This is a genomic window from Bacteroides sp. AM16-24, assembly GCF_003471885.1.
Lineage (GTDB): Bacteria > Bacteroidota > Bacteroidia > Bacteroidales > Bacteroidaceae > Bacteroides.
Window position 1 is genome coordinate 346028 of sequence record NZ_QRKI01000001.1, and the last position, 115343, is coordinate 461370.

Sequence of the window (115343 nt, forward strand, 5' to 3'; positions counted from 1 at the left end):
CTCTGAAATTGCATACAGGGGAAAATGTGGATACGAATTTTATTACGGAAGTCTTGCGTAGCTATGGTTTTGAGTATGTGGACTATGTCTATGAACCGGGGCAGTATGCTGTACGTGGTAGTATCATTGATGTATTTTCTTTCTCTTCCGAATTTCCATATCGTATAGACTTTTTTGGTGATGAAGTAGAAAGTATTCGTACGTTTGAAGTAGAAACGCAACTTTCTAAAGAAAGGAAAGACAGTATTGTTATCGTGCCGGATTTGAGCCGTAGTTTGGAACAGGGGGATGCAAGCGGTATGGTTTCCTTCCTGGATTTTCTGTCGGCGAATACTGTATTGGCAATGCGTGATCTGCTTTGGCTGCGTGAACGTATTCAGACTGTACACGATGAAACACTTACCCCACAAGCGATTGCTGCCCGCGAAGCGGAAGAAAGTGGTTGTATTACTTTGGATGGAAAGCTGATTGATGGAAGTGAGTTTACGCTTCGTGCGTTGGACTTTTGCCGTATGGAGTTCGGTAACAAACCAACCGGGACACCGGATGCTACAGTGACATTCGATACGTCTGCTCAACCTATATTCCATAAAAACTTTGATATGGTGGCCGAAAGCTTCAAAGAGTATATGGAGAAAGGGTATACGCTTTACATCTGTAGTGATAGTATGAAGCAGACTGACCGTATTCGTGCCATTTTTGAAGACAGGGGAGAAGAGATTGCTTTTACAGCTGTAGAGCGCACGTTGCATGAAGGTTTTGCCGATAATGCCTTGCGGCTTTGCATTTTTACGGATCATCAGTTATTCGACCGTTTTCATAAATATAATCTCAAAAGTGATAAAGCACGTAGTGGCAAGGTCGCTCTGAGTCTGAAAGAGTTGAATCAGTTTACACCGGGAGATTATGTGGTACATACCGATCATGGTGTGGGACGCTTTTCCGGATTGGTGCGTATTCCTAACGGTGATACAACGCAGGAAGTGATGAAACTGGTTTATCAGAATGAAGATGTAGTTTTTGTTTCTATCCATTCATTACATAAAGTTTCAAAGTATAAAGGAAAAGATGGTGAGGCTCCCCGTTTGAATAAATTGGGTACGGGAGCTTGGGAGAAACTTAAAGAGCGTACTAAGACCAAAATTAAGGATATTGCCCGTGACCTCATAAAATTGTATTCTCAGCGTCGTGAGGAAAAAGGTTTTCAGTTCAGTGTGGATAGTTTCTTGCAACGGGAACTGGAAGCATCTTTTATTTACGAAGATACACCAGACCAAAGTAAAGCAACGGCGGATGTAAAAGCGGATATGGAAAGTAACCGTCCTATGGATCGTCTGGTTTGTGGAGACGTGGGGTTTGGTAAAACAGAAGTGGCAGTTCGTGCTGCTTTTAAAGCTGTGGCGGACAATAAACAGGTAGCGGTTCTGGTACCTACCACCGTGTTGGCTTACCAACATTTCCAGACGTTTAAAGAGCGTTTGAAAGATTTGCCTTGTAGGGTGGAGTACCTGAGTCGTGCCCGTACGGCAGCTCAGGCAAAAGCGGTCGTAAAAGGACTGGCGGCAGGTGATGTGAATATACTTATCGGTACACATCGGATTTTGGGTAAGGACATACAATTCAAGGACTTGGGGTTGCTGATTATTGATGAAGAACAGAAGTTCGGTGTATCCGTTAAGGAGAAGTTGCGCCAGTTGAAGGTCAATGTAGACACCTTGACCATGACGGCCACGCCTATTCCGCGTACATTGCAGTTCTCATTAATGGGGGCACGTGACCTGAGCGTTATTCAAACGCCTCCTCCAAACCGTTATCCTATTCAGACTGAGGTGCATACCTTTAATGAGGAAGTTATAGTGGATGCTATCAACTTTGAGATGAGCCGGAACGGACAGGTATTTCTTGTAAATAACCGCATTTCTAATTTGCCTGAATTAAAAGCGATGATTGAACGGCATATTCCGGATTGCCGTATAGCCATCGGGCATGGACAAATGGAGCCGACCGAATTGGAAAAGATTATTTTCGGCTTTGTCAATTATGATTATGATGTGCTGATAGCCACTACAATTATAGAGAGCGGCATTGATATTCCGAATGCCAATACCATTATCATCAATCAGGCACAGAATTTCGGACTGAGCGACTTGCATCAGATGCGTGGTCGTGTAGGACGAAGCAATAAGAAAGCATTCTGCTATTTGTTGGCTCCTCCGCTTTCTTCCCTGACTCCTGAAGCAAGGCGTCGTCTGCAAGCTATTGAGAATTTCAGTGACCTGGGTAGTGGAATTCATATAGCCATGCAGGATCTCGATATTCGTGGTGCAGGCAATATGCTTGGTGCGGAACAGAGTGGCTTTATTGCCGATCTGGGTTATGAAACCTATCAGAAGATACTATCAGAAGCTGTACATGAACTGAAGACGGATGAATTTGCAGATCTTTATGCCGAAGAACTGAAAGCAGAGGGGGGCGTCATCAGTGGAGAGCAATTTGTAGATGAATGTCAGGTAGAGAGTGATTTGGAATTGTTGCTTCCTGCCACTTATGTTACGGGTAGTAGTGAGCGTATGTTGCTTTACCGCGAATTAGATAGTTTGACGTTGGATAAAGATGTGGAGGACTTCCGTACTCGTCTTATAGACCGGTTTGGTCCTATCCCGTCAGAAACGGAAGAACTACTACGGATTGTACCTTTACGCCGCCTTGCTGCACGTCTTGGTGCAGAGAAAGTTTTTCTCAAGGGAGGACGTATGTCATTGTTCTTTGTTTCTAATCCGGATAGCCCGTATTATCAGAGCCAGGCGTTCGGTAAAGTCATTGCTTATATGATGAAATATACCCGCCGTTGCGATCTGCGTGAGCAGAATACCCGTCGTAGTATGTTGGTAAAAGATGTGAAGAATGTAGAAACGGCTGTTAGCGTTTTGCAGGAGATTGTGGCGATGCAGGTGGAGGAAGGATAATTTGCTATGATGTGCCATTCTCATTTATCTTTTGTTTATACTGATTAGGTGTCATTCCGGAAAATTCTTTAAATCGTTTTATGAAATAGCTGGTAGAACTGAATCCCAATTGCATGGCGAGTTCTGTAATAGAGATATCCGGTTGTTGTTCAATTCTTCGGTAAGCTAATTTAAGTTTAATGTTTATAATAAATTCGTTAGGTGTCATACCTGTTATTGCTTTTATTTTCGTGAAGTATTTGGTACGTCCTATACAAAGTTCTTGTGCCAGGAAATCAACACTGAATACAGGATTTTCTAGGTTATTTTCAATTAGCTCGATAGATTTATCTAATAAAACTTGATCTAATGTAGATGTGGCAATTAATTCACTGCTGGAATTGCTTTCTTTAGCATATTTTTGTTGTAATGTTCTGCGTAGATTGATTAAGTTATTACATCTGACAATCAATTGTTTAATGCTGAAAGGTTTGCATATATAGTCGTCTGCTCCAATTTTCAGACCTTCAATAATGTATTCAGAAGCTGTTTGTGATGTTAATAAAATGATGGGAATGTGAGAGGTCTTTATATTGTTTTTTAATTTCTGACATAACTCTGTTCCGGACATCTCCGGCATAACAACATCACTGATAATGATGTCGGGTATAACAGAGAGAGCTTTTTCATATCCTTTTTTACCATTTTCTGCTATTTCGACATTGTAGAGGTCAGAAAAGACTTCTGTGAGTAGTTGCCTGAGTTCCTGGTTATCTTCTATAATTAATAGCTTATAATGCTTTTCACTATTTTCCTTTCTTTCTTCTGTTGCTCCTCCTTCCTGTGTATCTGTGGAGATGAAACCAGCTACATTAAGCTTGTAATCTTCTATGATAGGCAAATTTTCCTGAATATTGCTGGGAGGATATTGGATATCAGTAGGCAGTTGTATAGTGAAACAACTACCTTTTCCTTTAATACTTTTAACTGTGATTACTCCTTTATGGGCCTCTACTATATTTTTTGTGTAAGCCAAGCCGATTCCAGTTCCGATATTATTAGTGAAACAAGTATTATCTGTTTGGTAAAACCGGATGAATATATTTTCTAGCTCTTTGGCATTAATGCCTACACCTGTATCTGAGATTTCCAATGAAACTTTCATGCTTTCATATTTTAATCGTACGAAGATATTGCCATTTTCTGGAGTAAATTTGAAAGCATTGGATAACAAATTAAATAGTGCTTTTTCAATTAACTGCTTATCAAAATAGAAAGAAATATCATCTTGTCCGGCAAGTAAAGTTAGGTTTATTTTTCTTGTTTGTGCATACTCTTTGAAAGAGTCTACCACATTATTCACTATGTCTATTAAATTATAATAGTTTACCTTTAAAGGAGTGAAACCCTGTTCTTGTTTTCTGAATTCCATCAGTTCTATGATGAGTTGATTTAATCTGGTGATGTTTCTCCAAATATTCAGTAATTTAGTATTTAGCTTTGGAGGTATATTTTTACTCTGTAATAATAGTTCGACTTGATTGGATATAAGTGTTAAAGGTGTTTTGAATTCATGAGATATGTTAGTGAAGAAACGTAGTTTGCTTTGATTGAGTTGCTCCATATTTCGCTTCTGTTCCTTTTCTATTTTTAGAGATGAACGTAAGATGATTACTTGGTATGCTTCGTATAGTAATAGAATAGTTAATAGAACATATAATATATAGGCTAGAGGGGTTTGATAAAAAGGAGGATTTATTATGATATCGAGTTTGCGCTCCGGAAATTCTCCATTGGCCAAGGCTACATCTCCTTGAATATATAAGATGTATTTATCTGGTGATAAATTGGTATAGTTTATTTCATTTAAACTATTGGTGCGTTTCCATTCTTTGTCAAAAGGTTCCAGTTTATATTTAATGCCACAGGTAAAAGAGGCGGCATAGTTATTGGTATATGCTCTGATTCCTATGGCATGCTGATCATAAGGCAATTCAATCCTGTTAGTGTAAAGAATGGATTGCTTAAGTGTTTTTCCGCTTGAGTCTACCTCCAAGGGAGTATCATTGACGGAGAATTCAGATATACCTACTTGATAATGCTCTGGTTTGTTGAAAATTTGCTTTAAAGGGAATGAACAGAACATATTGATTCCTCCTAAATAGACATTATTGTTTCGGTCCAGAAATAAGCAGTTGCTATTTACCTGGAAAGTAGATAAGAATCGGTTTTTATCAATATTAGTAATTTCTTCTTCATTATTTATATAAATGAGTCCTTCATTGGTAACAATAAGAATACCACCATACTTATCTTCACACATATCTATAATGTCTTTCATTAAGATGGCATCTGTGGCAAAGGGTTCTAATTCTGCTTCTCCTTTTCTTTTCCGGAATATTCCATGTCTGGAGGTTCCTATTAAGATATCCCCATTCCGATTCTCAATAATCTTGTTGACTATACAGTTCTCCGATTTGCGAATACAAATATGCTGCCATGATTTATTGAGCAGGTTGTAGCAAAGTAATTGATTCTGAACAGCAATCCATAGTTGTTTTTGGGAGTCTAATAGGATGGTTGTCACAGACATTCTCTGTAAATCTATCTGTTCTGAAGAGAGGATGGTACTTTTATTTGTATGAGTATCAAATATACTGATGCCGTTATGCGTAGCTATGATTAGGGAATCATTATAAGGGATAATTTCTCTGATGCTATTGTTGTGTAATACGTTTCTGAGAAATACCTGAGTGGATTGAGTTTGCAGATCATATTTTTTTAGTCCGCCAAGTAATGTTCCGATCCATAGGATGTTTTTGGGTTTATCCAGATATAAGGTTTGCACGTTGTCTGTGAATGGTAGCTTTTTCAAAGCTTTGGTGTGTGTATTGAAAAAATATAATCCGTCTCGTTCTGTTGCCATCCATAAATTCCCTTCATTATCTTCTACTGTTTTTCCGAAGATTGCATGTTTAGATGGGGAGGATGGCATTATATCTTTAGTGACAAAATGATAGGAGAATGTACTGTGCTCCGGGTGAAAGCAATTTATTTCACCATAAAACGAACCGCTCCAAATAGTTCCTTGTTGATCTTTCATTAAGCAATAGATAGATGCATCATTTAGGGTATAGGCATTTTCGTTAATAAACTCATATTGGAGGAACTTTCTTTCTTTTTTATCATATTTATTTAATCCATTGAAAGTGGCAATCCATAAGTTACCTGCATTGTCTTCGCATATAGATCGTACAATGTCACTTGATATGCAATTATTGCTGTTTTCTGAATAATTATAATTTTTGATATTTTCATCACTATCTATGAGGAATAATCCGTTCCTTCGGGTAGCGACCCATATCTTTTGTTCTGAATCAATGTATAATTGGCGTATCTGGTTGATATTCGCTAACATCTGTTTTGTGTCTTTATTCCTTCTGATAAGGAATATACCGTCGTCTCTGGTGCCTATGTACAGATTTCCTTTGGATGTTTCAGTGATGCAATCTATAATGCAAGATTCCTTTGGTAACTGTAAATGTAGTTTTAATATATTGTTCTTCCATTGGTAGATTGTATTTTTATACCCTATCCATAAGCAAGAGTCCGAATAGTACATGCATTGTGAATAAGGGGTTATTTTACGGAAATGATCTTGTTTTATGTTATACTCTATAATGCCTGAACGTGTCTCTATATAAATATTGCCATTTTGATCCCCCGTAATGGAACGTACCAACTCTTCTGCATCGGGAATGTCATTATAAAGTTTTTGTATGAATTTCATTTGAGTTCCATCATATCTTACTAATCCTCTTTTGGTACCAAACCATATCATTCCGAACTCATCCTGATACATGGCATGAATTGTCGACTGATGCATTCCTTTATTAATGGATATGTGCGATGCATGTAATTTTATGCTGTTATCTGCATAAAGAGATGTACTGAATATATTTCCTATTAGTATGTAAAATGTTAACAGTATGACGTTTCTCATAGTATTTTTATTACTGATTGTGGTACAAAAATAATGCTTAGCTTTTAGATTCGATAATACAATCGTTCAAATAATAGCAATATTGTCCTTTTTAGTGGAAGAGGGATTTTGTGGATGAAATGAATATATATTAGAATTTCTGTCTTATTTGAAATCTGTTTTTTTCCATAGTTTTGCAACCACAAGTTATAATCTAAAAATAAAGCTATGACACATCAACTGATTAAATTAGTATCGGCTTTTTTCTTTTCTGTTATGGCAATTTCTGCTGTACAAGGGCAAAATGCTTCCCAGAGTGATAGAGAATATTGGGTACATACGCTATTAAAGATAGCAGATCCGGTTTTGAGTAATTTGAGTAAGGACCAGTTAAGAAAGAATATTCCAGTTGGACGTTCTTCATCTGCGAAAGCTAGTAGCAGGGAGTTTGTTACACATATGGAGTCGGTGGGACGAACAATAGCAGGAATAGCACCATGGTTAGAATTGGGGCCAGATAAAACTGCAGAAGGAAAGTTGCGTGATAAATATATTAAAATGGTCTGTAAGGGGTTGAAGAATTCTGTAGATCCTCATGCTGATGATTATTTTAATAGTACAGCCACACGGCAGATCTTGGTGAATAGTGCCTTTTTGATACAAGGATTGTTACAGGCACCCACTCAGTTATGGGGAAATCTTGATGATAAGACTCAACAACGTTTAATAGAACAATGGAAATCGACACGTACAATGAAGCCGGGAAATAATAATTGGCTATTGTTTTCTGCGATGGTGGAATGTGGGTTGAAAAGTTTCGGTAATGAATGGAATTTTGAAGTAATAGAGAAGGCTATTTCATCACATGAACAATGGTATAAAGGAGACGGAGTTTATGGAGATGGGGAGAATTTTCATTTGGATTATTACAATAGTTATGTCATTCATCCTATGTTGTTACAGGTTTTAAAGGTTGTAGTGAAATATGATTCATCTTATCAGATACTTTTAGACAAAGAGTGGAAACGTTTCGTCAGATATGCGGAAATTCAGGAACGCATGATTGCACCGGATGGAAGTTATCCGGTATTGGGACGTTCAGTAAGTTATCGTTCGGCAGCTTTTCAAGTTTTGGGAGCCAGTGCATTATTCCATCAACTTCCATCAAGTTTAAAAGCAGGTCAAGTACGGGGGGCAATGACTGCTATGCTGAAGCGTTTATTTGAACAGCCGGGTACCTTTGATAAAAATGGTTGGTTAACGATTGGAGTGTGTGGTGAACAGCCGGAATTAGGGGATTCTTATTTATCAACTCCTTGTGTCTATCTCTGTTCTTTAGGTTTCCTACCTTTAGGTTTACCGGCAGATGATGTTTTCTGGACAGCTCCTCTTTCCCCGTGGACCAGCATTAAAGCCTTTTCCGGGGAAGAATTTCCCATTGATAAATTTATGAAACCATAATCAATATACTATAGAATCATGAAAAAGAATATTTTTACCTGTACATTGTTCTTATTAATAAGTTTATGTGGTTATTCACAAAATCCATCAGGTTTGGAGGATCGTACTTATTGGATTACTGTATTGACAAAAATAGCGGACCCGGTATTAGAAAATATGAGTAAGGGGGAACTGAAGAAGAATATGCCGGTAGAAACTATATCCGGTGCATTGAATCCTCCCAATACGCGTACTACTCATTTAGAAGCTTTGGGACGTTTGTTAGTTGGTATGGCTCCCTGGCTGGAACTTGGCCCTGATGAAACAGAAGAGGGAAGATTGAGAAGTAAATATATACGTCTGATGCTTCTCTCCATAGATAATGGTTTCAATCCCGAGTCTCCTGATTATTTAAATTTTGTGGTGACACGACAACCGTTGGTGGACGCTGCTTTCTTCTGTCAGGGGATATTACGTGCTCCTAAACAAATTTGGGGGAATCTTTCGGACAAGACTCGACAGAATGTATTGAATGCATTGCAGCAGATACGTAAGATAAAACCGATAGAGAGCAATTGGTTATTATTTTCAGCCATGGTAGAAGCTACTTTACTGGAATTGACAGGAGAATGTAATATGGAACCTGTTAACTATGCCATTATGCGTTTCAAGGACTGGTATAAAGGTGATGGATGGTATGGAGATGGGGTAGATTTACATATGGATTATTATAATAGCTATGTGATCCATCCTATGTTATTGGATGTGCTGGAAGTAATGCAAAAGTATGCAAAAGGTGAAGATGAATTTTATCAGTTGGAGAAAAAGCGCTTTTCCAGATATGCAGAACAACAAGAAAGAATGATTTCTCCGGATGGAGCTTATCCGGTGATAGGCCGGTCAATAGCTTATAGGTTCGGGACGTTTCATGTACTATCCCAAGCTGCATTGAAAGATTTGTTGCCGGTATCGGTTACAAAGGCACAGGTTAGATGTGCTCTGACAGCTGTTATAAAGAAACACATGTCGGTTAAAGGGAATTTTGATGCAGATGGATGGCTGACATTAGGATTTGCAGGTCATCAACCACAAATAGCTGAAAGATATATATCTACGGGAAGTCTCTATCTGTGTACAGCAGCTTTTGCGGCATTGGGGCTTTCTACTATTGATGAATTTTGGAATACTTCGTATGCCGAATGGACTGGAAAGAAGATATGGTGTGGAAATCCAGATGTGAAACTCGATAAAGCTATAAAACCATGAAAACGGAGCTTGTACATAAAGTCATTTGGGTCAGTTTATGTCTTTTGATATTCGTGTCGAAGGTGGATGCTGGTTCATTAAGAGATATAAATAATATATTATTGGCTGAACAAAATATTCGGGAAGATAATCCTCAATTAGGGCAGTTGGTAGAAACTTTTTTGAAGAACCAGAAGCGAGTAGTTGATTTTCAATCATCAGGATTAGATAATAATGAATATTTGAGATTGATAGAATGTCAGGTTCGTGCATTTGCGTCTTGTCAGGATAAAGTGACGGGAGCAATTATTGATCCGGTCTATAAAATCGAATGGCAATACTCGACTCCTTGCTATGCTCTGTCTATAGGTTTACTGGCTCAAACGGGATACTTGAAAGATGATGCTTTGGTAAAGAGTGGAATAAAGGCTTTGGATTGTTCAGTGAGTGAGATGCATGAGAACAGGTGTGCCCATCACCATGGTGAATTCTTTATTCAGCCTATTATGCTGGCGATGGATCTTTATAAAGGATTGGTTTCTGAAGCACAAATGATTGTCTGGCACGAAAAAATGGCTGAAATTGATCCGTATGTGCTATATCGGGATAACTTGAAGCGTAAGAAAATCTGTTATAATCACAATGTTGTAGCTTTAGCCGGTGAATATTTACGGTTAAAAAAAGGGATTAACGATCACAAAGATTTCTTTCATATTCATCTGGAACACCAGCAGCAATATATGTCTGAGTTTGGCTTGTATATAGATAATAAGACTAATCCGCCAATGGTGTATGATGAGTTTACGAGGCAGTTTATGGCTTCTATTTTGGCGGAAGGATATAACGGAACATTTTTTGATTTTTATTCCCGCAAATTATGTTTGGGAGCATGGACTTCTCTTTTCATGCAATCGCCTTATGGAGAGGTGCCGACAGGCGGTAGAAGTGCTCAACATATCTGGAATGAAGCAGCGGCAGCTGTGACTTATGAGATTTACGCTTCACAATATGCAGCTTTAGGAAAAAAGCAGGAAGCAGGCGCCTTTAAACGAGCTGCGCATTTAGCACTTAGGAGCATCGGAAGATGGATAAGAGAAGATGGAAGTGGATTTATTGTGAAAAACCGTTTTCCTATCGAAGTGATGCATGGATATGAAAGTTATTCAGCGCAATCACAGTATAATCTGTTGGCATGCTGGCTAATGTGCGTTGCCTATTTATATGCTGATAATTCTATTAAAGAATCTCCGTCTCCGTCTGATATCGGTGGATATGTTTTGGTTATGAAAGACGTGTTCCATAAGGTTTTTGCTAATTCTGGTGGAAACTATGTTGAGTATGAGCTCAGTGGAGATCCTCGTTATAATGCAACAGGACTCATCAGGATACATCTGAAGAATTCAAATCCACAGTTAGGTCCTTCGGATGGAATTCCCCATAAATGGGATAACAAGAAGAAGCAGGATTTAGGTGGAGAATTGTATGCAGTTGGACCTGAATGGCATGATGCTGCGGGTGGAGTATATCGCTTAGCGGAATATACTAACATATTATTTCCGGATACATCTTACTTTTCTGCATACAAAGGCAGTAAGCTTCCTGAAATAGATGTGAGGAATGTTAGACAATCTGTAGACGGAGTTGCATTTGAAGTCGTTTATACTGGTAGATTTGATGGAGTTACTTAGATTTCGCAACGTGTTTATATTGATCATACCGGAATTACTGTGCGTGATATTCTGAAGGGGAATGTGAAAAAGGTGCGGGCATGTTACCCCATGTTAATAGATGATGGTATGGAAGAAACTAAAATTGATTTTCAAGATGGGAAAGTGATATTGCAGTCTCGTGATGGTCAAATTTGCTTTCAGGCCATATCACCTCCAAATGCTACTATACAGAGGAAGCGAAAACGAATTCCCTATAGAAATGGATATGCGGATATTGCATATTTTGAATCTGACAAGAATGTGATACAGTATAAAATAACCACAGAGTTTTAGTATTAACCATTTAAATATTAATAACTATGCATGAGAAACATAAAATATTTATGAAATTGTGCCTGTTTTTTAGCTTAATCAGCTGGTCAACAGGTGTCTATGCACAAGGTTTTGTAGTTACCGGAAAAGTAACGTCCAGTGGCGAAAGCGTCATAGGAGCAACTGTGCAAGTGAAAGGGAAAATAACTGGTACTATCACTGATATTGATGGTAATTATCGGTTAACATTGGAAAATTCCAAAGAGACTCTCGTTTTTTCATTTATTGGTTATCAGTCTAAAGAGGTTACGGTTAATGGAAAGAATGTGATTAACGTGGAACTGGAAGAAGATGTCGCTCAATTGGAAGAGGTTGTTGTTGTTGGTTATGGAACGATGAGAAAAAAAGATCTCACTGGAGCAATAACCCGTATCTCTACAGAAAATACGACGCAGTCGGTAACTAGTGTAGCTGAAATGCTGCGTGGTACGGTGGCAGGATTTTCTGCAGGGTTCGGAACTTCTGCCAAAGGGGGTGGTTCTATGCTGATTCGTGGTGAGAAATCCATTAATGCCAGTAATTCTCCTCTGATTGTATTGGACGGAGTTATCTTTAATGGCGATTTGGTGGATATCAATCCCAGTGATATTGAAACGATTGATATTTTGAAAGATGGTAGTTCTGCAGCTGTTTACGGATCACGTGCGGCTTCGGGGGTGGTCGTCATATCAACAAAACAAGGTAATGAAGGAAAGCCGGTCATCAATTTTGATATGAAGATAGGCATGCAGAATTTGACTCGTAATCAGCGTCCTTTTAATGGGCAGGAATATATGGTTATGAGAAGGGATGAAAAAATCCGGAGCAATCCATCTCGTCCTTTGGGATACTTCCACAATCCGGACAATTTGCCGCAAGGAATTGATCTGAATACCTGGTTATCGTATACAGGGGCTTCGGCAGATTCAAATCTGGCAGAGATTTGGTTGAATCGTTTGGCCTTTTCTACTACAGAAATAGATAATTATCTGGCAGGTAGAGAGACGGATTGGTATGATGCTTCTTTTCAAAACGCTTTGCGTCAGGATTACAATGTAAGTATTTCTGGAAAGAATGACAGAGTTTCTTACTATTGGTCATTAGGAAGCATTAATAATCAAGGTATTGTAGTAGGAGACCAATATAAGACTATCCGTTCGCGTTTAAATTTGAAAGTAAATGTTACAGATTGGCTTCAGGTCGGCTTGCAAGCACATTATGCCACTCGTAATGAAAGTGTAGATGAAGTTGATTGGGAAGAAGCTATTCAAGCTAGTCCTTGGGGCAGCAAATATGAAGAGAATGGTTCTTTGAAGTTCTATCCTAATGACGATAACATGAGTACGAATCCTTTCGCTAATTATGAACAGCGTGATCGTTTCAATGTGACTCAGACATTCAATGCTACATTGAATGCAAAGATTACATTGCCATGGGGATTTGTTTATGAAATGAGCTATTCGGACTATAACAATTGGCAAAAGAATCATTATTTTGATCCATCTACCAGTATGGCTGGTGAAAAGTATAAGGGGCATGCCGTACGGCGTAATAATAGCGCACATTCCTGGATGCTTGACAATATTTTGAGGTGGAACCATACATTCAATAAAATTCATAAGCTTGATTTGACTCTATTGTTTAATCTTGAAAAAAATGAAACTTGGTCTGATAAAGCAGAAAATTCCAATCTTACTCCTTCTGAGGTGCTGGGCTGGCATGCTGTTGCAAATGGTACGAATCCGGTTGTAGGGAGTGATGATACAGTGGATACGGGAAATGCTATGATGGCAAGACTGAACTATAATTTAATGGATCGCTATTTGTTTACTGCTTCTTTCCGACGTGATGGTTATTCGGCTTTTGGTTCTAATAATCCATATGCTAATTTTCCTGCATTTGCATTTGGTTGGAGAATGAATGAGGAAAACTTCATGAAAGCGATTTCGTGGATTGATAATTTGAAACTTCGTTTATCTTGGGGTATCAATGGAAACCGGAGTATCGGACGTTATGCTGCTTTGGCAAATTTGGATTCGGAGAAATATCTGCATAACGGAAGTACAGTTATTGGGATTTATGCCACTCGTCTTCCCAATGAAAACCTGAAATGGGAGAAGACTGAAGCATATAATATAGGCTTTGACTTTGCAATTCTGGGTAATCGTTTGAATGGAACAGTGGAGGCTTATTATATGTCTACAAAAGATTTGCTGTTAACCCGCTCTTTGCCGGATATTATTGGTTTTTCCGGAGTAACAACTAATTTGGGAGAAGTTCGTAATAAGGGTTTTGAACTGTCCTTAAATTCAGTTAATATCGATCATAAGAATTTCAGATGGTCTTCTTCTTTCATTGCTTCTCTTAACCGGAATGAAATTGCCCATCTGTATGGTGAAATGGTAGATGTGCTGGATAAAGATGGAAATGTAATAGGACAGAGAGAAGATGATGATATTCAGAATGGATGGTATATTGGACATGCTTTAGATGAAATTTATGATTATAAAATTTTGGGAGTATGGCAAGAGAATGAACGTGAAGATGCTGCCAAGTATGGTAAAGAGCCGGGTGATTTTAAAATATGGGATGTAAATAATGACGGAGAATATCTTCCGGAAGATGATAAAGTATTTCAAGGATATAAGCGTCCTCGTTTTTCATTCGGTATTGGTAATACGATGGAGTTCTTTAAATGCGTGGACTTTTCATTCTTTATTCGCTCAGATCTTGGACATAAGTCTTCTAATAGTCATTATTCTCATCCAACAGATTATTATTATGACCGCGTAAATGCTTATAAATATGATTATTGGACTCCGGAGAATCCTACCAATGAATTTGCACGCTTAGGTTCGAATACAAAATCTCCGTCATTCAATGTTTATAAAAACCGTTCGTATGTACGTTTGCAAGAAGTTTCGTTAGCTTATAGAATACCTAATAAGATATCTTCTAAATGGAGCGTCTCTAATGCTCGTGTTTATATAAACGTTTCTAATCCTTTATTGATAACAGGATGGAATTATTGGGATCCGGAATCCTTATCTCCGGCACCGCGTACGTTTACTTTTGGTATTAATTTCTCATTATAAAAGTATAGATATGAAAACACAAATAATATTAAGGAAGGTACATTATGCATTCTCTGCATTTTTGTGTACTGCATGTTTGGTTTCTTGTAATGATTGGCTAAAGCCGGAACCTTTGTCATTCTATTCTCCTGAAAATACCTATGTGACGAAAGAAGGATTAGAGGGCGCTTTGGTGTCTTGTCGTGCAATGATACGTCCGGAGTTTATAGGCAATAATTCTTATGCCTGCACAGAGTTGATGACTTCTGATGTTGCTGTAGCTGGCAATATCGTTGCTCAAACTTTAAAAAACTTTGAAATTCAGCTAAAGCCGGGTGCTTATGGAGATTCTCAGATTGGTACTTTCTGGAGTAAAGGCTATAGTGCTATTCAGAAAGCAAATACAATAATATCTCGTGTACAGGCTGCGGATGAGATAACTGAAAATGATAAAAATACAATTCTGGCTGAAGGGTATTTTCATAGGTCTTATTGGTATTATAAACTGGTGAATCAGTTTGGAGATGTACCCTTTATTGATAAAGAAGTCACAACTCCTAAATTAGATTTCTATTCGCATACACGTAGTAGTATTTTGAAACGTTTACGAGAGGATATGATGTTTGCCACCCGCTATCTGCCGGAGAGTGCTCCTCATGGTGCTGTTTCCAAGGCAGCAGGAAATCATCTGCTGGCTAAAATATGTTTGGCATGTTGTGATTTTGACGGAGCTGTCGCTGCTACTACTGCTGTCATAGATCATAGTCAACATAAACTGATGGAAAAAAGATTCGGGGTCAATATATCGGATGCTCAATATAATATAATAAGTGATCTTTTTAATCGGGAGAATATCAATTCTTCTGAAAATCTGGAAGGCATCTTCTTGGTTGAGGATAAACGATTGACGGAAGGGGGAACCTCTACCGGGTCTTATCGGATGAGAGATCTTGTACCTTGCTGGTGGAATGCAAATACTAACAATGATCCGGATGGTAAACGTGGCACAATGGATAAAGCGGCAGGGCAACCCCAAATAGGACAAGTGGGACGCGGAATCGGTAGAATCAGGACGACTAATTATTTTAACTATGAAATTTGGGACTCCAAAGAAGATTATCGCCATACAGCTCCGAATTGGTTGAATATGGAGGATATGGTCTATAATAATCCGGCATCTAAATATTATGGTCAACCTTTACAAAAAAAGTATTGTGTAGATACTATCTATGCTTGGAGTCCGATGATGCATTACAAGACTTTTGTACCTGAAGATAATAAGCCTGATACTCCTCAGGGAGGATATACAGATTGGTATGTATTCCGTTTGGCCGAGACCTATTTACTGAGAGCAGAAGCTTATTATTGGAAAGGAAATATGGATGCAGCCATGAATGATATTAATAAAATCCGGATGCGTGCTAATGCAAAAGAGCTAACGAACTCTCAGCAAGTAACTATTGAATATATACTGGATGAGCGTGCTAGAGAATTGTTTTTTGAAGAGCCTCGGAAGACGGAATTGACTCGTGTGGCTTTTATCATGGCAGAAAAGGGATTGAATGGGTATTCACTTAGCGATATTTCAGAGAAGAATTATTACTATGACCGAATGATGAGATATAATAACTTCTTCCGTGAAAAGATCAATCATAATGGCATCAATATTTATACCATTAAGCCTTATCATATATTATGGCCTGTACCGGAGAATGCGATTGCTTCTAACTCCAGAGGTCGTATAAATCAGAATTTAGGATATCCGGGAGCCGATCAGAATGTATCGGCGCTTGAAGTTGAATAATAAATTATTTAAAACCATGAAGAAAATTTTAGTTCTGTTTTTGTTTTCAGTAGGTTGTAGCTTATATGCTCAGCAGTTTTCAGCTGACATGAAGAAAACTGATATTATGAAAGTCTGCGATGCAGTAGCCAAATGGCAGATCAATCATCAAAAAGAGGTGAAACATCATCCCTTGGATTGGACAAACGGTGCATTATACCGGGGGATGACCGAATGGGGGAAGGTCTCCGGCAATGAGACATGTTATGACTTTGTACGTGAAATTGGTGAGAAATACAATTGGAATATGTGGGATCGTGTTTATCATGCAGACGATATTTGTGTGGGACAGGCATTTATTGAAATGTACCGCAAACTGGGAGATAAACGGATGTTGCAGCCGGTGATGGAGCGGGCATATTATGTGGCAACTCATCCTTCGAAAGCCCCTTTGTTGAAAACGGATGCAGTGGGAACTTTGGAACGCTGGTCTTGGGCGGATGCATTGTTCATGGCACCGCCGGTATATGCGGCTCTGTATACAATGACAGGGGATGATGTTTATTTGAATTATATGAATAGTGAATATAAAGAATGTGTAGATTCATTGTATGATGAAGAATATTCACTTTTTTATAGGGACAATAAGCGAATTCCTATGCGTGAGAAGAACGGAGCCAAACAATTTTGGGGACGTGGTAACGGTTGGGTGTTTGCCGGACTTCCTTTGATTATAGATAATCTCCCAATAGATTGTGACTCGCGTAACTACTATATTCAACTGTTTGTGAAAATGGCTGAGGCTGTACGCAAAACCCAATGCGAGGGCGGTGACTGGCGCACAAGCTTGCTGGATCCGGATTCTTACGATATGCCTGAGAATAGTTGTTCTGCTTTTATGTGCTATGGAATTGCGTGGGGACTCAGAAATGAATACCTGGCAAAACGTACTTATAAGCCTGTGCTTGAAAAAGGTTGGAAGTCATTAGTCAAAGCCGTACATACAGATGGTAAGTTGGGATATATACAACCTGTAGGGGCTGCTCCCAAGGCTGCAGGACGTGATGCTACTGATGTATATGGTGTCGGTGCTTTCCTATTGGCTGGCAGCGAATTATACAAATTGATTAAGTAGTTGATCCCCTTCCCTGCCTATGTCTCTTTTCATAGGGGGGAAGGTTTTTTTTCATGTTATCAAGGGAGTGGTCAAGAGGTGATCCTAATGGAACCCGGAGAATGATTCGGTTAGAATGTCATTCTCTATTTCCTCAATAGATTCATCTGTATATTGTTTGGCAATGGTATGTCGGTTCAGATAATGAATGTAATCGCATATTTCATGCAGAGCAGCAATCTGGTGAGACGATATGATAATTGTCTTACCTGCTTCCTTTAGTGAACGAATCAGTTTTTTTAGTTGGATGCAGCCTCTCAGATCTACTCCATTGAAAGGTTCATCCAGAATATATACATCATTCTCTTGTAGGAGCAGGGCCATGAAGGAGAGTTTCTTCTTCATTCCGGTAGAATATTCTGAGGCATATCGATTTAGGGGTAGTTGAAATATAGTATTCAGTTGTTCCACCTTCTCCTCGTTAATCTGTTTTCCTTTGGCTCTCATGCAGAATTCAATATACTCCAGTCCGGTAATCAATGAATAAAAGAAACTATCGGCTGGCTGATAGCCTATTTGCAGGCAACTCGTTTTTTCGATTATTCCTTCGTGTTTATATATTCCCATGATACAATTGAATAGAGTTGTTTTGCCTGCTCCATTCTCACCTACAAGTCCGTAAATATTGCCTGACTGATAAGTCAGGAATATACCTTTCAGGACTTCTACTTTCCCGAATTTTTTTGTTAGCCGATTGATCTTGATTAGTTCCATAAGGGTTTCAATTTACCTGATATAACGTACGAGATAATTCCTATTACTGCTGAAAACAGCAAGAGTAGATAAGGAATGAAACATGATAAGAGGAATATCGGGAGCAATAGCGGAAGATGTAATAAAAACAAACTGAGTTCTGATTTGCACACTTGACGCAGTAATCCGAGACCTTGCAGATATAGGAAACAAGCTATACAGGTTGACAGGGTATAGTATACGCTTTCTGTGTCCGGTGTAAATGCCAATATTGCTGTAATAAACGGCAGGCTTGTTACGAGTATATTCCCACTGTTTGTTTTGCTCAGCATACGATTGAATGTCCGGTAATCTTTGAAGTGAAGTAGTTGTAATGGTTCCGGTATTGTGAAGTAAGCTGATGCCTGAACAAAGCACCAGATAATCAGGTTGACTTTAGCTATACGGATATTGCCATAGCTGCCTCCCATTATCGAACTGAACAACAATAACAGATATATCCACCAGCTTTGTCTAAACATACGGATATATTCCATTCCTCCACGAAAAAGAAACGGTAGTCTGATAGGAGTACTTGTTATTTTTACTTCTTTCAAGTATGGCAAAAATAAGCTATATAGGAAGAGCACACCTACTGCTATCCATTCTCCCTTAATAAGTTCGGTTGTAATGAACGGGGTGCTTAGTGATAAATATTCTTTCTGATAAAACCTGGTGGGGCTTTTAATTTGTGATCGTAAGAAGACTTTATCTTTACGGTTATTGTGATAAACTCCTAAAAGTAATATGGCAATAATTGGCAATATCCAACGAATCTCTGCTTTTATAAGTGTGATAATACCCAATGCAGTGATTAATATGAGGATCATGGTACGCAATAGTCCTATCTCTTTCAGCATGCGGAGGCAGCTTCTCAGACGAAATGTCAGATACAACCGGAACATATCACTGTTTATTTATCTTGCTAATCAGCCATGTGGAGGCTTTCTTGGATGCTGTGGCAAAAACATTGTCCAGGAATTCTTTTATTTCTTTCATAACGTTGATAGTTGAGATGTTAAATATTTGTTTCCTGTAATGTTAGTCGTCTGTTTCTTGAATTAATCACATCAACAATCATTATTGAGAAGTGAAAGAAGGCGTCTTATCGCCCGAACTGTACCGCAAACCCTATATTAAGGAACGTGATATTATTCTTAAACCAACTGTGATCCACTCCGTCATCATACCCGTCCGTGTTTGATAATCGGGCATCAGGATTGGCAAACCAGTCTGCTGTGAGCATATCGAGCCGAAAGACTCCCGATACTTTCCTGGTAATACGGAATTCGTATCCCGTACCAAATGATAACCCGCAATATCCTCTTTGAAAAAGATGCCCATACCGATTTCCTTGTTGGTATGTCCGTTCCTGATAATTCATATAACCGATGCCGAACAACAGGAATGCACCTTGATTTCCGTTACTCCATAGATGGCGAAAAGTGATTGTGGGACGTGCGTAGTGAAGATGCATCTTGTCAGGTAAATCTGCTATTCGCAAGTAATCATACTGAACTCCCAGTGCAAAGTTCGGAGTGAAATAGTAGCGCCCTTCCAACATCAAATCATATCCCGTGCGGTCACCATTCTTACTGAAGAAGTCGTTGCAGTTTCCTTCTACATGCGGCAGCGTTAGTCCGCCACCCACTGCAACGCTGAAGGTTTGCGGCAGATAATCTTGTGCTTGCAGAGATGTGCCTGCATAACTCAGAAATGCAGTAAACAGAATGGGTAATAGTCGCTTCATCATTGCTTTTGGGGGGATTTATCGTTTTACGTATAGTTTATCAATCAGGTCCTGCCGTCCTATGCGGCGCAACTCATTGATGATGTTTTTCCGTTCTTCGGGCTTGTACCAGAAGAAGAACTGGCGTTGTGCCAGTTTTTCGCGAGGGGTTTTGGCACTGAACACAGGTTCCAGCGTATATGGATGATAACCGGTGTACCACGCTTCAGTAGCTATAGTCATGGGCGTAGGAGTAAAGTCCTGCACCTGTTCCAGATGGAAGTCCAGACGTTTGGTGATGACGGCAAGTTCGGCCATATCTTCTTCCCGGCAGCCGGGATGGCTGGAAATGAAGTAAGGGATGAGCTGTTGCCGCAACCCTTCTTCTTGATTAATGCGGTCGAATACCTTCTTGAACTCCTGGAACTGACTGAATGGAGGTTTACGCATGACATTCAACACCCGGTCACTGGTGTGCTCCGGAGCAACCTTGAGGCGACCGCTGACGTGGCGGGCAATGAGTTCGCGGGTATACTCCTGCGTACTTTTGTTGGTGGCAGAGTCTTTACTCTGATGCAATAACAAATCATATCTTACACCGCTTCCGATAAAACTCTTCTTGATGCCGGGCAGGGCATCGACTGCATGATAAATATCCAGCAACGGGCGATGGTCGGTATTCAGATTCGGACATACTTTGGGGTGGATGCACGACGGGCGTTTGCATTTCTTGCAGACAGCTTCATCGCGTCCCTTCATCCGGTACATATTGGCGGACGGGCCACCGAGGTCACTCAGGTATCCTTTAAAATCGGGTAGTTCCATTACTTCCTTCACCTCCTTAAGGATACTCTCTTTACTGCGGCTTACAATAAACTTTCCCTGATGCGCCGAGATTGTACAGAATGCACACCCTCCGAAACACCCGCGATGGATATTTACCGAAAACTTAATCATATCGTATGCCGGAATACGCTTACCCTTGTATTTAGGATGAGGTAGTCGGGTATAGGGAAGGTCGAAAGAGTGGTCCAGTTCTTCTTCAGTCAGAGGAGGATAGGGCGGGTTGACGACAACCGTCATGTTATCTACTTCCTGTGTGATGCGGGAGGCGGCATATTTGTTACTTTCTTCTTCAATATGGCGGAAGTTGGCAGCCTGTTTCTTTTTGTCTTTCAGGCATTCAGCATGAGAAAAAAGACGGATGTCTCCTTCTTCTGCCACGAAATCCACTGTTTTGCATAAGTAAGCAACTTGCGGAATGGAGGTTAGTGATAAGCGGTTAGTGATAAACCTCTTTGCTAATTCTACTACCGGTTTTTCTCCCATTCCGTAAATCAGCAAATCCGCACCGCTTTCTACAAGAATACTTTTCATCAGCTTGTCCTGCCAGTAATCATAATGCGTCAATCGGCGCATACTTGCCTCAATGCCTCCCAAAACAACCGGAATGTCGGGATAGAGTTTTTTCAGGACTTGGGTATAAACGATGGACGGATATTCCGGTCGCATATCCGGGCGGGCATCCGGTGTATAGGCATCATCACTACGAAGACGCTTGTTTGCCGTATATTTATTGACCATAGAGTCCATGCAGCCGGCACTGATACCGAAGAATAGGCGGGGACGTCCCAACTTTTTAAAGTCACGTAAATCGTCTCGCCAATTGGGTTGAGGCACAATCGCTATGCGCAAGCCTTCCGCTTCGAGGATGCGTCCCACGACGGCAGCCCCGAAAGAAGGATGGTCCACATAAGCATCTCCGCTGAACAGAATAACGTCCAGTTCGTTCCATCCGCGCAATTCCACTTCTTTTTTGGTTGTGGGCAACCAATCAGTCAGTCGATATTCTTTCATGCTGCAAAGATACGCATAAAATGAGGTTCAACCAGAAAATGTGCAATTTTTACATTTTATGTGTTATTATATTAAGTACTGTATCATAATTAAATGATAATTTAGGGGCGTGAATTGATACGCGGATTACGCGGATAAAGCAGACTAACGCGGAGTTAAGTGCTATGCTGTACAAGTCATCTGCGGATGAAAAATTAGGATTCGTGTTCGTCTGTCTATTCCGCGTAGTCCGCGTATCAATTCACACCGCTAAATGCCCATTTATAGTACAAACTAATAATGAATATCTACTTAGAAAAATAAGTTGGTACATCAGATAACTTATCTTCCACCAAACATAGCGTAGCTTTAAAATCTGCTGTTTGTTCTCCATATTTACTTCCATTAGTAGAATTTATTTGTCAGTTATCGTTTTGTGCAGAGATATGAGATAATGATGTCTGGATTGAGATTTCCCCATCGTGCGGTGCTTGATGAAAAAGAATGCAAGGAATCCTTATTAGGAAAATGCAAATAGAAAGCGTATGTGGAAAATAAAAAGGATATTGCGTAGTGATGCTCTTATAAAAGATTCAAAATATCCGTTTAAGGTGCGTTTTCAATCAAATAGACTTTTCGGAAACGAACGGAATATACCGGAAAGTAGCGGATAAAACCTTTTTCAGAGGAAACTTACGCTCATATTTCGGGTAAAATAACCTTTTATCCGGTAGGGCTACACCCTTTTAGGCATATAGCTACACCCTTTGGGGTACATGGTTACACCCTTTTGGGCAAATGGTGTAGCCCTTTTTTCAGCCGCACCCCTCCTATATTTAGATCCGTTTCCGCTGCGGGGAACGGCAGTTTCCCCTCATGGAAACTCGCGTTTCCCTTAATGGGAACGCTTGTTTCTCCTGCAGGAAACGCTTGTTTTCCGCCGTGTAAAAGACTATAATTGACTTGTTGAGAGAACTGGAAGGCATGTTTAAAGTGAAACTGTTCAATAACCCTTCAGTTGATTTGATCTGTGAAGCCTCCTTGCAACCTATTATCATGTATTCTGAACATCAGCGCATCATTCAGGTAATGGCAAACCTGATTCATAATGCGATTAAGTTTACCAAATCAGGTGAAATACGCTTTGGTTGCCACATGTAAGGAAACGGATACCGTTCATTTTTATGTGTCCGACACCGGGATTGGAATACCGGAAGAAGAGCAACAAGAAGTATTTACCAGCTTTAAGAAGTTGGATCATGAAGTGCCGGGAACAGGTTTAGACTTGACGCTTTCGCAAACTATCATTCGGAGCCTGGGAGGCAAGGTAGGGTTGGAATCTGAGGTAAACAAAGGGTCTACATTTGGGTTTGAAGTGCCTTTGCTTATGCGATAGGGCCTACTATTTACTTTGTGCGGAAGGAATCCAAAAAATTGATAACATCCGGGTGATTAGCTTCGTCCCTGTATCGAAGTAGAACCTGAAGAATATATAATTTGCGTTTGATATAAAATGCACGGCAAAGAAATGTACGGTAATTAATCCCATTTATTCCGGTGTAAGTAAAAGCTATGCCTTCGGGATTTCCGAATTTCATTTCTTCTTTTTTGAGTAGTTTACCTTGGGAAGTGGCATTGATAATCATGTGCATCAATTCTCTCCAGAAATACTCTTTTTGTTCGGAAGATATTTCTTCTGGCAGTTGGTCTGTATTGTAACATATTTCAGATATTTCATATACCTCTATCGGAGATACACTTACCTGAGAGATTACTTCCAGTTCTCCCATATATCCTGTTTCGGGTTTCTTTGGGGCTTCACCGGAAACTACTACATGATATTTGATTCCAGCTTCCGGAGAGTCTATTTTTTGAATCTTAGGGGTGAAGGGAAAGTTCATGGTATAGCTTAGGCTGTCGGTACTGATGCTTTTGATCTGATTATTATAAAGAGTTATCTGGAAACTGCGTATGAATTGTATCAAGTCAGCATTATATTTTTCATCTTTTTTGCATATAACTTCTAGTGTGTAAACTTTGTTCTTACCCGATCCTATGTAAAAATGAGTGTATTCTCCGGTCTTACTTTGCAATACATAGCAATTGAATGGAATCATTCTTCCTTGCATGATATTTTTTTCTATGAGTCGCAATCCTTGACTATGAAGTTTAAGAGTTGTCAGTTCTTCTTCTTTGTATTCGGCATAAGTGCTGTCAGCCGGATTAGAGGATTCCCACACAGTGATTTGATATAATTTATTAGGATGATCTTTTTCGTTTATGATATTTTCAAAGCTATAACACGTAGATTCTCCTTCAGTCAGCGTAGTTGCTGTAGGAGTCTGATAAAAAGAAGCTATAAATCCTAATTTGTCCATCTTGACAAGATACCATTCGGGAATATCTTGTGCGCTTAATGGGGTGGCTGCAATTATTATCAGGAGTGGAAGGAAAAAATAGAGTGTTTTCATGTTTCTGATGTATTAGCTTGAAGTATAGTCGAATAAAAAGACGGGAAATATCACTGCAATGTATCCCGTCTGTGTTTGTATAGGGGCATTGAAATTTCTTTTATGAAAAAAGTTGCGGATTAACTATTACATCTTGAACTGCAAGATCATCTGTTCTCCGTCGTATATTTCTCGGAAACCAATGCTTTGTTCCGCGAGGTATTCCTTCAAATCCTGGAAAGCCTCAGCGTTATTCATAATAATTTCCAACCTCTCACCCGGCGCGGTTTCGCACATAGCTTTGACTGCCGGGATGAGAGGACTATAAAGTTTTTGACCACAGGTATCGATTGTTTTCATTTCATGATTCCTCTTCTATGGGTTCCTGCTTGGAAAGCCATTCTAGATAGAGCTTGATCAACTGTTGTAATCCGAAGGCTTTCATGTTGTTGTGGTATATCACGTCGATGCAGAGGTCGAGCAGATCTTTGCTGTCCTCCTCTTGTGATGCGATGAGGGAGCGGATATTCAGTCTCAGTTTTTCCAGAACAGACTCGTCTACAATGCCGTTACTGTCAATAAGATGACGGAAAAGGCCGTATTTCTCAATAGTAGCCAGATTCTCTTCGGATATTTCTAAACTGCGGGTACCGCTGGGGTTTGCTTGTATAGTGTACATAGTTTTTTTATGTTTTAAAGGTTTATACTCTGAGAGCAAAGATAAGTTTTTCACCACAGATTATGCATACTTTCATTGATTATTCTTCCTTTTTTTATTTTTATTTGCGTGAATCTGTGGTGAGGAATTGCAGGATAGAGGCCATGATAGCATTACGATCCGTTTCCTTCTCGATACTTTCAAAAGGAAATCCCATGACGAAGGTGCGGTAATTGCCCTGATAAGCAATGGCAGCACTTTGATTGCCGGAATTATATGTGAGTACGGGGAAAGCACCACCTGTAGGAAGAATACATTCCGGGGCAGTTACGGGATAAGCATATTCGTTGGGCAGGCGGGGGATACTGAATGTACGTCCCAACCCACTGATATTTCCTGAATAGCTGTCGGTGATAGATTGTCCGTAGGCGTATTTCAAAAGATTCTGTGTAAACTCCCGGTCGCCTTGCGAGTTATTCATATCGCTACCGATGTAGGAACCGCTAATAAGTAGATTACCACCGGACTGACAGTATGATGTCAATGCGCGTTGCATGGGGGAAGAAAAGGTTTTATAATACGTGTTACGAGCCGGGTTACTTTGACGATCTTCTTTCTCTAGTCCAAGAATGTAATCCACAATATTATAAACCTCCAATGGGACGCGCCCGTTTTCTACAGCTTCATCGCTGCATGATACAAAGCTATAATTACCGGCTGCCTGTATTGCTTTTCCGTGTATGAAAGAGTAGTCGAAGGTATTTCCGGCAATTTTTAATCCTTCCCACTCGTCGCTGCTGCGTCCCAACTCCTTTCCCGTTTGCTTGCGGGAGAATTCGGTTTGAGCGCCGCAAAGAGAAATGTCATATAGATAAGGTACGCCCGGATCTTTTGTTAAATCAAATCCGGCTTCAATAGGAGTATCGATGACTGCTGGTCCACTGATACGGTCGAAGCCGTTGACAATCAGTATACGTCCTTTTTCCTTCTTGGCTTTATAAGCAGCAAGAATCTCGGACGGAAAACTTTCTCCCCCCCGATTGGCTGCGGTTACTTTAAAAGAGTAGACAATACCCGGTTCTATTTTGGCTGTATAAGAAGGGCTGCTGACACGTACGCCATTATCAAATCCTCCGCGTCCGATGCGGGTATAAACAATGTACTCACGTGGTTTGGCTGTAGGTTCCAGTTGATCCTCCTCACCCTTCCAGGAGAGTTCCAATGTATTCTTTTTATCGCCGAAGCGGATGGAAAAGTTGCTTACGGGAAGTGGTTGCACTACATAATCCTTGCCATGCTGATTGCAAAGGTATTGCAGAATAGCTTTATAAATGGAACGTCCTACGGTAAACTTAAAGTTGGGGTCGTGACCGAGGCGCATATCGGCAAAGTTCTGATGTGAAAGCAGTTCGATGATAGTAGAAGGCACTGCCGGAAGGCGGGTTTCACTATAATTACGGTCCCATAAGCTACGGCGTGTCCAGTCTATGGCATAGTTGGAGCGGATATCCCGCTGGAGTTGGGTGAGTATGATATCGGAAAGGTCACGCGAGGCATACCGATTGGTACCACCAGCAAGCAATCCTTTATTGAATTTGGTAGTATAGATGCCGAGTGTTCCGACAATTTTGTCTTCTTTGCTGGTACCGGCATCGCTGTGTAATGCCATTGCCATTTCGAAGGGTACTCCCAGTCCTTGCTCTTCTGGGTTGAAGATGGAACCTCCCGACAGATAATTAATCATTTTGGAACGAGAGTTTATATCATCGGACATATCATCTTTCCCTTCACGTCCACTATAAACGGGGTAGGGCATACCTGCCCATTGTGCAAAATAGCGGGAGCCTTCCAGATATCGGGGTAGTCCGCTGGTTTCTCCACCACGTGCGATATTTCCCATTCCTCCACCAAAACGTACGGCATCGGCACAGACAACGCCTTTTTCTTTGCTTTCATTACTTAGTACTACCATGCCGTAATCGTTTTTGCCTTTATCAAAAGCAAATGTTCCAAGATATACCCAGGTGCCTCCTCCGATTTGTTGGTTCACTTTGAATTCAGTGACACCTCCGTTGTGAAATACGAGATATTTGGCATCGCTTACACTGTTTGGCAGAGTTTGATAAGACACATATACGGCATATTCCCCCGTTTCAGGAATGTCAGGCACCCATTCGACAAAAGCCTTGTCCTTTTTCTTTTCGGTTTGGGCATAGCGGGCTGTCCCGGTAATGAAAGGATTTTCGTTATCTTGATATACTCTTTTCTGTTGGGCAAATCCTGGTTGGTTTGTCTGTTGCCAACGTGCTTTCCGGCTTTTGACTTCTAAATAGAGGGAGCCTTGTCCGCCATATCCATTCAGGCTTCCGTCATTGTCGACGATGACTTCCTGTTTTTGTGTATCCCGTTCACGGGGGGTGAATACATTGGCTCCGGCATTTTCCAGCATGGGTATGAGGTAGGGTAAAATGAATGATTGTGTGAACTGGTCTTCTGTTGTACAAAACAGGCGTGGACGTTGCCATCCCCATGTATTTTTGTCGTTGATATAATATTTTCCATGACTTTGCCAAAGGGCGATATGTCTTCTTTCCAATCCACGGGTAATTTCGTATGGACGTGAGATGCGGGTTACCCACGGATTGCTTTTGTATTCCAGCTTATTAAATAGACGTGTTTTGTCTTCCTTCCCTTTCCGGTAAAGATTTGGAATGAGGTCTTCAATGCTTCGTCCGTTTGCAAAAAGGGTTATTTTGAAATAACTTATCGGTCCTGGCAAGATTTGTCCCAAATGCCGATAAATGGCATCTACTGTTACTGGTCGTAAGGGCTGGTAGGCAAAGCGTTCGTTTGTATAGATGAGCAACCTCTTTTTTCGGAAGTCGATACGGAAACTGTCCAACTTGCAAGTACCTATATTTATCGTATTGGTGGTATATTCTTTAAAGAAAGCTTGTAGCCGTTCTTCTACATTTTGTTCGATTTCTTGTGCCGGAAGAAGTGTTCCATACAACAAAAGTAAGATGCTGGTTAGAATTATTTTTTTCATACTTATGGAATGTTCAAGTTTGTAATGTCTGCTTCTATGTGGCAGTAGTACATACAAAAGTACATAAAAGAAGATTGCATTGTTTATTGAATTGCTTTCTTTTTGATATATTTTGCAAATCTGTATTTCAGAAAACGTTCCCGATGATTTAGTTGTAAATTATTTGGTTTGGTAAAGATTCGGTATTTGCAATGTTGTTGAATTCATACATAATACTTATGAAAAAAATATAGCATTGCTTGGTTGAAAACGCGCAGACAGAAATGCATCCTTTTTTTTTATCCTTACATTTTTTCATGAAATCGTTTCCGATGATTTATCCCTGTTTCTTTGAACAACCTGTTTCAAATCCTTAGTTTTGTCTTGCCAGCCAGTTTCCGGCTGTAATTGTATAATCACTAAATTACTAAAATTTATGCAGAAAAAGACACTACTCCCTCAATCAGTTCACAAATTAAAACGAATTTGGATATTATGTTTGATAAGTCTGTGCATTGCACCATTAAATGCGCAAACTTTATACAAAATTGAGATGCCCAATTACATCCTGCAAGCATCAGGCACAAACACAGAGACTTTGTACATCAAAAACAAGGAATCTGAAAACCTGATTCAACTCGGAAAACTAAAGTTCGGATGGACACCTGCCATCACAATGGAAAATACATGCAGTTATGAAATCATTGAAGTAAACGGATATCAGGCCATCCGCGCCACCTACACTTTTCCTTCATCTGTACCTTCTTCCATTACACTGACCGGAACCTTCATTGCACGTCCCGACCGGGTAGACGTCCAATATTGGGTTTCCGGTGTTCCTACCGGATATGTCACCAACTGGGGAGGCTCACAATTTCGCTTCATACTCTCCAACAAGGCAAATACCCAAATATTGCCAGAGGCCAAACTCGGCTTATGGCAACGGGATGCACAAGGAGGATTGCCCATTGAAGCCGCAGATTCCAATTTCTTCCCATTCCTCATAAAAGATAAAATAATATGTCTGGCCTATGGTCCTGAGAATAAGGCTAATTCCAGTTGGAAGGACGACTGGTACAGGCATACCGTCTTAATTGATAATAAAGACGGTTCCTATTCCACGAAGTTCTCCGTACTGGTGGCTTCTTCGGACTGGCCGTACGAAGCCATCTGTGCCCAATGGAAAGGACGTCCCTTTGCATTAACTCTCAGCACCGATAAACCTTACAATTGGTGGGAAAATGCATCCGGAACATTAAGTGTAAAAGCAAATCTGGCCAACACTTCCCAAGAGAAGAAAAATTGTACACTCAAATATTGGATCAGAGACTATGCCGGAAATTATGTTGTCAATGAAAGCCGTTCACTTACTTTAGAAGCCGGTCAGCTACAGGTCTATCCCATTGAGTTCACCCCCGAAAGCGAAAGAGAAATCTACTTTATAGAGGCTTCCATCGAGGATGAAACTGGCAAGGAGCAAGTATTTCACAGAACGAATATAGGGCTCCTCCCCCCACACGAATTCACATCTACTTCTGATGAAAACATCATGGGACTTTCCGCTTACTGGGCTATCCCCGACTCAACAGAATTGAAACGGTTACTCAACAGAATGGGGGTCAGATGGGTAAGAAACGGAATTAACAGCAGTTTCAAGAATATTGAAGCAATGTATCATAACAATATCGACTGGACAAAAAAGTGGAGTGATACAGAACGAGATAAACAAATCCGAACCTGCTTCCAAGAAATAGTGAAGAACGGAAACAAAATTTGGGAGTTCGGCAATGAACTGAATATGAGTTCTCCTGATATAGGTGGAGCCGGTGAAGGTATCGGAAAAGCACTATTGGCCGAGCCTTATGTGAAATGGTTAAAAGCTATCCGCAAGATACAGTCGGAAAAAACGGAATGGCAAAAAATCAAAATTATATCTTTCGGTTTTGCCGGTACTGACGAAGTATTCCTGGAAAAACTCGTCACACTAGGAGGTTGGGAATTGCTGGATGGGATAGCACTTCACCCAGGAAGAGGTAACTTTACTCCCGATTATCCTGTAACAGTTCCATGGAATGAATTTGAGAAACCTTCTTCAGGATATCAATACTGGAATTACTACGGTTCCATCCGTATTCTCAAAAACTTCATCAAAGCACATGGAAATGATAAAGATTTATACCTGACGGAAGTCTACGCACTTGACTTTCCGAACCATTCATGGAATGACACTCCCCGCGAATCAGCCGAGAACGTGGTCCTCTCATTTGCACTTGCCGCTGCTGAAGGAGTAAAGAATGCACTCTATTACCAGCTATTCAATTCAGTATGGAACAATCAATTAGGCGTGAGAGAAGACAACCGTGAATATTTCTTTGGTCTAATCAACCGCGATCTAAGTTTCAAGCCTTCCCTCATGGCCTACTGCAATATATCCGAAGCGTTGGATGGGGCTCGTTTCAAAGGATGGATCAAGTTTAGTGAAAATAATCCTTTCAGCAAAGGAATCATGTTCGATACGCCTAAAGGTCCTATGAGTATTATTTGGGATAGAATAGAAGGCGATATACTTCCACGTCCCAATGGGAACAGTTCTCCGGAACCTTGGATCAGTTCATGGAATATACAAACGGAACTGACTTTGCCCTGCAAAGAAGAAAGCATTACGGTATTGAATGCCATCGGACAAAAAGAATCAATCCCGGTGAAAGACCATAAAGCTACAATAACTCTAACTGGAGCTCCTGTTATTATTTACGGCATGGATGCCTCTCAGATGCAGCTTCACGGAGATGCCCCGACCAGCATAGAGAACCTTTATGTCAACGGGAAAGATATACGAATAAGTCCCAATCCAGTAAAGGATCGATTGTTCATCAAAGCTAATTTTCAGTCGGACATCAAGCAAATGCATCTCTATATATATAATGTAATCGGGCAGCAGATTGTAAGTCAATCAATTCCTGTATCAGGTAATACCTTGGAATACAGCATAAACGTGACCGGAATCAATGCAGGAATCTATTACGCAGTCTTCGACATAAATGGTGTCGAACGCATAACCAAGAAGGTTATCAAGCAATAGAACAGTTTATATTATCCTTAAGATAGAAGTGTTACACAAAGCAATCTTTTTGCTTGGCTAACACTTCTATCTATCTTGTGGGTCATGCCCCATATGCCTCGGTGTTAGGTCACTTTCTGAACCATTTATCTGCAAACTTCACATACTGTTTCCAGTCATATTGAGTGATGTCGTGCCTGCCAGAACGAATGTGGTAGGCGATACTACCGTCTTGTAGAGGAGTATCGCTTGGAGGCATCTCTTTGGCATCTAGCCCCTTTGCTCCGAATATAAACTCATATACCGGAGTAGCATGTACTCCGGATAGGAATTCTCCTTTAGGGTCGGCCCATTGATCTTCGGTGGCGCTGGCAATATAAACTGGACGTGGGGCTAAAAGAGCTATCAACTCATGCTGGTCAAAAGGAAGCGTGTTCTCTTTGCTGTTGTATTTCCGGAAGTTGCGACAAAACCAATGGGGAAACTGTTGGTTGACGGCTTGAATGGTTTCTCCGATTGCACGTCGGGAAAGGGCGGCCCCTCCGCAACCAGAGCAATTGGAGATAATCATAGCAAAACGTTGGTCTGTGGCTCCTGCCCATAAGGCGGCTTTACCATGCCGTGAATGTCCGAACACGGCTACTTGGGATGTGTTAATATCTTTGTCTGTTTCGAAATAGTTCATCGCACAGCTCATGGCCCATGCCCACGCGGCTATGGTTCCCCATTCGTCGTTAGCCGGATGATGTTGTCCTTTTTTGTAGAATAGAGGGTGAACTCCATTTTTAAATGCATCATCAAAATCGGGGTCAATGTCTCCGCGATAGATAGTGGCAAGGGCGTATCCGTTTTCCATTAGCATCTCAATGGGCCATCGGGCAGCTGCAATGCCTCGGGGAGGCAGTCTCTTCCATAAAAATTCTTTTTGTTTTTCGGGAGTTGGATAGGATATACCGGGATCTAGGCTGATGGTATGGTTACCTTTGAAGTTTAATCCGAAGAATAGAGGAACTGCTCCTGAACGCTTGTTCGGAATATATATGAGGACTGTAAAGTAGTGTTTGTCACTTTTTGTCAGGTAAACCGAAACTTCCTTACGTGTAGCTATACCGCCTAACGCATTTTTGTCTTCTGTCAGAATTTTGAAGTGCATATCTTTCGGATGTTTAGGTGCTTTGCCGAACATTTCCGTTTCGAAGAGCCGGAGTAGTTCCGGCCTGCGTTTTTGGTTCCATTGTTTCAGGGTATTTATAGTGCTTCCGTTTTTCATTATCAATGGATTAGGTAGGTCGTAATTCGGAATGTTTTCTTCTTCATAATTTGCTTTAGAAGCAAGATATCTGAAGATAGTGTCTTTAGGAAGACTTTCAGCCAACACCGTAAGCACGAAACACTGTAAGAAGCACAAGATTCCTGTAATCTTTTTGGGAGTATTCATGGTAAATAGTTTATATTATTCTTAATCTTTTGAACTTTATGGTATCTTTGATTAATGATAAAGCTGAATTCGTGATGCATCTATTCCGTATATTACGCAAGGAGCACCAGTCAATTCTATAGTTACTTGATTATCGGTAGTAGGCACTATCTGTTTTTGTCCGATGGCATTCAGTAAGGTGACCTCTGGAACATTGCTTGGCAATGTCAGTCTCTTTTTTGTTTTCCATGAGCTTACCCAAGGTTCCGGAAAAATATCTCCGTTGGGATGAGTCAGGATATTTCCTTCTGTCCTGTCCCAAAGTACAGCCATGCTTCCCCGAGGAGTATCAAATAAAATTCCTCTGCTGCACGGATGCTTTTCGTCCATCCGTATCCAGCCTTTGAATGTGGCTTTATCCAATACTTCAGCCGTGTTGCAAAAGGCCATCAAAGAAGGCTTGAAGCTTAAATCTCGGTTGATCATCCCAAAGAAATACTCCCGGTTAGTGGCATTTACTCCTAAATGGTCGAACCATACGGAGTTAAATAGCTGATAGTAAAGCGCATTCTTTACTCCCTCTGCCGCTGCAAGCGCATATGATAATAATAAATTCTCCGCCGCCTCGCGAGGGGTGTCGTTCCATGAATGATTGGGATAATCAAGCGCATATATTTCGGTGAGGTACAAATCTTTGTCGCCTCCATGCTTTTGTATGAAGTTCTTGACTACTCGTATAGAACCGTAATAATTCCAGTATTGATATCCGAAAGCGGGCTTCTTGAAATCTTCCCAAGGAGCGATTACCGGAAAATCAGGTGTAAAATTACCTCTGCCCGGATGCAATGCGATTCCGTCCAGTAAGTCCCATCCTCCTAATTCTACAATCTTTTCCAGGAAGACCTCATCTGCACCTGCTATTCCGAATGAGATAATCTGAATGTTCTGCCATTCAGTTTTTTCTTTTTGAACTTTGCGTATGGCTTTCAACCACTCTATATATGCTTCGGCCAAACTAGCCTTACCAATGCCTTCACCGGCACCGGCAATGTCCGGTGAACTCATGTTCAGTTCATTGCCAAATTCCCATATTTTGTTCCCATTCTTCACAATCTTTCGGAAAAAGGAACGTATCAATTCTTCCCGCTCTGTATCTTTCCATTTCTTCTTCCAGTCTATGTTATTGTGAAATGTGGCTTCTATGTTTTTGAAACTGCTGGTGATTCCGTTACGTACCCATCGGACTCCCATCCGGTTTAATAAACGTTTTAGATTCATGGAATCGGGAATGGCCCAATAGGCTGAAAGCCCCATAATGTTTTCATCGGGTGTGGCTTTAAACTCATGAGGAGGCAATATAGCCAGACTTGTCCTCGAGAAAATCTGTTCTTTTCCGTTTTCATCTTCAACGGAGACTTCTACAAAATAAATTTCCCGTTCTGTGTCTGCTGTAAATTCAATGGGGTGAACTTGTACTTCTCCTGTTTCTAAGAAGTATTTTTTGGAGTCATTCACTATGTAATTTCCGTCATAGTCACGAATCCAATACTTAAGTATGCATTTTTGTGGAACTGGTGACGTATTGATGATTTTAGCTTGTACGCCGATTGGAGCAGTTGCGTCCTCCCACCAGTTATAGACTTTCTCTGTGGTGAGTGTTAAGGCAAATGGACGTTTCTGCCATTTTGCACTGATAGCTTCGTAAGGCCATCCATAAGGAGGAAATAGGATTGAGAACTGAGTGAAATAGTTGCCGTCTTCTTGACGAGGTAGAATCGTATGTCTGTAGTCCTCGCTTTGCCAATTTGAGTCGACTTTGTTATCGGCTCCATAAGTAAGGCAAAGCAAGCGGTTTTTTATCAAAAACGGGAATATTTTGGCATCGGCTGTTTCTAACGGAAGTCCTCCTTTAGCATCCCGCTGCCATATCCCCAATTTGGCTTCCGGAAGTTTTTGAGTACCGGCGTTTTCGGGCAGGCAGAAACGGAACTGACATCCTTTCCAGTCAGCCTTATACTTTTCGGGAACTCCTGAAAGCAAATACTGTACGTCCACCCGGTCTTGATGCACTATGAATGTACCTGTAAGTTTCATCGAAGTCGGTACTGATGGAGGAAAAAAATAATGGATACGAATGGCACTTGCCCCATTCACCTCAGTTATTTCATATTTACAATTGTTTTTGAGTTCCAGTTGAGGCCACTGGCCAAGTTTCAGCTCGCCAAGTTGTACTAATGTCTCCGATTGTTTGTTTTGCAACAGCAACCTTCCTTTATCTTTGGATGCTATTCTTAAAATATAATTGGAAGATTCAATCTTATAGTTTGCCAGCATTTCTATGGGTGTTATACAGAAATTGATTATCAACAATAGTAACCATTTTCTTTTCCATTCGGCAAATGAAATGTTATATGAAAGCTTGTACATATCTTTATGCTTTGTAAATTATAAAATTTACCCCTACTACAAATATATGTGGCAGGGGTAATTCTTCATAAAAGTGAATATCCACGATTAATCTTTCATGAACTGACCTTCTTCGGGTACCTGCAAGGGAGTTACATTATTTTCACAACCTAAATAACCATTATTTTGATTAATGTGCCCATTGGTGTTGGCTCTGATATCTTTGTTAGGAATAGGCCATAACATGTGATGAACACTCATGGTGTATTCAGCAAATCTGTTCTTTACACCTTTGTTATAGAAATTGTTATGTTGACTGATCCAGTCGAACCAGAAATTGTATCCGGCATCTTTCAAGTTGCTGGCTCCCTTTGGACCACATAAGTTTTCCATTTTGTAGGTACGTCCGTTGAATATTTCACAAGGTTTACCTGTCAGTGCGTATGTATAAGCGATACGAACCAATGTAATGTGACGATGTTCTTCGTAATAAAGTTCACGTGCACGTTCGTTCAGAATTTCACCGATATTGATGTTTTGAGCAGTCAGCGGATCGGCGCCTGCACGGTTACGGACTACATTCAGCATATTGGCTGCTTCACTCAGATTATCTTTCCAATAATAGCATTCGGCAAGCATCAGGTAAACTTCGGCACTACGCATCAGGTAAATAGGGCTTGAACCACCTTTCCATTGACCGCTACCTGCTGTCGGATCCGGAATATAAACTTTGTAGTGCGGCCATGAAAACCAGCAGCGGATTGAATCACCGCAAGACATATTCACTGGTTTTACTGCCTTCTTTCCATACCAGGGATCATTAGCTTTCTTCAGGGCCGGGTCATTATAAATTAGGTCTTCCATACGTCTCCAGCTGTCGTGGTTGTAGCGGCCACGTAAGTCATTTTTCTCTTTCTCTGTCCAGATGGTATATTGGAAGTAGTTGGTGGGGCGTACACGGGCAATGCCTCGTCCATATGTTTTGTTCACGTCTTCCACAATGCCGGCTGTAACGTCTTTGCTGTCGGGAGTGACGGCGAAACCAGTTTTACCACTCGGAGTTTTTACTACGTTATTATTCCACATAGGAACACAGTTAGCCATGATTTCTGTTTTTGCAGAACCTGTGCCACTGGCATTATTCGGTTCGGATACACCATATAATATACCTTCTGTGTTGGCCGGATCACTTTTGGCTTCTACGCTATGCAGATCAAACATCAGGTTGGGATGATTGTTTTTAGTGGAAGTAAAACGGTTGACCATCAGTGGGTGTTTAGCTACGATTTCATTTCCAACTTTGATAGCATTGTCGAATTCTCCCAATGACATATAGACTTTCATCAACAGTACGCCACAGGCCGATTTTGTGGTGTGTCCACGGTCTACTTGTTCGGGTACCCATTGGTATGCAAATTCCAGTTCTTTTTTCATACGACGCAAGATGCTCCAACGGTCACATGTATTAAAATCATACCGTGGGTATGTGACTTCGACATCAATGAAGGGGACATCCCCGAACTGGTTGATTAGTCGCCAGTATCTGTAACAACGTTGGAAGTAACCTGTACCTAATACTTTGTTCTTTTCAGCTTCATTCACGAATTTTGTATCTTTCATACGTGAAAGTACTACATTCGTATATTTTATTTGATTCCAGTTCTCATCCCAGTTATGTGATGTCAAATAGGAGTTTTCTGCATTATTAAAGTTCGCATCCGGCATTAATTGGCGATCCATATCCTGCAAGGGGCCTGCTTTATCAGTCGTTCCGCTGATGCAGAGGTCGGAGAAGATAAGTTCACAAGTATATCCACTTCCGTTTCCAAAGTATTCATGACGCATGGAACGCTCGGCTGCTGCCAGAGAAGTGAGCAGACCGTCAGCATCAACGTATGCATTTTCAGGAGTGAGGAAAGAGAGGGGTTTAGGTTCCAACCAGCTTTCGCTACATCCGGTTAGTAGTGCCGTACATAAAGCGGCACCACTGATAGTTTTGAATATTCTGTTCTTTTTCATTGTTCTTTCAAATTAGAGTGTAAAGTTAATACCGAAATTGAATGTTCTTCCCATTGGGCTGTTTGATTCAGGATCCCAGCCGTCGTAATGAGGAGCAAAGACTGCTACATTATGAATGGATGCGTTGAAGCGTAAATCTTGGATACCCACAACTTTTGTCCATTTTTGTGGCAGGCGATATGAAACTGTGATATTGTCCAAACGGATAAATGACTTGTTTACATAATGTGTTCCTAAATTCTTTGAACCGATACGTGCATAGTCATTAATCGGATTTTCCGGTGTCCAGTAAGGCTGATCGTAACCGCAACTGATAGAAGCATCGAAGTTATTGTTGGCGGCATCAGCATATGAACCATGGTGTCCCCATAAAGAGTATAACATGAATGAAACATCCAAATCGTTGAACAATTGGAAATTGTTACGTAATGTCCAGCGGAAGCGGGGAGTCGTATATTTCTGATGTCTCTTGTCATCCTGATCCAATTTCCCATTTTCATTGAGGTCCAGATATTTAAAGTCACCCGGCTGACAACCATATTTTGCAGCTTCTTCAGCTTCATCTTGTTGCCATACACCATCTCCTATATAATCCCAAATGCGGTCTGGGTCCTCACCAATAAACCATTTGTTAGTGATATCATCGTCTTCCACCTGACCGATGATATTACCGTCAGCATCAAGAATATTCTTCATGTTACCGTACAAGTGCTTAATCTTACGGCGGTTGAGTGAAAAGTTGCCTGTAGCACTCCATTCAAAGTTTTTGCGTCTCATGATGTTGGCATTCAATGTTAATTCAAAACCTGTATTCTGGAGTTGTCCCATATTACTCAATACTTTGCTAAATCCAGTGATAGGTGGAATGGCACGGTCCATTAGTAAATCATTGGTCATTTTCTTGTATACTTCGATAGAACCACTTAAAATATCTCCGAAGAGTCCGAAGTCCAAACCTATATTATATGATTTAGCACGTTCCCATTTTAACTTGCTATTTGGCATTTTTTGGTTCAATGTATAAGTTGTGGTATAAAACTTACCACTTCCATCGATCCAACAAGTCGGATTAGAAGTCAGTTCTGCGAGAGCGGCATAGATACCAATGTCTCTATTTCCATTTTCACCCCAAGAGAAGCGTAATTTACCATAACTTAGCCATGAGGAGGTTTTCTTCATGAATTTTTCTTCTGTGAATACCCATGCCAAAGCAACGGCAGGGAATGTAGCACGTGGGTTCATCATACCGAAAGCTGAGTAACCGTCACGACGAACAGAAGCAGTCAACATATATTTATTGCTAAAGGAGTAGAAAAGACGTCCCATCAAAGCATCACCAGTAGTGTATTGGTCAGTACTCAATGCAGTAGGATTGTTGCCCAAGTGGATACCATGATAGCCTAACGCGTCACTCGGATTGTATCCTTTGTTAGTACTCTTAGTCATCCAACTTTGTGATTTTTCGGCGTTGACTAGGAAAGTAGCTTCTACTTTATGTTTATCGAAGAATTCATATTTCCAGTTGAAGACATTGTCTACCTGCCAGTTGAAGGCTTTATTATGCTGGCGGAAGGAGGAACCACCTTCTCCTGCCCAAGCATCATTCTTGGCTGATTTGTGCTCAAAACTTTCGTTCCAGGCCAAGCGCGGAGTAAAGTTCATCTGGTAAGAGAAACCGAATGGTAAATTCAGGCGTCCGTAGATAGTTCCGTCCAGATTCATGTATACCTGTTTCTTATCTGTATATTTACGGTCATAGAATGGGTTGGCGATGGTGTTTGAACCATTAGGATAGTGCTGGTTAGCACTTTCTGGATTGTTAACATCATTACTACAATACGGAGAAAACCATGTCAAAGCTTTAGTATCGACAGCAATAGCACTTTCGTCACGGCTGGAGAAGTTCATATTCAATCCCACTGTGATATACTTGCTGACATTGGATTCCAGATTCAGGCGGGTAGTGAAACGGCTAAACGCATCACCATCTTTGATACCTTCATTGTCCATATAGCCAATGGACCAATAGTATTGGTAATCTTCACCTTTTTTGCTAATGCTGACGTTGTAGTTTTGTTGTACTGCATTGTTTAACATCAAATCTTGCCAATTGGTTAGTTTACCATTGAAATAATTATTGATTTCAGGGGTAGATAGGTCCAGACGTGACAACCATTTCGTTATTAGTTCTTCTTCTGATACAGACGTAACTTTATCCTTCTGGTCATAATTGTACCAGTCTACTTTATCTATTCCATTAAGCTTCCTTGGATCGGTATACATTCCCGGATATTGTTCAAGGTATTCATCCGTTTGCCTACCGATTTCGTATGCTTGACGGAAATCAAGAAATTGCTCGGCGTTTCTGAGTTTGCGGCTCTTAATAGGAGTGACTAATCCCCAACTTGTATTGACGTTAATCACAGGCTTGCTGCCTGCTATACCTTTCTGTGTAGTGATAGCAATGACTCCGTTTGCTGCTTTTGCACCATATACAGCAGCAGAACTGGCATCTTTCAGTACGTCGATTGAAATGATGTCGTTGGGGTTCAATTCGCTAAGTTCGCCATTATAAATAACTCCGTCTACAACAAGTAACGGTTGTGAACCGGCTTTTAAAGTACCTTTACCACGTATAAGGAAGTCGCCGCCACCTTTTGCTTCGTTGTTGACTGAGATGTTCAGACCGGCAGCATTAGCACGCAATAAGTCGTGCATATTACGGGGCATTTCTGCTTTTAAGTCGGTCGGACGAATGTTTGAAATAGCACCGGTTAAATCCTTCTTTTTAGCTGTACCATATCCGATAACTACAACTTCGTCAAGTGCTTGAGCGTCTTCCTGCATTGTAATGTTCAGATTGCTTTGCTGCACTTTGACTTCCACATCTTTGTATCCGATATAAGAAAGAACTAGTGTTTGGCCGTTTTTTGCGGTAATGGTAAAGTTACCATTCATATCTGTGATGACACCGTTATTGGTACCTTTTACCATGACAGTAACGCCAATAAGGATTTCTCCCTTGTTATCTACTACATGCCCTTTTATTGATATATTGCCCGTTTGTTGTTCCATAGCAACACTATGAATCTGCGTTGAAAGGGATGTTGTAATAAAGGGCTGACCAGCTTGTACTGTGCCAATGCCCAACAAAGCAGTCAGAACTACTGATTGGGCCAGACGATAGCATCGTGTGTGACCTTGCTGCCACATGCATGGATGTGATAAATTGTTTTTCATATAACTGAATAATAATTAGTATTTAGATATTTATTAGGCTTTTACTGATTGCAACTTTATGATTTTCAACCTCAAAATTGCTGGATAATAATGTTGTTTCTATTCTGCTCATTTTAGATTTGTTTTATGTTATATATTGAGTTACACATGCAAATCTCTGAAATAATATGATAACTTATGCAAAGAATGATGAAAATCATCGGGAACGATTTTGTAGGTTTTTAATGTTAATAGCTTGTTATATAGTTGATTATTCCTATATAAAAACATACTTTTGCATACCTTGCACAGAAAGATGGTTAGCTTTAGTTAAGGAAAACGTTCCCGTCGATTTTGCAGATAATGATTCTATATTATTCTATAATATTGTGATATTTGCCATGTTGTTGAACTTTTAAGTAATTAATATGATGATATATTTATTCCTTTTTTGTAAACCTCGTCTACAGCGAACAATCTTATTGTCAGTTTTAGTTTTTTATTCTTTAGTGCTGTGTGCGCAGTCTTTGGATTATGAAAGAATGAACCCTCATCCTCGTTTATTATTAACGCAAGGAGGAGAAGAAGCTGTGAAGAGGTCAATAACAAGCTTCCCATCGTTATTGAAGGTTCATGAGCGTATTTTGAAAGAATCTGATGAGATACTCATCCAACAAATGGCGGAACGAGTTATGGAAGGGAAGCGGTTGCTGGGTGTTTCCCGTTTGGCATTAAAACGGATTTTCTATCTTTCATATGCCTATCGCATGACGAAGGAAGAAAAGTATGCTTATCGTGCGACACAAGAAATGCTTTCGGTAAGCCGTTTTCCAGATTGGAATCCATCTCACTTTTTGGACGTGGGAGAAATGGTGTTGGCATTATCCATAGGTTATGATTGGCTTTATGAGTATTTGGAACCGGAAATACGTTCTATAGTACGTGACGCAATTGTAGAAAAAGGTCTGGATGCCGCTGCTCCTGATGAATGGTTTTACAGGGCGGTATCTAACTGGAATTCTGTTTGTAATGGTGGTTTATTGTGTGGTGCGCTTGCAGTTTTTGAGGATGTGCCGGATAAGGCAAAAAAAATTATAGAGAAGTGCTTGTTGACTAATCCTAAAGTTTTAGTGGCTTATGGACCGGATGGAGGATATCCGGAGGGCTTTCATTATTGGGGATATGGTACCAGTTTTCAGGTGTTACTTATTGCTGCCCTTGAAAGTGCATTGGGGACAGATGCCGGGCTATCCGAATATCCCGGTTTTTTGGAATCAGCTCGCTTTATGGAATTTATGACAGCTCCAAGTGGCGAATACTTTAATTTTTCGGATGCTGTTAATGGAGTGAGATGTAATATGATGATGTTTTGGTTTGCTAAGAAAATGGGGGATTTATCTTTACTATGGTTAGAAAATCAATATTTAGAGGATCCTTCAGTTAGTTTTGCAGAAGATCGTTTATTGCCCTGTCTGTTGATTTTTTGTGCTCATCAGGATTTGAGTAATATACAACCGCCTTCCTGTCGTTTTTGGCATAATGGTGGAAAGACACCGGTTTTTATTTATCGTGGCGGATGGAATAGTAAAAAGGATAGCTATCTGGCCGTAAAAGGAGGTTCTCCCTTAACTTCTCATGCGCATATGGATGCCGGTTCGTTTATTTATGAAAGGGAGGGAATACGCTGGGGGATAGATCTCGGTATGCAAAATTATTTAAGTCTGGAGAGTAGAGGAGTAAATTTATGGGATCAGTCTCAAGAAGGCCAACGGTGGGAAGTGTTCCGTCTTGGTAATATGGCACATAATACGCTTACGATAAATAATAAGCGGCATTTAGTGAATAGTTATGCTCCCATAAGCAGAATATATAAAAGTGAAGATAGGAAAGGGGCAGAAGTAAATCTTACAAGCGTTTTTGCTGATGATATGGAAAAAGTTGTCCGCATCATTTATCTGAATGAAGAAGATGATCTGATTGTGAAAGATGAACTGGTTACGGGAGAAAAAGAGGCTTTGGTAACTTGGATTATGGTAACACCGGCTGAAGCAAAAATCATCGGTAAGAATCAAATAGAATTGGCTAAGGATGGACACCGAATGTTGCTTACCGTGGCTGCACCGGATGATGTTGAAATGAAACTTTGGTCAAATGCCCCCCTCCATGTTTTTGATGAACCTAATCCGGGAAGTATGCGTGTAGGTTTTGAAACTTATCTTCCTGCAAACCGGAAGAATTTGTTGAAAGTGACATTAAATCTTATCAGATGAATTATTTGTTAATTAAATTATAAAAAGGATTTATGAAAAAGAAATGGCTCTTATTAAGTTTAATTGGTTTCTTTGTTTCGTGTTCGAAACAGGAATCAATGGATGCATTGACGGCACGTGTATTTACCGTTGCTGAACAGCAGTATTTGACAATGGATACTCGTTTGGAAAGTACTACTTTACCGCAGTCCATAGCTCCGGACAGTACATTCAAATCTTCGACAATTTATTGGTGGTGTAGCGGGTTTTATCCCGGTTCACTCTGGTATATTTATGAGTATACTCAAAATGAAGTCGTGAAGACATTGGCTGAAAAGAATACGTTGAAACTGGATCCTATTCAATACGTAACCAATGATCATGATGTAGGTTTCCAGTTAAATTGTAGTTATGGTAATGGTTTTCGTCTCACGGGAAATGAAGATTATAAGAAAGTTCTTTATCAAGGGGCACAATCATTGGCGACCCGCTTTAGTTCTGTAACTGGAGTAACCCGAAGCTGGGATTTCTTGCGCCGTGGTTGGAAATACCCTGTTATCATTGATAATATGATGAATTTGGAATTGCTGATGTTTGCATCGAAAACCTTTGATAATGATACTTTGGAATATATAGCTCGTACACATGCAAATACTACCCTTAAAAATCATTTCCGTAAAGATTATTCTTCTTATCATCTGGTAGATTATGATCCTGAAGATGGACATGTGCGTAGCCGGCAAACAGTACAGGGTTATGCCAATGAATCATCATGGGGGAGAGGGCAAGCCTGGGCACTTTATGGCTATACAATGATGTTTCGCATGACCGGAGATGAAAAGTATTTGGAACACGCAGAAAATATTGCCGATATGCTTCTTTCACGTCTTCCGGTTGATGGTATTCCTTATTGGGACTTTGATGCTCCTAACGGTAATGAATATCGCGATGCTTCAGCCGGTGCAATAATGGCCTCTGCTTTTGTAGAGCTGAGTGGTTTTGTTACAGATGAGAAAGCAAGACAAAATTATCTCTCAATAGCTGAAAAACAACTTCGAACTCTAGCTTCACCTCATTATCTTGCTGAACCGGGAACTAACTGTAATTTTATTCTAAAGCATAGTGTCGGTAATCTTCCGGAAAATAGCGAAGTAGATGTACCGCTTTCTTATGCCGATTATTATTTCTTAGAAGCATTGTTGCGTTATAAAAAGGCTGTGGGATAAGCTTGCAAAATTCTTTCTCTCGAAGAGTGGGCTTGTTTAAGGTTAACGCTTCGAGAGAAAATGCATTTAACTCCTGTTCTTTTCCTAATATATATCCGCCAGATATACACGCTTTTTGCAGGGGTATGAACACAATCCAACTCCTTATCCGCATAAATAATATTAAGTTTCAGAGGTTAAGCCGCCGCATCGCCACTTTTATCCCTTTTCGCTGCGACGGTTAAGGAAAATTGTAGTAGGCACTTATTCTTTCCACCATGGTGGAAAGAATAAGCGTTCGGATGGAGAAGGCTAACCGTTGGAAGGGAAAAGTATAGTAATGCCTAAGAACGGGGGTAGCTATTGCATTTAGTTCATTTTTGACAGGTTATGAATCAATTTCAACTCTTGATTCGCATTAATATGAGATTATGCTGATGCACGTTTAGTATGTTGTTGTTTTAAGATGATAGCGATAGGATTTGGACGATAATGTAGCTTCTTAGCTAAAGCCTGTACAGCCTTTCTGGTGTTCAGGCTAATATCTTTTTTATTGGCTAATGCGCGTGATATGGTAGATGGTGCCAGATTGAGTTGGCGTGCCATTTCTTTGATGGTAATTTTAGGTTGTTTACTGACTTCCGTATTATTCTTATGGCATTGTTTAAGTTTCACTGCCATGATATTGGGCTTATAGTTTAATTTGGTGGCCAATTCCATTACGATTTCTTTTGTCTGCGAATTTACATCCCACTGGTCTGCCAAAGCTCTGGATACAGTGGAAGTAGAAAGATTTAGTGCTTTAGCGATTGTTTTGAGTGTTACTTGAGATTTCATGGTATTTACTTTATTAGGGTTAATATTATTTTCTTTATTGTTGCTGCAAAGTTAGAATGCAATGAATTTTAGGACTTTACGACATGTCTCAGAAACTCCCGGATTTGTGTCATTAAGGAATAAAAGGTATATTTGCAGCATGTTTAGCCGATATATATTATTGATATTATTCTTTTTTTGTTGGTCGAGTGGAAGTGCCCAGCTTTTGACTGACAAATTGTTCTTCGAACATTTGACTACCGAAGACGGACTTTCTCATAATTATGTGCAATCCATATATCAGGATAAGGATGGTTTTATCTGGTTGGGAAGTGATAATGGTTTAAACCGTTATGATGGACAGCGTATCGATATTTTCAGTACCAATACCCAACCCACTCTTGGAGGTAATAAAATACGCCGTATCATTCAGGACAGGGATAAGAATTTATGGATATTGCATGAAAACGGTTTGGACAGGATGAAATATTCTACTCAGCAAGTAAAAAGTTTCCTGTATGGCAAGAACCAAAGTAGTCGTTGGGTTGGGATTGGAGTTGATAAGCGAGGGAGCTTTGTAGCCTATACGGAAAAGAAAATATTCAGATATGATATGGAGAAAGATACTCTTGTGGTTCTGCAAGACGCTCCGGAGGAATATCGATATTCTGCATTTGTGCAGGCTGGTGGGAAATATTACGTAGGCACTCGCCAACATGGCATTATTGTATATGATGAAAACTGGCAATTGCTTGAGCATATTTATCCTAGGTCTATAGAGAAAGGTCCCTTGACTGACGGATTGATAAATGTGTTGCGGGTGGATTCAGAAGGTTGTCTTTGGAGCGTGATTGTAGGTATATGTATCAACAAATATAATCCTCAGACCAAGGAAGTGAAAACTTATAAGCTTTCTTCTACATCTCTCATTAATAAAGAGATCAGGGATATCATAGAGTTGGATAAGGACTATATGTTGATTGGTACTTTCAATGGTCTGTTTAGGTTACATAAGGATAATATGGAGGAGGTGATAGTAGAAAAAGGGGAAATCGGAGAAGAAGGAGGTCTGAGTTATTATTCCATATATTCTTTGTTTAAGGATAGGCAAGGAATAGTGTGGGTCGGTACATATGCCGGTGGTGTGAACTACAGTCACAGCTATAATCAGCGTTTCAGATTCTTTGCTCCTTCCCATTTGGCAGGGAGCTTCAGGATGGCAAAAGAAGATGATGATAATAATATCTGGTTCGCGACAGAAGGTAACGGCTTGCTGCGTCATCGTCCGGAAACAGGCCAGGTGGAATCCTTCTGGCTGAATGAAAACAAGCATCACAATGATAATATTATTAAATCGATTTGTATATCCGGTGATACAATCATGTGTGGTAATCAACGGGGAGAAGTCTATAATTATTCGATAAAGAAAAGTAAATTTACATTACTGCGGAAATACGATAATACAAATATATTGTATATCTTCAAAGATTCTAGAGAACATTGGTGGATATCTGTACAGGATCAGGGCGTTTTCTGTCTGGATATGGAATCCGTACAATTTCCATGCTCGAATTATATTGATGAAATAGATCCCGGAATATTGGTGTTTGCCACCCAGAAGAATGGATTGTATATCTATGATCTGAATACAGGACAAAAGAAACAGATAAGCGCGGCAGATTTGGGAGTTCCTGCAGATAAATCGCTTAGTATAACTTCTTTTTGCCGGGATTCGGAGCATAACCTATGGATGACGACTGAGAGACAGGGGCTCTTGTCTGTAGACAAACATTGGAAATTGCGAAAGCAACATTTGTCGCATACCAAGGTTCATTCGGATAAACTTTATTTTGTTGCAAAACAGAATGAAGAGAGGTTATGGGTAATTGGTGCACATAAGTTGTATTTGTTCACTCCCAAAGAAAACCAATTACATACTTTTGATAACAACAACGGTTTGCGTCTGACCGATATGGATGCTTCCAGTCTGATAGATTCAGCCAATCGTTTTTGGATATTGGGTAATACCGGATATGTAATGGTAGATAACCGGAATTTTATGTTGAATGATACGCCGGCCTCTGTGATTCTTACTACGTTGCGTATTAATAATAAATTGCAAAGACCTTGTGATGGTTCTGTGTTAGATAAATGCTTGGCTGAGACATCTGTGTTATGCTTAAAACACAATCAGACAAACATTTCGATAGCCTATGCGAGTGATAACCATATATATGGTAATAGCGACCGGTTCTTTTATAAGATGGATGGAGTAGATCCGGATTGGGTGGATGCGGGTAATCGTCGTGAAGTATTCTATAGTAATCTTGCTCCCGGTAACTACCTTTTAAGGATCAAAGCACTTAATAATGATGGAACGATAGGACCGGAAACTCATTTGAAAATTGAAGTGCTTCCCCCTTTATGGGCGCGTTGGTGGGCATTTGTTATTTATGCTGCTATTATTTTCTACATATTGCAACGCTATATTGCCTATAAGCAAAGGAAACAACGGTTAGAGCACGAACTGTATCTCAAACAAATAGAAAAGGATAAATCTGAGGAGTTTAACCGGGAATTGCAGACTTTTTTTACGCAAGTGGCGCATGAATTCAGGACTCCGTTAACTTTGATTCTGAATCCTTTGGACGAGATACAGAAAAAGATAATACATGTTTCCGGAGTAAAAGAAGACTTGCTGTTAATCCGTCGTAATGCCAAACGATTACTTACGTTGGTAAATGACCTGATGGATTTGAGGAAGATAGAGAATGGGAATGGGGAACTGGAACTATCTTCTTTTAATTTTAATGATTTTATTCAGGAGATTTACTACTCTTTTCAGGTTACTGCCCGGCAAAGAGATATAGCATTGCAGCTTTCTCTACCAGAGACGCCTATATTAGCTACATTTGATAAGGACGCATTAGAGAAAGTGTTTTTTAATTTATTATCCAATGCTCTGAAGTTTACTCCGGAGGGGGGAACTGTCATTTTGGCTGTTTCCCTGATTGAAGGAGAGAAACCGCAAATACATGTTGAAGTGAAAGACACCGGAGTCGGCATATCCAATGAGGATATAAACAAGATATTCAAGCCTTTTGCACTGTCTCATCAGGATTTGCATGGACAGATGGGAGGTAGTGGAGTCGGCCTGACCATAGCAAGAGCTATTGTAGAAAAACATCAGGGAACTATATCGGTCAGACGCAGGGAACCGCATGGTACTTGTTTTTCTATTGATTTGCCGTGGAGATATGATAAATGTTATGAAGTGGCGGTTCAAGACACATTAGATGAGAGTGAAGATGCAGTAGACGATGCTTCTTCTTTTAAAGTTACTTCGATTTCTGAGACGATTTTGTTGGTAGATGATAATATTGAAATTCTGACTTATCTTCAGAAAGAATTGTCGAGAAACTTTAAAGTTGTTACAGCTCAGAATGGACGTGAAGCACTGGAGGTATTAGGCAAAAAAAATGTGTCATTAGTAGTGAGTGATGTCATGATGCCTGAGATGGATGGCATGGAATTATGTATGTATATTAAAGAGAACCCTTCTCTTTGCCATCTTCCTGTCATATTGCTGACTGCAAAATCCATGACGATATATGTTGAAGAAGGCTTCCAGGCCGGTGCAGATGACTATCTTGTGAAACCTTTCAAAGTCTCTACCCTGATAGTCCGTATTAATAATATTCTGAGCGGTCGGAAGAAATTGAAGGAGATTTATGGAAAACAACTCTCTTTAAAGAGTATAGGCATCGAATTGGAACCTGCAGATAAATCTTTTGCTGAACAATATGAGGCAGTAGTGAAGACACATCTTTCTAATCCTGAGTTGGATGTGGAAATGTTATGTAAGGAAATGGGAGTGAGCAGGGCTAAGTTATATCGTAAGGTAAAGGCTATTACTAATCTTTCTCCGGCAGAGTTGATTCGTAATATCCGTTTGGAATGTGCTGCTGAAATGCTTCGTACTTCTCAACAGACAGCAACGGAAATTGCTTATCAAACAGGATTTGGCAGTTATAATCATTTTGGTGATTATTTTAAGAGTGTTTATGGTGTTTCTCCTAAAGTATATAAGGAGAAGTATAAGAACACTTAATTTATTCGTTTACAGAGTCGATTGTAAAGATCTGGAAATGTATATTTAGGGATAATAAGGTCGTCTAAAAATAAACTGCACCTCACAATTTTGAACTGCCCCAAAAAGTTAGATACGAAACTTTAGGAGCAGTTCTGTTAAAAAGATAATATCATTTGATTCTTTAGCGATGTGAAATAGATAATGCTTACCAATTATCTGTACGGAATAGGCAAGTCGGTAAGCCGTCCTTATTATAAAGATTTCCGTCTGGATTATTTTCCCAGTTATAGCGTACGGCAACAGGATTAGGGACTTTCGGACTCCAAATAACAATTCGGTTATTTTTGAGTTCTCCCAGTGCCCAGTGAAATTTTTTGTCTTCTCCTGCGATGGCAAAACCTTGCAGACATCCATATCGGCTACGTATTTCTAAACCGGAACCTGTATTTTTGAATGTAATTATGATTTTGTCACCATTGATTTCCATCCGTTCAAACATGGGGCTTTCACTGACAATATCTGAATATCCGTACTCGTAATGTAACACTTGTAATGCTGCTCTCATACCTACCTCTTGTTTGTTGCGGGGATGAAGGTCATAGGGGTCTCCCAAGTCACTGGTTACGATGAGATGGGTTCCAGGAACTGCCAAAACTTTACTTTGAGCATCTCGCATTTCCGCCCAAAGTGGTTTCTTGTTGATAGAATCGAAGTTGGGAAGCTGGATGATATAAAACGGTAATTCTGAATTCCAGCGGTTACGCCAATCTCCAATCATACATGTGAGCCAATCGGTATAAGGTTCTGCATTTCCTACATTATTTTCTCCCTGATACCAGAGAACTCCCTTAATGGAGAAGGATAGCAGCGGATGGATCATTGCATTGTATACCAATGATGGATAATCATTACGCTTTGCTTCCTTATTTTTTCGTGTAAGGTATTCTGTAGGGGGGAATAGTTTCTCATTTTTGTTATATCGATCGAGTCGTTTTTGTGGCAGTGTATTGGCAGCTTCCAGACTTGTCCAGGTTTCCACGATTGTACCGCCCCATGATGAATTTATAATACCAATAGGTATGTTTGTTTCCTCATAAACCTTTTTAGCAAAGAAATAAGCAACTCCGGAGAAACGGCCTACGTTTTCAGGTGAACATACGAGCCATGTTGCGCTGATTGTATCTTTAGGGGATAATTCCATGCGGCGAGGTATGTTTAAAGTTCGGATTTGCGGATAATTGGCATTCTTTTTCTCCACTTCCGCATTAGTGACGTTATTTACTACCCATTGCATGTTAGATTGTCCGCTACATAACCATACATCTCCGATAAGAATATCCTTGATGCTTATTGGGTTTTCTTTTCCGATGATTTGTAGTTGGTAGGGGCCGCCAGTTTCCAGAGCTTTCAGATTCACTTCCCAGTATCCCTTGCTGTCGGCTTTTACTGTTTGTTTTTGCTCTGCGAATAAGATTTGTATTTTCTCCTTTGGATCAGCCTGCCCCCATATATGAATAGGTTGGTTCCTTTGTAGTACCATTCCATCAGAATAGATGGCTGGTAATGTTACTTTAGCTTGTACGCTTAAAGAAATAAATAGAAAAATAAATAATAAATGTTTCATAGTGAATTGTTTTTGTGCGAAAATAAGCGAATACTATAACATATACAATAGGTATACAGATAAAATTGTCGGAAACGATTTCGTATTTCATATTTTAGATAAACATCTTATATATAGTTTTTTAATGTAAAATTGAATTTGCAAACGTTCCCGATGATTTCATACATAAACACAAACCAGACTTAAGTAAATGTCTATATTTGTGACGTATTACTTAATTTAATATTAATCAAAATATCACTTAAAACCAATAAATAGATTTATGAGAAGATTTTGTCTGACACTTACATTTTTGAGTGCATTCCTGAGTTTTAGTATAGCTCAGAAACAATATCAGTTAAAGTCACCGAATGGGAAGCTTGAATTAAGTATCGAAGCCGGTGATAAAATTTGTTATTCCTTAAAACATGAAAATACTGCGATTATTGTCTCTTCGCCTATTTCTATGTCATTAAGCAATAATAAAATATTAGGCGTGAAGTCTAAAGTTAAGAATGTACGTAGGCGTGTGGTTGATGAGAATATCACTACTGCCATCTACAAACGGAGTGAGATAAGAAATCGTTGTAATGAGCTGTCTCTTACTTTCAGGGACGGATTCCAATTAGAATTCAGAGCCTATGATGAAGGAGTTGCATATCGCTTCATCGTTACGGAAAATAAACCTTTTAATGTAATAGCTGAAGAAGCTACATTTAATTTTGACGATGATTATATGACGTATATTCCCTATGTGAGAGGAGGAAAGAATAAAAAGGTGGAAGCCCAGTTCTTTAATTCTTTTGAGAATGTCTATACACATGTCAATCTAAGTGAAATGGGTACTAATCAATTGGCTTTTACTCCGGTTGTTGTGGAATTGAAAGATGGAAAGAAGCTTTGTATTGCAGAATCAGACGTGGAGAGTTATCCCGGCATGTTTGTTCGCAATGCGAATCAGTCTAATTCTTTGAAAGGTGTTTTTGCTCCGTATCCGAAAGAAATGGTACAAGGTGGGCATAACAAATTGCAAAAGCTGGTTATTGCAAGAGAAGATTATATTGCGAAGTGTTCCGGCAGACGAAGTTTTCCCTGGCGCATTGCTATTGTATCTTCTGATGATAAAGAACTCCTTGATAATGATATGGTTTATAAACTGGCAGCTCCTTCTCGCTTAGAAGATACGTCATGGATTAAGCCTGGAAAGGTGGCTTGGGAATGGTGGAACAGTTGTGGGTTGTCCGGTGTGGATTTCAAAGCTGGCGTGAACAATGTTACCTATAAAGCATATATTGATTTTGCTTCTAAGCATGGTATTGAGTACGTGATTTTGGATGAGGGTTGGGCTGTAAATTTAAAAGCTGATTTATTTCAGGTTGTGCCGGAAATAGATTTGAAAGAGTTGGTTGCTTATGCTGATTCTAAACATGTAGGGCTGATCTTGTGGGCCGGTTACTATGCTTTTGAACGTGATTTGGAAAGAATCTGCAAGCATTATTCAGAATTGGGCATTAAGGGCTTCAAGGTAGACTTCATGGACCGTGACGATCAGGCAATGGTTGATTTTCACTATCGTGGGGCTGAGATAGCTGCAAAATACCATTTAATGTTAGATTATCATGGCACTTATAAACCGACAGGAATGAATCGTACTTATCCGAATGTAATTAATTTTGAAGGCGTACATGGCTTGGAACAGTTGAAGTTCTCTGGCAGTGAGAAGGTGGATCAGGTTACCTATGATGTGACTATGCCTTTTATTCGTATGATAGCGGGACCTGTAGATTATACCCAGGGTGCAATGAAAAATGGCAATAAACGTAATTTTCGCGCTGTTAATGAAGAACCTATGAGTATGGGAACTCGTTGCCGCCAGCTGGCTGAATATGTAATATTCGAGGCTCCGCTATCCATGTTGTGTGATAGTCCTGTTCTCTATGAACGTGAATCTGAGTGTACCTCTTATATTTCAGATATTCCGACAGTATGGGATGAAACAAAAGCCTTGAATGGAAAAATAGGAGAATATATCTCAATGGCTCGTCGTAAAGGAGATGTTTGGTATGTGGGAGCGCTGACCAATTGGAAAAAGCGTACAATGGAATTTGATTTGTCATTTCTGGGTGAAGGGGAATGGACAATTGAACTTTATAAAGATGGTATAAATGCAGATAAGATAGCTTCTGATTATCGGAAGTCTGTTATCTTTGTTCCCCAAAATTGTAAACTAACGGTGAATTTGGCAGAAGGGGGCGGATGTGCAATGAAAATTTATAAAAAGTAATAGAGAAATACTTATGAAGGAGAAATTTTTAGGTTGGATTTTATTTCTGATAACGATCTGTAATGGCCAGTACGTTGGTGCTCAGGAGTTACTGACGAATGTATATGGTAGACAATACACTTTTTTGAATGGGAAGTGGAATGCTATTATTGATCCTTATCAGCAAGGTCGGCGAACCTCTATCTATAAGAACAGACCTTTAAGAAATAAGGCTGATTTTAAAGAGTATGAGTTCGAAGGAGGGCTACGTTTGAATGTGCCTTCCGACTGGAATTCGCAGCTTCCAGAACTTAAATATTATGAAGGTACGGTGTGGTATGCCCGTAAATTTGAGGTGAGTAAAAATCAGGATGAGAACCTGTTTCTCTACTTTGGAGCTGTGAGTTACCGTTGCCGGGTCTATCTGAATGGAAAAGAGATAGGTAGTCATGAAGGTGGATTTACGCCGTTTCAGTTCAATATCACTGATTTGGTAAAAGCAGGAGAAAACTTTCTGGCTGTGGAAGTGAATAATACTCGGACGGTAGATGCAATTCCTGCGCTGTCATTTGACTGGTGGAATTATGGCGGCATAACGCGTGATGTGATGTTAGTACGTACTCCTAAAGTATATATCAGCAATTACTTTATACAACTGGATAAATACAAGCCAGATTATATTCATGCAACCTTACAACTGTCAGAGCAGAAAGCGGGCCAGAAAGTGAGAATTGAAATTCCTGAACTGAAAATCGCATCTGAAGTGCAGACTGACGGACAAGGAATGGCGAAAATATCTTTCTGTGCTAAGAAACTGGAACGTTGGTCGCCCCAAAAACCAAAACTTTACCAAGTCACAGTTTCCACTGCAACGGACCATGTGAAAGAGAATATAGGTTTTCGTAATCTTAGTGTGAAAGGGACGAAGATTTATTTGAATGACACTCCGGTCTTTATGAAAGGAATCAGTTTCCATGAAGAGGTAGCGCAACGCCAGGGAAGAGCATTTTCAGAGCAGGATGCTGTAGCATTACTTTCTGAAGCAAAGGAGTTGGGTGCTAATTTAGTGCGTCTAGCGCATTATCCACAAAATGAATATATCGTTCGTCTAGCTGAAAAGATGGGTATTATGTTGTGGGAAGAAATTCCTATTTGGCAAGGAATTGATTTTAAAAATGCCGAGACGCGTATGAAGGCGCAAAAAATGTATACGGAAATGGTTATGCGTGACAGGAACAGGTGTGCCTTAACCTTCTGGGGAGTTGCCAATGAAACAGCTCCTTCCGAAGCCCGCAATGCCTTTCTGAAGAGTCTTGTCGAACACTGTCACGAGATGGATACTACTCGTCTGATAACAGCAGCTTTCGATCTGCCGAAGCTGAATCCTGAAACGAAGGCTTTTGAAATGAATGATTCTTTTATCGAAGAGTTGGATGTGGTATCAATTAATAAATATATGGGGTGGTATCATGCCTGGCCCTCAGATCCTTCGGAAGTACGTTGGAATGTGGCTCTCGGTAAACCGTTGATTTTCTCTGAATTTGGTGGTGAAGCCCTTTACGGGCAATCGGGGGATTCTACTCTAACAAGTTCATGGAGCGAAGAATATCAGGAAAAGCTGTTCAGAGATAATTTGGAGATGTTCAGCCGTGTGGAAAATTTGGCTGGTATTTCTCCTTGGATACTATTTGATTTCCGTTCTCCGTATCGTTTTCATCCTACGAATCAGGAAGGTTGGAACCGGAAAGGGCTTATTTCTGATCAGGGATTCAGGAAAAAGGCTTGGTATGTGATGAAAGAATTCTATAATAATAAGTGATAATATGAAAAAGAATAGTCTTTTGTGTGCAATAATTCTAGGGATTATGGCAACTTCCTTGTCTGCTCAGACAAGGAAGAAGGATTATACCCATCAAGTAGATTCTGTACTGAATCTTATGACTTTGGAAGAAAAAGTCGGGCAAATGATTCAGTATTCCAATAATAAGCTTCTGACCGGACCTTCTCTTGACAGTCGTAATCATACGGAAGAAATCAAACGTGGTGAGGTAGGTTCTATTTTTAATATATTGACTGTAGAGCGTGCAAGGCAATATCAGGATTTGGCTATGCAGTCCCGTTTGAGGATTCCGTTGATTTTTGGTTTGGATGTTGTACATGGGATGAGGACTATTTTCCCGATACCGATGGCTGAAGCTGCCAGTTTTAATCTGGAATTGATAAAAAAAATAGCCAGTGTGGCGGCGGAGGAGACTTCTGCCCATGGGATTCACTGGACGTTTGCCCCCATGGTTGATATCTCCAGGGATGCCCGTTGGGGGCGTTCGATGGAAGGAGCTGGTGAAGACCCTTGGTATGGTAGTCAGGTGGCAAAGGCTCGTGTAGAAGGTTTTCAGGGTATCAATTATAATGATAGAAACACAGTGCTTGCTTGTGCGAAGCATTTTGCTGCTTATGGAGCGGCGGTAGCAGGTAAAGATTATGCCGAAGCTGATATCTCGGAACATACACTTCAACAAGTATATTTACCACCATTCCGGGCTGCAGTAGAAGCCGGAGTGGGCACTTTTATGAATGCTTTTAATGAGATAAACGGTATTCCGGCAACTGCCCATAAGCCTCTTTTAAGGGATGTTTTGAAGGGAGAATGGGGATTCACAGGCTTTGTAGTCAGTGACTGGGGTTCTGTTAGTGAGATTGCCAAACACCGGATGGCAAAAGACAATAAAGATGCAGGACGTCTGGCTGCTATTGCAGGTTGTGACATGGATATGCATTCTATGACTTATGCCAGGCATCTGGTAGATTTAGTGAAAGAGGGCGCTGTAGACATTACTTTGATTGATGATGCTGTAAAACGTATCTTAACGGTAAAATTCGAATTGGGCTTGTTTGATGACCCTTATCGTTATAATTATCGTGAGAAGGAAATCGGAGACAAGAAAGTGAATGCGGTTCACAGGAAAGTAGCCCGTGAAGCTGGAGCCGGTTCAATCGTCCTGCTGAAAAATCAGAATGTTCTGCCTATTGCGTCAACCGTACGTAATATAGCTTTAATCGGTCCCTTGAATAAGGCTAATAAGGATATGCTGGGGAATTGGTCTGCCATTGGCAAGGCAGAAGAGGTGATTTCTGTTTTTGATGGTTTGAAAGCTGCTTTTTCCAAGGCTAAGGTTACCTATATAGAAGGTTATGATTTGGAAACGAATGAATTGAAACCATTACCGGATCTTTCTGGTTATGATGTGCTTATTGTATCGGTAGGAGAGCGTGCCATGGATTCCGGAGAAGCGAAATCGAAAGTTGATATTAGTGTCAATGCCAATCAGCAGTTGATGGTGAAACAAATAAAAGAAAAGGCCGGGAAACCTGTTGTAACTTTGGTTATGGGTGGTCGTCCGTTGATTTTCTCCGATATGGAACCTTATACCGATGCCATTCTTGTGACTTGGTGGTTAGGTACGGAAGCTGGTAATTCTATAGCAGATGTGCTTACTGGTAGCTATAATCCGTCTGGTAAATTGCCAATGACATTTCCCCGTCATGTAGGTCAGTGTCCGATATATTACAATCATAAAAGTACAGGTCGTGCTTGGACACCAAACAATCCGTGGGTAAGCGGTTATATGGATGAGAGTGTGAAACCTGCTTATGCATTCGGATATGGTTTGAGCTATACAACTTTTGAAATTGCTGCTCCTGTGATATCAAAAAAAGAATATAGGTCAGGAGAGTCAGTGGTCGTGACTACTTTTGTTAAGAATACGGGAAAGTATACGGGCAAAGAAACCGTCCAGCTTTATTTGCAGGACGTTGCCAGTTCCGTGACCCGTCCGGTTCTTGAATTGTGTGGAATCCGGCAAATAGAATTGTTACCCGGAGAAACCCGGAAGATTGAATTTACTCTGTCAGAACAGGAACTGGGGTTCTTTAATGCAGATAGACAGTTCGTAACAGAGCCGGGTAGCTTTAAACTTTTTGTCGGGAACAGTTCGGATAATTTGAAAGTTACAGAATTTGAACTTATAGAGAAATAAATGGCATCACATATGATACGCTATGTTTTTGTACTTTTACTTTTCATTTTCATTTTTACTTTGGGATTGAAAGCCGATGATTTATCCATCATCAGGCAGAAGTATATAGAAAGTATATTGTATAAAAACAAATCAGAACAGCAGCTAATACGGCTGATGTGTCAGACTTCGCATGAAAAGATCGTCGGTGATCAGATGGTTGTAGAATTGATGGAACGTTGCCCGATAGAAGTCGGGTACGTTCGTCAATTATTATCAGACTTGAGTGAGGAGGGTAGTTGGAGTGACCTTGATTTTACTAATAGCAAGGCTGCCAGCTGGCTTCCGCGGATTCATGCAGCCCGTGTGCTTGAGCTGACTAAAGTTTATAGTAATCCGGAGCATGATTTTTATAAATCGGCTGAGGTTGCAGAGGCTATCCATAAAGCCATAGGCTATTGGTTTCGAATGAAGCCGATAGCTGCCAATTGGTGGTATAATGAAATTGGTATACCTAAAGTACTGGGAGCTGTGTTTATCTTATTTGAAGATCAATTGTCGACGGAAGAAAAGAAACACGCTATAGAAGTGATGAGTCAGGCAAAGATAGGGATGACAGCTCAAAATAAGGTTTGGTTAGCCGGCAATGTGTTGGTGAAAGGTTTGTTGCTGAATGACCTTCAACTAGTGTGGAAAGCAAGGAATGCTATAAACGATGAGATCAAGATGGCTTATGGTAAATCAGAAGGAATTAAGGTTGATTATAGTTTTCATCAACATGGACCTCAACAGCAGGTCGGGAATTATGGTGCAGCTTATTTGGCTACTATGAGTTTCTGGGCATATATTCTTGATGACACTTCGTTGGCATTGGATGAGGAGCGTTTTCAGATTATAACTAACTATACTAATGAAGGTGTACGGAGAATTCTGTGGAAAAACAAGATGGATGTAAATAATCTCGGAAGACAGCTTTACAAGCAGGCACAGCGAAACAAAGCTTTTTCGAGTTTGTTCTCTGCCAATATGTTGGCGCAGGTGAATAGTAAAGACAGTAATACCTATCAGCTCTTGATTGATGAAAACCTTGGTAATACTCCAACTTCGTTGTTAGGGCAGTATCATTTCTGGAAATCAGATATGACAATCCATCGTTGTCCCACTTGGATGGCATCTGTGAGGATGGCATCGGACAGGGTGATTGGTACAGAGTCGGGCACTGATAATGTAAAGGGGTATTATCTGGCAGACGGTGCTCTCTATACTTATGTGGATGGTGATGAGTATACGGATGTATTTCCTTGTTGGGATTGGCGTAAAGTGCCTGGTGTAACTTGCTATCAAGAAGATAAGGCTGTCCATGTGATGGGATGGCTTGAAAAGCAAAATAAAGGTTCGTTCGTAGGAAATGTGAATGATGGCGTTATTGGTCTTACCTCGATGGATTTAGTAAGGGATGGGCTTTATGCTAGAAAAACATGGATTTTTACACCGGATTATATCTTGTGTTTAGGAGCGGGCATTCGTTCGGATAGCAGTTATCAGGTGAATACTTCTGTAGAGCAGGCTGTGCTGAGAGATGATTTACTACATCTGCATAAAGGGAAGTGGGAGGTTGTGAAGGATTTGAATTTTTCTTGTGAGAATCCCCAGCGCTTCTTTCATCGTCAGACCGGATATATTTTACTGGAAGGTAAAGGGCGTATATTTTCTGAACAGCGTACGAATTTCTGGAATGATATCATGAAGATATATCCTAAAAGTGAATTGCAGACAAAAGATGTATTTACTATCTATATAGATCATGGGATTCTTCCACAAAATGATTCATATCAGTACATAATATTGCCGGCTACCACTCCTAAGCAAGTACAACGCTTTGATTTATCTTCATTCAAAATAATCAGTAATACTAGTCAATGTCAGGCTGTCCAACTGGATCAAGATACATATTTACTTGCATTGTATGAAGCCGGAAGTATTTCCTTGTCCGGTAAACTAAAGTTTGAAAGCAATAAAAAGGGGCTTTTTATTCTGCATACTTATAAGAAGGGGTGGAAGGTATATGCTTCGGATCCAACTCAGACAGAAGCATTTATGGAGGTGACATTTAATGGAGACAAGAGAGAAATCAAATTGCCTGAAGGCGAATATAAGGGAACTGTTGCCATATTCTCCGAATAATCTGTTGAATGAGTCATGGTAATGAAGAAAATCTTGGTGAGATAGAGATCACACGAAAATGAAGCTGATGAGAATGTTAAATGAAAAAAAGTTGCAGTGATAAAACACTGCAACCTTTTTTTCTTTATTTCTTTGTTAGTGATTTACAACGGAATATATTCCACAAACGCCTCCATTGCTTCGTAAGATGCCAGACCAAGGCTATCATACAATGCAGCAGTACCACGGTTACGGTCTTCGCTGCGTTGCCAGAACAGACGTTCGTCGTTGCCCAAAAACGGTGCACTTTCCATCTGAGACTGGTGTTTCAGGATAGAATTGCGTTTGGCGCGGAGTTCTTCAGGACTGATAGGCACTGCCATTTCAATGTTCTCAATTTCCCATTCAGCCCATGCACCGCGATACATCCAGATGCGGCAGTCTTTCAGCCATTTTGCACCTTCTTCTTTTTCCAGGTCGATAGCTGCAAATACGGCATCGGTGCAGACACGGTGTGTGCCGTGCGGGTCGGCAAGGTCGCCGGCAACGAATATTTGGTGAGGTTTCACTTCACGCAACAGGTTACGTACGATTTCCACATCAGCTTCAGTCAGCGGACCTTTCTGAATACGACCGGTTTCATAGAACGGCAGATCAAGGAAATGACAATGATCCAGTGGGATGTTATTGTATGTACAGGCGGTGCGTGCTTCACCACGACGTATCAAACCTTTAATGGTAAGAATATCGCGTGTGTCGATGTCACCGTCTTTTTTCTCTTTCAGGAACTTACGGATCTCTGCATACTTGTCGGTAATCACTTTGTCTTCGCTGTTATTGAAGATTTGATTGAAACCGTTGATAAAGTGCAGAAAACGGATTACTTCTTCGTCGCCTACGGCAATGTTACCGGAGGTTTCGTAAGCCACGTGTACATCATGCTTTTGCTCTACCAGACGACGGATGGTGCCTCCCATAGAGATAACGTCGTCATCGGGATGCGGAGAGAATACAACGACCCGTTTCGGATACGGTTTTGCGCGTTCGGGACGATAAGTATCGTCTGCATTCGGTTTGCCACCCGGCCAGCCGGTAATGGTATGTTGCAGATCGTTGAATATTTTGATATTTACATTATATGCAGAACCGAACAGAGCCAACAATTCACTTAAACCGTTTTCATTGTAATCCTTATTGGTAAGTTTCAGGATAGGCTTTCCTGTCAGTTGGCACAACCATACGATGGCACTGCGGATCAGTTTGTCGTTCCATTCACATGAAGTCACTAACCACGGACGGTGGATACGCGTCAGGTTGCCAGCTGCGGAAAGGTCGATAACTACATGGGCATTGTTGTGCGTTTGCAGGTAAGATGCCGGAATAGTATCTGTTACTGTACCTTCTACACACTCTTTCACCATTTTGGCCTTATCATCACCCCATGCCATCAAGAAGATTTTCTTGGCTGCCAGAATGGTGGATACACCCATTGTGATAGAGCTGATCGGTGTGCTTTCAATGCTCCCGAACATTTTGGACGCCTCGTTGCGTGAGTCATTGTCCAGCAAAATGAGGCGGGTAGTGGAGTTCAGACGGGAACCCGGTTCGTTGAAACCGATATTACCTACACGGCCGATACCGAGTAATACGGCATCCAGCCCGCCAAAGCTTTCGATGCGCTGCTCGTACAAACGACAATATTCGAAGATCGTATCTTTGGGGATAGTACCGTCCGGACTGAAAATATTCTGCTTGTCGATGTCTACATGATCAAGAAACATCTCTTTCAGGGCATTCAGATTGCTGTTGATAGCATCTGCTGTGAGCGGATAATATTCGTAAAGGTTGAATATGATGACATTGCGGAAACTCAGACCTTCTTCTTTATGCATCCGGATAAGGGCTGAATATACATTGCGGGGAGAATTACCGCCCGGCAACGCCAATACGCAAAAACGTCCGGCTTTTTGTTTGTCGCGAATCAGTTGGGCTATTTCGCAGGCAATGTGGTTTGCACCTTCCTCGGCTGATTCGTAGATGTCAGCGGGGATTTTTTCCAGTCGGGTCAATACTGACCTTTCAAATGCATTCTCAGGTCTGTAATACCTGGGGGAGACTCTGTTGAGAGTGATTTGAGAACTAAGATTGGTTTTCATAACTTATTTAGTATTAATAAATTGATTAAAGCTTGTCGCTTCTAAGATTTAACAAATATACGAAAAACAATGTTCACTTATGTAAGTGGTGGGGTTGTTTTTCGGAACAAGGTGTTTTTTGCCGCACTGTTTCGGGGTACAAATGTAGGCACTTTTTAGCAACAAAGCACTCACTCCTTTTAGGTATTTTCTTTAAAAAGCCTAAAAAAGGTGTTGAGGTGGGGCTTTTTGTCATGCTTGGGGGACAGCTTCCTGTGTGGGGAGCATGACAGCTTCCTCTCACAATGCGTGAGAGCCTGCTGTCACAACGCATGAGAGCCTCCTGTCACACATCGTGAGAGGAGGCTCTCACTGGCTATGAGAAAATCAGCCTCTTCTTTTCTTATCCCAGCGGGTCGTCTTCTATTCCGCCGTCGCCGCCGCTGCCACTGCCGGGAGTTTCCTCGGCAGGCTGGCCTACCACGAAGTTGTTGTCCATCACCACCGTGCGGGGTTCCTTCAGCAGTTGGCTGCTGTTGGCTCCTATCTGTGTGCAGAGCTTCACTTGCCATACGGAGCCTTCTTCGGCGGAGGCGGGCATCACGAAGCCCACCTGTGTGGGGGTGTTGGGGAAGAGGCGTGTGGCGGGGATGAATACCGGGGTTACGCCCTGCTTGTCCTGACGGGTGAGCGTGATGCCTGCGTTGGCTTCGGCGGGCCCGCCCACCTTGAGGTTACGGCCTTTGATGATGCAGGCTTCGCCGGCTGCCACGGGGACGCTGTTGCCACGGGTGGCTGCATCGGGGTGCTGGGCATCCTGTGCGCTGACCACGGAGAAGAGTTGCGGGCCGGTTTTTGCTTTGTCTATTTCCAGGTCCAGTTCGGCTTCGGTGAGGAACTGGCGCATGAGGTCGCTCATGGCGTAGCTGATGCCGAGTTTCAACTTCGAACGGTCGGGGGCGGCGCTGAGTTCGCTGTCCAGCAGGGAGCCGGAGACGGTGGTGTGATAATAGCCCAGCGGGGTGGTGATGCCGAAGCCGTTGGAGAGGTACCAGGCGGCGAGTTCCAGGGTTTTGCGGGTGAGCATTTCCACTTCGCTCTGATTCTGATGGCCGTGCGTGGCGGCCACTTCCTTGGCGAGGTCGGCCAGGGTGAGGGTGCGTTGCGACTTCACGGTGAGGTAGTAGTCGTTCTTTATGTCTTTGGTAAGCAGGTTTTCACGTGCTTTGAGTACGAGCTTGGCTCGTTGAGAGGTCTTTGCCATTGTTACTTTTGATGGTTTAGAGGGTGAATAATTATTGTTGTTGATAACTGCTATTGTAACTGCCGGGTTCCAGCTTGTCGTTGTCGGAGCCTTTGTAGCTATAGTATATTTTTGACCAGGTGGTGGAGCCCCAGGTCTTCCAGTTGGTGATGGCCTCTTCGCTGCTCATGGTGCTGTGGTAGAGGAAGAGGAATTTGGTAGCGGGGGTGTTATCAAAAGCATTGTTGTATACACTAATGCTTTTGTCACCGGACAGGGCTACTTTTTCTAAGGGACAAGACCAAAATGCTATATCTCCAATCGCTTCCAGCCCTTCTGATAGTGTGACTGATGTCAGGCCGCTACCAGAGAAAGCCTGACTTCCCCAAGTCCTAACCGAGGCCGGAATGGTGATGTTCGTCAAACTTTTACAATCACTGAATACGAATTCTCCAATCGCTTCCAGCCCTTCTGATAGTGTGACTGATGTCAGGCCGCTACCAGAGAAAGCCTGACTTTCCAAAGTCCTAACCGAGGCCGGAATGGTGATGTTCGTCAAACTCTTACAATCACTGAATACGAATTCTCCAATCGCTTCCAGCCCTTCCGATAGCGTGACTGATGTCAGGCCGCTACCAGAGAAAGCCTGATTTCCCCAAGTCCTAACTGAGGCCGGAATGGTGACACTCATTAAACTCTTACAATCACTGAATGCCACTTCTCCAATCGCTTCTAGCCCTTCCGATAGCGTGACTGATATCAGGCCACTTTCAGAAAAAAGCCACTCCCCCCAAGTCTTAACCGAGGCCGGAACGGTGATGTTCGTCAAACTCTTATTTCGAAAGAAAGCCGAGTCTCCAATTCTTGTCAGCCCCTCTGATAGCGTGACTGATGTCAGACCGCTTTCGCCGAAAGCACAATCCCCGATAGTGACTACCCCCGTTAAGTCTGCACTGATTAAATTGTTGCATCCCTTGAAAGCGTCATTCGGTATTTCTTCCCCTGCAGGAAATTTGATACCTCTGATTTTTCCGCTGTTCACGTATGTTTTCAGTGTGGCGTAGTCCGCATCATTCAGTGTCCCGGTGATGATTACTTTATTATACTTCCAGCTGTCATTATCTATTCCTTGGTTTTTCAGCAGGTTTTCAAGGCCGCCTTCACTGCTATTGTCTATCGTAATCTCGTTCATCTGAATCTCCGTGGCGGCATCGTTGCTGCCGCTCCATTCCTCTACGGTGGCGGAGATGCCGGTGATGCCGGTGCGGTTCAGGCTCAGGATGTAGGTGTGGTTCTGTCCGGCGGCGGTGGTTATCTTTTGCGTGGCGGTGTAGGTATAGTCCGTTCCATTCATGTTGACGGTGATGGCGGGCGTTAGTGCCTGTTCCGGTATCAGCAGGGTGCAATACTCCTGGGTGGCGGTGTTTGGTTGGCAGAGAGTGATGGTATTGGAGGTGCTGCCATTGCCTGCCTTGCCCTCATTCTCATCTCCTGCGGTGGTATTCACGGTTCCTTGTGTATATACTCCCGATACTTTTACGCTGATGCTGGTCAGTTCATCGGCAGTCATGTCCGAACCCGGTTGTAACTTCACGGTCAGCTTTGCCAGAGCGTGTTCCAGCAGGATGCTGGCAGGGATATTGGGAGCGGTGACCGTGCTGCGATAGTAGAGGCGGTCTTCCTTCAGGTAATAGTTTGCCTCACTGGCTGTGGTTGAGGGAGTCGTGGGTAGAATGATGGTGGCGTTTTTGGCGCTATAGATGAGCAGGGTGTGCTCTGTGGTGCTGCTCTGCCAATAGAGGTCGTCTACGCTGTTCCACTCGTTTTCTGCGCTACTGTAAGTCAGGGTAGTCGTCTTGGTGATGTTTCCGCAGGTAAGTTTGGCTGTCAACTGTTGTCCGTCGGTGAAGTCGCTTCCGGTTGCTCCCCGGGTGGTGATATTGTTCAGTGGCAAGGCATTGACGTTGGTGGATGAGTTATTGTTATCCTTGTCTTTGTCGCACGAGGCGATAAGTAGCATTGCCGACAGGCAGAGGACGGCTGCGGACAAGTGGCGGTATAGGGTTGTCTTCATTGGGATGAGGGATTATTTAACGGTGAATTTAGTGATGGCTCCGGAGACGGTAGTGACCGATGGAAAGGGTGAATAACAGAATCCTGCAACATTAACACCAAGCTCTTCCGCTTCCTTCCCGAAAGTTTCTCCGGGCAGCAGATATCCGGTATGCACTTTGCTGTTATTCCATAGCTTGATGTTCTTTCTGTTGGTGCTTCCGGCGGCATTGGATTCCTTGGCGCCAATCACTGTTACTTTGTCGCTTCCCGCGGTCACCTCTATCCGTGCCAGCAGGTGGATAAAGCCGAGGGGAATGGCGGCGGATTTTGAGGGCATCACTTCGGTTGCATTCCGGGTCATCAGATAATCGTATGAAGCGATGTTATCAGCTTTGTATTCATCTGGCAAGGTGATGATGGGTGGCATTGCATTTTCCTTCTCTTCAGCCGTCAGCCGTGGGCTGTAGGCGGTGAAGCTGTGCTTCGTGGTGCTGTTCTGCCAGCGCAAGCCGTCGCCAGCGGAGACGTTCCCTGAGGCATTTATTGCCTGCCAGGAACCGCCGGTGTACTTATAGTCCGCCATCTTCCGGAGAGATGGACTGCCCTCCACGGTCATGATGACGGTCATGGTGGTGCCATCGGTGGTGAGGTCTTTGGCGGCGCGGGTGCCGGCTTGTATGTCGGCGTCGGTCAGGGTGAGGGCGCCGAAGTGGATGGGCTGTCCGGTGAGGTCGTCGGCGTCGGGGGTGACGGGGACGGCTGCGAGGCTGTCGTCGGTGCCGCAAGCGTTGAGCAGGGCGGTGGCTGCTGTGAGCAGCAGGGCGGTGCTTGCCGTAAGCAGCAAGGAGTGCCGCAGGTTGAGTAATGCTTTTCTTGTTCTCATATCATTGTTACTTTTATGCATTGTTTCCATTCGGTTCGTTCGGTGGAAATGCTGCTCTGACATGAGACGGGGAAAACGGAAAGCGTCCCGGCATCCGGCTGCACGAAGAAGGGCAGGCGGGTGGCGGGACGTGAAAAATAAAGGCAGGTATAGCTACTTAATATGTTCAGCCAGTTTATCCGGACTTTGCCGAACATCCCAGACCGCATGAATATAAATGATATCGTTACTTAACTCATATATTAGTGTATAATACGCATCGGCAACCAAAGCGCGTATTCCCGGTCCCAACTTAGGCTCTTGCCTTCCCGCTAAAGGGAAATTCAGAAGCTTGTCGGACGTTGCGAGAATATTACCACAAATGCGTGCAGCGGTTCTATCACTGAATTGTAAATAATAAGTACGTATAGCATCCAAATCTTTCTCTGCAGTGAATGACCAGATTATCTTCATACATTACCGTATTTTTTCTTCATGTCTTCCTGAGTGTAGCACCTCCCGCTTTTTATATCTTGGCGACTTAGCTCTAAATGTTCTTGCATTTCATTCATCGTATATTGACAGGGAGGTTCGCTCACTACATGATTGCAAGATTCCTCTTCCTGGCGGGCATAGCCTTTCACACGGCTACGTAACCCTCTCAATAAATGAATAGCTTCACTCATCAGTTCATCGTTATCGAGCAAAGCGCTTACTTCGCTTATCAAAGATGTTCTTAGTTCCATTGTTCTCATAATCCGTTTCCTCCTATCTGTTTTTACTCTATTGTAGCAATACAACGATGCAAAGATAACAAAAGTTCCCGTAAGGCGTTGTGAGGTATTCCCTTTATTTTCCGTTTCCCAGTCTGTCAAAGAGCGTTTCGTTAGTGACTAATCACTGTTTTTGTTCCACCCCCGTTGCGAAGCAGGCGGTGCCGGACTTGACGCATGGCGTCCGGGGCGGAGAGGGGGGAGAGATTAGGGGTGGGCAGGGACTACCATGTCGGCATTGCCGTTATCATCACCACTACCGGCATCCCATGAATCAATCGTGAACTGTATCAGTTCTATGCCTACCTTATTGGCTTTGAGGGTGAATTCGTACTTTTTGCCACCCACCATAGCAAGTGAACCATCACCGCTGACACTCAGCTTATAGATATAAGGAGTAGCGTCCAAAGCGGTCAATGTGACGAAATCGTCGCCATTTGTGAATGTAGTGCCTGGCATCACGATGGCATAGAATACATTGCCAGTCCGGTAGGGATTGACGGTTGTCAGGGCGGAAGGGACGCCTTGCTCGCTTGCCGCTTTACATGTACCGGTTTTCAGGTCGAATTCCCCTTTAGCCTTTATGCCGTTGGGGGCATTAATTACCATGTCCATAGCAGCCAGTTCCTCACTTGTCATATCATTGCCTCTAGTGATGGTCACCTTTATTAGGCTCATCTTATGTTCCAGCACCATAGGCAAAGCGTCTGTACGTGCTTTCACCGGGGCGGTGCTTTTCCAAAGGAAGTCTACGGCTTTGTAGTTAGCGCCATCGAGTTGGTCTGCCTTCAGTTCAAATTCGATAGTGGTGTTGGTCTGGCTCATAGCTCCGTCGTAAGGCGAGTAGGCATACAGCGTATGATACTGCGACGTGTTCTGCCAGTAGATAGCATCGCCTGACCATGAACCGCTACCGTATGTATACTTCACATTATTATACTTATCCAGGCTTCCCAAAGCGCCTTTAGCATTATCATCCTGCGGCTCTCCCATATAGATGCCGATACTGTTTCCCGCTTCAAAACTCGCATCGTCTTCAATAGTGACACGTGTCTGTGTCGCTGTCAGTCCGAAGTCCAGACTAATCGGCTTCGTGATGTCCACCACTTCCGGTTCGTCGCTGTTGCCGCATGCGCCCAGGGCGAAAATAGCGGTCGTCATGGCCGTAGCCATCAAAATCTTACTTGCTCTCATATCTTTTACTTGTTTAAATAGTTTATATACATTATATACATTATCAATCACCTTATACTTAATATTTAATATTTATCTCCATCCCCGCATCTCCTTCACTCTCTCCTCCTTCCTGCCACTGGCCGATGCTCACGGTCATGGAGGCTTCCGTGCGGTTCACGGTGACGGCCAGGGTATAGCTCTTTCCGCTTTCGAACACCCCGTTCTTATCCGTTGCTTTCAGGGTGTAGTTCTGGGTGCCGATGGAGTCTCCTGCCGTCCATTGGTCGTTGAGGGAGCGGGTCTGCGTGGCGTGGCTTGTCTGCCCGATTCCTGCGGAGAGGCTCACGGCTACCCGGTCGCCGCTGTCCGTGTCCGGTGCGTTTTCGTCGTTTGTGCAGCCCGTCAATAGTGCGAGGACTGCAAGAATGCTTAGATACTTCATATACTCGGTATTGATTGTTTTTATTCGTTGTCTGCGTCCATATCCGTCTCTGTGCCTGTGGTCCAGTCGTTGATACTTCCGGTGATGCCTGCCTCTTCGATGCTCTGGTCCAGCGACAGGTTGCCGCTCAGGACGAAGGCGTCCGTGCCGCTTCCCGCTTCGAAGTTGTTGAAGCCTGCCAGCAGGCGGGTGAGGTCGTAGGTTTCGGTCTGCGGTTCTCCCTCGGCGTAGTGCAGGGTGAGGGTGAGCAGTTGCTGCGTGTAGGGTGAGATTCCCAGCAGGAGGTGGCAGCCAGTAACGGGCTTCGCCTCCTGCGCTCCAGGTCTGTATGTTGCCGTGGGTATGCCCGTAATTCCACATACCGTAACTGCCGTCGGCGGCTATGGAAAGTTTCTTACCTATATATATTTCGGTTCCGAGGTTGGGGGCAAGGGTTGCCCACGAAAGGAAGTTGGTGGTGAGAGCGACACGGGAAGTCGTTTTTTGTGCATTCAAGGGGAGAAGGTATCCTGCTATACAGGATAACATCAGTAGTTTTACCAATTTTACTGATTCATTGTCGTTATATTGAGATGATATATTCAGAGATAATAAGCTCGTGTTCCGGAAGTTATTCGGGGAATTGGAGGGAGGTAATGTCTGTTTTATCGTGTGCATAAATAGTAGGTTTTATAGGGTGTCCATTAAACGTTCGTTTAAAAGGCATTTTACTGCCATTTTTCTAATCTTTGATAAGACTATGAGCCTGATAACTGACAGTTAGAAGGATATAATAGTAAAAAAAGTTACTGATATTTATACTTGGTGTATAAAATATTGCTATATTTGCACGTCCTTTAAACGAACGTTTAATTGTACAGGCGTGTATAGGTAATTGTTTGTTTTACAGCCTGCTTTCGGTTTCGTAAGGAAGTAACTTGATGAATGGATAGTTGGTTGATTTGTAATATTTTAAGTGTTTTGCTGGTGGAAATATATATCTTTATGCAAATTCTCTTCCTAAAGAATAGGATATTCATTACTTATTTAATGTGGATCAGCAGGTGAATTTAGTTCATGTTTAAGCGGATATGAATCAGTTACGAGCTTTGCCGTAAGCCTCCTAATAAAACTTTCTTCCCCTATCTTTGTTCTTTCCGTTGGAATAGACTACATTTGTCTCACTTCTTGTGTATGAACCCCAAAACAGGAGCAATTATGGAAAATGTGAAAAGAATTCCCTATGGCGTCTCCAACTTCGTGGAAGTGGTGGAGCAGAATCAATATTATGTAGACAAGACTATGTACCTGCCTTTGTTGGAAGACCAACCCGACAGTCTCTTTTTTATCCGTCCCCGCCGTTTTGGTAAAAGTATCTTTCTGAGTATGCTCAGGGCATACTACGACATCTCCCAGAAAGAAATGTTCCAGAAGCGTTTCGGGAACCTTTGGGTAGGAGAGCACCCCACGCCCCTGCAAGGAACGTTCCAAATACTCTATATGGATTTCTCACGGGTGGGAGGACTGGACAGATCGCTCGCCGAGAACTTTGACGACTATTGCTGTGGCGGCTTGGACGATTTCGCTTCCATTTATGAGCCTTATTATTACCTCGGTTTCCAGCAGGAGATGAAGGAACAGTACGGCTCCACCAACAAGCTGAATCTTCTGGAACGGAAGTCACGTCAATACGGCGCCAAACTCTATCTTATCGTCGATGAATATGACAACTTCACCAATATGGTACTCAACGAACAAGGAGAAGGTATTTATCATGCCTTGACGCATGCCAGCGGTTTCTATCGGGAAGTGTTCAAGAAGTTCAAAGGAATGTTCAAGCGTATCTTCATGACCGGTGTCAGTCCCGTCACTCTGGACGACCTGACCAGCGGATTCAATATCGGCTGGAATATCAGCACCAAACATCAGTTCAATATGATGCTGGGCTTCAGCGAGACGGACGTGCGCACGATGCTTCAATATTATAAGGAGGCGGGAAAACTACCGGAAGAGGCGGACGTGGAAACGATGATTCAGGAGATGAAACCGTGGTATGACAATTACTGTTTCGCAGAAGAGAGTCTGGAACGTGACCCGAAGATGTTCAATTGTGACATGGTGCTTTACTATTTGCGCAACTATATAGATTTAGGTAAGTCTCCCAAGGAGATGATAGACCCCAATACCCGTACGGATTACAGCAAGATGAAGAAACTCATCCGTCTGGACAAGTTGGACGGCAACCGCAAGGGTGTATTACGCAAAATAACGGAAGAGGGGCAGATTGTAGCCACCTTGGTAAATACTTTCCCTGCCACCGAAATAGCTAATCCGGAAATATTCCCCAGCCTGCTCTTCTATTATGGTATGCTGACTATTACCGCTACACGTGGGAATTATGTAGTATTGAGTATTCCCAACAACAATGTACGGAAGCAATATTATGAGTTTTTGTTAGAGGAGTACCAGGACAAACGCCATATTAACCTGAATGATCTGGGCCTGATGTATTATGAAATGGCCTACGACGGTCATTGGCGTGAGTCGCTCGAGTTTATTGCCCACGCCTACAAAGCGAATTCCTCCGTGCGGAGCGCCATTGAGGGCGAACGTAACATTCAGGGGTTCTTTACCGCTTATCTCAGTGTGAACGCTTACTATCTGACTGCTCCGGAAGTAGAACTGAATCATGGTTATTGCGATCTGTTCCTGATGCCGGATCTGCTGCACTATGACGTGAAGCATAGTTATATTGTGGAATTGAAATATCTTTCCTCAAAGGATTCAAGTGCGAAAGCGGAAGCGCAATGGCAGGAAGCCGTGGATCAGATAAAAGGATATGCCGCTGCGCCGAAGGTTCGCCAATTGATACAGAACACAGAATTGCATTGCATTGTGATGCAATTCCGGGGTTGCGAACTGGAGCGGATGGAGGAAGTCTGAGTGCGAGGTTATAATTTGCAATAGACTATTCCACAAAGAAAGTCGTGGAAGCCGTATTCCCTGCGTCATCTACGGCCGTCAACGAATGCTTCCCCGGTTTGGGTTGCAGGGAGATTTTATGAAAGTCCTGCGTTTGAGTCAGATAACTGTTGTCGAGATGCCAATAGATGGTGGTGCCGGGGTTACTGTGCGCCAGTTCGACGGTGATGAAACCTTTGCTTCCATCCATCTGCCGGGATAATACAATCCGTGCATTCATGGGCGGGTAGATGAACTGCATTGGTTGGAGGGCATCTTCTCCGCAACCCGGCTTGAAGGGAGGAAGCGGACTGTATTCCGGATGATGTTGTCTGTAATACCATTCCCAGACGGGCGGCAAAGTGAACCAGGATTTCTGGATGGTAGGTTCCAGATTAGCACAATTCTCATAGATACGGTGAGTCTCATCGGCTGAGAGAGTGATGAGGTGATGATAAGGGCAAGCTTCCGTCTTTAATCCGGCGGGAAGAATCAATAAGGTGTCTGTTTCTTCGCAAAATCGGCCTTTCAGATGTCCGGATTTCCGGCATACTTCAGCCTTAACAAAGACATTCTCCGGACGTTTGAACCATTGTGTAGGAGGAAGCAGGCTGAATATGTCAAACAGAACCGGGCCGGCTGTCCGTGCTCCTACAAGACCGGGTTTACCTTCTCCGGTAGCATTACCCACCCATACACCTACGGCATAGTGAGGGGTGACGCCTACAGCCCAAGCATCGCGGAATCCATGACTCGTTCCGGTCTTCCATGCGATGGGATGCATGGAAGGGATGGATTTCCAGTCTATTTCTTCGGGACGGTTCACCTCGGTTAGAGCATTGAATGTTTGCCATACGGCTCCCGGTTGAAAAACGTCCGTTGTCTTTGCAGAAGTGACTGCCTCGGAATTTTCCGAATCTTCAGTATCTGAAAGTAGTAAACTACATTCCGTTTGTGGAAGTTGCAATAAACTCCGTCCCATGTGTGCGTATGTATTGGTTACATCCCATAGGGTGGCTTCCGCTCCGCCTAAGATAAGTGATAAACCATAATGGGAGGCGGGGCGGTTGATTGTCTTCAAACCTATTTGCCTCAGGAAAGTGTGAAACTTGGGAACACCATATTTTTGCAGCATCGTTACTGCCGGAATGTTTAGTGAACGAGCAAGTGCTTCTGAAGCAGGAACAGCACCTTCGAACTGCAAACTGAAGTTTTGAGGTGTAAAGCCATTAATATTAATGGGTATATCAGGCAGTAGTGTATGAGGTAGCAGGCTGCCTTCCTGCAACATGGCATAATATAGAAATGGTTTCAGAATACTTCCCGTACTTCTGGGTGCCTGAATTACATCTACCTGGTTACCGCTTTGTTTCCGTTCGAAGTTTACATTGCCGCAATAAGCTACCACCTGATTGGTCCGGATATCAATCACCAGAATAGCCAGGTTGCGTATATCACTCCGGTTAAATTCATTACTCCAACGTTCGGCTGCATTCTCTATCTGGCTTTGAATACCTCTGTCGATGGTTGATACGGAATATTTCCCATTCCGTTCCTGATAGAAGCGACTGACCAGGTGAGGAGCTATTTGAGGGAGAGGATGAGGCTCATCGGGTAGTGGTTCGCTGATGGCCAGTTCGTAAGTGGAACTATCTATAATCTTTCGCTCACGCAGTTGTTTCAGTAGACGATTTCTTTTATTGAGCAGTGATTGTCGTGATTTGGAAAGGTGAATCATGGCGGGTGCGTTTGGAAGTACCGCCAGCATAGCTGCTTCCGCCCAGGAAAGTTCTTCGGCCGAATGTCCGAAATATCGCCAGGCGGCGGCATCGAGTCCTACTACATTTCCTCCGAAAGGAGCGTGTGAAACGTACATGGACAAGATTTTCTCTTTTGAAGCACGAAATTCAAGTCGGGTAGCCAAGATCATTTCTATGAACTTTTCTCCAAAAGTACGCGATTCGTTTCTTGCCAGACGGATCGTTTGCATGGTGAGGGTACTTCCTCCACTTACAATGCGCTTATTCTTTAGGTTTTGGTAGGCGGCTCTGCCCGTGGAGACAGGATTGACTCCCCAATGGTGATAGAAATGCCTGTCTTCGAAAGTGATGAGACATTGCTTTACTTTCTCCGGAGTAGTGGTCCGGGGCGGAAAACGCCATTGACCGTCGGATGCAATGCGTGCGCCCAGTAATTCACCGTTCCGGTCAGTGACAACGGTGGAGTAGGGCACATGGAAAAGTTGCCGGGGGAGGCAAAAGATATAGGCTATCACCAGAATTGTAATAAGTATGAGTATTACTTTTCTGGTGATAGACAGTTGTTTGAAGTACTTTATAATCTTAGCTCCCATGAAACGAACTTAACGGCTGACGGTCGTTCTTCCTGCCTTGGTTCGTGCCTGTGCCGAACCGTCATACATGGCTTCGCACTGGATAGCCGGCAGAATGAAATTACCTGCATACGTAGCTTGCAGTCTTATGGTGAACTTTTTCAGCTCGCTGCGACGCAAGTCGAAATAGGTCAATATACGGTCGTCACGAATATCCTGGTAGGTATACTCACGGGTAGGCGTCACTTCCGGAGTCATCAACCGGTCGTTGTAAATCTCCCAACCTGACGGCAGGATATGTGTTAATGCCAAATTGCTGTAAGCAGTGGTTCCACTGATATTACCTACAGTAATGACTGCCATAAAGTCTGTTCCTTGCTTGATATCATCTATGGATATCGTCGCTCCGTTCATATCCGTATATTTTACGTCCAGGCGGAGGTTATTGGATATTGCGGGCAACGTATCATTGAGTAACTGTGTACGTGTAATGAGATCCACACTTAATGCGCCTTTACCTTCATTCTCTACTATAATATTCCCCGAAGCCGGTGAAGTGGACAGTTCCTTTGCAAATACAGCCTTGGCTGATTTCACTACGGGTTGCTGCTTTCCATTCCATGTCCAGGTGAAGTCCAGAGTACCTGAAAGCTTTTCAGCCAGGCGTCCCATTGCCATCAATGAGAAAGCAGTGGACTGTGTACTAAACCAATTCTCTTCGGCCAGATTCTTGGATACCTTTTTCGCCTGTTGCAATGCCGCCTGGTCGCGGTTCATCAGGAGTAAAGTTTCCAATATCATAGCTTCGTCACGATCATACGAACCATAGATGTAGTTCTGTGAAGAATAGGGGGCAATGGTGGTTTCCGCCTTAAATACCAATTCTTCAGCCGGTTTCATCTTACCCGTCAGGGCATAAGCGGCTGCCAGTCTCCATTTGGCTTGCAGAGACAGGTTAGTTTGTTCTTTCATACGGTTCATGGCACCCTGCTCAGGTGCACCGGCTAATGCCAGTGTGTACAACCTATATGCCTGTTGCACTTCCGTTTGCCAGTGACCCCAACTGTCATCCTGATCCGGCATCCGCCAGTTCTGGGCAGCAGCACGTTGGAAACGTTTCCACTTATTCAGCACATTCGAGTTGACAGCGTAGCCTTTCTCCTGTGCCAATACAAGGAACATACCCGCATAAGAAGTAATCCACTCATCAGCGTTGGCATTCCCCGGCCAGTAAACAAAACCGCCATTCGGAAGCTGGCGTGCATAGAGTTGTCGTATCGCTTCCTGTACGTTGACCTTAATCTTTTGAGCTTCTTCCTCATCCACAGCTTTAAACTGGCTGACGAACAACAGCGGCAGAGCCTTGGAAGTCAGTTGTTCCGTGCAATGATGTTGATAATTGTACAGGTAGTCGAACCTGCGGCTGATATCTACCGAAGGAATACGTGAAACTTCCAGCAATATACGGCTGCTTGCTGGAGAAGCACCATTCAATGCATAAGGAAGTGTTACACTTTCTCCTTTTTCCACCCATTGACTGTTACGGAAGGTCACTGCCGGATTCGGATTCCGGACTTCGATTTCAATGGTCTCTTTCGCCTGCTGACTGCCACCGCTGGCAGTGATATGTATCGTTGCTTTTCCTGTTTTACTTCCGGTCTTTATCTTAAAGTAAACGAGTTGGTCACCCGGTTGACTGAAAGTAATGGATTGTTTATTTGGATCGATTACTTGCACACCTCCACCTGAAGCCTGGATGGATACCGATACATTCTTCACTTCCTTCTCCATGGCAAAGACATTTACCGGGACAGTAATCTCTTCTTGTGTGCTCAGCACACGGGGCAGTGTGGACAACAACATCAACGGTGTCCGCACGAAAGAAGTCTTTTCCGCTTTTCCATAAGCTCCGTCTTGCCCCGCTACCACCATCGTACGTACAGAACCTACGTACATCGGTAGTTTCAGCGTGTGCGTCTTCTGTTTTCCTTTATCCAGATAGAACGGACCGATAAATTTCACTACCGGCTTGAAGCGGTTCGCTTTTGCATCGGCCGGTTTCAGTGTTTCGTCACCGCCCGTACTGAACAATGAACTGTAGCGTCCGGCAGATGCTCCGAGTACATCGTCATACATATCCCAGGTGCGGATGCCCAATGCTTCGCGGGCATAGAATTCATTCCACGGATCGGGAGTCTTGAAATTAGTCAGGTCGAGTAATCCGTCGTCTACAATGGCCAATGTGTATGTCATCTGCTTGCCGCTTTTTTCACTGACGGTAACGGTGAAGTCCGTTTCCGGCCGCAACACTTCCGGCATTTTAATTTGCGGTTGCAATATAGTTTGTTTATTAGTCACCAATACCGGAACTACACCGTACATACGTATCGGCAAATCGTTCACTGTCTGTGCATGAGGCTGCAACAGGCTGATGTGCAGGTAAACATTCGGCGCCATTTCCGGAGTCACTTTGAAAGAATACTTTGTATCTCCATTGTTGGAAACTTCAATCCATTCACGTTGCAGAACGGTTGAACCGTTTTCCAGGGCTACCAGTGCACGTCCTCCCGCAGCGGCAGGAATGATAGCAGTTACCGTTTCACCTATTTCATACGAGTCTTTATCCAGAGAGAAAGCAAGCATTTTAATGCCGCTGGGGTCTGTCTTGCTTGAACGTCCGCGCCAATCCGGCCAGTCTATATAAACAGTTCCACCGGTGGCATGCCCACTTTCCTTATCTTTCACATAAACCAGGTAGCGTCCCCAGTCCGGATAATTTACCCGGAATTTGAAGGTTGCCTTTCCGCCTGTAGTCTGTATATTGCCACTGGCTACGGGAGTGATGGAGCTACTGTTGACGTATGTTCCGAATGATTCGTCCCGGTTTTCCCACCACCAGCTCCAGGAGATGCGGTAAATCTTATATTCCAGATTGGAGCGGTTCACTACTTGTCCTTCTGCATTTACGGTGACAATGTCGAATACATGATCTTGGTCTGTCTCGATGTATTTTCCTTTCGGCTGGTTCAGATTAATACCCACATAAGATGAGAATGGAGAGAACGGAATGCTTTGCGTGTAAATACTGGCATCTCCTCCCGGTTCGAATACACGGCTGGTTAAGGTTGCATTCAGCATTCCCGGAGCATTGGTGGCAGCCGGAAGTTTCAACATAAAGTTGGCTTTTCCTTCCGCATCCAATGTTCCGTCGAATACATCGTTTTTCACAGTTGTAAATTCGGTAGCCGGATTATTGAATATGTATTGCCCGTAGTTCTTAAATTGCGTATTTACTTTTGACAGGGACATTTCCACTTTGGTTTTCAACCGTGAAGCTGTGGCGCCTGTCAGCCATGTGGAAGTAAGCATTACGGGCATCTCTTTGGCGGAGGCTTGTATCACTTTCTCCGGCAGTTTCAGATTAATTTTCAGGCGGTTTGGCTTCACTGTTTCTATGCGGAGGCTTTTGTGGAAAGCGGTTCCACCTACTTTGACGTAAGCATTCCATAATCCCGTCGGGTCTTCGGGGCGTGTCGGCAGGTCAAATGTGTAGAAACCGTTTACACCTTGCGTAGAGATCATTTTGGTATAGAATTGTCCTCTCGGATTATACAATTCCAATGCTACGGGGTGTTTATCCGGAATCCTTTTTTCACGGTCTTCCATAATAAAGCTTACATGCAGCGTATCTCCCGGTCGCCATACCCCTCTTTCGCCATAGACGAATCCCTTCAATCCTTTCTGAATGTCTTTTCCGCCTACATCGAACCGGCTGACAGATTGTTCTTCGCCATCTGCCACACGAACGTAAGCTTTCTGCTTCTCTACTTCGGTTACCACAATGAAAGGAACACCTTGCGGAGTGATTTCCGTAAATCCTTCACTATTCGTTTCACCGGTTCCGATGACTTGCAACTGGAAGTTGTAAACAGTTACTTTAGCTTTCTCCATCGGTTTGGTATCCAGGATATTGCTTACGGCAATCCATAGCTTGTTCAGTGAATTCCGTTTTACAATCATTCCTATATTGGAGGCAAATACGTTGCACGATGCTGCCCGGTCAGAGTCCATATAGTAGGAGGGATGGCAAGGATTGTTACGTTCCCGCCAGTTATACTGACTCCAGTCCATCTTTATGTTACCATTATAGTAGAAATAAGTTTCCGGTGTATCCCATTCTGCTTCATTTTCTTCGAAAGTACTATTTCCGCTGACTTTTGTCAATCCCTCTGAAGCAGTATTGTCTGCAAAGCTCATCACTTGTTTTTCTGTCCCGCTGCAAGGATAAGCAGAGTATTCTTGCCGGAAAGAAAGTATGACACGGTAGATAGCACCCGGTTCCTGCCGAATCAGTCCGGCAAGGTCTATTGAATAGTCTTCCCATCGGTGTACGTCTTTTGTGCTGTCCTTACTCAGCCACAATGTGTTTTGGTAAACCAATCGTCCGGAACGGCGCAGTTCACTGGCGGATGAGAGCGTATTGGTCTGCATGAACATCAGTACATTGTTTTCAAAAATACGGATCACGCTTAAATCTACCGCATAGAGATTGACTGCCCGGAACGGGATGATCAAACTTTTGGAGTCGGGCAGGATAGCGGCTGATGTAGACATACTCACTTGTGGTTTCAGATTCAGTTCGCTGAATGCGATGGAGTGTGACTTTCCGAGCGATTTATCTCGGCTGTTTTTCACTCCTTCATGTATCTTCAAAGTCAGTTTGCTCAGTTGATTGGCTTCAAAGTAGATGTATACTTTATTATTCTCCACTTGAAATATAGAAGATGATACTTCGGGGATTTCAATCAATCCGTTCAGGTCTTGTGTGGTAGAAACAGGATCGGAGAATACTATTTCAATTCCATTTTCCGGTTCGTCAATGCGTTTGGCAGAGAGGAAACGGAAATCATTCTTGGCAGGGATCAGTACGTTTTCTGCCAGTTTGCGGTCGATTCCTGCAGGACTGCCATTGGCGGTGATTTCCAACTGATAGTCTTCCGCTTCGCGGATGACACCGGCTATTTCAAACTGATAGCGTGTCGAATGATCTGTCGGAGTGATACTGGCCGGATAGCTTTGGCCGTTTCCACTTTTGGCAGAGAGCATTTCCTCAACTGCTTCTTTGGGAGTGGCATCACTGAAACGTACTTCGCCTTTCAGCGTCACCAGGTCGCCATGGCTATCTATGTCGATGGTTGTCAGCGGTTCAACATATAGTGTGAAATTGGGCTCCTGTACTCTGAAAGAGAATTTGAATTCTTTCAGGCGACTGTCCACTTCTACAAACCGACCTAATTGGAATGTACCTTCATAGAATTCTCCCGGCTTTAAAGTTCCTGGCTCAGGAACGAATTCAATCGTATTGTTGCTGACCCAATAGGCTTTACCCTTCAGAGATGGGGAGAAACTGAATGGATTTTCTTTCAGTTCATTGTTCAAATCTACCATAGGCTGATCTTGTGTCAGTTCTATGCGTATATTCGAAGTTTGCGAGATAACTCCTCCCGTATATGCATTCACAAAAGGTGCATACTCGGCAGAAGGAACAATATCCTTTTTGCTGTTTGCGCAAGAGGAAAAAACTGCGATAGTCAGTAACAGAAAGAATAGCTTGTCAGCTATACGGTGTTTAGTTCTCATTCGTTCCATAATCTAATTGAAAAAGCGTCCGCATCTTTCCATGCGGGAAATTTTTGTCTGAATTCTCTCAGTACAGAGAGGTCGAGAGTTGCGGTGGCGGTTCCTTCTTCATAGTCGGGCACGCTGGCAAGCAAATCGCCCTTTGGCGAATAAATGACACTGCCGCCACTATATGGTATTTGATTTCCATCCGTACCAATGCGATTGACGCCGCAAACATAACTAATATTTTCGAGTGCACGGGCTTGCAACAAAATATCCCACACCCGACGGCGGGGAACGGGCCAGTTGGCAACGTATATCAGAAGATCATATTCATTATTTACGTTCCGGCTCCATACCGGGAAGCGAAGGTCATAGCAGACCAGCAGCAGTATATTCCACCCTCGGTAGGAGATGACAGGGCGTTGGCTACCCGCTGTAAAATGTTCTGTTTCCTGCCCCATGCGAAAGAGGTGTCGTTTATCGTAATAATAAGCTTCTCCTTCGGGAGTCAGAAAAAAAGCACGGTTGTAGCAAGGGGTGACTGGGAGAGAGGCGTTACTTTCATCACAGGCTATGTAACTGCCCGTAATAGCCAATTGGAATTCTGCCGCCCATTGACGCAGGGTTGAGATTGTTTCACCAGATACCGGTTCAGCCAACCTCCGGCTGTCCATACTGAAACCGGTAGAGAAAGTTTCGGGCAAGACAACAATCTCCGCTTCTCCACGGAGCTTTATCAGCTTTTCCCGGAGCAAGCGGAGATTTTCTTGTTTATCTTCCCAAACAATATTTGTCTGTAATAGAGTTACGCGCATACTATAAAAAATCAGTTTTAATCCTATCCATTGAAGGAAGAAAATTCTTCCCCCTACCAAGCCCGTGTCAAGTCCGTACCAAATCCGTAGTCTTAGACACGGAGCAAACACGGACTTGATATGGTTCGGGTCATATCCGTATAATTTGCGTAATCCTGCAGTTGAAACTTAAATGTTTCCTAAAGCAAAGTTTTCCGGGTTCTTTCCTTTGAAATCTTTATAATAGAGCTTTACCTCGCGCATATCCTTTTCGATATCTCCCGACGGCATGATCGCCTTTGTCGCAGAAATCGTTTTGGTGGTATAATCAATACCTATCATTACAATAGGCACTTGCGCTTTCAATGCAATAAAATAAAATCCTTTTTTCCAATTCGGATTTGCCTTACGGGTGCCTTCCGGTGTAATGGCAAGCTGGAATTTCTTGCTTCTGGCGAATCTTGCCGCCATCTGGTCTACTAATGATGTTTTACGTCCCCGATCCACCGGTATGCCACCCACGGCTTTGAATATTAGTCCCAGCGGAAAGAAGAACCATTCTTTTTTCATCATGAAGCAGGTTTTCCGCCCGATAGCTCCGTAAAATAGTTTGCCGATAAATAAATCCCAATTAGATGTATGAGGTGCTGCAGTTATCACACATTTATCATAATCCGGCACCGTCACGTTTGTCTTCCATCCCAAAATGCGATAGTAGATAAAGCTATATATTGCTTTTTTCATTCCCGGTGCTTACTTCAGATTACCGATAGCGTCAATAATTGCGTCTACTTCCTTATTGAAGTCTTCGCGGAATTTCTTGTAGAAACCTTTTACATTTCCCGGCTCGGTATGGCTGATGCGGCTGATAAATTCATCTTGCATACTTAGGATTTTACCCATCAGTTCGTCAGCTTTTGCTTTATCGGTTCCGGGTACGTATAAGCTATTTACCAAACACTCCATGAACAGTTCACCTGCGATATAATTGACGTTTTTCTTAAGTTCTCTTCTACTTGCCATAATCTTTACGTTTTAAGTGAATAAATTGAAATATTTCCGGTAAAGATAAGTACTTTCCACGGTATAAACCAACATTTCATATTTTTTTTGATGTGCGCTTCCTTTCATAATTCAGAAAAAAACACGAAATTTGCGACGCTTTTGAACGAAACTTTACTAACACCTTTAAATAATTAGATAAAATGACAAAAAGTGCATTGCAAATTGCAAGGGCTGCTTATCAGCCCAAACTTCCGAAAGCGCTGAAGGGTGCCGTTAAGGCGGTAGCTGGAGCAGCTACTCAATCTGTAGCCGATCAGGAAGCTATCCAAAAATTGTTCCCTAATACGTACGGAATGCCTTTGATCAAGTTTGAGGCTACTGACGAAGTGGTTAACTTCCCTGCTATGAATGTGGGCGTTATCCTTTCCGGTGGTCAGGCTCCCGGCGGTCACAATGTGATTTCCGGTATTTTCGACGGTATCAAGAATTTGAATAAAGACAGTAAGTTATATGGTTTCATCCTTGGCCCCGGCGGTTTGGTAGATCATAACTATATGGAGCTGACTTCAGACATCATTGACGAATACCGTAACACAGGTGGTTTCGATATCATCGGTTCCGGTCGTACCAAATTGGAGAAAGAAGACCAGTTTGAAAAAGGTCTGGAAATCCTGAAGCAACTTGATATCAAAGCATTGGTTATTATCGGTGGTGACGACTCAAACACGAATGCCTGCGTACTGGCTGAATATTATGCAGCTAAGAAGTGTGGAGTACAGGTAATCGGTTGTCCGAAGACTATCGACGGTGACTTGAAGAACGAAATGATTGAAACTTCTTTCGGTTTCGACACTGCTTGTAAGGTTTACTCTGAAGTTATCGGTAACATTCAACGCGACTGTAACTCTGCTCGTAAATACTGGCATTTCATCAAGTTGATGGGACGTTCTGCTTCTCACATCGCACTGGAATGTGCTTTGCAGGTGCAACCTAACGTTTGTATCGTATCAGAAGAAGTTGAGGCAAAAGATATGTCTTTGGACGATGTCGTAACTTACATTGCACAGGTAGTAGCCAACCGTGCTGCTCAAGGCAACAACTTCGGTACAGTTTTGATTCCTGAAGGTCTGATTGAGTTTATCCCGGCTATGAAACGTCTGATCGCTGAGTTGAACGACTTCCTTGCTGCCAATGCTGAGGAATTCTCTCAGATTAAGAAGTCACACCAACGTGATTATATCATCCGCAAACTGTCTCCGGAAAATGCCGCTATCTATGCCAGCCTGCCCGAAGGCGTTGCACGTCAGCTGACGCTGGATCGCGACCCGCACGGAAACGTACAGGTATCTCTGATTGAAACAGAAAAACTGTTGTCGGAAATGGTGGCTACTAAGCTCGCTGCATGGAAAGAAGAAGGTAAATTTGTTGGTAAGTTCGCTTCTCAACATCACTTCTTCGGTTATGAAGGCCGTTGCGCTGCTCCGTCTAACTACGATGCTGACTATTGCTACTCACTGGGTTATACAGCTGCTTCTCTGATTGCTAACGGCAAGACTGGTTATATGTCTTCTGTACGCAACACTACAGCTCCTGCTGACCAATGGATTGCAGGTGGTGTGCCCATCACGATGATGATGAACATGGAACGCCGTCACGGTGAAATGAAACCGGTTATCCAGAAAGCTCTGGTGAAACTGGATGGTGCTCCATTCAAGGCATTTGCTGCTCAGCGCGATCAGTGGGCTATCACTACAGACTATGTATATCCGGGACCGATTCAGTACTTCGGACCTACAGAAGTTTGTGACCAGCCGACAAAGACTTTGCAGTTAGAGCAAGCTAAATAAATCAGCAAGCTAACGAAAAGTGAATAAGAAGAACGCAAATTACATGAATTACACAAATTTGAATAATCTATTTGCGTAATTTGTGTGATTTGCGTTCTATTTTAACTAATGCATGGCAACTAAAACTAATTCTACACCTCGTCGGAAAATAACTTCCCGTTCTGCTGTACCTGCTGCACGCCGCGGTAAGAAAAAGAGCAAAGAACGTATCATGCCCACATGGTTGCGTACTATACTTGCTGTTGGGATTATTGCTGTGTTTTCTGCCGGGTTTTATTGGTTTTTCATTCGCCCGTATGCTTATCGCTGGAAGCCTTGTTATGGTCAGAAAGGATATGGTGTCTGTATGCCCTGTGACTATGAAGTGCATGGCATTGATATCTCCCATTATCAAGGTAGTATAGATTGGGTACAACTGACATCTAATAAAACAACCAAATTTCCTATCCATTTTGTCTTTATGAAAGCCACTGAGGGTGGTGACCATGCTGACGATACTTTCCCGTTCAATTTTGATCAGGCACATCGTTATGGTTTTATCCGTGGGGCTTACCATTTCTTTTCTCCCAAAACAGATCCCCATAAGCAAGCTGATTTCTTTATCCGTACGGTTCAGCTTATTCCCGGTGATCTCCCCCCTGTACTTGATGTCGAAACTATTGGTAAAAGTACGCCCCATGATCTGAAGATTGCCGTTAAAACCTGGCTCGACCGTGTAGAGTCGCATTATGGTGTGAAACCTATTCTTTATACTTCCTATAAATTTAAAAGCCGCTATCTTAATGATTCGGTATTCAATACGTATCCCTACTGGATTGCTCATTATTACGTAGATTCCGTCAAGTACGAAGGTCCCTGGCACTTCTGGCAACATACTGATGTAGGCAATGTTCCGGGCATTAAGGAAGAAGTTGACTTGAACGTATTTAATGGCTCATTGGAACAATTGCAGGCTCTCACTTTACAAAAATAATTTGGTTGAAAGTTCTCTCTTTTTATATCTGATGTTTTTTAGCCTTTTTTCCCCGTGTAAACGATAAGATTGCCATAGTTGTTTGTTTTAATCATGAGGTATTAACGGGTTTTACATAAGGTATGATTCTGTTTTCTCTTAAGGAACATCCTGTTCACTCTTAGGAATAATTGGATGTCAACCTTGCTTGATCGGCCTGTTAACCAAGGTTGACAGGCCGATCAAGCAAGGTTGACAGGCCTGTTGACCAAGGTTAACACCCAATAGGACTTACTATGAAGTTGTAAAAAGAGTAGGGCAAAGTCAAATGCTTCCTTGTCTGTTGTCTGATTGTGTAGATATGAATCAGACGGTGCTTCATAGTAGAACACAAATTACGCAAATAAAGTGCTGCGCTACTGGATGAGTAAGTGCTAAAGTTTGAACTTTACTGCTGCCCAACGATTTTTCTCCTGATGGTGTACAAATTGCAATCCATTACGTTCAGCTTCTGCCTGAATCAATGGAATGTCATCTACATAAAAACCGCTCATATACAGTTCTGAGCCCGGATGCATGCAGCGCACATATTGTTTCATGTCATTTAGCAGAATATTACGGTTGATGTTGGCAATAATCACATCAAACGGACCTAAATCTTTCAAGGAAGATGCATCCCCTTGTGACACGGCGATATTGTCTACATGGTTCAGTTCAATATTTTCAAGGGAATTGCGTACACACCATTCATCAATATCGATAGCGGTGCAAGGTGCAGCACCACGCATGCGGGCAAGAATGGCAAGGATAGAAGTACCGCACCCCATATCGAGTAAAGACTTTCCTTGCAGGTCACTGTCCAGCAGTTCACCGATGATGAGACTGGTAGTTTCGTGGTGACCCGTACCGAAAGCCATTTGCGGATTGATTACGATGTCATATTCAGTTTGGGGAACATCGTGGTGGAAAGTACTGTGAATGACGCAACGGTCACCAATAACAATCGGTTGAAAGAAATTCTTTTCCCATTCCTCGTTCCAGTCTTTGTCTTCAGCTTCTGTAAAAGTATATTCAATTTTTGTATCCGGTAGGGGGAATTCAGCAATAGTTGTTTTTACAGTTGTCTCATCATACAAATCCTTTTGTATGTAGGCAGCAATACCGTCTTCTTGTTCTACAAAACTCTCAAAACCTGCATCACCCAGAATGGCGGCAAGCACATCGTTCACTGTTTCAGTGCAAGGGGAAGTGCGGAAAGTAAATTCTAAATATTTCATTGGAATACAATATATTGTTAAATACAAAGAGGGTTCCGATGAGGTGAACCGGTTTCTTTGTATATTTGTTTATTAGTTGCAAAGATAATGCAAATCGAATGCAGAACTTTCATGCTTGCATGAAAAAGTTATGTTGAGGTGCAGCTTATCTTCTTTAAAGATAGGGTATTTAGGGAAATCCCTATAATCATTTGGGGAAATTCTCCTGCAGACGGTAATTCCCATCGCTATCTTTGTGACGTGATAAAATAGATAAATGTAAACCAATAAACCACACCCATATGAAAAAGATTGTTTTTTTATCGCTTTTTGCCTTGTGCCTCCCTTGGATGGTTTCGGCGCAGAGCATAGATGACGACCTTTACTACACTCCTTCTAAGAGTAAGAAGGAAAAGAAACAGGAGAAGAAAAGAACATCTGCTCCGGCTGAAGAGATTGTAGTAAAGTCGAATGCACCGACTACGGTTTATACGTCGCCGGGGAATACTACGGTTGTAGTTCAGGATCGTAAAGGAAATACACGTGATGTAGATGAGTATAATCGCCGCTATGATTCACGTGAGAATGACTTCGTAATGGAGGACGATACCTTATATATCAAAGAAAAAGCTGTGCCCGATCCGGAAGGGGAATGGGTAAACGGCTTCGATGGTTCGGAAGATGATTATGAATATGCTATGCGTATCGTACGTTTCCGTAATCCTCGTTATGCAATAAGTATCAGTAGTCCATACTATTGGGATGTCGTTTACGGTCTGGATACATGGAACTGGAACGTGTATACTGATGGAATGTATGCTTATGCTTTCCCAACTTTCTCTAACCGTTTGTGGTGGGATTGGCGTTATAACTCCTATGGATGGGGAGGCTATCCTTATTATGGTTGGGGAGGTTACTCACCTTATTATAGTTACGGCGGCTGGTCCTATGGTTGGGGCGGCTTCTACGGCGGCTGGAGTTGGGGATGGGGACACCATCACCATCATTACTATCCTGGAGGCGGTTGGTATCCCGGCGGCGGTGGACACTGGGGAGGTGGCCATTGGAATAGCGGTAGCATATATACGAACAGACGCCATGATGGAACACGTTATTCCAACGGAAATCGTGTTTCTACTGCACAAGGAACTACACGCCGGAGTTCTGTAACGAATGGTGGACAAACCGTACGTCGTTCTTCGGATGCTACTTCTGTAAGACGCAGTACCGGTACTTCAGGTAGTACAACTCGCAGAGTGGTAGGTACTCGTTCAGGAAGTGAACGTCCGGGAATGAATACCCGAAGAGATGCTGCTTCTTCACGGAGATCGACTTATACTCGTCCCAGCAGTACGCGCAATAATTCATATAATAGTAATGTGGAAAGTGTTCGTAATAGTGGAGGAACTTCTACCCGTTCTTCTTCTGTAGGAACTACACGTCGTAGTAGCACTTCTACATCGACTTATAATAGAGGTAGCTCGACTAATCCTACCAGAAGCTACTCTAATGATTATAGCAGACGTTCTAACAACAATAGTAGTACTACTCGTTCTTATAACAGTAGTCGTTCTTCTTCAAGCAGTAGTTACTCTTCCGGTAGTAGCTCACGTTCAAGCAGCTATTCATCCGGTAGCAGTGGTGGAGGCTCTTCCAGTCGCTCAAGTGGTGGTTCCACTAGAAGAAGATAACTATATGGAGTGTTTACCATAAAAAAGAAATGAGTATGAAAAAGAAATCAACGATAATAGCTTTGGCTGTGCTCGTAGCAACAAGTGTGAGCGCACAGACTGTATATGATGCAGCAAATATAATAAGTAAAGATTTGAATGGAACCGCCCGCTTTGTAGGTATGGGTGGTGCGATGGGAGCTTTGGGTGGTGATATTTCTACTATTGGAACAAATCCTGCCGGTATTGGTATCTATCGCAGTAATGATGCAATGGTTTCATTTGGCTTTTCCAGTATGGGAGTCGAGAGTAAGCTAGGAAGTAATACATTTAATAGTGATAAAAACCGTTGGAATTTTGACAATGCAGGTTTTGTGTTCTCTACGAAGCTCGGGAATGTAACGACCTTGCGTTATGTCAACTTTGGATTTAACTATCATAAAGCAAAATCATTCAATCGGACAATGACGATGGGAGGGCAATATGGTTTGTCGCAGACAGACTTGATGGCAAGCCAGGCAAATCAGATGTATGGTGCAGGAATGGATCTTCAACAGTTGACAGAAAAAAACATTCTTCCGTATGATCAAGACAGAGTTGGCTGGTTAGGTGCTTTAGGATGGGATGCCCGTTTATTTGAAACAGATGACGATCCTAATAATCCTTATTATAGCTTAGGTATTAGCCCTTATGCTACTTATAAGTCTGTAGAAAGAGGGGGAGTGGATCAATATGATTTTAATATAGCTTTTAACTTTAATGATCGCTTTTATTTTGGCGTTACCATCGGAGCATACGATGTAAATTATCGTAAGTCTTATTTCTATGGCGAAGATATGGGAGGAGGTAATGACTATAGTATTAGCAGTGAAAACCGTATCAATGGTGCAGGTTGGGATGCTAAGTTCGGTTTTATTCTTCGTCCTATGGAAGACTCGCCTTTGCGCCTTGGATTAGCCATCCATACGCCAACCTTTTACAAACTGACTTATACTACCAGAGCAGCTATACAATCGAATATTTGGTATGTGAATAATGAAACAGGTGAAGAGTTTCAGGAACATCTCTCTTATGATACTTATTATGAATTGAATAATAAGGATATGAAGAGCGAGTTTGAATTGCGTACTCCGTGGACATATAATTTAAGTATAGGTTATACTGTGGGAAGTAATTTGGCTTTAGGTGCCGAATATGAGTATCAGGATTATTCGAAAATGGCTTTCTATTATCCGGAAGGTGATAAAATGGAGTATGAGAGTGAAGAAGCAAAAATTAATAATAAAGGAGTGAGTACTTTCCGTATTGGTGCTGAATATAAGGTAATCCCGGAATTTGCTCTTCGTTTGGGCTACAACTATAGCTCTGCTGCATTTAAGAATGATGCGGTTAAGACACTTCCTTATAATTCATTGAATGTAGATACTGACTTTGCAAATACGAAATCACTGAGTAATTATACATTAGGTATCGGTTATAGAGGTTCTTCATTCTATGCTGATTTGGCTTATAAGTATTCTACTCAGAAAGCTGATTTTTATCCGTTTGCTTTGCCCGGTAATAATGGTAATTATGATGTACCGGCAGTAACGAAAGTAACAAACTCTCGTAGTCAGGTGCTATTTACTTTAGGTATGCGTTTCTAAACGAACAACAATATAAAGCAAATAACCTTTCATTGCAAATACCTTGTGTATTAAACCCAAGTCCCCGGAAACGATTGCAGCGCTCCGGGGACTTCTTTTAAAAAATGCTTGAATAATAGTGCTTTGCAAGGAATTAATAGGCTATTTTATCTTCCTTATCAGCCCATGCTTCAAAAGCTTTGATGGCTTCGTTGTGTAGCAATACTTCTGAGGGTAGTTTGCGATCGGCAGGTTTTAGAGCGATCTCATCATAAATGAAAGAGTCATCAAAACCTATATTTTTGGCATCAGTCTTATTGTTTCCGTAATACATTCTCTCCAGTCGTGCCCAGTAGATAGCGCCGAGGCACATGGGACAGGGTTCGCAGGAAGTATAAATTTCGCATCCGCTGAGGTTGAAAGTACCCAACTTTGTGGCTGCTGCACGAATAGCACTGACTTCAGCATGTGCCGTAGGGTCACACGAGGCTGTTACGCGGTTCGTTCCGGTAGCTATAATTTCTCCATCTTTGGCAATCACAGCACCAAAAGGGCCGCCACCATTAGCGACATTCTCCGTAGAGAGTTCAATCGCTTTTCTCATTAATTCTTCTTTGGTCATAATGAAATGATTATTTTTTAGTGTTACTGACAAAGATAACAATGTTTTTTATATTCTCCAAGATTGTGAACCTGATTACAGGAGACAACTAAAATCATCTCCTGAAATGAAAAAGAACGTCCCCTGAAACAATTTACCAATACCAACCTATGCCTATAGAAGCCGGGTAGAGTTCAGGGCCTTTGTTCTTTTCAAACAAGGAAGTTAGTGCAAAACGGGCATTGAATCCCAGGCAACCGTAACCGGCTTGCAACAACAGGTTCATTCCAAGTGGATGGGTGTTCAGTTTATCGCTCAAAGTGTGTTTCTTATTATCATATTTAGCTCTGGATTTAACTCCCACACGCCATTCTATTTCCGGACCGGCTGCAATGAAAGCACGGCGGCTGCCAAATTTGGTTTGCCACTCCAGGCTGACAGGGAGGCGGAAAGCCCAATAGCGCAGCCAACTCTTTTGATAATCTACATCGTCGGCTTGTCGGCAAACAGTGATGCCATCGACTTTTTCGAAACCATAGTTATCATCTAATTTGTAGACGATGCGTGCAAGTCCGAGAGTCGTAGTTAATCCCCAATGATTGTCTCGTGTAATAGCTACGCCGGTATTGAACAGATTAATTCCCCATTCCCAAGACTTAGAGCCAAGTTGCGGTACTTTGGCAGAATATTGGAACGTGCTGCTTGCCAGTTTGTTGAAACCGAAGTAAATAGCAGGGTAGTGCGGATCAAAGCGATAGTAGCCTTTCTTTTTCTTCACGAAAGGTACGGAAACTGTGGTGGTTCGCTCAATGCTGCGTCCGTCCAGATACACACCTTCAAATACCTGAGTATTTTCTATGGTGTCATTTTCAGCTTTCGCTTCATACATTTTTACTTTGATTTTACCATCACGTTCTTTAATAACCACCTTCCGTCCGTTGAGGTAGAGGGTTGTGTCTTGCGGGATGCTTTCTTGTGCCACGACTGTCATTGAAGCCATGATCAGAAATAAAAAGAGTATTCGTTTCATAAGATTTATTATTTGTGATTTATAATTTTCAATATTAGTCTTTACTGAATATCAGTGTAACAAGGTCATCGCTGTCTATTTCTCCTTCGATATAGATAAGCGTAGCTTCGCCTTTCTTTCCGAGCCGGAACAATATGAATCGATTGGTTTTGTCTTTTACCGGAGGCAGCTGATAGTATCCCGATTGAATACGTCCATCTGTGATTACCTCTTTGATCTTTTTGGCATATTCCCGATCGGCTTCCAGGCAACGGTAAATGTCAGGTAATGCTTTTTCAGCTTTCGACAGCTTTAGGCTTTGGTAATGGGTTATGTCCCATGTTTTGGATAACATCTTCGATAATTCCACATAAGTGGCCCCTTTCTCGTTACCGTATTTCTGAAATACGGAAGCTATTTGTAGCCCCTTTTGGGCGTACATACCGGTGCTGAGTAGAAACAGCAGGCAGCATAGCAGGGTACGAATGAGCTTTTTCATAATCATATCTATTGATTTTTATTATTCAAACATCAGGTCAAGTACTTCATCTTCCGTAGTCCGCATATCGCGGAAAGCGGCAAGGGCTTGTTCACGTACAAGGTTCTCATCGGTGTATTGTTTACCGTCAATGATGACATAGTTATCCGGAGTGGCATGAAGATAACGTTGTGTACCTGCAATACCGATAAGTAATAATAGTCCGGCAGCTATTCCCCCGGTCATATAAATGAAGCGTCGATGGAAAGAGAGTTTTTTAGCAGGGATGCTTTCTTTCCGGAATGCTTTTGCTTCCTGGTCCAAGCAGGCAAACAGGGGACGGTATACTTGTAGGGATTCCGGTATATTCTCTTGTGTGAAGAAACGGCGCAGTTCGCGTTCCTCGTTACATGAGGTCTGTCCCTCAAAATAGCGATCTATTAATTCTTCTATCTTCATGCTTGTTTCCTCCTTATTTTTTCTTGTATGGTTTGCATGTAAATTTCCCTCACTTTCTTCCGTGCTCTCGACAGGTTACTCCGGATAGCCTCCGGATTACAACCTGTGATGTCGGCAATTTCTTCTGTTTCGTACTCTTCGATATCCTTCATCCGCATGATGGTACGCTGCAAGGCAGGCAGTGAATTGATAATCTCGTGCATCAGACGGATTTCGTCTTTTATCTCAAGCAGCCGTTCCGGTGTTCCGCTGGGGGTGGCATCTTGCACATATTCCAATGGTACATTGGTTATATGTTTAGTACGCCACATATCCATACAGAGATTATGTGTCATGGTCATGGCGAATGCTTCGATACTTCGGTACTGTTCCAGTTCAAGCCTTTTATTCCATAGCTTGAGTAGGACTTCCTGTACGGCATCTTCTGCATCGTCCGGACTTTCGGTCAGCTTCCGCGCATAATTCAATAGCTTATTGCGGAGGGGTAGAACGGATATTTTAAATTGTTTGAGTTCCATTTACATAACTAAGACGAACGTGTAAGACGAACGTGACATCAAAAATAAAAAAAAGTGTTGCGCAAAGCAATTTTTTATTTTGCTTTGGCAACACCTACTTTTTTGAGAGAATATGAACTACTGCTTAATGATCTTTTTGGTGTGTCGTTCACTATTCAAAGATTGGTTGGCAAGACAAAACTAAGGATTTGAAACTGGAGGGTAAAAGAAAAAGGATGAACTCATGACTGAATTCTGAAAACTGTTAGAATAATAAAAATGGCCTGTAATTTCTTAAAAGAGACTACAGGCCATAATATACAATCTGTATATTTAATAGAGAACCTATTGATTAATATCCGTAATTCTGTGGATTTGGATCTGCCGGTTCCAGTCGGTCTATATGTTTTTGTGGAATCGGACGGAAACGATGGAAGGGTTGGATGTTTTCTGCAGCAAGTGCACTGCGTTCTTTTATTCTTGCTACAAAGAAGTCGGCTCCGTTACGTACTAATTGTTCGAAACGGTGTAATTCACCTTCCATTTCGCGGCCATATTCATCCAGGAAGAATATAAGCTTCTGATCATCGTCCATTGTGCTCAGGAAATCCGCTGTTACTTTCATATCTTCTACTGTGGATTTACTTATATTAGCTATGTTACCACCATCATATTTGTAGAAGTTTGGAGTTTTCTCTTCACCTTCCTTCCATGCAGCGCGCTCACGTACTATATTCAGTGCAGCAGCAGAATTGGTATAGTCTCCTTTTAAGGCAAAAGCTTCGGCTAACATGATATATGTTTCCGCCAAACGATAACAGAAATAGTCCCGATAACCGGATTGATCGTTGGCAGATGTACGCCGGCTATCCAGATACTTAATCAGACTGGGATAAGTATTACGAATACCATCACGATCGCTTCTTTCATTCAGACCTGGGCGATTGATTGATTGCATTGGAATATACCAGTATGGTTCTATGGCGCGGGCAAAAGCCAATTTTTCTGACTTGGTTCCTTTAGAAAAACGTTTGTCGACATCTTCCATTGAAAAGACGATAGCTGTGTCACCGATAGCATAGCGCTGATTACCGACCGTTTCTCCGATACTAGCAGGGTCGAAATTGCCTGTTGCATTAGAAAATGTTGTCCAAGTAACATTAGGTGCCTGATTACAATAGTATACCCAGATGTGTGATTTATAAAGTCTTGAGTCTATCAGTTTACCATGCTTATTGCTTGAATAATACTGTGGTCCATATAATCCGTTGTCTTCATACAGGAAAGGAGTTGGAGAAGCTCTTCTCCAGGGTCTACCTGTAATCAAATCACGTCCGATACCGTTACTTGTTCCCCATTTAACACTTTCAGTGCCGTTTCCGTTTGCAGTGGTCATAGGCATGCCTTCTGCCTGGGTGGTAAACATCATATGAAGCCAGTTACCTCCTGTATTTACATCTGTTGCCAGTTGATTGTTATAAAAGTGATCTGTGGAGAATTGGATATTGAACAATATCTCAGAACCAGCATAATCATCGGGAGTCGGACCTCCGGTTTTGGGATTGTATCTCCAGAGGTCGGAATAATCAGAGGCTAATTCATGTAGACTGCCGCTTCCGGATTCGCTACCAAAATGACATACGGCACTTGCGTATTTAATTGCTTTATCCAGATCTGTACTTTCTGCACCACGGTCTTCGTTCATATGGCTATCCGATTGACTTCCTGCCCACTTCTGGCTATAACGGAACATGTATGCTTTGGCTAATAAATGTCCGGCAGCTCCTTTGCTGACACGTCCGTAATCACCTGTCACTTTACCTTCAGCATCTGCCCACGGTAACAGATTATAAGCATCTGTAGCATCTTGGATGATTTGTGCCCAAATCTCTTTCTGCGGAGCACGTGTAAAATTGAAGGTCGGTTTATCTATAGGTTGCAAAAGTAACGGACAGTCACCATAGTGCACTACCAGTACGGAGTAATAATAAGCACGCAGAAATTTCAGCTCACCTTCGCGTATGCTTTTTATATCTTCTTTCATATCTTTGTTTGAAGCGATGTACTGTAATCCCAGATTGGCACGTGCCACACCGTTATAACAATCCGTCCAAAAAGAGGAGAAAGTTTCATTAGAAGGGTTCATTGTAGATGTGTAGAGAGCAAAATCAGTACCGCCATCCCCACCAATGGTATACATATCCGTACCAATCTCCTGGAAAATGATACCCGAAGGCGTATTGGAGGTGGAAAACATGCCGCGTCCATTTTGGTAACATGATGCTACAAGAGTTTCTATGCCATCGGCTGTTTCATAGTAACTATAGTCTGTATTATAGCCTTTTTCGTCTAAGAAGTCAGAGCAGGCAGCTAAACAGAAACCTAATGCTCCAATAATAAATGTATGTTTGATATGAGTTTTCATTTTTATGAATTTTAATGGATTAGAAGGTCAAATTTATACCGAAGATATAATTCTTCATCGTAATTGGGTCACTGTATTCTTCTTGCTTGCGATCCCATGTTCGTCCAGCTTTGACGGAGCCTTCCGGATCATTGTTAGGATAGCTTGTAAAGGTAAACGGGTTTTGTATTTGCACATAAAAGCGTGCTCTTTCCAGTCCTAAATATTTAATGATACTTTTAGGAAGGCTATATCCCAAAGTGATGTCTGAAATACGAACAAAGTCTCCTTTGTTATACCAGTAGGCTTGTCTGTTAGCTTGATCGGCATCTCCTTTGGTTGGTTTTCTAAACTGGGTTTGAGTATTTTCTGGTGTCCAGTAATTAGCATAGCGAGTATTCATACGACCGTCATGTCCTACGCCCGGATCACAGTAAATGGTATGCCCGAACATGCCATACATGAAGATGTAAAGATCGAAATCTTTGTATCGGAATGTATTTCCCATACCTGCTGTCCATTTAGGCATTTTTTGTCCTCGAATAGTGCGATCCTTAGAGTCTATTTTATAATTACCGTCTAAATCAACGAAACGCAGGTCGCCCGGTTTATAAGAATGCCCATTAGCATTGAATTTTGCCATTTCTTCCATATCTTCTTTAGAGTATCCCCACACATATTTGGTATTTACATAGTCATAATAGGTATCTACTGGATGACCGACAAACCACATATTGGCAATATCTTCCTGTAATCCGCTGGCCAGTTTTACAATTTTCTCTTTATTCGTAGCAAACTGTAGTGAGGTGGTCCAATTGAAATTCTTATTTTGGAAATTTACTGTTTCCAGTGTAAACTCAAAACCTGTGTTTTCTGTTTCGCCTACATTTTCCGTGATACTTCCAAAGCCTGATACTTCAGGGAGAGCACGTGGCATCAGTAAGTCATAAGTGTTCTGTTTGTACCACTCAACACTACCGGAGATGCGTCCATTGAACAGACCGAAATCCAAGCCGATATTGTACTGTCCGGTAGTTTCCCAAGTCAATGCTTTGTTGGAAAGTGAACTTGGTGCATAACCTATGACTCCCGTATTTCCCCAAGTGTAACGGCTACTGGTGATTTTACCAATCGTTTCGTATGGGCTAACGGCAGAGTTACCAGTCTTGCCATAACCGAAACGCAATTTCAGATTACTGATACTACTAAGATTATCCTTAATGAATGCTTCGTCAGAAATGCGCCATGCTAATGCTACGGATGGGAAAGCTACCCATTTGTGACCTTCTGCCAAACGTGAAGAGCCATCATAGCGTAGAGAAGCTGTCAACATGTAACGGTTATCTTTAAAACCATAGATGGCACGTCCCATCCATGACATCATGGTCCATTGAGTAAAACCACTGGTGACACCTTGTGTTGTGGCACTTCCCAGATTATAGTAGAGTTGAGATTCAAGAGGAATACCTACACCACTGGCAGTGAGAGGTTCTTGTGTGAATTTTTGTGTGGACTGTACTGCTGTCAAATTCAAACTGTGCTGACCAAATGTTTTTGAGTATGCAAGGATATGTTCCAATGTCCAACCCCTGTCAAAAGTTGCTTTTTGTTCAGCTTTGGCATTACCAAATCCTTGTGAGGTTGATGCTTTGGCATAAAACGTCTGTTCTTGTCCACTATAATAGTCGGTACCAAAGTTTACTCGGTAAGACAAACCGTTATCTAATTTTATCATGGCATAGATAGTGGCATCGATGCGATTCCTTTTGGTACGACCTTCTGTTCCGCTAAAATCATAAAAGGGATTCCACAACATACCTTCTCCCGTGGGGTGGGGGACAAGACCCAATGCAGGGTCACCATCTTGGGTTACATCTCCTCCTACACCATAGTCACCGCTACCACCAGGAGAATAGTACGGAGTGCCTAATGGATTCCAGTTACCACCCACTCCGGTACCATTGAAGTATTCCCAGTATGCAAAATTGCTGGTGGCTCCCATAGTGATATATTTACCTAAATTTTGGTCCAAATTCATGCGTAGGGTATAACGTTTCCGATAGGAGCGGGGAGTGATACCATTATTGTCCATGAACGAACCGGAAATAAAGACTTTGGTATCTTTACTTCCACCTCGTATGCTGATATTATGATTCTGTGAAATAGCTTCATCGCGCATACCAGCACCCTGCCAATCAAAGGTGCGTAACATAGAAGGGTTATATGAACCACCTTCCCAAGCACGCTTGACAGATTCCAGAACGTAGCCCGAAATATCGCGAGAACCTATATATTCTAATTTTTGGTCATATTCCCAACTGGGGGTCATAGAAGGATAGGTACAACTAGGGTCTATACTGTAACCGCCCTCACCATCATAAATGTAATTACGGTCAGCCTCACGTAAATATTCCAGATATTCTGCTCCATTTCGCACACGACGATATTCATCTACTTTACTGATGGTTAGATAGCCATTGTATTCTACATTGACTTTGCCAGTTTCACCCTTTTTAGTAGTTACTAATATGACACCATTTGCACCACGGGCACCATAGATAGCGGTTGCTGAAGCATCCTTCAAAACTTCAATGGATGCGACGTCTGAGGGATTTAAGATATCTGACCCCCCATTGACGGGTACACCATCGATGACGAATAGCGGTTCGTTGCTGGCGGAGATAGAGCGGTTACCACGGATACGAATCATTGGAGTATCGTTCAGACCTCCTCCTGCTACCATGACACCGGCTGCTTTACCGCGCAAAGCTTCCTGAATATTAGTAGGTGCTGTTGCCATCAAATTTTCAGCTTTTACTTGGGTAATGGCACCGGTCAGGTCACGTTTCTTGGCGGTACCATAACCTACTACTACTACTTCATCTAAAGTCTCAGTATCTTCTTTTAAGGTAATGTTCAAGTTTTTTTGTCCGGCAATGTCCAGGGTTTGTGACTGGTAACCGATGAAAGATACCCGAAGTTGCCCCTTGGAGGAAACGTTTAGGGAGAAGTTACCATCAATGTCCGTAATGGTACCATTGCTGGTCCCCACTTCTGTTACATTTGCTCCAATAACGGCTTCACCGAAACTATCTTTCACTGTACCTTTAACGGTATTACTTTGTGCAATGGCCCATATTGGTATGAAGCTAAGCAGGAGTAATAGTGTCGATAACTTAAAATAATAAGTAGTGCTTTTCATTATTACTATTAATTAATGGGTTAATAAAAAATGTTTTTTGTTTTCTGGGAACAAAGGTATGTAATGTATCGGAAGTGGGTGTCATATTACTATTGCAGAAAGATTAAGTGATGTTGCGTTTATCATTGAAGGTGTAACATAAAACTTATTTGATGTAACACACTGTTGTATTTGCAAAGTCGTAATATCACTGAATGTATCTGTAACGCTCTTCTTTGTCGGGGGTAGGATAGGCTTTTATCTTTGTCTCATAGACTAACAAATTAATTTTGCTATATTATGAAAGTATCATTAAAAACTAAGATTATTGGCTTGTTGCTTGGATTGGCTTTAACGCCTATATTAAAGGCGGCGGACAAGTTTGTTACTTTTAATCAGGAAGGGGGAACACTGGCATTGACCACTACCCAACAACCGAATTTCAGTATTTTATGCGCTGATGAAGAGCATAAGGGGGTATTAATGGCTGTGCGTAATTTGCAAGAGGATTTCTTTCGAGCGACGAATACTCGTCCTTATTTGAAGATAGGTGCAAAAAAGCAAGTTGATGAAGGAGCGCAAAAATTACGTATCCTTATAGGTTCTTTTGATAAATCGCCGTTGATAAAACAATTAGTGAAGGCGAAAAAATTGGATGTTCGTGAGTTGAAAGGTAGAAATGAAAAGTTTATTATTACCACTGTAACAAATCCGATAGAAGGGGTGGAAGGCGAAGTCTTACTGATTGCAGGCAGTGACAAAAGAGGTACAATTTATGGTATTTATGAGTTATCGTGCCAGATTGGTATATCTCCATGGTATTGGTGGGCAGATGTTCCGGTAGAGTCGCATAAAGAGATTTATATAAAGAAAGGTGTATATACCGATGGAGAGCCGGTTGTACAATATCGTGGTATTTTTATCAATGATGAGTGGCCTTGTATGGGTGGATGGACTACGGAACGTTATGGAGGATTTAATAGTAAAATGTATAAGCATGTATACGAATTACTTCTCCGTCTAAAAGCAAATTTTCTGTGGCCTGCCATGTGGAGTGCTGCTTTTTATGCAGATGATCCCATGAACAGTCCATTAGCTGATGAGATGGGGATCATAATCGGTACTTCTCATCATGAGCCTATGGCACGTAATCATCAGGAATATGCTCGCAATCGTAAAGTGTATGGAGCTTGGAACTATCAAACGAATAAAAAAGGCATTGATCGTTTCTTTCGTGAAGGCATAGAACGTATGAAAGGCAAAGAAGAAGTGGTAACTATTGCTATGCGTGGTGACGGTGATGCACCTATGGGACCTGATACGGATACAAAGTTACTGGAAAACATAGTAAAAGAGCAACGTCGTATTATAACAGAAGTTACGGGTAAACCAGCGTCTAAGACACCACAATTGTGGGCTCTCTACAGTGAGGTTCTGGAATATTACGATCAGGGAATGCAAATACCTGATGATGTGATGATTCTTTTATGTGATGATAACTGGGGCGATGTGCGTCGTCTGCCTGAACCGGGCGCCAAGCGTCATCCTGGTGGTTATGGAATGTACTATCATGTAGATTTACATGGTGCTCCGCGTGCTTATCAGTGGCTGAATATGACACAGATTCAGCATATGTGGGAACAATTATACCTTACTTATACATACGGTGTGGATAAGATGTGGATATTGAATGTGGGTGATTTGAAACCGAATGAATTCCCTACAGACTTCTTTCTGAAAATGGCATGGAATCCTAATGCATTCGATGCAGGTAATCTGATGGATTATACAAGAGAATTCTGTCGTCAGCAATTTGGCGATGAACATGCTGATGAAGCTGCACGGATTTTAAATCTTCATTGTAAATATTGTGCTCGTGTAACGGCAGAGATGTTAGATCACGAAACTTACAATTTACAAAGCGGTGAGTTTAAAGCAGTAACTGATGAATTTCTTGCATTGGAAGCACATGCTGTTCGTCAGTTTACTCTGTTGCCGGAAAATATGCACGATGTTTATAAAGAACTGATATTGTTTCCCGTACAAGCTATGGCGAATCTTTATGAAATGTACTACGCTGTAGCTATGAATCGGCAGTTAGCTATGGAAAATGACTTGCGTGCCAATGCTTGGGCAGACCGTGCAGAATATTGCTTTCGCAGAGATGCGGAATTATGTGACGATTATAATCATAATATTGCGGGTGGCAAATGGAAGCATATGATGGATCAAACGCATATTGGTTACACTTCTTGGGATGAACCGAAGGGAGGAAACATAATGCCGAAAGTAATCCGTGTGGATGCTTCCCTGGACAAGGCTATAAAAATGGGGGGATATGAGTATGAAGAGAATAATGGAGTTGTTGTAATGGAGGCAGAACGCTTTGCTAGGTCTGTACAGAAGTCGGGGACACAATGGACTGTTATACCGGATATGGGACGCACACTTTCCGGACTTTCTCTAATGCCATATACCGAATCAGTTTCTGGCGCATCACTAATATACCAAATGCGGTTGAAATCAGACTTGTCCGGTGTATGTGTACGTTTAATATTAGATAGCACCTTGCCTTTTATTAAAGGTGGGCATAGCTATGCTATTAGTTTAGATGATGGGGTGGAACAGATTGTAAACTACAATTCAGATTTAACCTGGGCTAATTGCTATTCGAAAATGTATCCTGCGGGAGCAGCACGGATCATAGAATCCAAAGTTACTTTTCCTGATGTAACTTTAAAAGCCGGAGTGCATACTCTGACCATTCGTCCTCTCAGCCCAGCCATAGTGTTACATAAGATAATAGTAGATTGTGGAGGTGGTATGTCCGGTAGGCTTAATCTGATGGAAAGCCCACGGACAAGAACCATAAAATAGACTTATATGTGAAAGATGCCATCTTTTATATCATAAGTTGGCATCTCTTGTTGCATAAGTTGGCATCTTTTACATCATAAGATGCCATCTTTTGTTTTATCCTGTCCTATATGTTGTTCCATATATTCTGATGGGGATGCACCAAACATTTCACGGAATGCCGTGGCGAAGTAAGTGGGATGCGTGAATCCTGTTAGTGTAGCAACTTCTGTTATGCTATGTCGCTTTTCGGCTAATAGAGTAGCAGCTTGCTTCAAGCGTAAGTTGCGGATGAGTTGTTGTGTAGTTTGATTTGTGAGTTCTTTGAGTTTGCGATGCAGGTGCACACGGCTGATGCCTACTTCTGTACTGATCATCTCTACTGTTAATGCCGGGTTACTTAAATTTTCATTGATAACGCGCATGACGCGCTCCATAAGTCGATCATTAGGTGATTTTATTTCAGGAATTGAAATTTGTTCCTCTTGATTCTGGCGACCACTGAAAGCATTACGTAATTGTTCACGGTTACGAATCAGATTTAGAACGGTTTTTCTTAACAGTCCAATGCTGAAAGGTTTCATCAGATAGGCATCGGCTCCGGTATCCAGTCCTTCTAAGTTGTCTTCTTCGCGGGTGCGGGCGGTGAGAAGGATAATGGGTAGATAGTTGATGTTAATATTCTGCCGTATTTTACGACAGAGTGTCAGCCCATCCATTTCAGGCATCATCACATCACTGATTATAAGATCAGGTGTATGTGATAGTATTAACGCTAATGCTTCTTTTCCATTACTGCATTCAGCCATGTAAAAGTCGTTGCCCAACTCACGGCAGATATAATGACGAATTTCTTCATCGTCTTCTACAACGAGCACATGGTGACGGCTGCGAACACGTTTTATTTCATCTTCTTCACTCTCATAGGGTAGAGGAGAAACTGCTAGTATTGGTTCTATTGTGGAAGTTTCTATTATACCATTGGTGGAGGTTGATTCTTCCATTTCTTCTTTTTTCAGATGTTCGTTTCCTAATGGCAATCGTATGATAAATCGGGAGCCTGCATATCCTTCTCCATTATCTTCTACACGAATGCTTCCATAATGTAATTCCACTAAAGAACGTGTCAGATGGAGTCCAATACCAGTTCCGACATTTGAATTGTTCTGGCTATTGCGTATTTGATAGAATCGCTCAAATATATGTTCTCGTTCCGCGGGAGCAATACCAATACCACTATCTGCAACTGTAAGTTCAACATATCGGTGCAGAGGTGCTTTATCTGGAAGACTGGTGTCTTCTCCTGTGTTGAGACTGACCTTCACTTTTCCGTTTTCAGGTGTGAATTTGCAAGCGTTCGACAATAGATTTAAGATGACTTTATCAAAATTCTTAGGGTCTATCCACATTTCTATTTCAGGAGTGGAAGTCTGGAACTCCAGTTCAAGTTTCTTTATTCTTGTCTGTTGTTCAAAGGCCTCTAATATATCGCGGGTGAAGCTTACTATTTCAGCCTTTTTAAATATGAGGGACATCTGTCCTTTATCTATCTTACGGATATCCATTAATTGATTTACCAATTGCAGGATGCGTTCGGCATTCCGTTGTATAGTAGCGTAGAGTTTTCTGCATTCTACATCTTTATCTTTTGCTATCAACTGTTGTAAAGGGCTGATGATAAGTGACATTGGTGTCCGAATTTCATGAGAAATATTGATGAAGAATTGCAGCTTGGCTTCATTAATCTGTTCTGCATGGATGTGTTGCAACATCTTTTGATGCATGTGGTAGCGATGTCGTACCTGCATCACAATAAATCCAATTACTGACAATATTAATAGAGTATATATTAATTTTGCCCAACCTGATACCCACCATGCCGGATCTATCTGGATGATAATTTCTTTCTCTTCTGAATAAGCTGTATAGTCTTTAGCTTTCATCCTGAAATGGTAAGTCCCAGGTGCCAGATCACTGAAAGAGACTCTGTTGACACCTGGCGCTAATGCTACCCAGTTTGCTCCGTTCATAGAATAAAGGTAAGTAATGCGCTCTGGATTATAGAATTCCATAGCTGTAAATTCAATGCTGAACGAGTTGTCTTTATGGCATAGATGAAATTTGTTAGTTTTCTGCACTGCTGTTTCTATGACTTCATGCTTGCCGGATTGTGTTCCCTTCTTTACAGCTTTGTTATGGATGTAGAAATCAGCAATTTTTATTTCTGGCTGTTTTACTTCTGCAGTGATTTCTGCCGGGCGGAAATAAGTGATGCCATTGATCCCTCCAAAAATAAGATAATCCTCTTTGCCCTTGCAGGCAGCATTTTGACTGAATTCGTTTCCTTGTAGTCCATTTCCTGCATAGTAGTTGGCAAAATCGCCCGTTTCCAGGTTCATGTTTGTGATGCCATAGTTGGTACTAATCCATAATCCATGTTGTCTGTCACTCTGTATGGCACAAATGGTATTATTGGGTAAGCCGTCGTGTGTGGTATAGGTCTTAGAGTTTCCATTTTTACCATCTATATGGATGAGGCCTTTGGTAGTACCTGCCCAGATATCTCCTCGTTCATCTTCAAAAAGGGTCAAAACTATGCTCCCTCCGAATATTCTGTTTTTCTTGTAAGTTGAAGTGAAGCTCATTGTAGATATGTCCAGACATCCCAAACCGTCGTATGTACCGATATATAATTTACCATTGCTGGTGCATAGCAGTGAGGATACCCAACGATTGTGAAGTGCGTTATAGTTTTCCTGATATTCTTTTCCACTTTCAAAAGTATCACATCTGTTTATTTTTCCGGTCTTTAAATCCATATAGAAGACACCTCCGCCCATAACGGCTATCCACAACCGTTCTCCATTTTTGTCTGATACCAAATGCGATATGTTTTTTATTTCATTTTGATTATGATCCTGCAGTTTATAATAGTGACATATACCTGTTTTCGGATTCATTTCTGCCAGCCCTTCTAAGGGTGAAGCTAACCATAATCTGCCATCTGCAGTTTGATGGATGTAATTGATGGTTGATGGTACAGACTGGGCGTTTTCCTTGTGCTCAAAGTGCAGGGAAAGTTTGCTTTCTTCTTTTATGCCATATATGCCGTCATTGGCAGTCCCAAGCCATAAGGTACCTTCACTATCTTTGCATACAGCCTTTATACAGTTTGAGCCTATCTTATTTGTTGTCAGTGATTTGTACCCCATATACTTGAATTGATTTGTTGTAGCCGGAAGCAGCATCACTCCTTTGGCATTGATGCCCAACCATAAGTTTCCTGCTTTATCCTTGGTAATGGCACGTACGTCAGCTTTACTGAAATCGAAAGTACTGAAGCTAAATTCACTTTCTTTTATTTTCTGTGTGTGTGTATCGTATACTTTAATTCCATAACCTATGGTACCGATATAAACTTTCCCTTGTTCGGTAGCACATATTGTATTAATAGGCAGATTGGTAGGAGTAGGACAAATGATGGGGATAAATGTGTCTTCTTGTTGGTTGTAGATGAACATCCCTTTGTTTATATTACTGGCATAAATATTTCCTTTTTCATCTTGGCAAATGGAAGTGACTATATTCCAAGCATTTTCTTTTCCAATGAAGTAGTGGTATATCTGGTTTAATGTGTCGATGCGGTATAAACCTTTACCTTCTGTAGATACCCACAGGTTACCTGTCTGATCTTCAAATAGGTATGTGATGAAAAAACTGGGAACTGGTAATTGTGCTTCTTTAATGACAGGTTCCGTTCCTTCTAATTTTAATGAATAAACACCATGTCCGGAAGTTCCTATTAATAGGTCTCCATTTTTGCGTTCTAATATCGTACTGATATGTGCGCTCATGTTTTCTCCTGTTTGATAGAAGATAGGTATTTCTTTAAAGAGATCTGTTGCAGGATTATAGAGTTGTAGTCCACGTTGAGTACCTACTAAAAAGTGTCCTTTGCTATCTTCAAAGAGAGTCCGTACGTTATTATCTACTAAGGAACTGTCATTCCCTTCTTTGTGTTTATATATACTGAACTTAGCACCGTCATAACGGTTTAGACCGTCATCGGTAGCTATCCATATGACTCCGTCTTTAGCTTGATATATCTGATTGATATTGCTGTTCGATAGTTCGCGGTCTACTGTGAATAATTTCTCTGATTGACTGTATCCGTATGTTGCGAAGAAAAGAAATAAGATGGATAATAGCGTTTTCATGATTATGTTGGGGTTAGCAATTGTGATACAAAAGTAATTGAAAACAGATATTCTCGCAAACATATATATGGGAAAAAGCCCCTTATAAAGCATGGATGTAACGTCTGGCAAATGATGTGTTACATTTCATGCGATAATTTGAGGGATAGTGTATAATATAAAAAAAGAGGTTACCAAAAATGGCAACCTCTTTCCATAAAAATATAAAAAGGATTATTTCTTGAAGTAACGGTTGTAGAGTCCTTCGAAACCTTTACCGTGGCGAGCTTCATCTTTAGCCATTTCATGAACAGTGTCATGGATAGCATCCAGATTCAAAGCTTTTGCGCGAGTAGCAATACGCTTCTTGTCTTCGCAAGCACCAGATTCGGCATTCATTCTCTTTTCGAGGTTAGTTTTGGTATCCCATACACAGTCACCCAACAGTTCAGCAAATTTAGAAGCGTGTTCTGCTTCTTCCCAAGCATAACGTTTGAAAGCTTCAGCTACTTCGGGGTAACCTTCGCGGTCAGCCTGACGGCTCATAGCCAAGTACATACCAACTTCTGTACATTCGCCCATGAAGTGATTGTTCAAGTCTTTGATCATTTCGTCATCACAACCTTTAGCTACACCGATTACATGTTCGTCAGCAAAAGAAAGAGGACCATCTTCTGTCGTTTCTACAACTTCTACGAACTTGCTTGCAGGAGCTTTACACAACGGGCATTTCTCAGGAGCGGCATCACCTTCATATACGTAACCGCATACAGTACATCTAAATTTTTTCATTTTCTTTTTGATTTAATTGAATTAGTTATTCGTTTGTTCTTATAATAAAACGTTAGTCTTCTTTACATTGTTTACAGATTCCTTTGTAATAATAGTGGATTTCCTGCACTTTGTGTCCATCTATATCTGTATCTACCACTTGTCTTACAGTGTCATTGCACGCCAGATCATAAACTTTACCACAGCGTTTGCACAGGAAATGTGCATGTGGAGTAGTGTCGGCATCATAACATGTGTTACGCTCATCAATGGTCAGCGTCTGTGCAGCTCCTTGTTCGCTCAAAATTTTCAGTGTGTTGTAAACTGTTGTTTTTGAGAGCGTCGGTATAGTAGGAGATAGTGCTGTATAAATCTCGTCTACCGTCGGATGTGTGCGGTGCTCCATAAGATATTTCATGATGGCAATGCGCTGCACCGAAGGTTTGATATTATGTCCTTGCAATCGTTCTACTACTATTTCCATATTTTCTTAATTCAAACTTGTAATAATTACATTTTTATTTCGCTTGCAAAGATAAAGACTTCTTTGAATTTTCCAAAAGATTTCTAATCTTTTTTTGTTGTCTTGTTGTTAATAGTAGTTCTATTTTTAATTAATAGGTTGGTAAGGGAGCTCTATCCAGAACTCGGAACCTTTATTCACTTCAGAATGTATTCCGACAGTGGCATTCATCTTTTCAGCTATCATCTGGCAGATAGACAAGCCGAGTCCTGTGCCTTGCTTGAAGTTGTCCAGCTTTACAAAACGCTGAAAAATGGTTTGTTGTTTATCGGAGGAAATACCACAACCTGTATCCCGTACATAGAAACGGATTTTTCCGTCTTGGGGAGGATGATAACCAATGGTAATGCTTCCTTGATTGGTGTATTTGATAGCATTGGAGAAGTAATTTCCAAGTACTTGCATCAGACGGTTCTTTTCAGTATGGATATAGCATTTCTTCATGCCGAATTCTGTTACACACTTCACGTTTGCCGGCATTCTGAAACGGAAAGCATCCTCAAGTTTACGGATACAGCTGTTTACGTCTACATCGGTGTAGCAGAAGTCCAGTAAACCGGCTTCTATTCTTGACAAATCAAGGATGTCGTTTATGAGTTGTAATAACAGGTAATTGTTATCTTCTATAATTCTGATGTATTCATGATTTTCCGGTGTGTCTGTTGTCTCAGCAAGAATACTGGAAAAACCAACAATTGCATTGAGAGGAGTACGTATCTCATGGCTCATGTTGGCAAGAAAAGCAGACTTTAACCGGTCGGATTCTTCAGCACGTTCCTTAGCTTGAATGAGTTCCTTTTTATGTCTTTGGGAATGGATATAGTAGAAAATATACAGAGCGATGAGTAGGACTATAAATAAGCCTGTCATCCAGATATAAGTTTTATATTGTTGATAGAAAGTAGGAGGCTGAAAGAAATAAACCGCATCTTTCGGATATAAGTTTTCGGGAATTTTACACCACTTCAGATCGGCGAAGTTGAGATAGGTTTGTGGAATTCCACCATTTTGATAAGGAATGGAAGAGGCGGCTTCGCCTGATAAAATACGACCGATTAAAGACATTACTGTGTTTGTGAAATCATGGATGGAGATATAATGCCCGCCTACATATAAGTTTTCTTGGAGGTTTAAATCGGCTAATGTGAATACCGGAACTTCCAGGAAGCTGGGAAGTATTTTTTTAAGGTGATCCGATAAATAATAATTCTTATTGCTTCCATATTGTCGGAGCCAGGCATAATAGATGACCCCGGTCGTTTTTTTGTAGCTGGTAAGTGTGTCCAGTAATTCTTCAGTGCTTATTTGTTCAGAGGATAAAAGCTCCAGTTGCAGATTGGGAAAATCTTTTTGCATTACCTCTTTTATTGCCTGACGAGTAACAACGCTGATATAGCGATTATCGGAAATGAAAGCGATTCGTTTGACTTCCGGTTGAAGTTGCCGGATGAGTTCAAGAGTTTGCTTGATGTAATATGGCTGTTCCAGTACAGTGATATTGTAGTTTTTATTGAATTCCTCAATGGGAATACTGTTTTCTTCTGTGAGAGGAATCTTACTTAATAATGTTTGCAGGTCGGCTGGAACCCTTTTGCGGGAATAACAAAGAATAACAGGGATGTCTTTCCAGGGGCCATCGAAAATAGGTGCGCTGACCAACCATCCCGGGTCGCCAACAATTATGACTGCTTTTGGTGGATAGGATATGTCTGTAATATATTAGCTTGAGCTTGTCTGACCTCTTCTTCGCTTTTTAATACCGGGACCGTGAGAAAATAATTGTGTAGCTCTATGTTTTTATTATAGGGAAAACGTTTTTGGATTTCATTCAGAAAACCATGTATCCAAGCTTCTTCGGCATTGACGGAGCTAAGAAATAACACGTATTCTTTTTCTTTAGCAGAAACGGAAAGGCATTCGACTAATAATATTAGTGAAAGTAGCCATTTATGGAGTGAACTATGGAGCTTCATGAGTTTTGTATAACGTGCTTTAAAATGTGGCTAAAAGTACAAATAATCCGGGATATACGAAGTGAAAGAAATGATTATTTTGTGTTTGTGGATAAATAACTGTATTTTTGCCGTCAAATTTTATAAATGACATCCTTATGAATTACGGATATGTAAAGGTAGCGGCGGCTGTGCCCCGTGTGAAGGTGGCGGACTGCAAGTTCAATGCCGGAGAAATAGAAAAGGAGATAATCATAGCTGAAGGAAAAGGTGTGCAAATCATAGCCTTTCCGGAACTGTGTGTCACAGGATATACATGCGGCGATCTGTTTGCTCAGCAACTGCTGCTTGAAGAAGCAGAAATGGGGCTGATACATATTATAAGTAATACACGACAGCTGGACATAATAGCTATACTTGGTATGCCGATAGCGATGAATGGTGTATTGCTGAATGCAGCCGTCGTAATTCAGAAAGGAAAAGTGCTGGGTGTGGTACCTAAGACTTATCTTCCTAATTACAAGGAATTTTACGAGAAACGCTGGTTTACATCTGCTGTTGATGTTAGTGAGACTAGTGTACGCCTTTGCGGCCAACTGGTTCCCATGGGAGCCAATTTACTGTTTGAGATGGCAGATACGACATTCGGCATTGAAATCTGTGAAGATCTGTGGGCACCTATTCCGCCCAGTTCCTCACTGGCATTGCAAGGTGCTGAGATACTGTTTAATCTTTCTGCTGATAATGAGGGAATTGGAAAGCATAATTATTTGCGCTCTCTGATTAGTCAGCAATCGGCACGTTGTATTGCCGGTTATGTATTCTGTTCGTGTGGCTTCGGAGAATCCACTACTGACGTAGTGTTTGCCGGAAACGGTTTGATTTATGAAAATGGCAGCTTAATAGAATATAGTAAACGCTTCTCTTTTGAGGGGCAAGTTGTTATCGGTGAGATTGATGTGGAACATTTGCGTATAGAAAGGCGTGTAAACACAACGTTTGCTACCTGTCGGGCACATTGTGCACCGGAGGAAGCAGTACGTGTTTCTACGGAATATGTGAATAGTAAAGAACTGAACCTGACACGACGTTTCGATCCGCATCCGTTTGTACCGCAAGGAACTGCATTGAATGAGCGTTGTGAAGAAATATTTTCGATACAGGTTTCCGGTCTGGCACAACGTCTGGTGCATACGTGCGCTAAAAGTGCGGTGGTTGGTATTTCCGGTGGATTGGATTCTACTTTGGCACTGCTGGTATGTGTAAAGACCTTTGATAAATTGGGATGGTCCCGCAAAGACATTATCGGTGTGACGATGCCGGGTTTTGGCACCACTGACCGTACGCATACAAATGCGGTGGATTTAATGAACTCTTTGGGAATTACCGTGCGTGAGGTCAGCATCAAAGAAGCTTGTATTCAGCATTTCAAAGATATAGATCACGACATCAATGTACACGATGTGGTCTATGAAAACGCCCAGGCTCGCGAGCGCACACAGATATTAATGGATATTGCCAACCAAACTTGGGGAATGGTGATAGGTACGGGTGACCTTTCAGAATTAGCGCTGGGATGGGCAACTTATAATGGCGACCATATGTCCATGTATGGTGTGAATGGAAGTGTTCCTAAGACATTGGTCAAGCATTTGGTGAAGTGGGTGGCTGAGAATGATATGGATGCAGCTTCTCGTGCAACGCTACTGGACATTGTCGATACTCCGATAAGTCCGGAACTTATTCCGGCAGATGAAAATGGGAATATCAAACAAATCACGGAAGACTTGGTTGGTCCGTATGAATTGCATGATTTTTTCTTGTACTATTTCCTGCGTTGTGGTTTCCGCCCTTCCAAGATATTTTTTCTTGCAGCGCGTACGTTTAAGGATATGTATGATGAAGAGACCATTAAGAAGTGGTTGCAAGTATTCTTCCGCCGTTTCTTCAATCAGCAATTCAAACGCTCTTGTTTGCCGGACGGACCTAAGGTAGGTAGCATTTCTATCAGTCCACGTGGTGACTGGCGTATGCCGAGTGATGCATCATCAGAAATGTGGTTGAGGGAAGTGGAAAGTTTGTAGTGATGATATAATTTATTGATTATCAATAAATAGCATTTACATGTAATTTACCCCATAATGTAAAAGCATTTACCGCAGGATGTAACGACCTTTACCGCCTATTGTAACGGCTTTTACCTCGGCATGTAACGGCCTTTACCTCGGCATGTAACGATCTTTACTTCAGCATGTAAATGGAGTTACCGTGTGGAGTATACAATAAAGGAGTTATTATCTGCTGGAAGGCTGGTAATATTTACGGTAGATCGATTGAAATTCCTTGCTGTTGCAGAAGGTTTGTAACCATGAATTAAGACTGTCTAATAAAACAGGCGACTGTTTGCTGACTCCCCAAGAATAGAATTGTGTGAAACTGATATCTGTATTGATATCTATTTGCGGAAAACTATCTGAAACGATACGGGCAATACTTTCATCGCATACGGCATAGTCAATGTCACCATGGGCTACAAGAGCTATCAATTGTTCCGAACCGTATTTGTCTATTTCCTTAATATATATGGTATCTCCAATCTCGTTTCCCAGATTATGGATACGCAGGATGGATGGTGATCCTTTCACTACGTGCAAGGTTTTTCCAGCTAAGTCCAATTGACTTTTAACGAATATGGAATCAGTGGGGGAAGTAGCTTTTCTTTGTACGAGAATCTGTTTGTTCAGCACAATCGGAGTCGTAAGTAATAAGGAATCTTTCAATTCACTGGTAGCCAGAATGCCGTAAGCAATGACATCAAACTCTCCATCTGCCAGTCCTTTGAGTCGTTTATCGAAACTCATTTCCGGAGTGATAGCAGCTTTCCAGCCATGATCACGTGCAAAAGCTTCTATTAATTCATAGTGGAAACCGGATAAGGTATCTCCATCTACGTAAAAGCTGATGGAATTATACTCCGTAGCAGCGCGGATAATTTTCTCTGTAGCTATTTCTGCATAATCACGAGGATGTCCATGCTTCTTCTCTTTCTTTAAAAAGAAAGTAGTAATACAAGCAGCTATGATCCCCATTGCTACATATTTCAGAATATTGGCTTTCGATATTTTCATAAGGAAAGAGTTTTAATCGTAGAAGTTCCACGAAACACCGATTCTGAGAAGGCTCGGATTAATGGGGTAATGTGGTACAAGGAAAGAGTTACGTGTACCCATACCCTGATTTACGTGAGAATACATAGCGAAGAGGCGGGTACGCTTCAGATGCAGGTTGGCATAGACATTCACTATCGGATAGCCGCCGATTTCTACCTGGTCATTTTCCGGTTGCAAATGGAACTGCTGAATGGAAGGCGTGTAAGCCGGTGCATTGTATTTGGTAAAGTATCGCACATCAGCACCCAGTTGCACGGTAAGTACCTTTTTAGCTAACTTGGTTAGGAGATACAAATTAGAATATACTGAAATTTGTGGCAGAGGCAGAACCGTTTCATTACTTGACTTCTGCCAGGTTACTTCATTATCTAAATGGAAAATACCTGCACGGAAATTTTGCTTCAGAGTGGCCGAAAGTATTTGTATGTTACCGCTATTCTGTTCAGGTACGGCCTTTTGGTTGAGATAGGTGTAATTCTTTACATTTTCTACTCCGGCACGAAGATTGGTTCCCCAACGGTCAATATTCAATTCGCCCTCTACGCGGGTACGGAATTCTTTCTCCATGTTGTCATTATCCCAAACGTGCAGGTTGGAGTGATAATGGCGCATATAGAAAGAAGGCAATGTGTTTTTCACGAAGCCTCGTATTATCAGGTTTACCGTATCTTTCCAAAGACGGAAATTCAAATCCATATTTCCATTTACGCGGAATTGTCCCATTGCTTTGTCCATAATACCAACTTCACCGTCTATAGAATAGTGTAGAGTTTTACCTTGTCGTTTAGCCAATTCACCACCCACATAGATTTCTTGTTCGGTGAAACGGTCTACTGTCATAGAGTCTGCATTCATCAAGTCGTAGCGACTGAATTTATGGGATATATAGCCGGTAAGTCCGGCTTTAGCATATCGATTGAAACCTTCCAGCAAGGCTATGCCAAAGATATTCTTTACGCTAAATGCTGTGGTAGAGTCACGACTGACTCCTTGTTTGTTATAGTAAGCGTTTTCGTCTGGTGTAGACACGGATTGATATTTGTGACGCGCCCGTTCTATCTTAAAGGTGTGGATGAAACTTGTGACCGGAACAAATTCTTCGACAAAGTTAGTATCTTCCGGAAGAGCATGGTTGCTATTGAGACTGTCCAAACTGAGATTATCTCCCATTGCGAGATTATTAGCCGGGAGGCTGTCGGTAGCTAAACTGTGGGTAGCTAAACTGTCAGTAGCTAAGCTGTCGGCAGGTGCAATACTGGAAGCAATAGATGTCGTTGGTGCTGCAGGGGAAAAACGCTGTTGGACACTGTTATTCTGGGCTTCTTCTTTCAATACTCTTCGTTTGAAACCTAATCGGTAACGTTGCGTAAGGTAGACATAGAAATCTTTATTACGGTTTGAGGTCTGTTCCATCTTCACAGGAATGGTGGTGGAACTATATTCTTTCTTACCTTCTGCCATTGTATCAGGCCGGGTAATGTAACCGTCATTTGCTATACCACCGTTTTCGTTCATTTTCATGAAGAAGTTGTTATAAACTGCCTGTATTTGATAGCGTTCACCAATGTAACTTCCGAATAAGCCGGCATTGAAATGTGAAGTGGATTGATTGGCATAATAACCACGTCCGTATAAATAATCAAAATTAAAGCCGAATGCTAACCGTTTGTTTACATTGACAGAGAAATAAGACTTAAACCGTTCTTCACCATTAATTTTATTACCGGCTTTATAGTAAGTCAGATTGGTATAGGGTACATTACTATTAGTGAAAAACACTTGATCGGGACGAACAAAGAAACTAGAGTATGGTGCCATGAAGAGGGTCGGTTCATCGTCTTGGCGATTAAAGAAAATACGGGAGAGACGAGGTGAACCCAGATTACCCAGGAAGTTATATTCTCCAGTCATACCGCCTACCAGATTCGTATTTTGGAAATTCAGAGCAAGCGTATCTGCAGGAACAATGGTCCGGTTTCCTAAAGTTTCGCTTAATTGCCACATATAAAGCTTAGGCGGGATGCTTTGAACATCAGTGCCGGTATCCAGACTGTCCGGCTGTGTTGATGGGTCGACCTGATTTCCATAGCGGTCACGGTTGTCCAGCGTATTGAATGGCTGCTGTGCCTGTACTGCCAGCAATCCCAATACGAATAGAAGTATGTATGTTAGTAGAATTCGTCTCATAATTAGGCGCAAAGATACAATAAAAAATTATTCGCTTGCGGAATTCAGCCTTTTTTGCCTATTTTTACAAACATACCGTCTTATAAGCGAATCTAATTGTGAGGAGTCTTATGTCTTTGATTGTATAAAATAAGCCCTTGCAAAAAATGATTGCAAGGGCTGACTTTTATTATAAGGGTCAATGGAATTATACCTCTTTAATCAATTCCATACCTTTTTTAATCGCTTCTTCGTTCATCGGTATCAAGTGATGATGGCGTTCGGGCAAGGTCTTCTTCAAGCCTCTGAGTACACTATCCAGTGTAACCATCGGTTTCAATTTCAGCAATCCCCCCAGTACGATCATGTTGAATGCTTTGGCATTATTCATTTCATTGGCTGCATCCATTGCGTCGATACGATACACTTTGATATCCTTACGCGTCGGCGGGTTGATGATACCATATCCGTCGTAAATCAGGATACCGCCCGTCTTTACCTTACTTTCGAATTTCTCCAGTGAGGGCTGGTTCAGAATGATGGCAGCATCGTACTTGCTCAGGATAGGAGAGGAGATTTTCTCATCGCTTACGATCACCGTAACGTTAGCTGTACCGCCACGTTGTTCCGGTCCGTAAGCGGGCATCCAGCTCACTTCCTTATTTTCCATCAGTCCCGAGTATGCCAAAATCTTTCCCATGGACAATACACCTTGTCCACCGAAGCCTGCTATAATGATTTCTTCTTTCATTGTTCTTAGTCTTTTAGCATGTGATTATTTATCTTTCAAGTCACCCAGCGGATAGAACGGGAACATGTGCTCTTCCATCCATTTGTTAGATTGCGCAGGTGTCTGTTTCCAGCCGGAGTTACAAGTAGAAACGATTTCTACCAGGTTGGAGCCTTTGCCTGCCAGGGAGTTCTCAAATGCTTTGCGGATGGCTTTCTTTGCTTTGCGGATAGCACTGACTGTTTGTACACTTTGGCGGGTAACGTAAGCGGTTCCTTCCAGTTGTGCGGCGATATCTGCCATTTTCAGCGGATAACCGTGCAAATGAACATCACGTCCGTAAGGGCTGGTAGAAGTCTTCATGCCGACTAGGGTAGTAGGAGCCATCTGTCCCCCTGTCATACCATAAATGGCGTTGTTGATGAAGATTATGGTGATGTTCTCACCGCGGTTCAGTGCATGGATTGTTTCTGCCGTACCGATACATGCCAGGTCACCGTCTCCCTGGTAAGTGAATACCAGTCTGTCCGGCCACAGGCGCTTGATAGCAGTGGCAAGAGCGGGTGCACGTCCGTGTGCAGCTTCCTGCCAGTCAATATCCAGATAGTTATAGATGAACACGGCACATCCCACGGGGGAGATACCTACTGCTTTGTCTTCCATGCCCATTTCTTCGATTACTTCGGCTATCAGCTTGTGTACCACACCGTGGCTGCATCCCGGACAGTAGTGCATGGGATTATCGTTCATCAGAGTCGGTTTCTTATAAACCAGATTCTCAGGCTTGATAATATCTTCTTTTGTCATAATCACTTCTCCTTATCTGTTGGTGAACCGTATAAAAAACTCCATCAGCTTAACGAATATTGCTGCGCCACAAACGTAGATGAACAGTTTGAAGTCATCCTTTGCAACGAAATATACGATGATAGCTGCCAAGGCAAGTATCATAAAGAGTATATTCAATACGCTTCTTATCTTATCAGGGTTCATTTCTCAATTAATTTTTCTTTCAGTGCACTTACAATCTCTTCCGGATCGGGTACGATACCGCCGAGACGTCCGAAGTGTTCTACTTTTACTTTACCATTCACAGCGAGGCGTACATCTTCAACCATCTGTCCCGCATTCAATTCGGTAACCAGCATGCCTTTCACTTTTTCAGCGTATGCTGCAATGGCTTTTGTGGGGAAGGGCCAAAGGGTAATGGGGCGCAGTATGCCGACTTTGATACCTTCTTCGCGTGCAAGTTCCATTGCTTTTTGTCCGATACGGGCCATAGAACCGAAGGCGATAATCAGGTAATCGGCATCTTCACAATTGATTTCTTCGAAACGTACTTCGTTTTCTTCAATCAGTTTGTATTTAGCCTGGAAGCGGATGTTATTCTTTTCCATCTCTTCCGGTTTCAGTTCCAGAGAAGTAATGATATTGGGCTTGCGTCCGTTTACTCTACCGGTAGTAGCCCACGGGCATTGCTCGATAACTTCTGCATCTGTGCGGCGGGGCTTTTGCGGAGGCAATACAACCTTTTCCATCATCTGGCCGATAACACCATCAGCAAGGATAATAGCCGGGTTGCGATATTTGAAGGCAAGATCAAAGGCCAATCCGACGAAGTCAGCCATTTCCTGTACAGAAGCGGGAGCCAAAGTAATCAGACGGTAGTCACCATGACCTCCACCCTTAACAGTCTGGAAGTAGTCTGCCTGACTGGGTTGGATTGTTCCCAATCCGGGACCGCCACGCATTACATTTACAATCAAACAGGGTAATTCGGCACCTGCCAAGTAGGATATACCTTCCTGTTTCAGACTGACACCGGGGCTGGAAGATGATGTCAACACCATTTTCCCACTTCCGGCACCGCCGTACACCATATTAATAGCTGCCACTTCACTTTCTGCCTGTAGCACCACCATACCGGTAGTTTCCCAGGGTTTCAGTTCGGCAAGAGTTTCCAATACTTCCGATTGCGGAGTAATAGGATAACCGAAGTATCCGTCCGCTCCGCAACGGATAGCTGCGTGGGCGATGGCTTCGTTTCCTTTCATTAATACAACTTCTTCTGCCATATTCTACTGATTTACAGATTTATTCAACTTTTACTTTATAAACAGAGATACATCCGTCCGGGCAAACCTGGGCGCACGACGCACAGCCGTTGCAGGTATCTTCCAGTATTTGGTGGGCATAGTTATACCCTTTTACGTTCACCTCTTTGGTGAGGGCTATTACATGCAGAGGACAGGCTACCACGCATAGATTGCAGCCTTTGCACCGTTCGGTGTCCACTACGATTGCTCCTTTAATCTTTGCCATAATTTACGTTACTTTTATATGTTATTGATTGTACATATCCTTATTGAAGAAATTCAGGATATCCATTGCCATACGATAGGCTTCGCGGGCAGGGCTGTCGGGATTAAGGTCGATAGCATACTGGTAGTTGTTCAAAGCCAGCTGCCAGTTACCTTGTTTGCGATAGGCATTTCCCAGGAGATAAAAAGCTTCGTCCCGGTCGGTAGAGTCGGTGATCAGATATTCATCGAGCTGCCGGATAGCTTCTGCTACATCTCCTTGATTGATAAGCTCTTTGATAGTTTTCAGTTGCTCCATATCGTATTGAGTTCCGGATTATTGGAATACAAAGATAGTTTTTATTTAGAGACAACGAATAAGTATTCTGTGAAAAATAAGAAAAATGGGGAAATAAAAAGCCCGAAGTTGAATGAAATTCTGTCAGAATGTCACAACTTCGGGCTCGTATGATATAAAATATGGTTTTGTTACTTTACAAGTTTTCCATTTATATAGAGATTTTTGAACGTAACGTCTTTAGCTCCTTTTATGTCATTTCCATCTTTGGCAACATTATTAAAGTGGGAGTCTTCAACACTGATATTGTACACATGATCATTGTCGTCGAGACCGATAATGAGGACACCAAGCTTGCTTTTCTCGCAAGTCACATTCTTCAGATGAACGTTG

The 115343-nt window shown here is 42.0% G+C and carries 71 protein-coding genes and 1 pseudogene (2 of these 72 running past the window's edge); 23 read left to right on the forward strand and 49 right to left on the reverse strand.

Annotated features, from left to right (window positions below; genetic code table 11):
- Positions 1 to 2966 carry the 3' portion of a transcription-repair coupling factor gene (gene mfd / locus DW182_RS01370; protein WP_044155253.1) on the forward strand. 427 nt of this gene lie to the left of the window's left edge, so the window shows 2966 of its 3393 coding nt (coding positions 428-3393); its start codon lies beyond the left edge, outside the window; it ends in the stop codon at positions 2964 to 2966.
- A 4-nt stretch (positions 2967 to 2970) separates the two neighbouring features.
- On the opposite strand, the gene DW182_RS01375 is transcribed toward mfd, so the two are convergent.
- A complete protein-coding gene (locus DW182_RS01375) occupies positions 2971 to 6948 on the reverse strand; it encodes a two-component regulator propeller domain-containing protein (RefSeq protein ID WP_118294396.1) in 3978 nt (1325 codons plus the stop codon).
- 255 nt (positions 6949 to 7203) lie between these two features.
- Between DW182_RS01375 and DW182_RS01380 the strand changes: the two genes are divergently transcribed.
- The 6 genes from DW182_RS01380 to DW182_RS01405 all read left to right on the forward strand — a co-directional run bounded on the left by DW182_RS01380 (position 7204) and on the right by DW182_RS01405 (position 17625).
- Positions 7204 to 8388: a DUF2264 domain-containing protein gene (locus tag DW182_RS01380; protein ID WP_052302196.1), complete on the forward strand. Its 1185-nt coding sequence runs from the start codon at positions 7204 to 7206 to the stop codon at positions 8386 to 8388.
- A gap of 18 nt (positions 8389 to 8406) precedes the next feature.
- A complete protein-coding gene (locus DW182_RS01385; RefSeq protein ID WP_007663971.1) occupies positions 8407 to 9633 on the forward strand; it encodes a DUF2264 domain-containing protein in 1227 nt (408 codons plus the stop codon).
- Positions 9630 to 11300, forward strand: a complete 1671-nt coding sequence (locus tag DW182_RS01390) for a hypothetical protein (protein WP_233564053.1) — start codon at positions 9630 to 9632, stop codon at positions 11298 to 11300. The genes DW182_RS01385 and DW182_RS01390 overlap by 4 nt, the downstream gene beginning before the upstream one ends.
- Positions 11301 to 11665: 365 nt before the next feature.
- Positions 11666 to 14728, forward strand: coding sequence for a TonB-dependent receptor (locus tag DW182_RS01395; RefSeq protein WP_227073235.1), 3063 nt, complete (start codon positions 11666 to 11668; stop codon positions 14726 to 14728).
- 10 nt (positions 14729 to 14738) lie between these two features.
- Positions 14739 to 16511: a RagB/SusD family nutrient uptake outer membrane protein gene (locus DW182_RS01400; protein WP_118294534.1), complete on the forward strand. Its 1773-nt coding sequence runs from the start codon at positions 14739 to 14741 to the stop codon at positions 16509 to 16511.
- 16 nt (positions 16512 to 16527) lie between these two features.
- Positions 16528 to 17625, forward strand: coding sequence for a glycoside hydrolase family 105 protein (locus tag DW182_RS01405; RefSeq protein WP_118294533.1), 1098 nt, complete (start codon positions 16528 to 16530; stop codon positions 17623 to 17625).
- Positions 17626 to 17709: 84 nt separating this feature from the next.
- On the opposite strand, the gene DW182_RS01410 is transcribed toward DW182_RS01405, so the two are convergent.
- The 4 genes from DW182_RS01410 to DW182_RS01425 all read right to left on the reverse strand — a co-directional run bounded on the left by DW182_RS01410 (position 17710) and on the right by DW182_RS01425 (position 21982).
- The gene (locus DW182_RS01410; RefSeq protein WP_118294398.1) at positions 17710 to 18378 is read right to left on the reverse strand and encodes an ATP-binding cassette domain-containing protein; all 669 of its coding nucleotides are present in this window, start codon (positions 18376 to 18378) and stop codon (positions 17710 to 17712) included.
- Positions 18369 to 19301 (reverse strand): hypothetical protein, encoded by a 933-nt coding sequence (locus tag DW182_RS01415; RefSeq protein WP_118294399.1) that lies wholly within the window; start codon positions 19299 to 19301, stop codon positions 18369 to 18371. Before DW182_RS01415 ends, DW182_RS01410 begins: the two co-directional genes overlap by 10 nt.
- A 200-nt stretch (positions 19302 to 19501) precedes the next feature.
- On the reverse strand, positions 19502 to 20149 hold the full coding sequence (locus DW182_RS01420; RefSeq protein ID WP_118294400.1) for a hypothetical protein: 648 nt from the start codon (positions 20147 to 20149) through the stop codon (positions 19502 to 19504).
- Positions 20150 to 20164: 15 nt separating this feature from the next.
- Entirely contained in the window at positions 20165 to 21982 is a 1818-nt protein-coding gene (locus DW182_RS01425; protein WP_118294401.1) for a YgiQ family radical SAM protein, read from the reverse strand.
- Between the two features lie 939 nt (positions 21983 to 22921).
- Between DW182_RS01425 and DW182_RS01430 the strand changes: the two are divergent.
- Positions 22922 to 23357 (forward strand): annotated as a pseudogene (locus DW182_RS01430) (sensor histidine kinase); the annotation flags it as partial.
- Between the two features lie 10 nt (positions 23358 to 23367).
- Here the strand turns inward: DW182_RS01430 and DW182_RS01435 are convergent.
- The 4 genes from DW182_RS01435 to DW182_RS01450 all read right to left on the reverse strand — a co-directional run bounded on the left by DW182_RS01435 (position 23368) and on the right by DW182_RS01450 (position 28118).
- A complete protein-coding gene (locus tag DW182_RS01435; protein ID WP_021967999.1) occupies positions 23368 to 24432 on the reverse strand; it encodes a hypothetical protein in 1065 nt (354 codons plus the stop codon).
- Between the two features lie 126 nt (positions 24433 to 24558).
- Positions 24559 to 24771 carry a sulfurtransferase TusA family protein gene (locus DW182_RS01440; protein ID WP_115501685.1) on the reverse strand — a complete coding sequence of 71 codons (213 nt, stop codon included), beginning with the start codon at positions 24769 to 24771 and terminating at the stop codon, positions 24559 to 24561.
- A gap of 1 nt (position 24772) precedes the next feature.
- Positions 24773 to 25090, reverse strand: coding sequence for a hypothetical protein (locus DW182_RS01445; protein ID WP_007663951.1), 318 nt, complete (start codon positions 25088 to 25090; stop codon positions 24773 to 24775).
- A 100-nt stretch (positions 25091 to 25190) separates the two neighbouring features.
- Positions 25191 to 28118 (reverse strand): xanthan lyase, encoded by a 2928-nt coding sequence (locus DW182_RS01450; protein ID WP_118294402.1) that lies wholly within the window; start codon positions 28116 to 28118, stop codon positions 25191 to 25193.
- Positions 28119 to 28533: 415 nt separating this feature from the next.
- Between DW182_RS01450 and DW182_RS01455 the strand changes: the two genes are divergently transcribed.
- Entirely contained in the window at positions 28534 to 31179 is a 2646-nt protein-coding gene (locus tag DW182_RS01455; protein ID WP_118294403.1) for a T9SS type A sorting domain-containing protein, read from the forward strand.
- Between the two features lie 109 nt (positions 31180 to 31288).
- On the opposite strand, the gene DW182_RS01460 is transcribed toward DW182_RS01455, so the two are convergent.
- The 4 genes from DW182_RS01460 to DW182_RS01475 form a co-directional block, all read right to left on the reverse strand.
- Positions 31289 to 32596: an acetylxylan esterase gene (locus DW182_RS01460; RefSeq protein ID WP_118294404.1), complete on the reverse strand. Its 1308-nt coding sequence runs from the start codon at positions 32594 to 32596 to the stop codon at positions 31289 to 31291.
- 51 nt (positions 32597 to 32647) lie between these two features.
- Positions 32648 to 35002, reverse strand: a complete 2355-nt coding sequence (locus tag DW182_RS01465; RefSeq protein ID WP_007663943.1) for a hypothetical protein — start codon at positions 35000 to 35002, stop codon at positions 32648 to 32650.
- Positions 35003 to 35089: 87 nt separating this feature from the next.
- Entirely contained in the window at positions 35090 to 37000 is a 1911-nt protein-coding gene (locus DW182_RS01470) for a RagB/SusD family nutrient uptake outer membrane protein (RefSeq protein ID WP_007663941.1), read from the reverse strand.
- A gap of 12 nt (positions 37001 to 37012) precedes the next feature.
- Positions 37013 to 40240 carry a TonB-dependent receptor gene (locus DW182_RS01475; RefSeq protein WP_021968004.1) on the reverse strand — a complete coding sequence of 1076 codons (3228 nt, stop codon included), beginning with the start codon at positions 40238 to 40240 and terminating at the stop codon, positions 37013 to 37015.
- 407 nt (positions 40241 to 40647) lie between these two features.
- On the opposite strand from DW182_RS01475, the gene DW182_RS01480 reads away from it, so the two are divergent.
- Entirely contained in the window at positions 40648 to 42489 is a 1842-nt protein-coding gene (locus DW182_RS01480; protein WP_118294405.1) for a heparinase II/III family protein, read from the forward strand.
- 32 nt (positions 42490 to 42521) lie between these two features.
- Entirely contained in the window at positions 42522 to 43694 is a 1173-nt protein-coding gene (locus DW182_RS01485) for a glycoside hydrolase family 88 protein (protein ID WP_118294406.1), read from the forward strand.
- Positions 43695 to 44102: 408 nt separating this feature from the next.
- On the opposite strand, the gene DW182_RS01490 is transcribed toward DW182_RS01485, so the two are convergent.
- Positions 44103 to 44510 carry a LacI family DNA-binding transcriptional regulator gene (locus tag DW182_RS01490; RefSeq protein WP_007663930.1) on the reverse strand — a complete coding sequence of 136 codons (408 nt, stop codon included), beginning with the start codon at positions 44508 to 44510 and terminating at the stop codon, positions 44103 to 44105.
- Positions 44511 to 44715: 205 nt separating this feature from the next.
- Here DW182_RS01490 and DW182_RS01495 point away from each other — a divergent pair, with 205 nt between their 5' ends.
- Positions 44716 to 48600, forward strand: coding sequence for a hybrid sensor histidine kinase/response regulator transcription factor (locus tag DW182_RS01495; RefSeq protein ID WP_233564056.1), 3885 nt, complete (start codon positions 44716 to 44718; stop codon positions 48598 to 48600).
- A gap of 187 nt (positions 48601 to 48787) precedes the next feature.
- Here DW182_RS01495 and DW182_RS01500 read toward each other — a convergent pair whose 3' ends face one another.
- Positions 48788 to 50206 carry a sialate O-acetylesterase gene (locus DW182_RS01500; RefSeq protein ID WP_118294408.1) on the reverse strand — a complete coding sequence of 473 codons (1419 nt, stop codon included), beginning with the start codon at positions 50204 to 50206 and terminating at the stop codon, positions 48788 to 48790.
- Positions 50207 to 50468: 262 nt separating this feature from the next.
- On the opposite strand from DW182_RS01500, the gene DW182_RS01505 reads away from it, so the two are divergent.
- Genes DW182_RS01505 through DW182_RS01520 form a run of 4 tightly spaced genes read left to right on the forward strand, consistent with a single transcriptional unit; the run spans position 50469 to position 58648 of the window.
- Entirely contained in the window at positions 50469 to 52469 is a 2001-nt protein-coding gene (locus DW182_RS01505) for a glycoside hydrolase family 97 protein (protein WP_118294409.1), read from the forward strand.
- A 13-nt stretch (positions 52470 to 52482) separates the two neighbouring features.
- The gene (locus DW182_RS01510) at positions 52483 to 54267 is read left to right on the forward strand and encodes a glycoside hydrolase family 2 protein (protein ID WP_118294410.1); all 1785 of its coding nucleotides are present in this window, start codon (positions 52483 to 52485) and stop codon (positions 54265 to 54267) included.
- A gap of 4 nt (positions 54268 to 54271) precedes the next feature.
- Positions 54272 to 56485, forward strand: a complete 2214-nt coding sequence (locus DW182_RS01515; protein ID WP_118294411.1) for a glycoside hydrolase family 3 N-terminal domain-containing protein — start codon at positions 54272 to 54274, stop codon at positions 56483 to 56485.
- A 12-nt stretch (positions 56486 to 56497) separates the two neighbouring features.
- Positions 56498 to 58648, forward strand: coding sequence for a polysaccharide lyase family 8 super-sandwich domain-containing protein (locus tag DW182_RS01520; RefSeq protein WP_227073241.1), 2151 nt, complete (start codon positions 56498 to 56500; stop codon positions 58646 to 58648).
- 143 nt (positions 58649 to 58791) lie between these two features.
- Here DW182_RS01520 and DW182_RS01525 read toward each other — a convergent pair whose 3' ends face one another.
- From DW182_RS01525 to DW182_RS01560, 8 genes are all read right to left on the reverse strand, one after another.
- Entirely contained in the window at positions 58792 to 60783 is a 1992-nt protein-coding gene (locus tag DW182_RS01525) for a glucosamine-6-phosphate deaminase (RefSeq protein WP_118294413.1), read from the reverse strand.
- A gap of 382 nt (positions 60784 to 61165) precedes the next feature.
- The gene (locus DW182_RS01530; RefSeq protein WP_118294414.1) at positions 61166 to 62026 is read right to left on the reverse strand and encodes a DUF4469 domain-containing protein; all 861 of its coding nucleotides are present in this window, start codon (positions 62024 to 62026) and stop codon (positions 61166 to 61168) included.
- A 31-nt stretch (positions 62027 to 62057) separates the two neighbouring features.
- Positions 62058 to 64079, reverse strand: coding sequence for a leucine-rich repeat protein (locus tag DW182_RS01535; RefSeq protein WP_118294415.1), 2022 nt, complete (start codon positions 64077 to 64079; stop codon positions 62058 to 62060).
- Between the two features lie 12 nt (positions 64080 to 64091).
- Positions 64092 to 64943 carry a fimbrillin family protein gene (locus DW182_RS01540; protein WP_158580777.1) on the reverse strand — a complete coding sequence of 284 codons (852 nt, stop codon included), beginning with the start codon at positions 64941 to 64943 and terminating at the stop codon, positions 64092 to 64094.
- 153 nt (positions 64944 to 65096) lie between these two features.
- On the reverse strand, positions 65097 to 65396 hold the full coding sequence (locus tag DW182_RS01545) for a type II toxin-antitoxin system RelE/ParE family toxin (protein WP_118294417.1): 300 nt from the start codon (positions 65394 to 65396) through the stop codon (positions 65097 to 65099).
- Complete coding sequence (locus tag DW182_RS01550) at positions 65393 to 65668, reverse strand: hypothetical protein (RefSeq protein WP_118294418.1); 276 nt, start codon at positions 65666 to 65668, stop codon at positions 65393 to 65395. The genes DW182_RS01545 and DW182_RS01550 overlap by 4 nt, the downstream gene beginning before the upstream one ends.
- 234 nt (positions 65669 to 65902) lie before the next feature.
- Positions 65903 to 66889: a fimbrillin family protein gene (locus DW182_RS01555; RefSeq protein ID WP_147400095.1), complete on the reverse strand. Its 987-nt coding sequence runs from the start codon at positions 66887 to 66889 to the stop codon at positions 65903 to 65905.
- Between the two features lie 58 nt (positions 66890 to 66947).
- The gene (locus DW182_RS01560) at positions 66948 to 67970 is read right to left on the reverse strand and encodes a DUF3575 domain-containing protein (protein WP_118294420.1); all 1023 of its coding nucleotides are present in this window, start codon (positions 67968 to 67970) and stop codon (positions 66948 to 66950) included.
- A gap of 540 nt (positions 67971 to 68510) precedes the next feature.
- Between DW182_RS01560 and DW182_RS01565 the strand changes: the two genes are divergently transcribed.
- The gene (locus DW182_RS01565; RefSeq protein WP_199678529.1) at positions 68511 to 70235 is read left to right on the forward strand and encodes an ATP-binding protein; all 1725 of its coding nucleotides are present in this window, start codon (positions 68511 to 68513) and stop codon (positions 70233 to 70235) included.
- A 25-nt stretch (positions 70236 to 70260) separates the two neighbouring features.
- Here the strand turns inward: DW182_RS01565 and pbpC are convergent, their stop codons facing one another.
- The 5 genes from pbpC to DW182_RS01590 all read right to left on the reverse strand — a co-directional run bounded on the left by pbpC (position 70261) and on the right by DW182_RS01590 (position 80027).
- A complete protein-coding gene (gene pbpC, locus DW182_RS01570) occupies positions 70261 to 72606 on the reverse strand; it encodes a penicillin-binding protein 1C (protein WP_118294421.1) in 2346 nt (781 codons plus the stop codon).
- A gap of 9 nt (positions 72607 to 72615) precedes the next feature.
- Entirely contained in the window at positions 72616 to 78225 is a 5610-nt protein-coding gene (locus tag DW182_RS01575) for an alpha-2-macroglobulin (protein WP_370449789.1), read from the reverse strand.
- Positions 78222 to 79025 carry an amidohydrolase gene (locus DW182_RS01580; protein WP_115501697.1) on the reverse strand — a complete coding sequence of 268 codons (804 nt, stop codon included), beginning with the start codon at positions 79023 to 79025 and terminating at the stop codon, positions 78222 to 78224. Before DW182_RS01580 ends, DW182_RS01575 begins: the two co-directional genes overlap by 4 nt.
- A 168-nt stretch (positions 79026 to 79193) precedes the next feature.
- A complete protein-coding gene (locus DW182_RS01585) occupies positions 79194 to 79748 on the reverse strand; it encodes a 1-acyl-sn-glycerol-3-phosphate acyltransferase (RefSeq protein ID WP_115501698.1) in 555 nt (184 codons plus the stop codon).
- A gap of 9 nt (positions 79749 to 79757) precedes the next feature.
- Positions 79758 to 80027, reverse strand: a complete 270-nt coding sequence (locus tag DW182_RS01590; protein WP_007663915.1) for a hypothetical protein — start codon at positions 80025 to 80027, stop codon at positions 79758 to 79760.
- Between the two features lie 182 nt (positions 80028 to 80209).
- Here DW182_RS01590 and DW182_RS01595 point away from each other — a divergent pair, with 182 nt between their 5' ends.
- Together DW182_RS01595 and DW182_RS01600 are read left to right on the forward strand one after the other, a co-directional pair.
- The gene (locus DW182_RS01595; protein ID WP_021966993.1) at positions 80210 to 81856 is read left to right on the forward strand and encodes a diphosphate--fructose-6-phosphate 1-phosphotransferase; all 1647 of its coding nucleotides are present in this window, start codon (positions 80210 to 80212) and stop codon (positions 81854 to 81856) included.
- A 112-nt stretch (positions 81857 to 81968) separates the two neighbouring features.
- Entirely contained in the window at positions 81969 to 82829 is an 861-nt protein-coding gene (locus DW182_RS01600) for a glycoside hydrolase family 25 protein (protein ID WP_118294423.1), read from the forward strand.
- Positions 82830 to 83242: 413 nt separating this feature from the next.
- Here DW182_RS01600 and prmA read toward each other — a convergent pair whose 3' ends face one another.
- Entirely contained in the window at positions 83243 to 84085 is an 843-nt protein-coding gene (prmA, locus tag DW182_RS01605) for a 50S ribosomal protein L11 methyltransferase (protein WP_117707354.1), read from the reverse strand.
- 281 nt (positions 84086 to 84366) lie between these two features.
- Between prmA and DW182_RS01615 the strand changes: the two genes are divergently transcribed.
- Positions 84367 to 85755, forward strand: coding sequence for a hypothetical protein (locus tag DW182_RS01615; protein WP_118294424.1), 1389 nt, complete (start codon positions 84367 to 84369; stop codon positions 85753 to 85755).
- Positions 85756 to 85790: 35 nt separating this feature from the next.
- Positions 85791 to 87380, forward strand: a complete 1590-nt coding sequence (locus DW182_RS01620; protein WP_021967749.1) for an OmpP1/FadL family transporter — start codon at positions 85791 to 85793, stop codon at positions 87378 to 87380.
- A 133-nt stretch (positions 87381 to 87513) separates the two neighbouring features.
- On the opposite strand, the gene DW182_RS01625 is transcribed toward DW182_RS01620, so the two are convergent.
- The 7 genes from DW182_RS01625 to DW182_RS01655 all read right to left on the reverse strand — a co-directional run bounded on the left by DW182_RS01625 (position 87514) and on the right by DW182_RS01655 (position 96009).
- On the reverse strand, positions 87514 to 87981 hold the full coding sequence (locus DW182_RS01625) for a nucleoside deaminase (protein WP_021967750.1): 468 nt from the start codon (positions 87979 to 87981) through the stop codon (positions 87514 to 87516).
- Positions 87982 to 88114: 133 nt separating this feature from the next.
- Positions 88115 to 88990, reverse strand: coding sequence for a hypothetical protein (locus DW182_RS01630; protein ID WP_118294425.1), 876 nt, complete (start codon positions 88988 to 88990; stop codon positions 88115 to 88117).
- 34 nt (positions 88991 to 89024) lie between these two features.
- Entirely contained in the window at positions 89025 to 89468 is a 444-nt protein-coding gene (locus DW182_RS01635) for a DUF6108 family protein (protein ID WP_118294536.1), read from the reverse strand.
- Positions 89469 to 89489: 21 nt separating this feature from the next.
- Entirely contained in the window at positions 89490 to 89906 is a 417-nt protein-coding gene (locus DW182_RS01640) for a hypothetical protein (protein WP_115501704.1), read from the reverse strand.
- The gene (locus tag DW182_RS01645; RefSeq protein WP_118294426.1) at positions 89903 to 90424 is read right to left on the reverse strand and encodes an RNA polymerase sigma factor; all 522 of its coding nucleotides are present in this window, start codon (positions 90422 to 90424) and stop codon (positions 89903 to 89905) included. Before DW182_RS01645 ends, DW182_RS01640 begins: the two co-directional genes overlap by 4 nt.
- A gap of 331 nt (positions 90425 to 90755) precedes the next feature.
- Entirely contained in the window at positions 90756 to 92828 is a 2073-nt protein-coding gene (locus tag DW182_RS01650) for a RagB/SusD family nutrient uptake outer membrane protein (protein ID WP_118294427.1), read from the reverse strand.
- A gap of 19 nt (positions 92829 to 92847) precedes the next feature.
- Positions 92848 to 96009: a TonB-dependent receptor gene (locus DW182_RS01655; RefSeq protein ID WP_118294428.1), complete on the reverse strand. Its 3162-nt coding sequence runs from the start codon at positions 96007 to 96009 to the stop codon at positions 92848 to 92850.
- 279 nt (positions 96010 to 96288) lie between these two features.
- Between DW182_RS01655 and DW182_RS01660 the strand changes: the two genes are divergently transcribed.
- Positions 96289 to 98865, forward strand: a complete 2577-nt coding sequence (locus DW182_RS01660; RefSeq protein WP_118294429.1) for a glycosyl hydrolase 115 family protein — start codon at positions 96289 to 96291, stop codon at positions 98863 to 98865.
- Between the two features lie 74 nt (positions 98866 to 98939).
- On the opposite strand, the gene DW182_RS01665 is transcribed toward DW182_RS01660, so the two are convergent.
- The 4 genes from DW182_RS01665 to DW182_RS01680 all read right to left on the reverse strand — a co-directional run bounded on the left by DW182_RS01665 (position 98940) and on the right by DW182_RS01680 (position 105993).
- Positions 98940 to 103061 carry a two-component regulator propeller domain-containing protein gene (locus DW182_RS01665; RefSeq protein WP_118294537.1) on the reverse strand — a complete coding sequence of 1374 codons (4122 nt, stop codon included), beginning with the start codon at positions 103059 to 103061 and terminating at the stop codon, positions 98940 to 98942.
- A 213-nt stretch (positions 103062 to 103274) separates the two neighbouring features.
- A complete protein-coding gene (locus DW182_RS01670; protein WP_007215010.1) occupies positions 103275 to 103832 on the reverse strand; it encodes an NADH peroxidase in 558 nt (185 codons plus the stop codon).
- 52 nt (positions 103833 to 103884) lie between these two features.
- Complete coding sequence (locus DW182_RS01675; protein WP_118294430.1) at positions 103885 to 104295, reverse strand: Fur family transcriptional regulator; 411 nt, start codon at positions 104293 to 104295, stop codon at positions 103885 to 103887.
- Between the two features lie 126 nt (positions 104296 to 104421).
- The gene (locus DW182_RS01680) at positions 104422 to 105993 is read right to left on the reverse strand and encodes an ATP-binding protein (protein ID WP_233564058.1); all 1572 of its coding nucleotides are present in this window, start codon (positions 105991 to 105993) and stop codon (positions 104422 to 104424) included.
- A gap of 451 nt (positions 105994 to 106444) precedes the next feature.
- Between DW182_RS01680 and DW182_RS01685 the strand changes: the two genes are divergently transcribed.
- Complete coding sequence (locus tag DW182_RS01685; RefSeq protein ID WP_118294431.1) at positions 106445 to 108370, forward strand: NAD(+) synthase; 1926 nt, start codon at positions 106445 to 106447, stop codon at positions 108368 to 108370.
- Between the two features lie 210 nt (positions 108371 to 108580).
- Here the strand turns inward: DW182_RS01685 and DW182_RS01690 are convergent, their stop codons facing one another.
- The 9 genes from DW182_RS01690 to DW182_RS01730 all read right to left on the reverse strand — a co-directional run.
- Positions 108581 to 109414 carry a transporter substrate-binding domain-containing protein gene (locus tag DW182_RS01690; protein ID WP_007663885.1) on the reverse strand — a complete coding sequence of 278 codons (834 nt, stop codon included), beginning with the start codon at positions 109412 to 109414 and terminating at the stop codon, positions 108581 to 108583.
- 12 nt (positions 109415 to 109426) lie between these two features.
- Positions 109427 to 111643: a putative porin gene (locus DW182_RS01695; RefSeq protein WP_118294432.1), complete on the reverse strand. Its 2217-nt coding sequence runs from the start codon at positions 111641 to 111643 to the stop codon at positions 109427 to 109429.
- 187 nt (positions 111644 to 111830) lie between these two features.
- On the reverse strand, positions 111831 to 112373 hold the full coding sequence (locus tag DW182_RS01700) for a 2-oxoacid:acceptor oxidoreductase family protein (protein WP_007663883.1): 543 nt from the start codon (positions 112371 to 112373) through the stop codon (positions 111831 to 111833).
- Between the two features lie 24 nt (positions 112374 to 112397).
- Positions 112398 to 113159: a thiamine pyrophosphate-dependent enzyme gene (locus tag DW182_RS01705; protein WP_118294433.1), complete on the reverse strand. Its 762-nt coding sequence runs from the start codon at positions 113157 to 113159 to the stop codon at positions 112398 to 112400.
- Between the two features lie 12 nt (positions 113160 to 113171).
- Positions 113172 to 113345 carry a hypothetical protein gene (locus tag DW182_RS01710; protein WP_007215001.1) on the reverse strand — a complete coding sequence of 58 codons (174 nt, stop codon included), beginning with the start codon at positions 113343 to 113345 and terminating at the stop codon, positions 113172 to 113174.
- Complete coding sequence (locus DW182_RS01715) at positions 113342 to 114427, reverse strand: 3-methyl-2-oxobutanoate dehydrogenase subunit VorB (protein ID WP_022392544.1); 1086 nt, start codon at positions 114425 to 114427, stop codon at positions 113342 to 113344. Before DW182_RS01715 ends, DW182_RS01710 begins: the two co-directional genes overlap by 4 nt.
- 19 nt (positions 114428 to 114446) lie before the next feature.
- Positions 114447 to 114674, reverse strand: a complete 228-nt coding sequence (locus DW182_RS01720) for a ferredoxin family protein (RefSeq protein WP_007663880.1) — start codon at positions 114672 to 114674, stop codon at positions 114447 to 114449.
- Positions 114675 to 114695: 21 nt separating this feature from the next.
- Positions 114696 to 114971 (reverse strand): tol-pal system YbgF family protein, encoded by a 276-nt coding sequence (locus DW182_RS01725; RefSeq protein ID WP_007214998.1) that lies wholly within the window; start codon positions 114969 to 114971, stop codon positions 114696 to 114698.
- Positions 114972 to 115141: 170 nt separating this feature from the next.
- Positions 115142 to 115343: the 3' end of a glycoside hydrolase family 28 protein gene (locus DW182_RS01730; protein ID WP_007663878.1), read on the reverse strand. Its footprint extends 1202 nt past the window's final position; the window shows 202 of its 1404 coding nt (coding positions 1203-1404); its start codon lies off the right edge, out of view — the gene reads right to left on this strand; it ends in the stop codon at positions 115142 to 115144.

Excerpts from the sequence above, each read along its gene's own strand:
- DW182_RS01375 (WP_118294396.1), bottom strand. The coding sequence starts at position 6,948 with ATGAGAAACGTCATACTGTTAACATTTTACATACTAATAGGAAATATA.
- DW182_RS01380 (WP_052302196.1), top strand. The coding sequence starts at position 7,204 with ATGGCAATTTCTGCTGTACAAGGGCAAAATGCTTCCCAGAGTGATAGA.
- DW182_RS01385 (WP_007663971.1), top strand. The coding sequence starts at position 8,407 with ATGAAAAAGAATATTTTTACCTGTACATTGTTCTTATTAATAAGTTTA.
- DW182_RS01390 (WP_233564053.1), top strand. The coding sequence starts at position 9,630 with ATGAAAACGGAGCTTGTACATAAAGTCATTTGGGTCAGTTTATGTCTT.
- DW182_RS01395 (WP_227073235.1), top strand. The coding sequence starts at position 11,666 with ATGAAATTGTGCCTGTTTTTTAGCTTAATCAGCTGGTCAACAGGTGTC.
- DW182_RS01400 (WP_118294534.1), top strand. The coding sequence starts at position 14,739 with ATGAAAACACAAATAATATTAAGGAAGGTACATTATGCATTCTCTGCA.
- DW182_RS01405 (WP_118294533.1), top strand. The coding sequence starts at position 16,528 with ATGAAGAAAATTTTAGTTCTGTTTTTGTTTTCAGTAGGTTGTAGCTTA.
- DW182_RS01410 (WP_118294398.1), bottom strand. The coding sequence starts at position 18,378 with ATGGAACTAATCAAGATCAATCGGCTAACAAAAAAATTCGGGAAAGTA.
- DW182_RS01415 (WP_118294399.1), bottom strand. The coding sequence starts at position 19,301 with ATGTTCCGGTTGTATCTGACATTTCGTCTGAGAAGCTGCCTCCGCATG.
- DW182_RS01420 (WP_118294400.1), bottom strand. The coding sequence starts at position 20,149 with ATGATGAAGCGACTATTACCCATTCTGTTTACTGCATTTCTGAGTTAT.
- DW182_RS01425 (WP_118294401.1), bottom strand. The coding sequence starts at position 21,982 with ATGAAAGAATATCGACTGACTGATTGGTTGCCCACAACCAAAAAAGAA.
- DW182_RS01435 (WP_021967999.1), bottom strand. The coding sequence starts at position 24,432 with ATGAAAACACTCTATTTTTTCCTTCCACTCCTGATAATAATTGCAGCC.
- DW182_RS01440 (WP_115501685.1), bottom strand. The coding sequence starts at position 24,771 with ATGAAAACAATCGATACCTGTGGTCAAAAACTTTATAGTCCTCTCATC.
- DW182_RS01445 (WP_007663951.1), bottom strand. The coding sequence starts at position 25,090 with ATGTACACTATACAAGCAAACCCCAGCGGTACCCGCAGTTTAGAAATA.
- DW182_RS01450 (WP_118294402.1), bottom strand. The coding sequence starts at position 28,118 with ATGAAAAAAATAATTCTAACCAGCATCTTACTTTTGTTGTATGGAACA.
- DW182_RS01455 (WP_118294403.1), top strand. The coding sequence starts at position 28,534 with ATGCAGAAAAAGACACTACTCCCTCAATCAGTTCACAAATTAAAACGA.
- DW182_RS01460 (WP_118294404.1), bottom strand. The coding sequence starts at position 32,596 with ATGAATACTCCCAAAAAGATTACAGGAATCTTGTGCTTCTTACAGTGT.
- DW182_RS01465 (WP_007663943.1), bottom strand. The coding sequence starts at position 35,002 with ATGTACAAGCTTTCATATAACATTTCATTTGCCGAATGGAAAAGAAAA.
- DW182_RS01470 (WP_007663941.1), bottom strand. The coding sequence starts at position 37,000 with ATGAAAAAGAACAGAATATTCAAAACTATCAGTGGTGCCGCTTTATGT.
- DW182_RS01475 (WP_021968004.1), bottom strand. The coding sequence starts at position 40,240 with ATGAAAAACAATTTATCACATCCATGCATGTGGCAGCAAGGTCACACA.
- DW182_RS01480 (WP_118294405.1), top strand. The coding sequence starts at position 40,648 with ATGATGATATATTTATTCCTTTTTTGTAAACCTCGTCTACAGCGAACA.
- DW182_RS01485 (WP_118294406.1), top strand. The coding sequence starts at position 42,522 with ATGAAAAAGAAATGGCTCTTATTAAGTTTAATTGGTTTCTTTGTTTCG.
- DW182_RS01490 (WP_007663930.1), bottom strand. The coding sequence starts at position 44,510 with ATGAAATCTCAAGTAACACTCAAAACAATCGCTAAAGCACTAAATCTT.
- DW182_RS01500 (WP_118294408.1), bottom strand. The coding sequence starts at position 50,206 with ATGAAACATTTATTATTTATTTTTCTATTTATTTCTTTAAGCGTACAA.
- DW182_RS01505 (WP_118294409.1), top strand. The coding sequence starts at position 50,469 with ATGAGAAGATTTTGTCTGACACTTACATTTTTGAGTGCATTCCTGAGT.
- DW182_RS01510 (WP_118294410.1), top strand. The coding sequence starts at position 52,483 with ATGAAGGAGAAATTTTTAGGTTGGATTTTATTTCTGATAACGATCTGT.
- DW182_RS01515 (WP_118294411.1), top strand. The coding sequence starts at position 54,272 with ATGAAAAAGAATAGTCTTTTGTGTGCAATAATTCTAGGGATTATGGCA.
- DW182_RS01520 (WP_227073241.1), top strand. The coding sequence starts at position 56,498 with ATGATACGCTATGTTTTTGTACTTTTACTTTTCATTTTCATTTTTACT.
- DW182_RS01525 (WP_118294413.1), bottom strand. The coding sequence starts at position 60,783 with ATGAAAACCAATCTTAGTTCTCAAATCACTCTCAACAGAGTCTCCCCC.
- DW182_RS01530 (WP_118294414.1), bottom strand. The coding sequence starts at position 62,026 with ATGGCAAAGACCTCTCAACGAGCCAAGCTCGTACTCAAAGCACGTGAA.
- DW182_RS01535 (WP_118294415.1), bottom strand. The coding sequence starts at position 64,079 with ATGAAGACAACCCTATACCGCCACTTGTCCGCAGCCGTCCTCTGCCTG.
- DW182_RS01540 (WP_158580777.1), bottom strand. The coding sequence starts at position 64,943 with ATGAGAACAAGAAAAGCATTACTCAACCTGCGGCACTCCTTGCTGCTT.
- DW182_RS01545 (WP_118294417.1), bottom strand. The coding sequence starts at position 65,396 with ATGAAGATAATCTGGTCATTCACTGCAGAGAAAGATTTGGATGCTATA.
- DW182_RS01550 (WP_118294418.1), bottom strand. The coding sequence starts at position 65,668 with ATGGAACTAAGAACATCTTTGATAAGCGAAGTAAGCGCTTTGCTCGAT.
- DW182_RS01555 (WP_147400095.1), bottom strand. The coding sequence starts at position 66,889 with ATGAGAGCAAGTAAGATTTTGATGGCTACGGCCATGACGACCGCTATT.
- DW182_RS01560 (WP_118294420.1), bottom strand. The coding sequence starts at position 67,970 with ATGCACACGATAAAACAGACATTACCTCCCTCCAATTCCCCGAATAAC.
- DW182_RS01565 (WP_199678529.1), top strand. The coding sequence starts at position 68,511 with ATGGAAAATGTGAAAAGAATTCCCTATGGCGTCTCCAACTTCGTGGAA.
- pbpC (WP_118294421.1), bottom strand. The coding sequence starts at position 72,606 with ATGGGAGCTAAGATTATAAAGTACTTCAAACAACTGTCTATCACCAGA.
- DW182_RS01575 (WP_370449789.1), bottom strand. The coding sequence starts at position 78,225 with ATGAGAACTAAACACCGTATAGCTGACAAGCTATTCTTTCTGTTACTG.
- DW182_RS01580 (WP_115501697.1), bottom strand. The coding sequence starts at position 79,025 with ATGCGCGTAACTCTATTACAGACAAATATTGTTTGGGAAGATAAACAA.
- DW182_RS01585 (WP_115501698.1), bottom strand. The coding sequence starts at position 79,748 with ATGAAAAAAGCAATATATAGCTTTATCTACTATCGCATTTTGGGATGG.
- DW182_RS01590 (WP_007663915.1), bottom strand. The coding sequence starts at position 80,027 with ATGGCAAGTAGAAGAGAACTTAAGAAAAACGTCAATTATATCGCAGGT.
- DW182_RS01595 (WP_021966993.1), top strand. The coding sequence starts at position 80,210 with ATGACAAAAAGTGCATTGCAAATTGCAAGGGCTGCTTATCAGCCCAAA.
- DW182_RS01600 (WP_118294423.1), top strand. The coding sequence starts at position 81,969 with ATGGCAACTAAAACTAATTCTACACCTCGTCGGAAAATAACTTCCCGT.
- prmA (WP_117707354.1), bottom strand. The coding sequence starts at position 84,085 with ATGAAATATTTAGAATTTACTTTCCGCACTTCCCCTTGCACTGAAACA.
- DW182_RS01615 (WP_118294424.1), top strand. The coding sequence starts at position 84,367 with ATGAAAAAGATTGTTTTTTTATCGCTTTTTGCCTTGTGCCTCCCTTGG.
- DW182_RS01620 (WP_021967749.1), top strand. The coding sequence starts at position 85,791 with ATGAAAAAGAAATCAACGATAATAGCTTTGGCTGTGCTCGTAGCAACA.
- DW182_RS01625 (WP_021967750.1), bottom strand. The coding sequence starts at position 87,981 with ATGACCAAAGAAGAATTAATGAGAAAAGCGATTGAACTCTCTACGGAG.
- DW182_RS01630 (WP_118294425.1), bottom strand. The coding sequence starts at position 88,990 with ATGAAACGAATACTCTTTTTATTTCTGATCATGGCTTCAATGACAGTC.
- DW182_RS01635 (WP_118294536.1), bottom strand. The coding sequence starts at position 89,468 with ATGAAAAAGCTCATTCGTACCCTGCTATGCTGCCTGCTGTTTCTACTC.
- DW182_RS01640 (WP_115501704.1), bottom strand. The coding sequence starts at position 89,906 with ATGAAGATAGAAGAATTAATAGATCGCTATTTTGAGGGACAGACCTCA.
- DW182_RS01645 (WP_118294426.1), bottom strand. The coding sequence starts at position 90,424 with ATGGAACTCAAACAATTTAAAATATCCGTTCTACCCCTCCGCAATAAG.
- DW182_RS01650 (WP_118294427.1), bottom strand. The coding sequence starts at position 92,828 with ATGAAAACTCATATCAAACATACATTTATTATTGGAGCATTAGGTTTC.
- DW182_RS01655 (WP_118294428.1), bottom strand. The coding sequence starts at position 96,009 with ATGAAAAGCACTACTTATTATTTTAAGTTATCGACACTATTACTCCTG.
- DW182_RS01660 (WP_118294429.1), top strand. The coding sequence starts at position 96,289 with ATGAAAGTATCATTAAAAACTAAGATTATTGGCTTGTTGCTTGGATTG.
- DW182_RS01665 (WP_118294537.1), bottom strand. The coding sequence starts at position 103,061 with ATGAAAACGCTATTATCCATCTTATTTCTTTTCTTCGCAACATACGGA.
- DW182_RS01670 (WP_007215010.1), bottom strand. The coding sequence starts at position 103,832 with ATGAAAAAATTTAGATGTACTGTATGCGGTTACGTATATGAAGGTGAT.
- DW182_RS01675 (WP_118294430.1), bottom strand. The coding sequence starts at position 104,295 with ATGGAAATAGTAGTAGAACGATTGCAAGGACATAATATCAAACCTTCG.
- DW182_RS01685 (WP_118294431.1), top strand. The coding sequence starts at position 106,445 with ATGAATTACGGATATGTAAAGGTAGCGGCGGCTGTGCCCCGTGTGAAG.
- DW182_RS01690 (WP_007663885.1), bottom strand. The coding sequence starts at position 109,414 with ATGAAAATATCGAAAGCCAATATTCTGAAATATGTAGCAATGGGGATC.
- DW182_RS01695 (WP_118294432.1), bottom strand. The coding sequence starts at position 111,643 with ATGAGACGAATTCTACTAACATACATACTTCTATTCGTATTGGGATTG.
- DW182_RS01700 (WP_007663883.1), bottom strand. The coding sequence starts at position 112,373 with ATGAAAGAAGAAATCATTATAGCAGGCTTCGGTGGACAAGGTGTATTG.
- DW182_RS01705 (WP_118294433.1), bottom strand. The coding sequence starts at position 113,159 with ATGACAAAAGAAGATATTATCAAGCCTGAGAATCTGGTTTATAAGAAA.
- DW182_RS01710 (WP_007215001.1), bottom strand. The coding sequence starts at position 113,345 with ATGAACCCTGATAAGATAAGAAGCGTATTGAATATACTCTTTATGATA.
- DW182_RS01715 (WP_022392544.1), bottom strand. The coding sequence starts at position 114,427 with ATGGCAGAAGAAGTTGTATTAATGAAAGGAAACGAAGCCATCGCCCAC.
- DW182_RS01720 (WP_007663880.1), bottom strand. The coding sequence starts at position 114,674 with ATGGCAAAGATTAAAGGAGCAATCGTAGTGGACACCGAACGGTGCAAA.
- DW182_RS01725 (WP_007214998.1), bottom strand. The coding sequence starts at position 114,971 with ATGGAGCAACTGAAAACTATCAAAGAGCTTATCAATCAAGGAGATGTA.